83 protein-coding genes and 4 tRNA genes are annotated in these 88,774 nt (G+C 73.3%); 52 read left to right on the top strand and 35 right to left on the bottom strand.

Annotated features, from left to right (window positions below):
* From ACWEPF_RS22820 to ACWEPF_RS22790, 7 genes are all read left to right on the top strand, one after another.
* Positions 1–297: hypothetical protein (locus tag ACWEPF_RS22820; protein WP_452173943.1), on the top strand; the 297-nt coding region annotated here is incomplete at its 5' end.
* Positions 294–3,194, top strand: a complete 2,901-nt coding sequence (locus tag ACWEPF_RS22815) for a hypothetical protein (RefSeq protein ID WP_452173942.1) — start codon at positions 294–296, stop codon at positions 3,192–3,194. The genes ACWEPF_RS22820 and ACWEPF_RS22815, both read left to right, overlap by 4 nt.
* A gap of 114 nt (positions 3,195–3,308) precedes the next feature.
* Positions 3,309–4,310 carry a substrate-binding domain-containing protein gene (locus ACWEPF_RS22810; RefSeq protein ID WP_452173941.1) on the top strand — a complete coding sequence of 334 codons (1,002 nt, stop codon included), beginning with the start codon at positions 3,309–3,311 and terminating at the stop codon, positions 4,308–4,310.
* 101 nt (positions 4,311–4,411) lie between these two features.
* The gene (locus ACWEPF_RS22805) at positions 4,412–6,004 is read left to right on the top strand and encodes an Ig-like domain repeat protein (protein WP_452173940.1); all 1,593 of its coding nucleotides are present in this window, start codon (positions 4,412–4,414) and stop codon (positions 6,002–6,004) included.
* 133 nt (positions 6,005–6,137) lie between these two features.
* The gene (locus ACWEPF_RS22800) at positions 6,138–7,898 is read left to right on the top strand and encodes a hypothetical protein (RefSeq protein ID WP_452173939.1); all 1,761 of its coding nucleotides are present in this window, start codon (positions 6,138–6,140) and stop codon (positions 7,896–7,898) included.
* Positions 7,895–8,905 (top strand): sortase, encoded by a 1,011-nt coding sequence (locus ACWEPF_RS22795; protein WP_452173938.1) that lies wholly within the window; start codon positions 7,895–7,897, stop codon positions 8,903–8,905. The genes ACWEPF_RS22800 and ACWEPF_RS22795 overlap by 4 nt, the downstream gene beginning before the upstream one ends.
* 76 nt (positions 8,906–8,981) lie before the next feature.
* Positions 8,982–9,785, top strand: coding sequence for a phosphate ABC transporter ATP-binding protein (locus ACWEPF_RS22790; protein ID WP_380149995.1), 804 nt, complete (start codon positions 8,982–8,984; stop codon positions 9,783–9,785).
* On the opposite strand, the gene ACWEPF_RS22785 is transcribed toward ACWEPF_RS22790, so the two are convergent.
* The 3 genes from ACWEPF_RS22785 to ACWEPF_RS22775 all read right to left on the bottom strand — a co-directional run bounded on the left by ACWEPF_RS22785 (position 9,766) and on the right by ACWEPF_RS22775 (position 12,144).
* Positions 9,766–11,229, bottom strand: coding sequence for an MFS transporter (locus tag ACWEPF_RS22785; RefSeq protein WP_452173937.1), 1,464 nt, complete (start codon positions 11,227–11,229; stop codon positions 9,766–9,768). The genes ACWEPF_RS22790 and ACWEPF_RS22785 overlap by 20 nt on opposite strands.
* 96 nt (positions 11,230–11,325) lie before the next feature.
* Positions 11,326–11,814, bottom strand: a complete 489-nt coding sequence (locus ACWEPF_RS22780; RefSeq protein ID WP_449795483.1) for a MarR family winged helix-turn-helix transcriptional regulator — start codon at positions 11,812–11,814, stop codon at positions 11,326–11,328.
* 48 nt (positions 11,815–11,862) lie between these two features.
* The gene (locus tag ACWEPF_RS22775) at positions 11,863–12,144 is read right to left on the bottom strand and encodes a protealysin inhibitor emfourin (RefSeq protein ID WP_345287654.1); all 282 of its coding nucleotides are present in this window, start codon (positions 12,142–12,144) and stop codon (positions 11,863–11,865) included.
* A gap of 399 nt (positions 12,145–12,543) precedes the next feature.
* Between ACWEPF_RS22775 and leuA the strand changes: the two genes are divergently transcribed.
* The 4 genes from leuA to ACWEPF_RS22755 all read left to right on the top strand — a co-directional run bounded on the left by leuA (position 12,544) and on the right by ACWEPF_RS22755 (position 17,473).
* Positions 12,544–14,325 carry a 2-isopropylmalate synthase gene (leuA, locus tag ACWEPF_RS22770; RefSeq protein ID WP_345287656.1) on the top strand — a complete coding sequence of 594 codons (1,782 nt, stop codon included), beginning with the start codon at positions 12,544–12,546 and terminating at the stop codon, positions 14,323–14,325.
* Between the two features lie 368 nt (positions 14,326–14,693).
* Positions 14,694–15,239, top strand: a complete 546-nt coding sequence (locus tag ACWEPF_RS22765) for a TerB family tellurite resistance protein (RefSeq protein WP_345287658.1) — start codon at positions 14,694–14,696, stop codon at positions 15,237–15,239.
* A 654-nt stretch (positions 15,240–15,893) separates the two neighbouring features.
* On the top strand, positions 15,894–16,640 hold the full coding sequence (gene recO / locus ACWEPF_RS22760) for a DNA repair protein RecO (RefSeq protein WP_345287660.1): 747 nt from the start codon (positions 15,894–15,896) through the stop codon (positions 16,638–16,640).
* A 2-nt stretch (positions 16,641–16,642) separates the two neighbouring features.
* Positions 16,643–17,473, top strand: a complete 831-nt coding sequence (locus tag ACWEPF_RS22755) for an isoprenyl transferase (RefSeq protein ID WP_345287662.1) — start codon at positions 16,643–16,645, stop codon at positions 17,471–17,473.
* Between the two features lie 70 nt (positions 17,474–17,543).
* On the opposite strand, the gene ACWEPF_RS22750 is transcribed toward ACWEPF_RS22755, so the two are convergent.
* Genes ACWEPF_RS22750 through ACWEPF_RS22735 form a run of 4 tightly spaced genes read right to left on the bottom strand, consistent with a single transcriptional unit; the run spans position 17,544 to position 20,806 of the window.
* Positions 17,544–17,957 carry a Fur family transcriptional regulator gene (locus ACWEPF_RS22750; protein WP_345287663.1) on the bottom strand — a complete coding sequence of 138 codons (414 nt, stop codon included), beginning with the start codon at positions 17,955–17,957 and terminating at the stop codon, positions 17,544–17,546.
* A 35-nt stretch (positions 17,958–17,992) separates the two neighbouring features.
* Entirely contained in the window at positions 17,993–18,958 is a 966-nt protein-coding gene (locus ACWEPF_RS22745; protein WP_452173936.1) for a metal ABC transporter permease, read from the bottom strand.
* Positions 18,959–19,004: 46 nt separating this feature from the next.
* Positions 19,005–19,841 carry a metal ABC transporter ATP-binding protein gene (locus ACWEPF_RS22740; protein WP_452173935.1) on the bottom strand — a complete coding sequence of 279 codons (837 nt, stop codon included), beginning with the start codon at positions 19,839–19,841 and terminating at the stop codon, positions 19,005–19,007.
* A gap of 17 nt (positions 19,842–19,858) precedes the next feature.
* Positions 19,859–20,806, bottom strand: a complete 948-nt coding sequence (locus ACWEPF_RS22735) for a metal ABC transporter substrate-binding protein (RefSeq protein WP_345287669.1) — start codon at positions 20,804–20,806, stop codon at positions 19,859–19,861.
* 211 nt (positions 20,807–21,017) lie between these two features.
* Between ACWEPF_RS22735 and ACWEPF_RS22730 the strand changes: the two genes are divergently transcribed.
* Positions 21,018–22,400 carry a glycine--tRNA ligase gene (locus tag ACWEPF_RS22730; RefSeq protein ID WP_345287671.1) on the top strand — a complete coding sequence of 461 codons (1,383 nt, stop codon included), beginning with the start codon at positions 21,018–21,020 and terminating at the stop codon, positions 22,398–22,400.
* A gap of 62 nt (positions 22,401–22,462) precedes the next feature.
* Here ACWEPF_RS22730 and ACWEPF_RS22725 read toward each other — a convergent pair whose 3' ends face one another.
* The 3 genes from ACWEPF_RS22725 to gap all read right to left on the bottom strand — a co-directional run bounded on the left by ACWEPF_RS22725 (position 22,463) and on the right by gap (position 25,925).
* Complete coding sequence (locus ACWEPF_RS22725; protein WP_452173934.1) at positions 22,463–23,365, bottom strand: hypothetical protein; 903 nt, start codon at positions 23,363–23,365, stop codon at positions 22,463–22,465.
* 86 nt (positions 23,366–23,451) lie between these two features.
* The gene (locus ACWEPF_RS22720; protein ID WP_452173933.1) at positions 23,452–24,786 is read right to left on the bottom strand and encodes a TrpB-like pyridoxal phosphate-dependent enzyme; all 1,335 of its coding nucleotides are present in this window, start codon (positions 24,784–24,786) and stop codon (positions 23,452–23,454) included.
* 131 nt (positions 24,787–24,917) lie between these two features.
* A complete protein-coding gene (gene gap / locus ACWEPF_RS22715) occupies positions 24,918–25,925 on the bottom strand; it encodes a type I glyceraldehyde-3-phosphate dehydrogenase (RefSeq protein ID WP_452173932.1) in 1,008 nt (335 codons plus the stop codon).
* Positions 25,926–26,100: 175 nt separating this feature from the next.
* On the opposite strand from gap, the gene ACWEPF_RS22710 reads away from it, so the two are divergent.
* Positions 26,101–26,640: a CGNR zinc finger domain-containing protein gene (locus ACWEPF_RS22710; protein WP_452173931.1), complete on the top strand. Its 540-nt coding sequence runs from the start codon at positions 26,101–26,103 to the stop codon at positions 26,638–26,640.
* Between the two features lie 25 nt (positions 26,641–26,665).
* On the top strand, positions 26,666–27,310 hold the full coding sequence (locus ACWEPF_RS22705) for a phosphotransferase (RefSeq protein ID WP_452173930.1): 645 nt from the start codon (positions 26,666–26,668) through the stop codon (positions 27,308–27,310).
* On the opposite strand, the gene ACWEPF_RS22700 is transcribed toward ACWEPF_RS22705, so the two are convergent.
* The 4 genes from ACWEPF_RS22700 to ACWEPF_RS22685 are packed head-to-tail and all read right to left on the bottom strand — an operon-like array spanning position 27,307 to position 30,116.
* Entirely contained in the window at positions 27,307–27,882 is a 576-nt protein-coding gene (locus ACWEPF_RS22700) for an NADAR family protein (protein ID WP_452173929.1), read from the bottom strand. The two genes, ACWEPF_RS22705 and ACWEPF_RS22700, sit on opposite strands and share 4 nt — an antisense overlap.
* 52 nt (positions 27,883–27,934) lie before the next feature.
* Entirely contained in the window at positions 27,935–28,333 is a 399-nt protein-coding gene (locus tag ACWEPF_RS22695; RefSeq protein ID WP_452173928.1) for a type II toxin-antitoxin system VapC family toxin, read from the bottom strand.
* A complete protein-coding gene (locus ACWEPF_RS22690) occupies positions 28,330–28,626 on the bottom strand; it encodes a type II toxin-antitoxin system Phd/YefM family antitoxin (RefSeq protein ID WP_452173927.1) in 297 nt (98 codons plus the stop codon). Before ACWEPF_RS22690 ends, ACWEPF_RS22695 begins: the two co-directional genes overlap by 4 nt.
* A 53-nt stretch (positions 28,627–28,679) precedes the next feature.
* Complete coding sequence (locus ACWEPF_RS22685; protein ID WP_452173926.1) at positions 28,680–30,116, bottom strand: MFS transporter; 1,437 nt, start codon at positions 30,114–30,116, stop codon at positions 28,680–28,682.
* A 96-nt stretch (positions 30,117–30,212) separates the two neighbouring features.
* Here ACWEPF_RS22685 and ACWEPF_RS22680 point away from each other — a divergent pair, with 96 nt between their 5' ends.
* The 9 genes from ACWEPF_RS22680 (at position 30,213) to ACWEPF_RS22640 (ending at position 39,940) form a co-directional block, all read left to right on the top strand.
* On the top strand, positions 30,213–31,043 hold the full coding sequence (locus tag ACWEPF_RS22680) for a helix-turn-helix transcriptional regulator (protein WP_452173925.1): 831 nt from the start codon (positions 30,213–30,215) through the stop codon (positions 31,041–31,043).
* Positions 31,044–31,143: 100 nt separating this feature from the next.
* On the top strand, positions 31,144–32,298 hold the full coding sequence (gene dusB, locus ACWEPF_RS22675) for a tRNA dihydrouridine synthase DusB (RefSeq protein ID WP_452173924.1): 1,155 nt from the start codon (positions 31,144–31,146) through the stop codon (positions 32,296–32,298).
* A gap of 564 nt (positions 32,299–32,862) precedes the next feature.
* Entirely contained in the window at positions 32,863–35,571 is a 2,709-nt protein-coding gene (gene ppdK, locus ACWEPF_RS22670) for a pyruvate, phosphate dikinase (protein WP_452173923.1), read from the top strand.
* Between the two features lie 193 nt (positions 35,572–35,764).
* Positions 35,765–36,253 carry a ribonuclease domain-containing protein gene (locus tag ACWEPF_RS22665; protein ID WP_452173922.1) on the top strand — a complete coding sequence of 163 codons (489 nt, stop codon included), beginning with the start codon at positions 35,765–35,767 and terminating at the stop codon, positions 36,251–36,253.
* Between the two features lie 71 nt (positions 36,254–36,324).
* On the top strand, positions 36,325–36,789 hold the full coding sequence (locus ACWEPF_RS22660; RefSeq protein ID WP_452173921.1) for a hypothetical protein: 465 nt from the start codon (positions 36,325–36,327) through the stop codon (positions 36,787–36,789).
* Positions 36,786–37,094, top strand: coding sequence for a transcriptional regulator (locus tag ACWEPF_RS22655; RefSeq protein WP_452173920.1), 309 nt, complete (start codon positions 36,786–36,788; stop codon positions 37,092–37,094). The genes ACWEPF_RS22660 and ACWEPF_RS22655 overlap by 4 nt, the downstream gene beginning before the upstream one ends.
* A gap of 67 nt (positions 37,095–37,161) precedes the next feature.
* Complete coding sequence (locus ACWEPF_RS22650; protein WP_452173919.1) at positions 37,162–37,995, top strand: alpha/beta fold hydrolase; 834 nt, start codon at positions 37,162–37,164, stop codon at positions 37,993–37,995.
* Positions 37,996–38,057: 62 nt separating this feature from the next.
* Positions 38,058–39,245 (top strand): ADP-ribosylglycohydrolase family protein, encoded by a 1,188-nt coding sequence (locus tag ACWEPF_RS22645; RefSeq protein WP_452173918.1) that lies wholly within the window; start codon positions 38,058–38,060, stop codon positions 39,243–39,245.
* Between the two features lie 44 nt (positions 39,246–39,289).
* The gene (locus tag ACWEPF_RS22640; protein ID WP_452173917.1) at positions 39,290–39,940 is read left to right on the top strand and encodes an MOSC domain-containing protein; all 651 of its coding nucleotides are present in this window, start codon (positions 39,290–39,292) and stop codon (positions 39,938–39,940) included.
* A 28-nt stretch (positions 39,941–39,968) separates the two neighbouring features.
* Here ACWEPF_RS22640 and ACWEPF_RS22635 read toward each other — a convergent pair whose 3' ends face one another.
* Complete coding sequence (locus ACWEPF_RS22635; RefSeq protein WP_452173916.1) at positions 39,969–40,688, bottom strand: GNAT family N-acetyltransferase; 720 nt, start codon at positions 40,686–40,688, stop codon at positions 39,969–39,971.
* Positions 40,689–41,337: 649 nt separating this feature from the next.
* Here ACWEPF_RS22635 and ACWEPF_RS22630 point away from each other — a divergent pair.
* Positions 41,338–42,282 (top strand): PAC2 family protein, encoded by a 945-nt coding sequence (locus ACWEPF_RS22630; RefSeq protein ID WP_452173915.1) that lies wholly within the window; start codon positions 41,338–41,340, stop codon positions 42,280–42,282.
* Between the two features lie 3 nt (positions 42,283–42,285).
* Positions 42,286–43,176: an SGNH/GDSL hydrolase family protein gene (locus ACWEPF_RS22625; protein WP_452173914.1), complete on the top strand. Its 891-nt coding sequence runs from the start codon at positions 42,286–42,288 to the stop codon at positions 43,174–43,176.
* Positions 43,177–43,326: 150 nt separating this feature from the next.
* Here the strand turns inward: ACWEPF_RS22625 and nirD are convergent, their stop codons facing one another.
* Together nirD and nirB are read right to left on the bottom strand one after the other, a co-directional pair.
* Positions 43,327–43,692, bottom strand: a complete 366-nt coding sequence (gene nirD / locus ACWEPF_RS22620; protein WP_452173913.1) for a nitrite reductase small subunit NirD — start codon at positions 43,690–43,692, stop codon at positions 43,327–43,329.
* A complete protein-coding gene (gene nirB / locus ACWEPF_RS22615; RefSeq protein WP_452173912.1) occupies positions 43,689–46,286 on the bottom strand; it encodes a nitrite reductase large subunit NirB in 2,598 nt (865 codons plus the stop codon). The genes nirD and nirB overlap by 4 nt, the downstream gene beginning before the upstream one ends.
* A gap of 198 nt (positions 46,287–46,484) precedes the next feature.
* On the opposite strand from nirB, the gene ACWEPF_RS22610 reads away from it, so the two are divergent.
* Positions 46,485–47,129 (top strand): DJ-1/PfpI family protein, encoded by a 645-nt coding sequence (locus ACWEPF_RS22610; RefSeq protein WP_452173911.1) that lies wholly within the window; start codon positions 46,485–46,487, stop codon positions 47,127–47,129.
* Positions 47,126–47,587, top strand: coding sequence for a MarR family winged helix-turn-helix transcriptional regulator (locus ACWEPF_RS22605; RefSeq protein ID WP_452173910.1), 462 nt, complete (start codon positions 47,126–47,128; stop codon positions 47,585–47,587). The genes ACWEPF_RS22610 and ACWEPF_RS22605 overlap by 4 nt, the downstream gene beginning before the upstream one ends.
* 29 nt (positions 47,588–47,616) lie before the next feature.
* Here the strand turns inward: ACWEPF_RS22605 and ACWEPF_RS22600 are convergent, their stop codons facing one another.
* Positions 47,617–48,576 (bottom strand): GlxA family transcriptional regulator, encoded by a 960-nt coding sequence (locus ACWEPF_RS22600; protein ID WP_452173909.1) that lies wholly within the window; start codon positions 48,574–48,576, stop codon positions 47,617–47,619.
* A 120-nt stretch (positions 48,577–48,696) separates the two neighbouring features.
* Between ACWEPF_RS22600 and ACWEPF_RS22595 the strand changes: the two genes are divergently transcribed.
* The 7 genes from ACWEPF_RS22595 (at position 48,697) to ACWEPF_RS22565 (ending at position 56,294) form a co-directional block, all read left to right on the top strand.
* A complete protein-coding gene (locus ACWEPF_RS22595; protein ID WP_452173908.1) occupies positions 48,697–49,635 on the top strand; it encodes an NADP-dependent oxidoreductase in 939 nt (312 codons plus the stop codon).
* A 175-nt stretch (positions 49,636–49,810) separates the two neighbouring features.
* Positions 49,811–50,413 carry a hypothetical protein gene (locus ACWEPF_RS22590; protein ID WP_452173907.1) on the top strand — a complete coding sequence of 201 codons (603 nt, stop codon included), beginning with the start codon at positions 49,811–49,813 and terminating at the stop codon, positions 50,411–50,413.
* Positions 50,414–50,480: 67 nt separating this feature from the next.
* Complete coding sequence (locus ACWEPF_RS22585; protein WP_452173906.1) at positions 50,481–51,254, top strand: sirohydrochlorin chelatase; 774 nt, start codon at positions 50,481–50,483, stop codon at positions 51,252–51,254.
* 108 nt (positions 51,255–51,362) lie between these two features.
* On the top strand, positions 51,363–52,643 hold the full coding sequence (locus tag ACWEPF_RS22580) for a deoxyguanosinetriphosphate triphosphohydrolase (protein ID WP_345287724.1): 1,281 nt from the start codon (positions 51,363–51,365) through the stop codon (positions 52,641–52,643).
* 9 nt (positions 52,644–52,652) lie between these two features.
* Positions 52,653–54,563, top strand: coding sequence for a DNA primase (gene dnaG / locus ACWEPF_RS22575; protein ID WP_345287726.1), 1,911 nt, complete (start codon positions 52,653–52,655; stop codon positions 54,561–54,563).
* A 120-nt stretch (positions 54,564–54,683) separates the two neighbouring features.
* The gene (locus tag ACWEPF_RS22570; RefSeq protein ID WP_452173905.1) at positions 54,684–55,757 is read left to right on the top strand and encodes an RNA polymerase sigma factor; all 1,074 of its coding nucleotides are present in this window, start codon (positions 54,684–54,686) and stop codon (positions 55,755–55,757) included.
* A gap of 102 nt (positions 55,758–55,859) precedes the next feature.
* On the top strand, positions 55,860–56,294 hold the full coding sequence (locus ACWEPF_RS22565; protein WP_452173904.1) for a nuclear transport factor 2 family protein: 435 nt from the start codon (positions 55,860–55,862) through the stop codon (positions 56,292–56,294).
* Between the two features lie 40 nt (positions 56,295–56,334).
* Here the strand turns inward: ACWEPF_RS22565 and ACWEPF_RS22560 are convergent, their stop codons facing one another.
* On the bottom strand, positions 56,335–57,306 hold the full coding sequence (locus ACWEPF_RS22560; protein WP_452173903.1) for a glycoside hydrolase family 16 protein: 972 nt from the start codon (positions 57,304–57,306) through the stop codon (positions 56,335–56,337).
* Positions 57,307–57,633: 327 nt separating this feature from the next.
* Here ACWEPF_RS22560 and ACWEPF_RS22555 point away from each other — a divergent pair, with 327 nt between their 5' ends.
* Together ACWEPF_RS22555 and ACWEPF_RS22550 are read left to right on the top strand one after the other, a co-directional pair.
* Positions 57,634–58,020 (top strand): hypothetical protein, encoded by a 387-nt coding sequence (locus ACWEPF_RS22555; RefSeq protein WP_452173902.1) that lies wholly within the window; start codon positions 57,634–57,636, stop codon positions 58,018–58,020.
* Between the two features lie 106 nt (positions 58,021–58,126).
* On the top strand, positions 58,127–60,202 hold the full coding sequence (locus ACWEPF_RS22550) for a bifunctional polysaccharide deacetylase/glycosyltransferase family 2 protein (protein WP_345287783.1): 2,076 nt from the start codon (positions 58,127–58,129) through the stop codon (positions 60,200–60,202).
* Between the two features lie 72 nt (positions 60,203–60,274).
* Here ACWEPF_RS22550 and ACWEPF_RS22545 read toward each other — a convergent pair whose 3' ends face one another.
* Positions 60,275–61,711 carry an FGGY family carbohydrate kinase gene (locus ACWEPF_RS22545; protein ID WP_449795462.1) on the bottom strand — a complete coding sequence of 479 codons (1,437 nt, stop codon included), beginning with the start codon at positions 61,709–61,711 and terminating at the stop codon, positions 60,275–60,277.
* A gap of 216 nt (positions 61,712–61,927) precedes the next feature.
* Positions 61,928–62,227, bottom strand: coding sequence for a hypothetical protein (locus tag ACWEPF_RS22540; RefSeq protein WP_345287736.1), 300 nt, complete (start codon positions 62,225–62,227; stop codon positions 61,928–61,930).
* Positions 62,228–62,491: 264 nt separating this feature from the next.
* On the opposite strand from ACWEPF_RS22540, the gene ACWEPF_RS22535 reads away from it, so the two are divergent.
* Positions 62,492–62,564, top strand: a tRNA-Asn gene (locus ACWEPF_RS22535).
* Positions 62,565–62,603: 39 nt separating this feature from the next.
* Positions 62,604–62,676, top strand: a tRNA-Asn gene (locus tag ACWEPF_RS22530).
* A gap of 111 nt (positions 62,677–62,787) precedes the next feature.
* Here ACWEPF_RS22530 and ACWEPF_RS22525 read toward each other — a convergent pair.
* Both ACWEPF_RS22525 and ACWEPF_RS22520 read right to left on the bottom strand, forming a co-directional pair.
* Positions 62,788–63,543, bottom strand: coding sequence for a trypsin-like serine peptidase (locus ACWEPF_RS22525; RefSeq protein ID WP_452173901.1), 756 nt, complete (start codon positions 63,541–63,543; stop codon positions 62,788–62,790).
* 252 nt (positions 63,544–63,795) lie between these two features.
* Complete coding sequence (locus ACWEPF_RS22520; protein ID WP_452173900.1) at positions 63,796–64,680, bottom strand: trypsin-like serine peptidase; 885 nt, start codon at positions 64,678–64,680, stop codon at positions 63,796–63,798.
* Between the two features lie 228 nt (positions 64,681–64,908).
* On the opposite strand from ACWEPF_RS22520, the gene ACWEPF_RS22515 reads away from it, so the two are divergent.
* A tRNA-Ile gene (locus ACWEPF_RS22515) sits at positions 64,909–64,982 on the top strand.
* A gap of 110 nt (positions 64,983–65,092) precedes the next feature.
* Here the strand turns inward: ACWEPF_RS22515 and ACWEPF_RS22510 are convergent.
* Entirely contained in the window at positions 65,093–65,473 is a 381-nt protein-coding gene (locus ACWEPF_RS22510; RefSeq protein WP_449795460.1) for a hypothetical protein, read from the bottom strand.
* 187 nt (positions 65,474–65,660) lie between these two features.
* Between ACWEPF_RS22510 and ACWEPF_RS22505 the strand changes: the two genes are divergently transcribed.
* The 3 genes from ACWEPF_RS22505 to ACWEPF_RS22495 all read left to right on the top strand — a co-directional run bounded on the left by ACWEPF_RS22505 (position 65,661) and on the right by ACWEPF_RS22495 (position 68,906).
* Positions 65,661–65,737 (top strand) — tRNA-Pro (locus tag ACWEPF_RS22505).
* Positions 65,737–67,995: a hypothetical protein gene (locus ACWEPF_RS22500; RefSeq protein WP_452173899.1), complete on the top strand. Its 2,259-nt coding sequence runs from the start codon at positions 65,737–65,739 to the stop codon at positions 67,993–67,995. Before ACWEPF_RS22505 ends, ACWEPF_RS22500 begins: the two co-directional genes overlap by 1 nt.
* A gap of 29 nt (positions 67,996–68,024) precedes the next feature.
* Positions 68,025–68,906 (top strand): 1-aminocyclopropane-1-carboxylate deaminase/D-cysteine desulfhydrase, encoded by an 882-nt coding sequence (locus ACWEPF_RS22495; protein ID WP_452173898.1) that lies wholly within the window; start codon positions 68,025–68,027, stop codon positions 68,904–68,906.
* A 2-nt stretch (positions 68,907–68,908) separates the two neighbouring features.
* Here ACWEPF_RS22495 and ACWEPF_RS22490 read toward each other — a convergent pair whose 3' ends face one another.
* On the bottom strand, positions 68,909–69,796 hold the full coding sequence (locus ACWEPF_RS22490; RefSeq protein WP_452173897.1) for an EamA family transporter: 888 nt from the start codon (positions 69,794–69,796) through the stop codon (positions 68,909–68,911).
* Between the two features lie 193 nt (positions 69,797–69,989).
* Here ACWEPF_RS22490 and ACWEPF_RS22485 point away from each other — a divergent pair, with 193 nt between their 5' ends.
* Positions 69,990–70,304, top strand: a complete 315-nt coding sequence (locus tag ACWEPF_RS22485; RefSeq protein WP_452173896.1) for a Uma2 family endonuclease — start codon at positions 69,990–69,992, stop codon at positions 70,302–70,304.
* 24 nt (positions 70,305–70,328) lie between these two features.
* Here the strand turns inward: ACWEPF_RS22485 and ACWEPF_RS22480 are convergent, their stop codons facing one another.
* Both ACWEPF_RS22480 and ACWEPF_RS22475 read right to left on the bottom strand, forming a co-directional pair.
* A complete protein-coding gene (locus ACWEPF_RS22480) occupies positions 70,329–71,867 on the bottom strand; it encodes an LCP family protein (protein ID WP_452173895.1) in 1,539 nt (512 codons plus the stop codon).
* Between the two features lie 314 nt (positions 71,868–72,181).
* Positions 72,182–72,649 (bottom strand): MarR family winged helix-turn-helix transcriptional regulator, encoded by a 468-nt coding sequence (locus ACWEPF_RS22475; RefSeq protein WP_380149985.1) that lies wholly within the window; start codon positions 72,647–72,649, stop codon positions 72,182–72,184.
* An 88-nt stretch (positions 72,650–72,737) separates the two neighbouring features.
* Here ACWEPF_RS22475 and ACWEPF_RS22470 point away from each other — a divergent pair, with 88 nt between their 5' ends.
* Together ACWEPF_RS22470 and ACWEPF_RS22465 are read left to right on the top strand one after the other, a co-directional pair.
* Positions 72,738–73,787 carry an NADP-dependent oxidoreductase gene (locus ACWEPF_RS22470; protein ID WP_452173894.1) on the top strand — a complete coding sequence of 350 codons (1,050 nt, stop codon included), beginning with the start codon at positions 72,738–72,740 and terminating at the stop codon, positions 73,785–73,787.
* 402 nt (positions 73,788–74,189) lie between these two features.
* Positions 74,190–74,684 (top strand): DUF3145 domain-containing protein, encoded by a 495-nt coding sequence (locus ACWEPF_RS22465; RefSeq protein ID WP_345287752.1) that lies wholly within the window; start codon positions 74,190–74,192, stop codon positions 74,682–74,684.
* A 7-nt stretch (positions 74,685–74,691) separates the two neighbouring features.
* Here ACWEPF_RS22465 and ACWEPF_RS22460 read toward each other — a convergent pair whose 3' ends face one another.
* The 6 genes from ACWEPF_RS22460 to ACWEPF_RS22435 form a co-directional block, all read right to left on the bottom strand.
* Positions 74,692–75,381 (bottom strand): DUF4253 domain-containing protein, encoded by a 690-nt coding sequence (locus ACWEPF_RS22460; protein ID WP_452173893.1) that lies wholly within the window; start codon positions 75,379–75,381, stop codon positions 74,692–74,694.
* Positions 75,382–75,451: 70 nt separating this feature from the next.
* Positions 75,452–76,717 carry a beta-ketoacyl-[acyl-carrier-protein] synthase family protein gene (locus ACWEPF_RS22455; RefSeq protein WP_452173892.1) on the bottom strand — a complete coding sequence of 422 codons (1,266 nt, stop codon included), beginning with the start codon at positions 76,715–76,717 and terminating at the stop codon, positions 75,452–75,454.
* Between the two features lie 114 nt (positions 76,718–76,831).
* Positions 76,832–77,077, bottom strand: a complete 246-nt coding sequence (locus ACWEPF_RS22450) for an acyl carrier protein (protein ID WP_345287758.1) — start codon at positions 77,075–77,077, stop codon at positions 76,832–76,834.
* An 82-nt stretch (positions 77,078–77,159) separates the two neighbouring features.
* Entirely contained in the window at positions 77,160–78,191 is a 1,032-nt protein-coding gene (locus ACWEPF_RS22445) for a beta-ketoacyl-ACP synthase III (RefSeq protein ID WP_345287760.1), read from the bottom strand.
* A complete protein-coding gene (locus ACWEPF_RS22440; RefSeq protein WP_345287762.1) occupies positions 78,188–79,126 on the bottom strand; it encodes an ACP S-malonyltransferase in 939 nt (312 codons plus the stop codon). Before ACWEPF_RS22440 ends, ACWEPF_RS22445 begins: the two co-directional genes overlap by 4 nt.
* 90 nt (positions 79,127–79,216) lie before the next feature.
* Positions 79,217–80,413 carry a PucR family transcriptional regulator gene (locus tag ACWEPF_RS22435; RefSeq protein ID WP_345287785.1) on the bottom strand — a complete coding sequence of 399 codons (1,197 nt, stop codon included), beginning with the start codon at positions 80,411–80,413 and terminating at the stop codon, positions 79,217–79,219.
* Positions 80,414–80,592: 179 nt separating this feature from the next.
* On the opposite strand from ACWEPF_RS22435, the gene ACWEPF_RS22430 reads away from it, so the two are divergent.
* The 3 genes from ACWEPF_RS22430 to ACWEPF_RS22420 all read left to right on the top strand — a co-directional run bounded on the left by ACWEPF_RS22430 (position 80,593) and on the right by ACWEPF_RS22420 (position 83,313).
* The gene (locus tag ACWEPF_RS22430; RefSeq protein ID WP_452173891.1) at positions 80,593–81,372 is read left to right on the top strand and encodes a pirin family protein; all 780 of its coding nucleotides are present in this window, start codon (positions 80,593–80,595) and stop codon (positions 81,370–81,372) included.
* Between the two features lie 70 nt (positions 81,373–81,442).
* Positions 81,443–82,657, top strand: coding sequence for a sensor histidine kinase (locus ACWEPF_RS22425; RefSeq protein WP_452173890.1), 1,215 nt, complete (start codon positions 81,443–81,445; stop codon positions 82,655–82,657).
* Entirely contained in the window at positions 82,654–83,313 is a 660-nt protein-coding gene (locus tag ACWEPF_RS22420; protein WP_452173889.1) for a response regulator transcription factor, read from the top strand. The genes ACWEPF_RS22425 and ACWEPF_RS22420 overlap by 4 nt, the downstream gene beginning before the upstream one ends.
* Positions 83,314–83,320: 7 nt before the next feature.
* Here ACWEPF_RS22420 and ACWEPF_RS22415 read toward each other — a convergent pair whose 3' ends face one another.
* Positions 83,321–83,824: a hypothetical protein gene (locus ACWEPF_RS22415; RefSeq protein WP_452173888.1), complete on the bottom strand. Its 504-nt coding sequence runs from the start codon at positions 83,822–83,824 to the stop codon at positions 83,321–83,323.
* A complete protein-coding gene (locus ACWEPF_RS22410; protein ID WP_345287774.1) occupies positions 83,821–84,648 on the bottom strand; it encodes a serine hydrolase domain-containing protein in 828 nt (275 codons plus the stop codon). Before ACWEPF_RS22410 ends, ACWEPF_RS22415 begins: the two co-directional genes overlap by 4 nt.
* 106 nt (positions 84,649–84,754) lie before the next feature.
* Here ACWEPF_RS22410 and ACWEPF_RS22405 point away from each other — a divergent pair, with 106 nt between their 5' ends.
* The 4 genes from ACWEPF_RS22405 (at position 84,755) to ACWEPF_RS22390 (ending at position 88,503) form a co-directional block, all read left to right on the top strand.
* A complete protein-coding gene (locus ACWEPF_RS22405) occupies positions 84,755–85,261 on the top strand; it encodes a MerR family transcriptional regulator (protein ID WP_452173887.1) in 507 nt (168 codons plus the stop codon).
* Positions 85,207–86,223: an aldo/keto reductase gene (locus tag ACWEPF_RS22400; protein WP_452173886.1), complete on the top strand. Its 1,017-nt coding sequence runs from the start codon at positions 85,207–85,209 to the stop codon at positions 86,221–86,223. The genes ACWEPF_RS22405 and ACWEPF_RS22400 overlap by 55 nt, the downstream gene beginning before the upstream one ends.
* A gap of 334 nt (positions 86,224–86,557) precedes the next feature.
* The gene (locus ACWEPF_RS22395; RefSeq protein WP_452173885.1) at positions 86,558–87,223 is read left to right on the top strand and encodes a response regulator transcription factor; all 666 of its coding nucleotides are present in this window, start codon (positions 86,558–86,560) and stop codon (positions 87,221–87,223) included.
* On the top strand, positions 87,220–88,503 hold the full coding sequence (locus ACWEPF_RS22390; protein WP_452173884.1) for a sensor histidine kinase: 1,284 nt from the start codon (positions 87,220–87,222) through the stop codon (positions 88,501–88,503). Before ACWEPF_RS22395 ends, ACWEPF_RS22390 begins: the two co-directional genes overlap by 4 nt.
* Positions 88,504–88,774 lie beyond the last annotated feature (271 nt).

The following is an 88,774-nucleotide window of genomic DNA, read 5'->3' as shown; positions in this document are numbered from 1 at the left end:
GCTCCCTTCCCGCCGGGCGTCGTGGAACTGTCGACGCGTGGGGGCGCGACGCCCGGGCAGGGTGATCCCGCGCTCGGCGGCGGAGACCCGGCGCTCGGGGGCGGGGGTGGTGGCGCGGCCGGTGGCGGCGACGGCGGCCAGCAGGTGTCCGCGACCCAGGTGGAGATCGCCGCTTCCGCCAGCAGCGGCCTGCGGCACTCGCTGATGCTGGTGGCCGGTCTGCTGCTCGGCGCGGTCATCGTGCTGCCGCCGCTGGTGGCCGGCCGGGCCGCCCGTCGCCGGGGGGAGGGCCGATGAGGCTCCGTCGGACACACGGGCACCCGCCGCAGGACGACCTCGCCGTGGCGGGGCGGCCGGGCCGGGACGAGGCCGGGAGCGGGGCCGGTGGCACGGCCCGGGGTGCGCGTCCGCTCCGGCGGGTGGTCCGCACGGCCGGGGCGTTCGCCCTGGTGCTGGCCGTCGCCGGTGGTGTCGCGCTGTCGGCCGGGCCCGGCTCGGCGCCGGTGCGGGTGGCGGCCGGCGGTTCGGCCACCCCCGAGATCCCGGTGGACCCGATCACCGGGGCCCCGGTCCCGATCGACGGGCAGCGCCCGTCCGGCGAGCCCACCATCGCGGCCGACGCCCCGCCCACCGGCAGGGCCGCCACGCCGGCGGCCGGCTCCGGTGCGGGCTCGGCGGCCGCTGCGCCGGCCCTGTCGGCGGCGGCCCCCGGCGCGGCCCGGCTGGCCGAGGCCGGAGCCGGGTCGGAGAGCGACCAGCGGCCGGTCACGGTGACCGGCTCCGGCGAGTTCGCCGGCCTGGAGGTGACGGTCCACCAGACCGCGCACCTGGTGAACGAGTCCGTCCAGGTGACCTGGACCGGAGGCAGGCCGACCTGGCCGAGCCCGATGATCCTGGCCCGTCACTACCTCCAGTTCATGCAGTGCTGGGGCGACGAGGACAGCGGCCCGAGCCGCGAGCAGTGCCAGTACGGTGCCACCAAGGGGGACCCGCGGATCTCCGCCGGCGACTTCGTGAGCACCCGTCAGCTCAACGCGGGCGCACTCGAGGACAAGGCCGACCCGCTCTACCAGGAGCACCCGACCAAGAACATCTATGTGCCGTTCCGGCCCTCCAACGGCGGCCCGGCCGAGAGCGGCGGCGCGAGCCAGTACTACGACGCGCAGACCACCAACGAGGTGCCGTTCGGGCCGACCCGGGCCGACGGCTCCGGCCAGATCGACTTCGAGATGCAGACCGGCATGGAGGCACCGGGCCTGGGCTGCGGCCAGACCCCGGCCGGCGCCCCGGCCGACGCGACCCCGCGCCGCTGCTGGCTGGTGATCGTGCCGCGCGGCGAGATCGAGGTGAACAACGAGGTGCCGACCGGCTCCTCCGGCAAGCTCCAGACCAGCCCGCTCTCCTTCACCAACTGGGAGAAGCGGCTGGTGGTGCCGCTGAGCTTCGAGCGGGTCGGCCTGTCCTGCCCGATCGGAAGCTCCGAACGGCCCACCAACGGAACCGAGATGGCCGCCGAGGCGATGTGGCGCTGGCAGCCGGTGCTCTGCCGCCAGGCGGGCGGGATCTTCAGCTACACCCAGATCGCCGACCACCTGGCCCGCAACCAGCTCAACCAGGACGACCCCGGCCTGTCCTACCTCGGCATCCCGCAGGCCCGCGAGGAGGACCGGCCCGGCCGGACGCCGTACTACGCGCCGGTCGCCCTCTCCGGGCTGACCTTCGCCTTCGACATCGAGAGCCAGTCCGGCGTCCGCACGCCGGAGGACAAGAAGAAGAAGGACGGCCAGCGCATCCACGACCTCAAGCTGACGCCCCGGCTCATCGCCAAGCTGATGACCCAGAGCTACCAGCAGTCGGTCAACCCCTTCGACCCGGACGTGCCGGCGGAGAACCCGGTCGACCTGCTGACCGACCCCGAATTCCTGGCGCTCAACCCGTACTTCAAGGACCTGTACTTCCCGACCCGGGTCGCCGACCTGCTGCTGCCCAACGGCGACAGCGACGCCGCCCAGCTGGTCTGGATGTGGCTGCTGAAGGACCCGGAGGCGGCCGCCTTCCTGCGCGGCGAGAAGCACGCGGTCTGGAAGGACACCATCAACAAGGCCTGGATCAAGGTCGGCACCACCTACCCGCGCTCCAACTACCCCAAGCAGGACGTCTACTGCCTGGAGTTCCCGGACGACCCGGACGGCCGCCCGGCCTGGTGCAACCTGGACTCGCACGCCTACGCCCCCAGCATGCGCGAGGGTGCCCGGGGCATCGCCCGCGGGGACGGCCTGGGCAAGTCGGTCTGGGACGCCACCGTGATCCCCGGCCAGCTCAAGAAGGGCTCGCCGCAGCCGCAGGGCCTGCGCGCCCTGATGGCCCTGACCACCACCGCCCAGGCGGCCCGGTTCGGTCTGAGCACCGCTCAGATCCGCAACGCCAAGGGTGAGTTCGTCACCCCGACGGACGCCTCCATGCTGGCCATGGCCAACGGCACGATGCCCGAGTCGGTGACCACCATCTCGGTGATCCCGCCGTGGGCGGAGGTGGCCGGCGGCTACCCGCTGACCCTGACCACCTTCGCCGCCACCGTGCCCTCGCAGATCACCCCCGAGGCGGGCAAGTCCTACGCCGACCTGCTGCGCTACGCGGCCGGCCCCGGCCAGGAGCCGGGTGTCGCCGCCGGACAGTTGCCCGTTGGCTACGTCCCGTTGCCCGAGCGGATGCGCAGCCAGGCCAGACTGGTCGCCGACGCGATCGAGTTCGCGGCGGGGAAGGCGGAGCCGAGCCCCAAGCCGAGCACCTCCGCCTCGCCCACGGCCTCCGGGTCCGCCTCGGCGACCGCCCGGCCCTCCGCCTCGGCGAGCGGGAGCACGGTCGTCCAACTCCCCACCGCCCCGGTCGGGGTGACGCCCGCCTCCGGTGCCGGGACCGGCTCCGGCAGCGGTGCCGGTACGGGCGGCGGCTCCGGCGGCTCGGGCGGCGCCCCGGTGGACACGGCTCCGCTGAGTCCGCCGCCGCCGAGCCCCGAGCCCTCCCGCAGCCCGGTCCTGCTCTCCGCCACCCCGTCCGCCGCCCCGGTCGGCAAGACCGCCGAGACCAAGGTCGGCTCCGCCCGCTACGTCCTGCTCGGCACCCTGATCGCCGGAGTGCTCGCAGCCGTCGGCGGCGTGGCCGTGCCGCACCTGCTGCGCAGGCGGCGGCACTGACCCGGGCGCGGGCCCACAGACCACCGAACCATCGATCCACCGTCAACGCAGGTGCGCCACACGGCCGGAGACCCTCCGGCCGTGCCCGAGAGCTGCCCGTAGGAAGAAGGAACCGTGAACTCTCCCACCAAGAGCAACCTCGCCAAGTGTGTGACCGTTGCCGCCGGTCTGGGCCTGGTGCTGGGTAGCACCGGCACCGCGCAGGCCGACCCGTCGGGCGCCCCGGTCTACCGCCAGCTGGCGGGTGTCGGCTCCGACACCACCCAGGGCGTCATGAACGCCATGGCCAACGACATCACCCTCGGCGGCCAGAAGGTGGTGGCCTCCTACAACGCGCTGGGCACCGCCACCATCGCCACCAAGGCGGCGGCCGCGTGCCAGTCGGTCGCCCGCCCGAACGGCTCCGGCGCCGGCCGCACCGCGCTGGTCAACCAGCTCAACCTGGGCAACGGCTGCCTCGACTTCGCCCGCTCCTCCAGCCTGAACCTGGCCGCCGTCACCCCGGGCCTGACCTACGTCCCGTTCGCGGTGGACGGCGTCACCTACGCCGTCTCCTCCGGCTCCGAGGTCGCCCTCGACCTCTCCACCGCCGACCTGCACTCGATCTACAGCTGCGACCCGGGCTACGTCGGCACCGGCCCGAACTGGGACATCAAGCCGCTGCTCCCGCAGCCGGGTTCGGGCACCCGTGCCTTCTGGCTCACCGTGGTCGGCATCACCGAGTCGGACATCAGCGCCAACAAGTACCCCTGCGTGACCGACACCAAGGGCGGCAAGAAGATCGAGGAGCACGACGGCCGCGTCCTCGACACCAAGTCGCTGGTGCCGTTCTCGATCGCCCAGTACATCGCGCAGGCCTCCTCCACCATCGCCGACATCCGCGGCTCCGCCCAGCTCGGCAACATCAACGGCGTGCCGTCGGTGCTGCTGAACTCCAGCGCGGCCGCCACCCGTGACGTCTACAACGTCATCCCGACCTCCCAGGTGGCGAACAGCCCCTGGAAGGACGTCTTCGTCGGCTCGAACTCCGAGATCTGCAAGCGCGCCGCCATCGTCAAGCAGTACGGCTTCGGCGTGAACGCCAACTGCGGCGACATCTCGCGCGTCACCGGCTGACCTGGCCACAGCTCCACCGGTCTGAGCAACACCCGGCCCGCACCACGGGCCCGAAACACCCTCAGAAACGCTCCACTGACGCCTGAAAGGCGAACTCCACCGTGAGCATCCGGATCACCCGCACCATCGCGGTCAGCGCGGCCACCCTGCTGGCCGCCGGCTCCATCACCATGCTCGGCTCCGTCGCCGCCCACGCGGCCGACAGCCCGACCATCGGCAGCCTGGTCGTCAACCCGAACGCCGGCACCGTCGACGAGGGTCTGACCGTGACCGCCTCGGGCGCCTGCACCTCGGGCACCAACCTCCAGGTCCTGGTGCTCGGCCAGGGCTTCCCGGCCGACGGCTACGGCGCCACCTCGAACCAGTCCAAGGACGGCTTCCCGGCCGACGCCCAGGGCAAGGTGACCGTCCCGCTCTCCAACACCCTGCGCGGCTACGCCCAGGCCAACGGCATCGCCGAGCTCTCCGGCAAGTACGAGTTCCGCCTGCGCTGCCGCAACAAGGTCGGCGCCACCTACTACGGTGACTTCGTCGGCGCGATCTGGATGTCCAACGCCACCAACTTCACCTCGACCGACCCGAACGCCCCGGTCGCGGTGGCCACCACGACCACCGTGTCGGCCACCCCGAACGGCTCGGCCACCGTGGGCAGCGACGTCACGCTGACCGCCGCCGTCTCCCCGGCCGCCCCCGGCACCGTGCAGTTCCTGGACGGCGCCAACCCGGTCGGCTCCCCGGTCGCGGTCAACGCCGGCCAGGCCACCCTGACCACCAACGCGCTGACCGAGGGCGCCCACCAGCTGTCGGCGGTCTTCACCTCCTCCAGCACCGGCTTCCTCGGCTCCACCGCCGCGGCGGTGGCCTACACCATCAGCCCGAAGGGCGCCGCGGCGACCACCACCGCGCTGGCCGTCTCGCCCGCCGGCTCGGCCGCCAAGAACACCCCGGTCAAGCTCAGCGCCAACGTCACCCCGGGCGCCGCGGGCACCGTCGCGTTCAAGGACAACGGCACCGTGCTCGGCACCCAGACCGTGGTGGCCGGCGCCTGCGAGTTCACCACCGCGACCCTGGCCGAGGGCGACCACGCCTTCACCGCCGAGTTCACCCCGGCCGCCCCGGCCGACTTCGCGTCCTCCACCTCCAGCACGGTGGCCTTCACCGTCACCCCCGTGGTGACCCCGCCGAACCCGGGCGGCCCGACCCCGCCGTCCCCGGTCTTCGAGACCATCACCACCTCGGTCGCCCCCGGCGCCCTGGTGATCAGCGTGGCCGGCACCAACGTCACGCTGCCCCCGCTGGCGCTGAACAGCACCAGCACCCTGTACTCCACCGGTGGCGCCATCCAGACCGTCACCGTCACGGACACCCGTGCCGGTGCCCCGGGCTGGTCGGTCAGCGGCCAGGTCGCCCAGTTCAACTCGGGCGCCAACGTGATCAACGCGCAGAACCTGGGCTGGGCCCCGAGCCTGGTCTCCAAGGGCGACGGCCTCAAGGTCACCCTGGGCGGCACGGTCAACCCGGCCAACGCGGTCGAGGCCAACGACAGCGGCCCGTACGGCCTGAAGTCGTCCCGCACCCTGGCCACCGCGACCGGCCTCGGCACCGCCAAGCTCGGCGCCGACCTCACCCTGCTGGCGCCGACCTCCACCCAGGCCGGCACCTACCAGGGCCTGCTCACCCTGACCGCGATCTGACGCCGGTAGTTCACCGGGTCAGCGTGCGTTCGTAACCCGGCGGCCGGGCGGTCCAGGCGACACTGTGTCAGCTCTGGACCGCCGGGCCGCCGGTGCCCAACTCCCGTACCGACAAGCGAGGATGACGCCGCCGATGCGCCGATGGCTCCTGGCACTCGCCACCCCGGCCCTGCTCGCCCTGACCGTGCTCCAGGGGACCGCGCACGCGGAGGATCCCCCGGCGCAGCCGTCCCCCGGTCAGAGCGCACCCGCGCAGGCCCCGGCCCAGGGCGCGCCGCCCGTCGCGCAGACCTTCGGCATCCAGCCCTCGTCCGCCGACGCCCCCGACACCCGGGGCACCTTCGGCTACGCCGCCACCCCCGGCGCGCTGGTCAAGGACCACGTCGCGCTCTGGAACTACAGCGACCAGCCGCTCACCGTGCGGCTCTACCCCGCGGACGCCTTCAACACCGACAGCGGCGGCTACGACGTGCTGCCGGACGGCCGCAAGTCCACCCAGGCCGGCAGCTGGCTGCGCACCGCGGCGGACTCGGTGACGCTCGCTCCGCGCAGCCGCCAGATCGTCCCCTTCACCCTCGTGGTGCCCGCCGACGCCACCCCCGGGGACCACCCGGCCGGGATCGTCGCCGCGCTGCGGGCGGAGAGCAAGGACGCCCAGGGCAACGCCGTCACCGTCGACCAGCGGGTCGGCGCCCGGGTCAACATCCGGGTGGCCGGCGACCTGCGGGCCGAGCTCAAGGTGGAGGACGCCAAGGCGGTCTACCACCCGAGCGCCAATCCGCTCGACTCGGGCCGTACGACGGTGAGTTACACCGTCCGCAACACCGGCAACGTCCGGCTCGGCGGCAAGCAGGCGGTCCGGGTGACCAACCTGTTCGGCTCGATCGCCACCGGTCACACCCCGCCCGACCTCCAGGAGCTGCTGCCCGGCAACTCGGTGACCTACCGCTTCGACGTCTCCGGCGTCTACCCGACCCTGTGGGGCACCGCCGGGATCACCGTGGACCCGCTGCCGGTCGGCGGCGACAAGGACCCGAAGCTGATCAGCTCCGTCACCAAGTACGCCTTCGCCTGGATCCCGTGGACCACGCTGGCGATCCTGCTGGTGGCCGGCGCCCTCGGCCTGCGCTGGTACCGGCGCCGCCGCCGTCCGGCCGTCCCGCCCGCCGCCCCGGCCGCCGCCGAGGGAGGCGGCGCGTCCGCCGCTCCGGCCGCCGTCGCGGTGGCCACCCTGCTCGCCCTGCTGGCCTTCGGCCACCTCTGGTCCGCACCGACGGCGTCGGCCGCCGAGGCGCCCGGCACGCTGGCCTTCGACTACGCCTCCGGCAAGGACGACGATCCGATCGACCTGCTCAGCTCGGCGCCCTGCCCGGACCCGGCGAGCAACTACGTGGCGGTCCGGATCGCCGGCCCCGGCTTCCCCGCAGAGGGGTACCCGCTGACCGGCCTGGTGGCCGCCTCGGTCTACCGCCCCTCGAACGGCGGCGGGTTCGTGCTGCCGCTGGCCAACACCCTGCGGGTGGTGGCCTCCCAGGCCGGAGCCGGTCAGCTCAAGGGCGCCTACACCATCACCGCGACCTGCCGGAACAAGGTCCGCCCGGCCGCGCTCAAGGAGTTCACCGGCACGCTCACCTTCACCGGGCCGAACACCTGGACCGCCACCGACGTGGCCCCCGCCGGAGCCGTGCACGCCCCGGCGCCCGACCCCGGCGTCGCCACCGGGCCGGTGGCCGGCGCCAAGGGCGGCTCCACCGCGGCCGCCGCCACCGCCGACGACGGGGTCCCGCTCTACACCTGGGTCTCGGTCGCCGCCGGGCTGCTGCTGCTCGGCTGGATCGCCGTGCCGCGCCTGCGGCGCCGGGCCCGGCGCACCGCCGAGGAGGCAGCCGAATGACCGTCACCGTCCCCGTGCCGATCAAGGCCGGCCCCGGCCCGCGGGACTGGACGCCGCCGTCCACCGAGCCGCCCGCCGCGCCCGCCCCGCCGTCCGTCCCGCCGTCGGCGCCCCCGCCCGTGCGGCCGCCCGCCCGGCCCTCGGTCGTGCGCCGGCTGACCCCGGACGGACCGCAGCTGATCGGCGCGGCGCTGGCCATCGTGGCCGGCCTGATGCTCGGCCTGCTGCTCGACCTCGGCCCGCTCGGCGGTCTGCGCCACCTGCGCGACCACGAGACCGGGATGGCCGAGCTCCGCCTGAGCCTGGCCCAGGGCACCGCTCCCGTCGGCCAGTTGGACAAGGACGGCAAGCCGGTGCTGCCCGGCACGCCCGTCGCACTGCTGGAGATCAAGCACCTCGGACTGCGCGAGGTGGTCCGCGAGGGCACCACCGGCGAGGTGCTCTCCTCCGGCCCCGGCCACCGCCGGGACACCGCGATGCCCGGCCAGGCCGGCACCAGCGTGCTGTTCGGCCGCCAGGCGGGCTTCGGCGGCCCGTTCGGCGCCATCGGCCAGCTGCGCCAGGGCGAGACCTTCACCGTGACCACCGGTCAGGGCAGCCACACCTTCCGGGTGGTGACGGTCCGCCGGGCCGGCGACCCGATGCCGCCCGCCCTCAAGAACGGCGCCGGACGGGTGGTGCTGGTCACCGGCGACGGCCCGCTGTACGCGCCCGACGACCTGCTCTACGTGGACGCCGACCTGGAGAGCGAGGTGCAGCCGAACAACGCCCGCCCGCTCACCTTCGCCGCGCTGCCCGCGGCCGAGAAGGCGATGGGCACTGAGGAGGGCGCCTGGGTGCCGCTGGTGCTCTGGGGTGAGGCGCTGCTGCTGGCCGCCGTCGCCCTGGCCCTGGCCTGGACCCGCTGGGGGCGCTGGCAGGCCTGGACGGTCGGGGTGCCGGTGCTCGCCGCCCTCGGCCTGGCCGTCGCCGACCAGGTCGCCCGCCTGCTGCCCAACCTGATCTGACCTCAGTTCCCCCGCTCCGCACCGCCGTTCCAGTCAAGAAAGGGGCCGCCCCGTGAGTCTCGACACCACGGCCGTCCTGCCCGTCGTCCCCACCGCCGCGAGCAACGCCGGGACGCTCGACGCCCACGGCATCTCGGCCTGGTTCGGCGAGCGCAAGGTGCTGGAACGGGTCTCGCTGCTGATGCCGGCCGGCCAGGTCACCGCGCTGATCGGCCCGTCCGGCTGCGGCAAGTCCACCTTCCTGCGCATCCTCAACCGGATGCACGAGCTCATCCCCGGCGCCCAGTTGGCGGGGGAGGTGCTGCTGGACGGCTCCGACGTCTACGCCCCCGAGCGCCGGCTCACCTCGGCCCGCCGGGACATCGGCATGGTCTTCCAGAAGCCCAACCCCTTCCCCGCGATGTCCATCTACGACAACGTGGTGGCCGGGCTCAAGCTCACCGGCCTGCGCGCCACCCGGGCCGAGAAGGACCACCTGGTCGAGGAGTGCCTGACCAAGGCGGGCCTGTGGAAGGAGGTGCAGGACCGGCTGCGCCAGCCCGGCGGCGCCCTCTCCGGCGGCCAGCAGCAGCGCCTGTGCATCGCCCGCTCGCTCGCCGTGCGCCCCAAGGTCCTGCTGATGGACGAGCCCTGCTCGGCCCTCGACCCGACCTCGACCCGCCGGATCGAGCAGACCATCCGCGAGCTGGTGGAGGAGGTCACCATCGTGATCGTCACCCACAACATGCAGCAGGCGCACCGGGTCTCCGACCAGTGCGCCTTCTTCCTCGCCGAACAGGGCACCCCCGGCGGCATCGTGGAGCACGGGCCCACCGAGGCGATGTTCTCCGCCCCGGTGGACCAGCGCACCTCCGACTACGTCAACGGCCGCTTCGGATAAGCGACTTCTCCTCCTGCCGGCTGGTCGCCACGACCCGGCCGGCGGCCGGCCGCAGGGCGACGGCGGCCAGCGCGGTGGCGGCCAGCAGGAGCAGGGTGCCGAGCAGGAAGGCGGCCCGGAAGCCGGCCGTCATCGCCTCGGCCTGGCTGCGGCCGGCCTCGGCCAGCGCCTGGCCCCGGCTGCCGGCCAGGGTGACCAGCACGGCCACCCCGAGCGCGCCGCCGACCTGCTGGGTGGTGTTGAACAGCCCCGAGCTGACGCCCGCGTCGGCCGGGGCGGCGTCGGCCATGGCCAGCGAGGTGAGCGCGGCGACGGCCAGACCGAAGCCGCCCGCGAGCAGCATGGTCGGCAGCAGGTGGAGGACGTAGGAGGCGTCCGCGGGGAGCCGGGTGAGCAGGCCGATCGCCACCACCAGCAGGCCCAACCCGCCCAGCAGCACGGTCCGTTCACCGAAGCGGGCGACCAGCGGGGCGGAGAGCAGCAGCGAGACGCCACCGATCACCACCGCGGCCGGGAGCATGGCGAAGCCGGTCGCGGCGGCGCCGTAGCCGAGCACGTTCTGCAGGTAGAGCGCGATCAGCACCTGGAAGCCGAACAGCGCCGAGACCATCAGCACCTGCACCAGATTGGCCGCCGCCACCCGGCGCGAGCGCAGCAGACGCAGCGGCAGCAGCGGCTCGGCCGCGTACCGCTGGCGCAGCAGGAAGCCGGCCAGCAGCAGGGCGGAGACGGCGCCGAGCAGCAGGGCGCCGGTGGTGGAGCGCTCGATCGAGACGATCGCGTAGACCCCGAGCATCAGACCGACGGTGACCAGCGCGGCGCCCGGCAGGTCGAGGCCGCGCAGCGAGCGGGCCGGGCCGTCGGCGGCCAGCACCCGCAGCGACAGCAGGACGGCGGCCAGGCCGATCGGCAGGTTGACGAAGAAGATCCAGTGCCAGCCGACCGCCTCGGTCAGCACCCCGCCGAGCACCTGCCCGATCGAGGCCCCGGCGGCGCCGACGAAGCTGAACGCGCCGATCGCCTTCCCGCGCTCGCCCGGTTCGGGGAAGAGCGTGACGATCATCCCCAGGCTGACCGCCGAGGCCATCGCCCCGCCGATCCCCTGGGCGAACCGGGCCGCGATCAGCAGCTCCTGACTGCCCGCCAGCCCGGCCAGCAGCGAGGCGGCGGTGAAGAGCACCAGCCCGGCCACGAAGATCCGGCGGCCGCCGAGCAGGTCGCCGAGCCGCCCGGCCAGCAGGAGCAGGCCGCCGAAGGCGATCAGGTAGGCGTTCACCGTCCAGGTCAGGCCCTCGGCGGTGAAGCCCAGGTCGGCCTGGATGGCGGGCAGCGCCACGGTGACGATGGTGCCGTCCAGGATGATCATCAGCATCCCGGCGCAGAGCACGGCCAGGGCCGTCCAGCGCGAATGCGCGGTCCCCGGTGCGGTTCCTCGCGTGGTCATGGAGTTCCTCCCCCTCGGTGGTGGCGACAGGAAGGAAGCTATCAGATAGTCCCGTACGAGACTATCTTTCTCGGTATTGAATTGTCCGGGACGGCCTCAGCCGCGCGGGCGGCGGGCCCGGCGCACCGGGCGCTCGCTCTCCACGGGGGTCGAGAGGTGGCCGTCGTGGAGGGTGGTGAGCGCGCGCAGCAGGACGGCGCGGTCCTCCTCGGGCACCGCCTCCAGGGCCTCCCGGTGGACGCCGTCGGCGACCTTCACGCCGGCCGCCACCGCCTCGGCGCCGGCCGGGGTGACGGAGATGATCCGGGCCCGCCGGTCGGTGGAGGAGGGGCGGCGCTCGGCCAGTCCGAGCCGCTCCAGCTCGTCCACGGTGACCACCATGGTGGTCTTGTCCAGGTCGGCGATCTCGGCCAGCTGGATCTGGGTCCGCTCCTGCTCCAGGGCGTGCAGCAGCACGCAGAAGCCGCGCGGGGTGATGCCGAGCCCGCTCCCGGCGAAGGCGGCCGACATCCGGGTGGAGAGCACGTGGCTGGTGTGGGTCAGCAGGGCCGACAGGTCCGGCATGGTGCGCGAGGGTTCGGTCATCCCCGCAGTCTACAAACTGCGGCTCCAGCGGGATTATCCGGAAGTGGACTACTCCACCGGGAGGGCCAGGCCCTCGCGCAGCACCAGGGAGACCAGCTCGTGCTGGGAGTCGGTCAGCTTCGGGTCGGCGCAGTGCACCGTCCGTCCGTCGACCGTGATCGCGTAGTGGAACCCGTCCGGCACTCCGTAGGAGGGGTTGCGGAGTCCGCCGGCCACCGCCTCCCTGGCCAGCGCGTGGACGTGCGGCGCGTCGGTGCGCGCGGCGGTGTCCAGCTCGGCTCGGAGGGGGTGTCCGGCCAGGCCGCCGGTCCGGGTCACCTGGATGCGCATGGTTGCCAGTGTGCTACTCAGGGGCACGGCCGCGCTGCCCGTTTCGGTGAAAATTCGGCGTCGGATCGGCGGGTGGATCAAGGAGGCGGGCGGGCGGACGGGCAGGTGCGCGGGGGCCGCCCGGCTGACGGCACGTCAGTTCGAGCCGTCTCGCTGGGTGGGACAGTGGCCTGCCTCACTTCGGCGGGCAGGGCGCCTGGGTTACGCTGGGCGACATCATGCGCTACCGGCTGCTTCTTCTTAGCTGCCGCGGCGAGGGCCTGTAGACCACGAAGGCCGGCTCCCTCGCCGCGGGATGCTGTGCTGTCCCCGTACGGATGCGGGGCAGTGGTCGGCCGAGTCGGGTGTCCTCCACCCCGACCAGCCCGCATATCGAGTTCGGAAGCCGAGAGTCCCTTCATGACTGAGCAGTCCGCCATCGCTCGTGCGTTCAACGACCGCCCCACCCCGATCACGGCCGGCACCGTCCAGCAGAAGCCGTCCGGGATGCCGTTCCAGCGGTACGTACCGTTCGGCACCATCGACCTGCCGGACCGCACCTGGCCGTCCAAGGTGATCACCCAGGCTCCGCGCTGGCTCTCCACCGACCTGCGGGACGGCAACCAGGCGCTGATCGACCCGATGTCCCCGGCCCGCAAGCGCAAGATGTTCGACCTGCTGGTCAAGCTGGGCTACAAGGAGATCGAGGTCGGCTTCCCGTCCTCCGGCGCCACCGACTTCGACTTCGTCCGCTCCCTGATCGAGCAGGACGCGATCCCCGAGGACGTCACCATCTCGGTGCTGACCCAGGCCCGCGAGGACCTGATCGAGCGCACCGTGGAGTCCCTGGTCGGCGCCCCGCGCGCCACCGTGCACCTGTACAACGCCACCTCCCCGCTGTTCCGCCGGGTGGTCTTCAAGGGCAGCAAGGACGACATCAAGGCGATCGCCGTGGACGGCACCCGCCTGGTGATGGAGTACGCCGAGAAGATCCTGCGGGACGACACCGTCTTCGGCTACGAGTACTCGCCGGAGATCTTCATCGACACCGAGCTGGACTTCGCCCTGGAGGTCTGCGAGGCGGTGATGGACGTCTGGCAGCCCGGCGAGGGCCGCGAGATCATCCTGAACCTGCCGACCACCGTCGAGCGCTCCACCCCGAACGTCTACGCCGACAAGATCGAGTGGATGTCGCGGAACCTGAGCCGCCGCGAGTTCGTCGCGCTGTCCACCCACCCGCACAACGACCGCGGCACCGGCGTGGCCTCCGCCGAGCTGGCCATCATGGCCGGCGCCGACCGCGTCGAGGGCTGCCTGTTCGGCCAGGGCGAGCGGACCGGCAACCTGGACCTGGTCAACGTCGGGATGAACCTGTTCTCCCAGGGCGTGGACCCGATGATCGACTTCTCCGACATCGACGAGATCCGCCGCACCGCCGAGTACTGCTTCCAGATGCCGGTGGCCGAGCGCCACCCCTACGCCGGCGACCTGGTGTACACCTCCTTCTCCGGCTCCCACCAGGACGCCATCAAGAAGGGCTTCGACGCCCTGGAGGCCGACGCCAAGGCGGCCGGCGTGCCGGTCGGCGAGTACACCTGGGGCGTCCCGTACCTGCCGATCGACCCGAAGGACGTCGGCCGCTCCTACGAGGCGGTCATCCGGGTCAACAGCCAGTCCGGCAAGGGCGGCATCGCCTACGTGCTGAAGAACGACCACAAGCTGGACCTGCCGCGCCGTCAGCAGATCGAGTTCTCCCGGATCATCCAGGCCAAGACCGACGCCGAGGGCGGCGAGGTCACCCCGGCCGAGATCTGGAGCGTCTTCCAGGACGAGTACCTGCCCACCCCGGAGAACCCGTGGGGCCGGATCGCGCTGAGCGGCTCGCGCAGCCTGGAGACCGAGGACGGCCGCGACGTGCTGCGCGCCGAGGCCGTGGTCGACGGTCGCCCCGTCACCCTGAGCGGCACCGGCAACGGCCCCGTCTCCGCCTTCGTCAACGCGCTGGCCGGGATCGGCGTCGACGTACGGGTGCTGGACTACGCCGAGCACGCGCTGAGCGAGGGCGGCGACGCCCAGGCCGCCGCGTACGTCGAGTGCGCGGTGGACGGCAAGGTGCTGTGGGGCGTCGGGATCGACGGCAACACGGTGCTGGCCTCGCTGAAGGCCGTGGTCAGTGCGGTGAACCGGGCCCAGCGCGGCTGACGGTGCGTCAGAGGGGCCGCTGCGGCGGCCCCTTCGGCGTTCCCGGGGTCCGTGGGGGATGCCGGAGGATGGGGGCGCGGGGGTGTGTTCTGCGACACATTTTTACCCGTTCGGGGTGCTGACACCCGCGCTTAACCATGGCAGCATCTACCCACCGGAACCGGGGTCGGTGGGACGACCGCGGCGTCCGGTCGCGTGACCTGCCCATTGTTGTGCAGGCCGCCTGCCATGTCTGGGGAGTTGGCGCCGTGACAGGGTTGTGGGGTGTCCGTCCTCGGTGGCGGACTGACGTCCTCGGTGATTTCTACTGTCCGGGCTGCGGCGGGGACCGCAACTACCGCCGGCAGCACGGCCGGCGGTGGCTGCGGTTGTTCGGCACCCCGGTGCTGCCGGTCGGCCCGGTCACCGGCTGCGTGCAGTGCACCACCTGCCACCGGCGCTTCGGGCTGGAGGCGCTCGACCAGCTCACCTGTGTCCGGCTGGGCGCGATGCTGCGGGACGCGCAGTACACCGTCGCACTGGCGGTGCTCGCGGCCGGCGGCACCGGCAGCCGGGCCGCGCGGGACGCCGCCTGCGAGGCGATCCGGGAGGCCGGCTTCGAGGACTGCGGCGAGGCCCAGGTGCTGGCCGCGCTCGCCGCCCTCTCCGGGACGGGCGGGGACACCCCCGTCGACCTGGACGCCACCGGCAGTGCCCTCACCGTCGAACTCCACGCCGCGCTCGAACCGTTGGCCCCGCACCTGGCCCAGCCCGGCCGCGAACGCCTCGTCCTGCAGGGCGCCTGGATCGCCCTCGCCGACGGCCGCTACCTCCCCCACGAGCGCACCGCCCTCACCGCCGTCGGCCGCTGCCTCGGCCTCCCGGCCACCCGCACCGCCGAACTCCTCGAGGCCGCCACCCGCACCTCCCACTGAGCCGGGCCCGACTCCCCCCTCCGGGCCCGCCACGACCCGCACCCGCAGGACGGTTCCCCCACGGACCCAGGGTGCGGGCTCGCGGCTGCGCGGCCCCGCCTGCGGCGCACTCGTCGAGGCGAGCAGACGTCACGGACTCGGGCCCTCGCCTGCGGCGGGCTCGTCGAGGCGAACGCCGACGCGGCGCGTCAGCCGCCTGCGGCGGGCTGACGGGGCGTGGGTCCGGCGCCTTGCCTGCGGCCGGCTCGTGGGGCGAGCGGTGTCACCGTTGGGATGCCTTGCCTGCGGCCGGCTCGGCCGGGGTGCGAGGCCGCGCCGTGCGGGAGCCGCCTGCGGCGAGCTGACGGGGCGTCGGGGGCATCGGCACGCGCGAGCCACGCTGCCCGAGTCCGTCGGGCGTCACCGTGGGCGGACGTCTGCGACCCGCCCCGCGCGTGCCCGACCGGACCACCGCCGCAGGCGTTTGCCTTTCCCGCGTCAGAGGCTCGCCGCAGGCGTTTCCCTCTCCCGCTTCCGCAGCCCGCCGCAGGCGTTTGCCTCTCCCGCGCCCGAGGTGCTCGCCGCAGGTGTTCCCCTCTCTCGCCTCCGAAGCCCGGCGCAGGCGTTTCCGCTCCCCGGGCGGGGGTGTCGGTGGGGTGCGGGAGAATGGGCGGCATGAGTCTGTTCCGGGACGACGGCATCGTCCTCCGTACCCAGAAGCTGGGCGAGGCCGACCGGATCATCACGTTGTTGACGCGTCAGCACGGCAAGGTCCGGGCGGTGGCCCGGGGGATCCGCAAGACGAAGTCGAAGTTCGGGGCGCGGCTGGAGCCGTTCTCGCACGTGGACGTGCAGTTCTTCAGCCGTGGGGCGGACCTGATCGGCCGTGGGCTGCCGCTCTGCACGCAGGTGGAGACCATCGCCCCGTACGGCGGACGGATCGTCACCGACTACTCCCGCTACACGGCCGGCACCGCGATGCTGGAGACTGCCGAGCGCTTCGCGGAGAACGAGGGCCAGCCCGCCGTGCAGCAGTACCTGCTGCTGGTCGGCGGGCTGCGGACGCTCGCGGCCGGGGAGCACGAGCCCCACCTGGTGCTGGACGCGTTCCTGCTCCGCTCCCTCGCCGTCAACGGCTACGGCGCCAGCTTCACCGACTGCGCCAAGTGCGGACTCCCGGGCCCCAACCGGTTCTTCTCGCTCCAGGCGGGCGGTGTGCTCTGCGGTGACTGCCGCGTACCGGGAAGTGCCGTACCCTCCCCTGAGACACTGGTACTGCTCGGCGCACTGCTGTCAGGGGACTGGCAGACGGCGGACAACAGCGAGCCGAGGTACTGGCGGGAGGGCAGCGGTCTGGTCGCCGCGTACCTCCAGTGGCACCTGGAGCGGGGAATCCGCTCGATGAGATACGTGGAGAAGTGAGCATGGCAGCGCGACGGCTCTTCGGCAGCAAGCAGCGGGAGTACCTCCCGCCGACCCCGCACCCGAGCGGCGCCGTGCCGCCGAAGATCCCGGGCGAGCTGGTGCCGGGCCACGTCGCGATCGTGATGGACGGGAACGGCCGTTGGGCCAAGGAGCGCGGGCTGCCGCGGACCGAGGGGCACAAGGTCGGCGAGTCGGTGGTGCTGGACGTGCTCAAGGGCGCGATCGAGCTGGGCGTGAAGAACGTCTCGCTGTACGCCTTCTCCACCGAGAACTGGAAGCGGTCCCCCGACGAGGTGAAGTTCCTGATGAACTTCAACCGGGACGTGATCCGCCGCCGCCGGGACGAGATGAGCGAGATGGGCGTCCGGATCCGCTGGGCCGGCCGGATGCCGAAGCTGTGGAAGAGCGTGGTCCAGGAGCTCCAGGTCGCCGAGGAGATGACCAAGGAGAACGACGCGGTCACCCTCTACATGTGCGTCAACTACGGCGGCCGGGCCGAGGTGGCCGACGCGGCCGCCGCGATCGGCCGGGACGTCGCGGCCGGGAAGCTCGACCCGTCGAAGATCAACGAGAAGACCCTCGCCAAGTACATGTACCACCCGGACATGCCGGACGTGGACCTCTTCCTGCGCCCCAGCGGTGAGCAGCGCACCTCCAACTTCCTGCTCTGGCAGAGCGCCTACGCCGAGCTGGTGTTCCAGGACGTGCTGTGGCCGGACTTCGACCGCCGCGACCTGTGGCGCGCCTGCGAGCAGTACGCGATGCGCGACCGCCGCTTCGGCGGCGCGCTGCCCAACGAGGTGGCCGCCGAGGTCCCGACCCAGCGCTGAGACAGCACGACGAGAGGGCCCGTACGGAGGTGAATCCGTACGGGCCCTCGGCCGTGCGTCCGACGGTCCGTCAGGCGGTGGCCTTGGCGGCGCAGCTGGCGCAGGTGCCGAAGATCTCCAGGGTGTGCGCGATGTCGCTGTAGCCGTGCTCGGCCGCGATCGAGTTGGCCCAGCGCTCGACGGCGGGGCCCTCCACCTCGACGGTGGAGCCGCAGGAGCGGCAGACCAGGTGGTGGTGGTGTCCGCTGCTGCAGCGGCGGTAGACCGCCTCGCCGTCGGCGGTGCGCAGCACGTCCACCTCGCCGGCGTCGGCCAGCGACTGGAGGGTGCGGTAGACGGTGGTGAGCCCGACCGAGTCGCCGCGGTGCTTGAGGAGGTCGTGCAGCTCCTGGGCGCTGCGGAAGTCCTCGACCTCGTCCAGGGCCGCCCAGACGGCGGCTCGCTGCCGGGTCGATCGGGCACGCGACGGGCCTGCGGTGGTCACCGTGGGTCCTCCAGGGAGAGTGGGCGTCTGGCACCTCATTGTGCCAGTCCCCGACTGGTGACCGAATCCTCGGTGCGGGACTCCTCGGACTCCCGGGTCTCCTGGGGCCGGTGGGGGTCGGACGGCCCGGCCTGGCGGGGCAGCCCGACCTCGCAGACCTCGGGCCCGGCGTCCGGGGCGGCGCGGTGGCGGCGCCGGGCCAGTGGTGCGGCCAGTGCGCTGAAGACCGCGAAGACCACGATGGCCAGCAGCACGATGGCCGGGCCCGACGGCAGGTCGGCCTCGTAGGAGCCGGCCACGCCGGCCACCGCGACGGCCACGCCGACGCCGATCGAGGCGGCCTGGGTCATCGCGAACGAGCGGGTCAGCTGCTGCGCGGCGACCACCGGGACGACCATCAGCGCGGAGACCAGCAGCAGGCCGACCACCCGCATCGCCACCGTGACGGTGACGGCGGCCATCACCGCGAGCAGCAGGTTGAGCGCCCGCACCGGCAGGCCGGTGACCCGGGCGAACTCCTCGTCCTGGCAGATCGCGAAGAGCTGGCGGCGCAGGCCGATGGTGACCGCGATCACCACGGCGGCCAGCACCGTGATGGTGAGCAGGTCGGTGGGGGAGACGGTGAGGATGGAGCCCCAGAGGTAGCTCTCCAGGCTTCCGTTCCCGGACTGCGAGCTCATGCTGACCAGCAGCTTGCCGCAGGCCATGCCGCCGTAGAAGAGCATCGCCAGCGCGATGTCGCCGCGCTGGTTGCCGCGCGAGCGGACCACCTCCATGACCACGGCGCCGAGCACGCAGACCAGCACCGCCATCCAGACCGGGCTGGTCTGGAAGAAGAAGCCGAGGCCGACGCCGGTGAGCGCGACGTGGCCCATGCCGTCGCCCATCAGCGCCTGCCGCCGCTGCACCAGGTAGATGCCGACGGCGGGGGCGGTGATGCCGACCAGCACGGCGGCGATCAGCGCGCGCTGCATGAAGTCGTAGCTGAGCATCTCGGTCATCGCGGCAGTCCTGAGGTCGGGCGGGTGGTGCGCGGGTGGTCGGCGCTCATGCGAGCAGTCCGGGGGTCGTCAGGTGCTCGTCCCCGTGCGGGTGGACGTGGTCGTGGCCCGGCAGGGCGTGCTGGCCGGTGCTGGGGATCGGCGGGCCGTCGTAGGAGACGCAGCCGTCGCGAAGGACGACCGTGCGGTCGATCAGCGGCTCCAGCGGGCCGAGTTCGTGCAGCACCAGCAGGACGGCGGCGCCGCGCTCGACCTCGGTGCGCAGGGTGTCGGCGAGCACCTGCTGGCTCTCCAGGTCCACCCCGGCCATCGGCTCGTCCATGATGAGGAGTTCGGGGGTGCCGACCAGCGCGCGGGCGATCAGCACCCGCTGGTGCTGGCCGCCGGAGAGCCCGGCCACGCCGTCCCCGGCCCGGTCCAGCATCCCGACGGCGGCCAGCGCGCGGTCGACGGCCGCCCGGTCCCTGCGGCGGAACGGCAGCAGTCCGTGCTTGGGCAGCCGCCCGGTGGAGACCACCTCGCGGACGGTGGCGGGCACGCCGCTGGCGGCGGTGGTGCGCTGCGGCACGTAGCCGATCCGGTGCCAGTCGCGGAACTTGGCGAAGGGGGTGCCGAACAGCTCCAGGCCGCCGCGCTCCAGCGGGACGGCGCCGATCACCGACTTGACGGTGGTGGACTTGCCGGAGCCGTTGGCCCCGAGCAGCGCGACCACCTCGCCGGGCCGGACCTTGAGGTCGACCCCGCGCAGGACGGGACGGCCGCCGAGGGAGGCGACGGCGTCGCAGAGGCAGACGACCGCGGGCGCGGCACCCCGCTGGGGGTGCCGCGCCTCGGCGGTGTCCGTCCCCTCGGCCGCCGGGGCCTCGGGAATGACTGAACTCATGGTGATGCGGTGTCCCGTCAGCTCTGGATGCCGAAGGCGGCCTGGAGGTTGTGCAGGTTCTGCTTCATGACGGAGAAGTAGTTCTCCTTGGAGGGGTCCTTGACGCCCTCCAGCGGGTCGAGGACGGCGGTCTTCAGGCCGAGGTCCTTGGCGACCGTCTCGGCCAGCTTGGGGCTGACCAGGGTCTCGAAGAAGATGGTGGAGACGCCGTGCTCCTTGGCCTCCTTCTGGATCTCGGCCAGCTTGGCCGGGGTCGGCTCGGACTCCGGGTCCACGCCGTTGATGGCCAGCTGGTCGATCCCGTAGGCGTCCGCGAGGTAGCCGAAGGCGGCGTGGCTGGTGACGAAGGACTTCCCCTTGGCGTCCTTCAGGCCGTCCTTGAACTCCTTGTCCAGGGCGGCGAGTTCGGCCACCACCCGGTCGGTGTTCGTCTGGTAGTCGGCGGCGTGCGCCGGATCGGCCTTGGCCAGCTCGGCGCCGACGTTCTTGGCCACGGCGGCGTAGCGGTTCGGGTCCAGCCAGATGTGCGGGTCCCCGGCGGCGCCGGAGTGGTCGTGGCCGTCGTCCTCGGCGTGCCCCTCGGGGAGGTGGTGGTCGACCAGCGGGGAGGCGGCGGTGGCGTCGACCACGTGCTTGGAGTCGCTCTGCGCCACGGCCTTGTCCACGGTGGGCTGCAGGCCCTTGAGGTAGAGGACGGCGTCGGCGCCCTTGACCTTGGCGACCTGCTTGGCCGTCAGCTCCAGGTCGTGCGGCTCGACGCCGGCGGCGGTGAGGTCGGTCACCTTCACGTGCTGCCCGCCGATCTGCTCGGCGAGGAACTCCATGGGGTAGAACGACGCGACCACGTCGAGCTTCCCCTTGCCGTCCTCGGCGCTGCTGGCTCCGCCGCAGGCGGAGAGCAGGAGGGCGCCGGCAACGGCGGTGGCGGTCAGGGCTATCGAGGTGGGGAGGCGGCGCGACTTCATGACAACCATTCTCAACTTAACTGGAAATGATTGTCAACTCACTCAACTGTCCGACGGTCCGATGGTCCGTTCGACACACGGTGTGCGGGCGAATACCGATTTGAACCCCCCACGGGGCCGCCCGGTAACCTCTGCTGGTATTCGGGTACGTGCAACCAGCCGTGCCCTGACCGTGCCGTCACTCGCGTGACGTCGTACTGAAGAGAGCACTGTGGCCGCCGACAAGATCGACACGATCGTCAGCCTGAGCAAGCGCCGAGGCTTCGTCTACCCCTGCAGCGAGATCTACGGCGGCACCCGCGCCGCCTGGGACTACGGGCCGCTGGGCGTGGAGCTCAAGGAGAACATCAAGCGCCAGTGGTGGCGTTCGATGGTCACCGCTCGCGAGGACGTCGTCGGTCTCGACTCGTCGGTGATCCTGGCCCGTGAGGTCTGGGAGGCCTCGGGCCACGTCGCCACCTTCAACGACCCGCTGACCGAGTGCCTCTCCTGCCACAAGCGGTTCCGCGCGGACCACCTGGAGGAGGCGTACGAGGCCAAGCACGGCAAGCTCCCGGCCAACGGCCTGGCCGACGTCAACTGTCCGAACTGCGGCAACAAGGGCGGCTTCACCGCGCCCAAGGAGTTCTCGGGCATGCTGAAGACGCACCTCGGCGTCACCGAGGACGCGTCCGGCCTGGCCTACCTTCGCCCGGAGACCGCGCAGGGCATCTTCACCAACTTCAGCCAGGTGCAGACCACTTCGCGCAAGAAGCCGCCGTTCGGCATCGCCCAGGTCGGCAAGAGCTTCCGGAACGAGATCACCCCGGGCAACTTCATCTTCCGGACCCGCGAGTTCGAGCAGATGGAGATGGAGTTCTTCGTCAAGCCGGGCGAGGACGAGACCTGGCACGAGTACTGGCTGCAGCAGCGCTGGGACTGGTACGTCGGCCTCGGCCTGCGCACCGAGAACATGCGCTTCTTCGAGCACCCGAAGGAGAAGCTCTCCCACTACGCCAAGCGCACGGTGGACATCGAGTACCGCTTCAACTTCGGCGGCAACGAGTTCTCCGAGCTGGAGGGCGTGGCCAACCGCACGGACTACGACCTCACCGTGCACAGCGAGGCCTCCGGCAAGGACCTGCGCTACAACGACCAGGAAGCCAACGAGCGCTACTTCCCGTACGTCATCGAGCCGGCAGCCGGTCTGAACCGCGCCATGCTGGCCTTCCTGATCGACGCCTACTTCGAGGACGAGGCGCCGAACGCCAAGGGCGGCATGGAGAAGCGCGTCGGCATGCGGCTGGACCCGCGGCTGGCCCCGGTCAAGGTCGCGGTGCTCCCGCTCTCCCGCAACGCCGACCTCTCGCCGAAGGCCCGCGGCCTGGCCGCCGACCTGCGCACCGCGTGGAACGTCGAGTTCGACGACGCCGGCGCGATCGGCAAGCGCTACCGCCGTCAGGACGAGATCGGCACGCCGTTCTGCGTCACCGTCGACTTCGACACCCTCGAGGACAACGCGGTGACCATCCGCGAGCGTGACACCATGGCGCAGGAGCGCGTCTCGCTCGACCAGGTGAAGTCCTACCTGGGCGCCCGTCTGATCGGCTGCTGACGCACCGTCGGACCGCATGCGGCCCCGCTGCCCCTTCGAGGGCGGCGGGGCCGTCCGCGTTCTCAGCGCAGCGGGAGCCCGAGGGCGCGCAGGGCGGCCACGGCGGAGCGCCGGCGGGGTTCGTCGAGGGCGGCGACGGCCGCGAGCAGGGCCCGGTAGCGCGGCGGGGAGGCGGTCAGCGCGGCGGCGTACTCGGCCAGGTCGGCGGGGGAGCGCAGCCGGGCCGCCTGGGCGGAGAGCTCGGCGGCCAGCGTCTCGTCCAACTCCAGCGCGGTCGCGGCGAGTTCGCCGGAGCGGCGGCCGGTCGCCTGGTGCAGCAGGCGGTGCGCGTCCTCGGCCCGTCCGGCCGCCCGCAGAGCGGTGGCCAGGGCGGCCAGCTCGGCCGGGGCCGCGGAGGCCCGCTCCCAGAGCAGGGTGAGTCCGTCGCCGGCCAGCCCGTGGCGCTCCAAGGCGGCGAGCAGCGGCGGGAGTTGGGAGCTGGGGTGGCCCCAGAGGGCGTGGAACAGTCCGGCCGCCTCCTCGGCCAGCCCGGCCCGGCGCAGCCCGGCCAGGGTGGCGGCGGCCTGCTCGGGGCTGCCGTGCACGGTGGCCCTGGCCAGGTATCCGGCGGCGCCCTCCGGGCCCTGGGCGTGCAGCAGCACGGCCAGCCTGGCCACGTCCTCCGGAGCCAGCAGGACGGCAGCCTGGGCGGTCAGGGCGGCGGACTCGTGGGCGGCTCCGCCCTGGTGCAGGGCGGTGATCCGGCCGGCCAACGAGACCAGCTCGGGGCCGGTGCGCTGCGGAGGGGCCAACGGCGGTGCGGCGGCCTCCGGTTGGGGCTCCGGCTGGACGGGGGCGCCCGCGAACCGGGCACCGCGGGGCGCGGCGGCGGCGGGAGCCGGGGCCGCCGGGGCCTCCTCCTCCTGGTAGACCCCGCCGAACCGTGCCCCGGTCGGCCGCCGCCGTGCCGCCTGCGCTCCGCTCACTGTTCGGTCCCCTCGGCTCGTCCGTGAACCGTCATCCTCCCTTTGCTACAAGGCAGTTGTGTTACAGGGGTGAGTCGGGAGGGTTTTCAGTCGGTGAGCCGCCCGGCCCGGAAGTCGGTGTAGGCCTGCATGTCGAAGTGCCCGTGGCCGGAGAGGCCGAACAGGATGGTGCGGGCCTCGCCGGACTCCCGGCAGGCCAGCGCCTCGTCGACGGCGGCCTTCACCGCGTGGGTGGACTCCGGGGCCGGGACGATGCCCTCGGCCCGGGCGAAGCGGACCCCCGCCTCGAAGCACTCGGTCTGCCGCACCGCCCGGGCCTCCAGCAGGCCGAGCTCGTGCAGGTGGCTGATCAGCGGTGACATGCCGTGGTAGCGCAGGCCGCCCGCGTGGATGGCCGGGGGCGTGAAGGAGTGGCCGAGGGTGTGCATCCGGGCCAGCGGGGTGAGGCCGGCGGTGTCGCCGAAGTCGTAGTCGTAGCGGCCGGCGGTGAGGGAGGGGCAGGAGGCCGGCTCGACCGCGACGGCCCGGACGGCGGGGCCGCCGGCCAGCTGCCGGCCGAGGAAGGGGATCGCCAGGCCGCCGAAGTTGGAGCCGCCGCCGACCGCGCCGATCACCACGTCCGGTGCGTCCTCGGCGAGTTCGAACTGGAGCAGGGCCTCCTGGCCGATCACGGTCTGGTGCAGCAGCACGTGGTGCAGCACCGAGCCGAGTGCGTACTTGGCGGCGCCGCCGCTGGTCGCGGCCGCCTCCACCGCCTCGGAGATGGCCAGCCCGAGGCTGCCGGAGGCCTGCGGGTCCGCCTCCAGCGCGGCCCGGCCGGCGGCGGTGAGCGGGCTCGGGCTGGCGTGCACGGTGGCGCCGAAGGTCTCCATCAGGGCCCGCCGGTAGGGCTTCTGGTCGTGGCTCACCCGCACCATCCAGACCTCGCAGTCGAGGCCGAAGTACGAGCAGGCCAGCGCCAGGCTGCTGCCCCACTGCCCGGCGCCGGTCTCGGTGACCAGGCGGCGGACGCCCGCGCGGTGGTTGTAGTACGCCTGCGGCACCGCGGTGTTGATCTTGTGGCTGCCGGTCGGGCTGACGCCCTCGTACTTGAAGTAGATCCGGGCCGGGGTGTCCAACTCCCGCTCCAGGCGCCGGGCTCGGACCAGCGGGCTGGGCCGCCACTGCCGGTAGACGTCCAGCACCGCGCCGGGGATGTCCACCTCGCGGGCGCGCGGGCCGGGGCCGGTGCCCAGCTCCTGGGCGATCACCTCGGGCGGGAAGAGCGGCTCCAGATCGGCCGCGGTGACCGGCTCCTTGGTGCCCGGGTGCAGCAACGGCGGTACGGGGGACGGGAGATCGGCGGAGATGTCGTACCAGGTGCTGGGGGTCAGCTCCTCGGGGAGCAGGTACTTCACGGTGCTGGACGGTGCGGTGGTCATGGGCGGCCCGGTTCCGTTCGGTGGACGGCGACCGATAGGTGGTTCCACCGCGGCGGGGCGCTCACACTCGAACGGCCGGTCGCTGTGGCCGGGCCGGGGACGGCGGCCCGGCCACAGCGGCGGCGGGTGGATCAGGCGCCGAGCAGCAGGGCGGCGTCGACCACGCGGTGGGAGAAGCCCGTCTCGTTGTCGTACCAGCCGAAGATCTTCACCTGGCGGCCGTCCTCGCTGACGGTGGTCAGGCCGGCGTCGAAGACGACGGAGGCCGGGTCGCCGACGATGTCGCTGGAGACCAGCGGCGCCTCGCTGTAGCGGAGGATGCCGGCCAGCGAGCCCTCGGTGGCGGCCTTGGCGAAGGCGGCGTTGATCTCCTCGACCGTGGTCGGGCGCTCCACCCGGGCGGTCAGGTCGGTGATCGAGCCGACCGGGATCGGGACGCGCAGCGAGGTGCCGCCCAGCTTGCCCTGGAGCTCCGGCAGGACCAGGCCGATGGCCTTGGCCGCACCGGTGGAGGTCGGGACGATGTTGGTGGCGGCGGCGCGGGCGCGGCGGGCGTCCTTGTGCGGGCCGTCCTGGAGGTTCTGGTCCTGGGTGTAGGCGTGCACGGTGGTCATCAGGCCGTGCTCGATGCCCAGTGCCTCGTTCAGCACCTTGGCCAGCGGGGCCAGGCAGTTGGTGGTGCAGGAGGCGTTGGAGACGATGTGGTGGACCTCGGGGTCGTACTTGTCGTCGTTCACGCCGATCGCGAGGGTGAGGTCCTCGCCGTTGGCCGGGGCGGAGATGATCACCTTGCGGGCGCCGGCCTCGATGTGCGCGCGGGCCTTGGTGGCGTCGGTGAAGACACCGGTGGACTCGATCACCACGTCCACGCCCAGCTCGCCCCAGGGCAGCTTGCCCGGGTCCCGCTCGGCGAAGACCTTGATGGTCTGGCCACCGACGATGATGCTGTCGCCCTCGGCGCGGACGTCCTCGGCCAGCTTGCCGAGGGAGCTGTCGTAGGTGAGCAGGTGGGCCAGGGTCTTCGCGTCGGTGAGGTCGTTGACGGCCACCACCTGAAGGTCGGCGCCACGCTCCAGCGCCGCCCGGACGAAGCCGCGGCCGATCCGACCGAAACCGTTGACCGCTACCTTGACTGCCATCTCGACTCCTCGTATTCCCGTGCTACGTACGTCAGTTGACGGAGCGCTGCCAGGCGTCGTCGGCTGGTAACCACTCTGTGGGGTTATTTCTGAGGGTGTTACGAGAGTAACCCACGGACCTCGCAATAACCAGTCATACCGGTTATGGCGGCCGGTTGCGCACTATGCTGGCGAAATGGAGTTCGTCTTTGTCAGTGGTGACCCGGCCCTCGACCTGGTCGGCACCGTGCAGCGCCGCCGCGGCCTGGCCCTCGACCAGCTGGTCACCCCCGCCGACCTGGGCGCCTGGGCCGTCGCGGCCGGGTTGGTCGACCAGCCGATGGCCGCCGACGCCGAGGACCTCGCCCACGCCGTCCGGCTCCGCGAGACGATCTTCCGGCTGGCGGGCGCGGCGGCCTCCTCCGCACCGTACGCCGCCGCCGACCGCCGGCTGCTCAACCGTCAGGCAGACGGACCGGGACTCCGTCAGGAACTCCGCCCCGACGGCACCCTCCACCGCACCGGCACCGCCGAGGCCCTGCTCGCCACCCTGGCCCGCTCCGCCCAGCGCCTGCTCGCCCTCCCGTTGGCCGCCCCGGTCAAGGAGTGCGCCGCCGAGACCTGCACCCGCCTCTACGTCGACCTCTCCCGCAAGGGGGCGCGGCGCTGGTGCGACATGACCCGCTGCGGCAACCGCGCCAAGGCCGCCTCCTTCCGGGAGAGACACCCGGCCTGAGGCTCCGTCGGGTAGCTTCTTCCGCATGATCACGGGGGAACTCATCGGCAGCGGGCGGACGGCGGACGTGTTCGCCCTGGACGAGGGGCGGGTGCTGCGGCGCTACCGCGACGGCGCGGACGCCGGCGGCGGGGCCGCCCTGATGACGTACCTGGCGGGGCACGGCTACCCCGTGCCCCGGGTGTGGCCGGGCCCGGACGCGACGGAGCTGGTGCTCCAGCGGCTGGACGGGCCGACCATGCTGCAGGCCCTCGGGGCGGGCACGGTCGGTCCGGAGGAGGCCGGCACGCTCCTCGCCGACCTACTGCGGAGGCTGCACGCCGTCCCGTCCCGGACCGGCGCCGGCCGCGTCCTCCACCTCGACCTGCACCCCGACAACGTCTTCCTCACCCCCGACGGCCCGGTGGTGATCGACTGGGACACCGCGGACGAGGGCCCGCCCGGCCTGGACACCGCGATGTCCGCCCTGATCCTGGCTCAGGCCGCCCTCACCATGCCCGCCGTCGCCCAGGTCGCCCGCGCCGTGCTGACCGCACTGGTCCGGGGGCTGGGCGGCACCGACGGCATGCTGCTGGACGCCGCGAAGGCCCACCGGGCGGCCAACCCGACCCTCTCCGCGGACGAGATCGCCGCCCTGGACGAGGCCGTCGCGCTGATCCTCGCCCCCTAGCCGGCCGCGAGGCGGGCGCGGGCCTCCATCAGGGCGAAGCCGAGGAGGTTGAGGCCGCGCCAGTCGGCGGGGCGGGTGGCGCGGTCGTCGTCGGCGGGGAGTCCGATGCCCCAGATCCGGTCGAGCGGGCTGGCCTCGACCAGGACGCGGCCGGAGGTGCCGAGGAGGTAGCCGCGCAGGGCCTCGTCCTGGCCGAACTTGGCGACGTTGCCCCGGACCACGAGCTCGAAGCACTCGGCGTCCCAGCGATCGCCGTCGAAGCCGCGGACCATCCGGCCGAACTTCTTCGCCTCCGCCGCCGAGTTGGCCGCCAGCACCCGGGCGAGCATCTCCTCGTCCCCGAACAGCCGCGCCTTCCCCGCCATCATCCAGTGCTCCGCCGACCCGTACCGGATCCCGTCCACCTCGAACGCCCCCGGCCACCACTGGCTCAGCGCCCCGGCCCCGATCCGCCCGTCCCGCTCCGGCCGGTGCCCCCAGAAGAACAGGTACTTCGGCCGCGCCCCGGCGGCCACCAACGCGGCCAGCTCCTCGCGGTCACGGGTGTCGATGGGCAGCTGAGGCGTCGTCATGCACCAGATCCTCGCACCGACCCGGCACCGCCGACCAGCGGATTTGCCGGCATCAGCCCGGACTCACCACGGGAAGTCCGCGGTCGGCCGCAGAGGTCGCCAGGCGCTTGTCGTAGGTGACGAAGGCGGTGAGCGCGTGCTCCAGGTGCTCCGCGCTGGCCAGGTGGATCGCGTCCAGGCTTCGCAGGTGCTGCCCCGGAAGCAGGCGGGCCGCGCGGAGGACGGGGTCGGAGAGCCGGATCCGAAGCAGGCGGTCGAGGGCGTCCTCCGCCGCGTCGAAGAGGTACGGGGGAGCATCCACCCGCCGGAGCGCCCTCGGCACCTCGACCTGGGCCAGGGCACTGGTGGCGTGGCCCTCGGCGCCCCGGGCGGACAGGAAGGTCCGCAGGGCGGGGGACTCGGCCTCCGGCACGATCAGTTTGAGCAGTGCGCACGAGTCGAGATAGATCACCTCTCCTCTTCCTCCTCCCGCATCACGGCGAGTGCGGAGCCGGGGGAGGCCAGGCCCTCCGGCGCCACCGGGGGTTCCCAGTGGGCCAGGCCGGTGGCGGTGGCCGCGTTCTCCGGATCGACGGTCCCGTCACGGACCAGGTCCTCCAGGACCCGCTGCTCCGGATCGGGCGGGGAGAGCACCGCGATCAGCCGTCCGTTCCGGGTGATCTCGATCCGCTCACCGGCCGCGACCCTGTCCATCAGTTCACTGGCGTGCTGCTGCAGCTGACGGATCGGAACTCTGGCTGTCATGCGACTCACGGTAGGCCGCTGCGTGCGTCGTTCGCGAGGTTCGTGCGTCGCAATCACCCGATCGAGCGGGGGAGGCCCAGGCTGAGCAGGAGGATGGTGGCGGAGCCGGCGGTCTGGATCGCCAGGACGACGGCGAGGGCGGGGAGGGCGCCGAGGGTGGGGGCGAGGGAGAGGTAGAGGGTGCCGAGGGTGGCGACGCCGAGGGCGAGGCTGGACTGCTGGGCGGTGGCGAGGACGCCGCTGCCGGTGCCGGCCCGGGCGGCGGGGACCTTGGTGAGGACGACGCGGAAGAGGGGGGTGCCGATCAGGCCCTGGCCGATGCCGGCGAGGGCGACGCCGGGGAGCATGCGCAGGGGGGAGAGGCCGAGGGTGAGGGCGGTCAGGAGGAGGGTGCTCAGGCCCAGGGCCTGGAGGGCGGCGCCGGTGGTGATGACGCGGGAGCCGTACCGGCCGATCAGGCGGGGCGAGGCGAGCGAGGCGGTGAAGTAGCCGACCGCCATCGGGACCAGGGCCCAGCCCGCCGCCACCGGGTCGAGGTGGAGGGACTGCTGGAGCAGGACGGCGACCACGAACATGAAGCCGCCGAAGCCGGTGAAGTAGGGGAGCGCGATGCCGAGCCCGCGCCGCATCTCGGGGATCCGCAGCAGGGAGAGCGGGAGCAGCGGATCGCCGCCCCGCGCCTCCAGCCGGTGCTCGGTGAGCAGGAAGGCCAGCAGCAGGAAGGGGAAGGCCGCGAGGGCCAGCCAGGACCAGAGCGGCCAGCCGAGCGCGCGGCCCTCCATCAGCGGGACGAAGAGGGCGAGCAGCGAGAGGGAGAGGAGGACGGTGCCGGGCAGGTCGATCCGGGAGGCCCGCTCGGCGCGGTTCTCCGGGACGTGACGGAGCGCCAGGAAGGCGGTGGCCACGGCGAACGGGACGTTCAGCAGGAAGACCGAGCGCCAGCCGGTGCCCAGCACGTCGGCCGAGACCAGGAAGCCGCCGAGCACCTGGCCGATCACCACCGAGATCCCGCCGACCGCGCCGTAGACGGAGAGCGCCTTGGCCCGCCGGGCGCCGTCGGTGGCGGCGGTGATGGTGGCCAGCACCTGGGGGAGCAGCACCGCAGCCGCCGCGCCCTGGAGCACCCGGCCCGCCACCAGCGCCCAGGCCGACGGGGCGATGCCGCACAGCAGCGAGGCGAGCGCGAAGCCGAGCGAGCCGCCGACGAACAGCCGCCGCCGGCCGAGTGCGTCGCCGAGCCGCCCGCCGAGCACCAGCAGGACGGCGAAGGCGATGCCGTACCCGGCGGCGATGAGCTCCAGCACGGCCGGGCCGGCCGAGAGGTCGTGCTCGATGGTGGGGAGCGCGACGTTGACGATGAAGAAGTCGAGCATCGGGAGGAAGGCGCCGAGCAGGACGGTGGCCAGCCCGGCGGTGGAGAGGCCGGAGTGGCCGGTGGGCCGGGCGGCGGTGAGCTGCTGAGGGTGGGTCAGTTGCTGGGTCACGTCCATCAGGTTGCCGGGTGCCGCAACCTGGTACCAGATGCTCCTTATCCTGGTACCGGTACTACCTGGCAACAGGAGCGCCGAGCCGCCATCCTGGTACCCATGACCACGACCACCGCAACCGCCCGCACCGAGCTGGCCGCCTTCCTGCGCAGCCGCCGGGAGCGGATCGCCCCCGAGCAGGTCGGCCTCCCGGCCGTCGGCCGCCGCCGCACGCCGGGCCTGCGCCGGGAGGAGGTCGCCCAGCTCTCCGCGGTGGGGGTCACCTGGTACACGTGGTTGGAGCAGGGGCGGGACATCCAGGTCTCCGGGCAGGTGCTGGACGCGGTGGCCCGGGCGCTGATGCTGGACCGCAGCGAGCGGGCCCACCTGTTCGCGCTGGCCGGTGGTGAGGACCCGGTGGCGCAGCCGGTCTGCCACATGGTGACCCCGGCGGTCCAACTGCTGCTGGACCGGGTGGACCCGTACCCGGCGGCCGTGGTGAACAGCCGCTACGACGTGCTGGCGTACAACCGCGCGTACACCTGGCTGGCGGGCGATCTGGAGGCGCTGCCCTTCGAGGAGCGGAACCTGATGTGGCTGGCCTTCACCGACAGCGTCTTCGGCTCGCGGCTGGTGGACCGCCGCACCGACGCCCGCTCGATGGTCGCCCGCTTCCGCGCGGCGATGGCCGACCACACGGCCGAGCCGGCCTGGAAGGCGCTGCTGCACCGGCTGCGGACGGCTTCGCCGGAGTTCGAGGAGCTCTGGCAGCGGCACGAGGTCTCGGCACCGGGCAACGGGGAGAAGCGGTTCCTGCTCCCGGACGAGGGCCTGTTCTCCTTCACCTACACCAGCCTCTGGCTGGGCCCGCGCCCGAGCACCCGGATGGTCACCTACACCCCGCTGGACGAGGAGACGGCCGCGAAGCTGGGGCGGTTGGCGGGGGTGTGACGGTCGGGGCGGGTGCCGCGGGGCTCGGTCGGCCGGGGGCTGCGCCGAGTGGGGGACAATGGGAAGTCCCGTCCGCCGAGCCCCGAGGAACCGTCGCGCCATGACCACCACTCCCGCTCCCGAGTTCAAGCCCCTGGACATCGGGCCGATGCAGGTCTGGCCGCCCGTGGTGCTGGCGCCGATGGCGGGGATCACCAACGCCCCGTTCCGCACCCTGTGCCGGGAGCAGAGCGGCGGCAAGGGCCTGTACGTCAGCGAGATGATCACCACCCGGGCGCTGGTCGAGCGCAACGCCAAGACCATGCAGCTGATCCACTTCGACCCGAGCGAGAAGCCGCGCTCGATCCAGCTCTACGGGGTGGACCCGGAGACGGTGGGCCGGGCGGCCAAGATGATCTCGGCCGAGGGCCTGGCCGACCACATCGACCTCAACTTCGGCTGCCCGGTGCCCAAGGTGACCCGCAAGGGCGGCGGCTCGGCGCTGCCGTACAAGCGGAACCTGCTGCGCGAGATCCTCAAGCAGGCGGTGGCCAACGCGGGCGACCTGCCGGTCACCATGAAGATGCGCAAGGGCATCGACGACGACCACCTCACCTACCTGGACGCCGGCCGGATCGGTGCGGAGGAGGGCGTCGCGGCGATCGCGCTGCACGGCCGCACGGCCGCGCAGCACTACGGCGGCACCGCCGACTGGTCGGCGATCGCCCGGCTGCGCGAGTCCGTCCCGGACGAGGTCCCGGTGCTGGGGAACGGCGACATCTGGTCGGCCGAGGACGCCGTGCGGATGATGCGCGAGACCGGCTGCGACGGCGTGGTGGTCGGCCGCGGCTGCCTGGGCCGGCCGTGGCTGTTCAAGGAGCTGGTCTCGATCTTCGAGGGCGAGGTGGACCGGGCCCGTCCGGCCTTCGCGGACGTGGCGAGGGCGATGGTCCGGCACGCGGAGCTGCTGGGCGAGTGGATGGGCGACGAGGCGCGCGGCGTGGTCGACTTCCGCAAGCACGTCGCCTGGTACACCAAGGGCTTCTCGGTCGGTTCGGAGCTGCGGGTGAAGCTCGCGATGTCGAGTTCACTGGCCGAACTCACCGAGACCCTCGCCCAGGTGGAGCAGAGCCAGCTCTGGCCGGAGAGCGCGGACGGGCCGCGCGGACGGACCAGCGGCAACAACCGCGTGGTGCTGCCCGAGGGCTGGTTGGACGATCCGTACGACTGCGCCCTGCCGTCTGCGGACGCCGAATCGGACACCTCGGGCGGATGAGCACTACAGGGTGGCCAAATTGGCCACCCTGGTGCACAGGCCGACCCGGCCGAGCCCTCTTGGACATCCTGGCCAAGAGGGCTCCTTTGCGGCCGATTTCCGTGACGGTGCGCACGGAGTGGTGGACGCAAGGTGACGGAGTATCCGATCGGAGTACGCCCGTTGGCTGAGATGCGCTCGTGACGCTGGCCACATACGGTGGCCACTGACGGTCAGTCAGGCCGCCGGACCGGCTCCGAGGGGGTGGATCGCTTCCCGAAGGGCCCGGGCGCCGGAACCGCCCGACTGGCCACAGGAAATCAAACCGGGGCAACATCGTGGGCGATCCGCCGCTACGCTCCGTCCGGTTCAGGTGATCTTCGCGTTTCGTTGCCTTCAATACTTGAACGCAAGCTAGCGTCAGCCGGACGATTTCAGCAACAGAGGTGAACGCCCGACCGGGCATTCGATCTGTCGGGTCGTCAGGCTTCGGCAGGATCAGAGGGCCTATCGACGGCGCGAAACCGCCTTCGAAATGGGTATGTTCTCCGGCGTCAGGGCAACCGTGTGCGAGGAGACCGACCCGTGCCGTCGCAGCAGAAGTTCGTTTACTCCTTCACCGAAGGAAACCGGGACCTCAAGGACCTTCTCGGGGGCAAGGGTGCAAACCTCGCCGAGATGACCAACCTGGGCCTCCCCGTACCTCCCGGCTTCACCATCACCACCGAGGCCTGCAAGGTCTTCCTGGAGACCGGCAGCGAGCCCACCTCGCTGCACGAGGAGATCAGCGCCCACCTGGAGGCCCTCGAGGCCGAGATGGGCAAGAAGCTGGGCGCCGCCGACCACCCCCTCCTGGTCTCGGTCCGCTCCGGCGCCAAGTTCTCCATGCCCGGCATGATGGACACGGTCCTGAACATCGGCCTCTCCGACGTCTCCGTACTCGGCCTGGCCGCGCAGTCCGGCAACGAGCGCTTCGCCTGGGACTCCTACCGCCGCCTGGTCCAGATGTTCGGCAAGACCGTGCTGGGCGTCGAGGGCGAGCTGTTCGAGGAGGCCCTGGACGAGGTCAAGGAGGCCAAGGGCACCCAGAACGACCTGGACCTCACCGCCGAGGACCTCAAGGCCCTGGTCGAGACCTTCAAGGGCATCGTGCTCCGGGAGACCGGCCGCGCCTTCCCGCAGGACCCGCGCGAGCAGATGGACCTGGCGATCCACGCCGTCTTCCACTCCTGGAACGGCGACCGCGCCCGCCTGTACCGCCGGCAGGAGCGCATCCCGAACGACCTGGGCACCGCGGTCAACGTCTGCTCGATGGTCTTCGGCAACCTCGGCGAGGACTCCGGCACCGGCGTCGCCTTCACCCGCGACCCCTCCACCGGTGCGGTCGGCGTCTACGGCGACTACCTCTCCAACGCGCAGGGCGAGGACGTGGTGGCGGGCATCCGCAACACCCTCCCGCTCTCCGACCTGGAGGGGCTCGACAAGAAGTCGTACGACGAGCTCATGGCGATCATGCAGAAGCTCGAGAACCACTACCGCGACCTCTGCGACATCGAGTTCACCATCGAGCGCGGCAAGCTCTGGATGCTCCAGACCCGGGTCGGCAAGCGCACCGCCGCCGCCGCCTTCCGGATCGCCGTCCAGCTGGTCGACCAGGGCCTGATCGACCTGGACGAGGCGCTGCACCGGGTGAACGGTGCCCAGCTCTCCCAGCTGATGTTCCCGCGCTTCGCCCCCAACGCCGAGTCCAAGCAGGTCGCCTGGGGCATCGCCGCCTCGCCCGGCGCCGCGGTCGGCAAGGTGGTCTTCGACTCCTACACCGCCGTCAAGTGGTCCCGCTCCGGCGAGAAGGTCATCCTGGTCCGCCGGGAGACCAACCCGGACGACCTCGAGGGCATGATCGCGGCCGAGGGCATCCTCACCTCGCGCGGCGGCAAGACCTCGCACGCGGCCGTGGTGGCCCGCGGCATGGGCAAGACCTGCGTCTGCGGCGCCGAGGAGCTCGAGGTCGACACCAAGAGCCGCCGGATGGTCACCTCCGACGGCCTGGTGATCGAGGAGGGCGACCTGGTCTCGATCGACGGCGCCAACGGCCGGGTCTACCTCGGCGAGGTCCCGGTGCTCCCCTCCCCGGTGGTGGAGTACTTCGAGGGCACCCTGCACGCCGGTGCCGACGTCCAGGGCGGCCTGGTCCAGGCCGTGCACCGCCTGATGTCGCACGCCGACGTCCGCCGCCGGCTGGCCGTGCGCGCCAACGCCGACAACGCCGAGGACGCGAACCGCGCCCGCCGCTACGGCGCCCAGGGCATCGGTCTGTGCCGCACCGAGCACATGTTCCTCGGCGAGGAGCGCCGCAAGGAGGTCGAGCACCTGATCCTGGCGGACAACGACAAGGACCGGGAGCAGGCGCTCTCCACCCTGCTGCCGCTGCAGAAGGGCGACTTCCTGGAGCTCTTCCAGTCGATGGACGGGCTCCCGGTGACGGTCCGTCTGCTGGACCCGCCGCTGCACGAGTTCCTTCCGAACATCACCGAGCTCTCGGTGCGCGTCGCCCTCGCCGAGGCCCGCAAGGACCCGAACGAGAACGACCTGCGCCTGCTCCAGGCCGTGCACAAGCTGCACGAGCAGAACCCGATGCTGGGTCTGCGCGGCGTCCGCCTCGGCCTGGTCATCCCCGGCCTGTTCGGCATGCAGGTCCGGGCGATCGCCGAGGCCGCCGCCGAGCGCAAGCTGGCCGGCGGGGACCCGCGCCCCGAGGTGATGATCCCGCTGGTGGGCACCGTCCAGGAGCTGGAGCTGGTCCGCGACGAGTGCGAGCGGGTGCTGGCCGAGGTCTCCTCCTCCACCGGTGTGTCGCTGGACATCAAGCTGGGCACCATGATCGAGCTGCCCCGTGCCGCTCTGACGGCCGGTCAGATCGCCGAGGCCGCGGAGTTCTTCTCCTTCGGCACCAACGACCTGACCCAGACCGTCTGGGGCTTCTCCCGGGACGACGTGGAGGCCTCGTTCTTCACCGCGTACCTGGAGAAGGGCATCTTCGGCGTCAGCCCGTTCGAGACCATCGACCGCGACGGCGTCGGCTCGCTGGTCAAGAGCGCCGTCGAGGCCGGCCGGGCCACCCGCCCCGACCTCAAGCTCGGCGTCTGCGGCGAGCACGGCGGTGACCCGGAGTCGGTGCACTTCTTCCACGAGGTGGGCCTGGACTACGTGTCCTGCAGCCCCTTCCGGATCCCGGTGGCGCGCCTGGAGGCAGGCCGCGCCGCCCTCGAGACGGCGGGCAGCGATTCGCGCTGACACGAAGCAGCGCGGTCCCATCGCTGACCGCAACCCCTCCACTCCGACCAAGTTATGGAGGGGCGCACGGCGGAGCTCGGCGCAGGAGAGCCGCCGTGTGTAACAGCTGGGCCCGGTACGGACAATGGCGTCCGTACCGGGCCCAGCGGCGTTTTGCGGCGTGCCGGGTGGGGTGCCCCGGCAAGCTGGGGCCATGAAGCACCGTCACCACCTGCTGGCCGTCGCCCTGCTGCTCGCCCTCACCGGGTGCGGCAGCGGCAAGCCGGAGGCCGCGAGCAGTCCGTCCGCCGCGAGCGGGTCCGCGCGCCCGAGCAGCCCCGCCCCCCGCCCGAGTCCTCCGCCGACCGCGAGCGCCCCGGCCGCCGCGAGTCCGACCGGTTGGGTGCCGACCAGCGCCGCGTACCCGGACGTCTGCCGCTCCGCGCTGCCGCAGCAGGCCCGCGACACCCTCGGGCTGATCGCCAGGGGCGGGCCGTACCCGTACCGGAGCGACGGCATCGTGTTCGAGAACCGGGAGGGGCGGCTGCCCAGGGAGAAGGGCGACTACTACCACGAGTACACCGTGGTCACCCCGGGTGCGCCGACCCGTGGGGCCCGACGGATCGTCACCGGTTCGGCGGGGCAGCAGTACTGGACGCCGGACCACTACGACACCTTCTCCGAGATCGACTCCCGCTGCTGAGCGAAAGTACTTTCCAATCAGGAAAGTAGATGCCACCATGGAAGCAGTTGCCGATCCGTAGGGGGAACACCATGGACAGCTCGCTGACGCCCGCCGAAGCGCTCGAACTCGCCGGCCGCGCCACCGCCGCCGCCTCCCGCCCGGTGCCGCCGCCCGACTGGTACGGGCCGGCGATCGGGGCGGTCTTCCTGGTGCAGGGGCTGGTGGTCGGCGCCGCGATGCAGTTCGACCTGGAGTGGCTGATGATCGTCGGTTGCGCCATGGTCGGCCCGGCCGTCGGCGGGATGGCCGGGGCCGTCACCCGCCTCCAGGGAGTGGTCAACCGGCCCTCGCCGGCCGCCGCGAAGGTGGCCGTGCTCACCGCGCTGACGATCGCCGCGGTCGAGCTCGGGCTCGGTGGGCTCGGCTGGTGGGCCGGGCTGCCGATGCTGTTGGTCGGCGCGGTCGCGGGCGGGGCGGCCGGTGCGGTGTTCTGGCGGACCATGCGCCGGGTGACCCGGCAGATGCGCGCCGCGGCGCAGGAGGACGTCCGGTGAGCGGGCTCGACCCCCAGCTGAACAACCCGACCAGGCTGACCGTGCTGGCCTTCCTGAGCGGCTGCCAGGAGGCCGAGTTCGGCGCCGTCCGGGACTACGCGCAGGTCTCCGACTCGGTGCTCAGCAAGACCGCCTCCGCACTGGAGGAGGCCGGCTACGTGCGGGTCAAGAAGGGGTACGTCGGCAAGCGCCCGCGCACCTGGCTGGCCGCCACCAAGGACGGACGGGCCGCGCTGGCCGCCCATCTGACGGCCTTGCAGCAGCTCGCCGCCGCCGCCACGGAGGCGGCCGGCGCCACGGGGTAGCGCCCGCGTTCCCTGACACCTGATCAACCACGTTGCCTGCGGCGGCGGGTGCGGGGAGGATCGGCCCATGCCTACCTTCTCCGCTCCCGACGGCACCCTCCTGGCGTACCACCAGGACGGCACCGGCGCCCCGCTGCTCTGCCTGCCCGGCGGTCCGATGCGCGACTCCGCCTGCCTCGGTGACCTCGGCGGCCTCGCCGGGCACCGCACCCTGTACCGGCTGGACCTGCGCGGCACCGGCGACTCCGCCGTTCCGGCCGACCCGGAGACCTACCGGGTCGACCGCCAGGTCGAGGACGTCGAGGCCTTCCGGGCCGCGCTCGGGCTGGAGCGGGTCGACCTGCTGGCGCACTCGGCCGGCTCCGATCTGGCCGTGCTCTACGCCGCCGCGCACCCGGAGCGGATCGCCCGGCTGGTGCTGGTCACCCCGGCCGCCGCCGCGATCGACGTGCCGTTCACGGTGGAGGACCGCACCAAGGCGGCCGCGCAGCTGGCGGACGAGCCCTGGTACCCGAAGGCGGCCGCCGCGCTGGAGGCCACCAAGCGCGGGGTCTTCGACTTCGACGGCTTCGCCCCGCTGATCTACGGCCGGTGGGGTGCGGCCGAGCAGCAGCACGTCGTGGAGCGGGCCGACCAGGTCCACCCGGAGGCGGCGCAGTACTACTACCAGGAGGAGGCCTTCGAGCCGGCCGCCACCCGGGCCGCCCTGGCGCGGCTGGAGGTGCCGGTGCTGGTGGTGGCGGGCGAGTTCGACGGCGGGCCGACGCCGGCCCGGGCGGCCGAGATCGCCGCCGTCTTCCCGAAGGGCGAGCAGGTGGTGCTGTCCGGCGTCGGCCACTTCCCGTGGATCGGCGAGCCGGCCCCCTTCGTGGACGCCGTGCGGGCCTTCCTGGACCGCTGACGGGCCGCTGACGGGACGTCGGCCCTGGCCAACGTGCGCCCCGGCTGGCAGCATCGGGGGCAATGACCCCCTCCTACGACGCCCTGCTGGGCCTCAGCACGGGCGACTCCTTCGGCGCCCAGTTCTTCCTCCCCGACAACCGCGAGCACCTGACCGCCCGTCAACTCCCGCCCGGCCCCTGGCCGTGGACGGACGACACCGAGATGGCCTGCTCGGTGCACGCGGCGCTGACCGAGCGGGGTGAGGTCGACGTCTTCGACCTCACCCACGCCTTCGCGAACCACCACGACTTCGACCGCGGCTACGGCCCCGCCGCCAACCGCCTGCTCCGCCTGGTCCGCGAGGGCGGCGACGCCCGCGCGCTGGCCGCCGCGCTCTTCGACGGGCAGGGCTCCTACGGCAACGGCGCCGCGATGCGGGTCGCCCCGCTGGGCGCCGCGTTCGCGGACGACCCGGCCCGGGCCGTCGGGCCCGCCACCACGACCGCCGTGATCACCCACACCCACCCGCAGGCGGTGGCCGGGGCGGTGGCCGTCGCGGTGGCGGCCGCGTACGCCGTCCGGGCGAGGACCGAGCCGACCACGCCGGAGGGTTTCCTGGGCGCGGTGCTGGCGCTCACCCCGGACGGGGCGGTGCGGCGCGGGATCGCCGAGGCCGTGACGCTGCTCGGGGAGGCCGGTCACCGGACGGCGGCTCAGCTGCTCGGCAACGGCAGGCTGGTGAGCGCGGCGGACACCGTCCCGTTCGCCCTCTGGGCCGCCGCCCGCAACCTGGGTGACTACCCGTCAGCCCTCTGGGAGACCGTCTCGGCCGGCGGCGACGTCGACACCACCGCCGCGATCGTCGGCGGCGTGGTGGCCGCGCACACCGGGGCGGCGGGCATCCCGGACGCCTGGCTGGCCGCCGCCGAACCGCTGCCGGACTGGGCCTTCCCCGAGCCGGGCGGAGTGGCGGGCCCGCGCGGGCGGGCGGTCCTGCGGCCGGAGCCGGTCGCGTTCCCCGAGGTGGAGTGGACGTCCGAGGACTGGCAGCGCGTCAGGACCCGCGACCGGGAGCCGGGTGCGTGGTACCGCTACACCCGCGAGGGCGTGCTGCACCTGGGGCGGGACGGGGACGAGGTCTTCGCCGTCCTGGTCCGGGCGGTACGCGGCCGTTTCCGGCCGGTGGCGGCGGTGGTGGAGACGGACCCGGGCCGGGCGGTCCCGGCCGATCCGGCGGGGGAGCTGGCGGGGCTGCTCCGGGCGCTCTGAAACCTGGGTGCGGGTGCGCGCGGGGGAGTCGTACGCTGCGCCACATGGCTCATCTACGCTCCGTCAACCTCGCCCACCCGCGCCCCAATCCGGCCAAGCCGGAGGCGGGCCGCACCGGAATCGACAAGCGCCCCACCGACCTCCCCGTGCTGGTCACCGACCCCGGCACGGACGGCTCCGGCCTGGCCGGGGACGTGATCTTCGACACCGCCCACCACGGCGGCGCCGTGCAGGCCGTCTACGCCTACGCCGGGGAGACGCTGGACGCCTGGGCCGCCGAGCTCGGGCGGGAGCTCTCCGACGGCTCCTTCGGCGAGAACCTGACGACCAGTGGACTGGACGTCGACGGCGCCCTGATCGGCGAGCGCTGGCGTGTCGGCGAGCACCTGCTGCTGGAGGTGACGGTGCCCCGGGTGCCGTGCTCCACCTTCGCCGACTGGCTGGAGGAGCAGCGCTGGGTGAAGCGCTTCACCCAGCGCGCGCTGCCCGGGGCCTACCTGCGGGTGCTGGAGCCCGGCGAGATCCGGGCCGGGGACGCCGTCACGGTGGAGCACCGCCCGGCGCACGACCTGACCGTGGCCGAGACCTTCCGCGCGCTGACCACCGAACCTGCCCTGCTGCCCCGGCTGGTGGACGTCGAGGAGCTCCCCGCCGAGACCCGCGAACGCGTCCGCGCCCGGCTCGCGAAGGGCTGATCCCCGCGCGGGCCGGGCCGACGGGTCGTCAGGCCGAGAGCAGCGTCGTGCCGGCGCCGAGGCACTCCTGCGGGAGCGTCCGGTCCGGCGCGCTCGGGGAGGTGGCGGCGGCGATCCGCAGTTCGATGATGTCCCGCACGGCGGGCCACTCCTCGTCCAGGATCGAGTAGAAGGCGGTCGAGCGGACCACGCCGTCCAGCCCGCGCGAGTGCGCGCGCCGCACGCCCTCGCAGGTGGCGCCGAGGCGTTCGATCGCCGCGCGCGAGCGCAGGTTCCGGGCGTCGGCCCGCAGCGAGATCCGCTGGACGCCCCAGTGCTCGAAGGCGTGACGGAGCATCAGCAGCTTGGCCTCGGTGTTGATCCCGGTGCCCTGGGCCTTGGCGGAGAGCCAGGTGGCGCCGATCTCGGCGGCGTCCGGCACGGCGTGCAGCGGATCGCCGACCGGCACGCCCGGGGTGGGCGGCCAGATCACCGGACCCTGCCAGTAGTCGAGCTCCTGGAACCGGGTCGAGCCCACCACCCGGTTGTCCGCCACCGCGACCGTGGCGAACGGCACCGAGCGGCCGGCCGCCTGGTCGGCCAGGGCGCGCGCGATGTACTCCCGGGCGGCTTCGAGGCCGTGCGGGACAGGAGTGAAGGCGTAGGTCGTACGGTCCTCAGCGCCGGCTTCGGCGAGTGCCTCGGCGTGGTGCATGGCGAGGGGCTCCAGCCGCACGGTGCGGCCGATGAGGGTGACGGGTACGGGCACGGAACCTTCGGTCCTTCGGCTGTCGGAGGGGCCCGAACGCCGTGGTACGGCACTCGGGCGGGACGTTTCGCCCCGGAACTCCGGGCCCGTCGGCCACATCTGCGTAGCCGGGAACGCCGGCGGTGGTGCGTGCAGGGGTGGCGACGGCCCGCATCCGGGCAGCGCGGTGCCGGAACGGACTCGGATCAACGGACCGGTCCGGCGGGGATGAGCGAGGGGACAGTGTGCGTCCGCGAGGTGGCCGAGAGGGTTGAGAGTGCGCGAAGAGAAACAGGCGGCCAAGTGAAGGCAAGGTGCAGTGGGGGTGTCTGCCCGCAGCGTATCCGGGCCGGACCGACGGCGTGACAGACGACCGTGGCGACGACGCGGCGATGCGAGGCAGCGAGAGGACGATACCCGCCCGGAGCCAATGCGTCACTTCACGGCGCGTCATCCGTGGCGCGTGCTGTCAGGTCGCCCGCCGTACTCCATCCGGCGAGCGCTCCGGCACGCCCCCCACCTGCGCTTTCGTACCCGGATGCGATGATTCTGGCGCGTTCGCCCCGCACGGCGGCCGGGGGGTCGGCAGAGTGGGAATGCCGGGGCCGCCGGGTGTGCTGGACTGAGCGAGTAGACGTAGGCAGACGACACGATCGGGGTTGGGTGCGCGGTGCGGGATCCCAAGGAGCTGTACACGCTGGAGCAGCAGGGCGTGGACGCGCTGGCCGCCGCCGGTGCCGCCGCCGGCCCGGACGGCGTCGGGCTGGTGCTGCTCTACCACTTCGAGGGCTTCATGGACGCCGGCGAGGCCGGCGGCCAGGTGGTCACCCACCTGCTGGAGCAGGGCTCCCCGCAGGTGGTCGCCCGCTTCGACCACGACCGCCTGGTCGACTACCGGGCGCGCCGCCCCGCGATGACCTTCGACCGCGAGAAGTGGACCGACTACGACCCGCCGGAGCTGCTGCTCCAGCTGGTCCACGACTCGGTCGGCACCCCCTTCCTGCTGCTCACCGGCCCGGAGCCGGACACCGAGTGGGAGCTCTTCGCGGCCGCCGTCCGGGAGTTGGCGGCCCGCTTCGAGGTGCGTCTGGCGGTCGACTTCCACGGCATCCCGATGGGCGTGCCACACACCCGCCCGGTCGGCCTCACTCCGCACGGGAACAGGCTGGACCTGGCCGCCGGGTACCCCAAGTGGTTCGACCAGGCCCAGGTCCCGGGCAGCGCCCAGGCACTGGTGGAGTACCGCCTGGCCGAGTCCGGGCAGGAGGTGCTCGGCTTCGCCGTGCACGTGCCGCACTACGTGGCCCGCTCGCCCTACCCGGCGGCGGCCGTGCTGATCCTGGAGGCGGTGCAGTCCGCCACCGGCCTGGTGCTGCCCGGCACCGAGCTGCGGGACAGGGTGGGCGAGGTCTACGCCGACATCGAGGAGCAGCTCGCCCAGGGGGACGGCGAACTCGCCGCGGCCATCCGGGGGATGGAGAGCCAGTACGACGCGGTGGCCGGGGCGGAGGGCCGGGACAGCCTGCTCGCCGAGCCGGCCGACCTGCCGTCGGCGGACGAACTCGGCCGCCGGTTCGAGGAGTTCCTCGCCGAGCACGAGCGCGGCGGGGAGTAGGGCTTGCGGGGCAGGTGGTCGGGGCTGCTGATCGCGCCGGTGCTGCTGGCCGGCTGCACGGCCGCGGGTGGCGGCGCCCCCTCCGCGGAGGGGAGCACGGCCCCGCCCCCGGCGGCGGCCCCGGTGGGGCGGTACGTGGCGATGGGGGACTCGTACACCTCGGGCCTGGGCGTGCCGCCGCAGGGCGGTGACCCGGCCGGGTGCTTCCGCTCCGGGGTGAACTACCCGGCGCTGGTGGCGCGGGAGCTCAAGGCGGCCGACTTCGCCGACGTCAGCTGCAGCTCGGCCCGGACGCCGGACCTGACGGCACCCCAGAAGGTGAGGGGCGGGGTCAATCCGGCGCAGTTCGACGCGCTCTCGCCCGCCACCCGGCTGGTCACCCTGGGGATCGGGGCCAACGACGCCGGCTTCATGGAGGTGCTCACCCGCTGCGGCATGGCCGCCCTCGGCGGCCGGGGCTGCCGGGCCGAGTTCGCCGCCGAGGGCGGTGCGGACGAGGTGTCCGGGCGGATCGCGGCGGCCGGGGAGAAGGTCGGCGCGGCGCTGGCCGAGCTGAAGCGGCGGGCGCCGCAGGCCCGGGTGCTTGTGGTCGGCTACCCCGAGCTGTTCCCGGCCGATCCGGCCGGCTGTGCGCAGGCCCTCCCGGGCGTGGCGGCCGCCGACGTGGCGTACCTCACGGAGAAGCAGCGGGAGCTGGCGGCCGAGCTGCGCCGCCGCACCGAGGCCGCCGGGGCCGCCTACGTCCCCACCTCGGTGCCGGGCCGCGACATGTGCGCGGGGCCGGCGGCCCGCTGGGTCGAGCCGCTGGACGCGGCCGGCGGGCTCTCCCCGCTGCACCCGAACGCGGCGGGCGAGCGGGGCATGGCCGACGCCGTGCTGGCCGCCGTGCGCTGAGCCCGCGCTCCGTCGGACGGGGCACGGGCTCGGACGGGGCACGGGCTCGAAGGAGGCGCGGGCTCGGACGGGGCGCGGGTCCGGACGGGCGGGAGCCGGTGGCCGCAGATCAGGGCTTTTGACTGCGGCCACCGGGGTCCTGAGGGCGGGTCAGACGACCCGGGCGGGGTGGACGGTGACGGTGACGGCCTCGTCGTCCAGGCACTCGCCGGTGGCGAGGTCGAAGCGCTGCTTGAGGAGCGGCGAGGCGACGTACACCCGGCCGTCCGGGGTGGAGCCCAGCAGGCCCCGGGAGAGGACGTAGGCGCCGGTGAACGGGTCGCGGTTGGCGATGGCGTAGACCCGGCCCTGACGGTCCGTGAAGACGGCGGCCTGGCTGCCGTCGGGGAGCAGGACGGCGACGCCGCGGCCGGGGACGAGGCGGTCGCGGTCGCAGACCGGGACCCAGCCGTCGACGGTGCGCAGTTCGACCCTGGCGAGGTCGGTGGCGGTCGCGGTGGCGAGGGCGGTGGTCATCGGACCTCCAGCAGGTCGGCGGAGAGCTTGGCGAGCAGCTGCTCCGGGGTGGCGAGGATCTCCAGGTCGGGCTTGACCTGGTCGCGCTCGGCGGTGAACCGGACGCTCGGGTCGGGCACGCCGGGGGCGTTGACGAAGGAGACGAAGCGGGAGAGCCGCTCCGGGTCGGCCAGGGTGGCGGCCCACTCGTCCTGGTAGTCGGCGACGTGATGGGCCATCAGCGACTCCAGGTCGGCCGCGATGCCGAGCGAGTCGTGCACCACCACGTCGCGGACGTGGTCGAGGCCGCCCTCGATCCGGTCCAGCCAGGTGGAGGTGCGCTCCAGCCGGTCGGCGGTGCGGATGTAGAACATCAGGAAGCGGTCGACGTAGCGGATCAGGGTCTCGTCGTCGAGGTCCTGGGCCAGCAGGTCGGCGTGCCGGGGGATCGCGCCGCCGTTGCCGCCGACGTAGAGGTTCCAGCCGTTGGCGGTGGCGATCACGCCGAAGTCCTTGGCCTGGGCCTCGGCGCACTCGCGGGCGCAGCCGGAGACGCCGGACTTGAACTTGTGCGGGGAGCGGAGCCCCCGGTAGCGCAGCTCCAGCTGGATCGCCATGCCCACCGAGTCCTGCACGCCGTAGCGGCACCAGGTGGAGCCCACGCAGGACTTCACGGTGCGCAGGGACTTCCCGTACGCGTGGCCGGACTCGAAGCCGGCCGCCACCAGCCGGTGCCAGATCTCCGGCAGCTGGTCCACCCGGGCGCCGAACATGTCGATCCGCTGGCCTCCGGTGATCTTGGTGTACAGCCCGAAGTCCCGGGCCACCTCGCCGATCACGATCAGCTTCTCGGGGGTGATCTCGCCGCCGGGGATGCGCGGGACGATCGAGTAGGAGCCGTTCTTCTGGAGGTTGGCCAGGAAGTGGTCGTTGGTGTCCTGGAGGGCCGCCTGCTCGCCGTCCAGCACGTAGCCGGAGGCGGCCAGCTCGGGGGCCAGGGTGGCGATGATCGAGGCCACCGTGGGCTTGCAGACCTCACAGCCCTCGGCGTCCGTCAGGCGGCCGTGCTCGGCGAGCAGCTGACGGTGGGTCGGGATGCGCTTGACCCGGACGATCTCGTACAGCTCGGCGCGGGTGTGGGCGAAGCAGGGGCACAGGCCCTTGTCGACCACCACGCCCGAGGCCTCCAGCTCCTCGTTGACGATGGTGCCGAGCAGCTTGATGCAGGACCCGCAGCCGGTGCCCGCCTTGGTGCACTTCTTCACCTCGGGGACGGTGGTGCACCGGTGGTCCGTCACCGCGCCCCGGACGGTGCCCTTGGTGACGTTGTGGCAGCTGCAGACCACCGCGTCGTCCGGCAGTGCCGAACTGCCGAGCGAGACCGGGGCGCCGAGGCCGGCCGGGAGGACCAGCGACTCGGCCGGGACGGGCAGCGGGTTGCCGGTGCCGGCCAGCGGGCGGAGCGAGGAGTACGCCTCGGCGTCGCCGACCAGGATGCCGCCGAGCAGGGCGCCCTCGGGGGTGACCACCAGCTTCTTGTAGATGCCGGAGCGGGAGTCGGAGTAGACCACGTCCAGTGCGCCGGGGGTGGTGCCGAAGGCGTCGCCGAAGCTGGCCACGTCCACCCCGAGCAGCTTGAGCTTGGTGGAGAGGTCGGCGCCGGTGAACTCCTTGGCGGCCTGCCCGGCCAGCTGGTGCGCCACGCTGGCGGCCATCTCGTAGCCGGGGGCGACCAGGCCGTAGACCCGGCCGTCCACCGCGAGGGCGCACTCGCCGATCGCGTAGACGTGCTCGTCGGAGGTGCGGCAGAGGGCGTCCACCGCGATGCCGCCGCGCTCGCCGACGTCGAGGCCGCAGTCCCGCGCCAGCTGGTCGCGGGGGCGGATGCCGGCCGAGAAGACCACCAGGTCGGTGGCGATGGACGAGCCGTCGGTGAAGGTCATGCCGCTGGCGGCGCCGTCGGTGGCCAGGATGGCGCTGGTGCCGACGCCGGTGTGCACCACCACGCCCATCTCCTCGATGGTGCGGCGCAGCGCCTCGCCGCCGCCCTCGTCCACCTGGACGGGCATCAGGCGCGGGGCGAACTCGACCACGTGGGTCTCCAGGCCCAGGCCCTTGAGCGCCCCGGCCGCCTCCAGGCCGAGCAGCCCGCCGCCGACCACCGCGCCGACCCTGGAGCCGGCCGCGTAGGCCTCGATGGCGTGCAGGTCCTCGATGGTGCGGTAGACGAAGCAGCCGTCGGCGTCCTTGCCCTCGACCGGCGGGACGAAGGGGTAGGAGCCGGTGGCCAGCACCAGGGTGTCGTAGGCGACGGTGTGCCCGGCGGCGGTGGTGACGGTCCGTCCGGCGCGGTCGACCGCGGTGACGGGGGAGTCCAGGTGGACCTCGAAGCCGTGGGCGTCGACGAAGCCGGGCTCGCCGAGCAGCAGGTCCTCCGGGGTCTTCCCGGCGAAGTACGAGGTCAGGGCGACCCGGTCGTAGGCGGGGCGGGGCTCCTCGGCGAGCACGACCACCCGGAAGCGGTCGGCGGCGCCGGTGTCGGCCAGGGCTTCCAGGAAGCGGTGGCCGACCATGCCGTATCCGACCAGGACGACGGTCGGCTTGGTGGTGGTCATCGGTGGGTCCCTCCGTGGTTCGTGCCCTGCGAGCTCTCGGTCCGAGCTTGATTCGCGGGTGTTAACCGGTGGGAGCAGGGCTGTTTCGCGGCCGGAACTTCGGCCTCAGCGGGGGCGGGCCGCCGATGTGAGACCGCGATGGACAGCATGCTGTCAATATGACAGGATGCTGTCGACAGAGGGATTCGAGGAGGAGCCATGCAGCAGCGCACCGTTCACCTTGCCGTCTACGACACGCTCGCCGACTGGGAGTACGGCCACGCCGTCGCCCACCTGCGCAACGGGATGGCCCACCGGGCGTCCGGCCCGGCCTTCGAGATCCGCACCGTCGGGCTCGGGGGCGCCTCGGGCGCGGTCACCACCATGGGCGGGCTGCGGGTGCTGCCCGACCTTCCGCTGGACGCGCTGGCGCCGGAGGAGAGCGCGATGCTGATCCTGCCGGGAGCCGGGCTCTGGGACGCGGGCGAGGAGTTGGCGCCGTTCGCGAAGAAGGCGGCGGAGTTCGTGGCGGCCGGGGTGCCGGTGGCGGCGATCTGCGGGGCGACGGCAGGGCTGGCCCGCGAGGGACTGCTGGACGGGCGGGCGCACACCTCGGCGGCGGCGGGGTACCTGGGCTTCCAGCCCGGCTACCAGGGGGCCGCGGACTACCGGGAGGCGGAGGCCGTCACCTCCGCGGACGGGCTGCTGGTCACCGCCGGGCCGACCGAGCCGGTGGCCTTCGCCCGGGAGGTGCTGGGCCGCCTGGACGTGATGGAGCCGGCGGTGCTGGACGCCTGGTACCGGCTGTTCCGCCACTCCGACGCGAGCGCCTACCCGGTGCTGGAAGCGGCGGCCCAGCGGTGAGCCAACTCCCGACGGCAGCCTCCTCGTTGAGCCGCTCGGCGCTGGCGGTCTTCCGGCTCAACGGCCAGTTCCTCGGCGTGGCCGAGGAGTTGGCCGCTCCGGCCGGGCTGACGGCGGCCTGGTGGCAGGTGCTCGGCGCGGTGCTGTCCGAGCCGCTGCCGGTGGCCGGCATCGCCCGCGCGATGGGCATCACCCGGCAGAGCGTCCAGCGGATCGCCGACCTGCTGGTGGAGAAGGGGCTGGCCGAGTACCGGCCCAACCCGGCGCACCGCCGGGCCAAGCTGCTCGCGCCCACCGAGGAGGGCTACGCGGCCGTCGCCCGGATCACCCCGGGGCACGCCGTGACCGCCGCGGCACTGGCCGAACGGCTGGGCGGAGAGGCGGAGTTCGCGGCCGTGGCGGAGGTGCTGGAGCGGCTCGGGCGCGCGCTGGACTCCCTGGAGGAGGGCGAGCGGTAGGCGGGGCGGCCCGGGGCGGGCGGCTCGGGTCAGGCCGGGGTGCGGAAGGACTGGCGGTAGGCGAGCGGGGCGACGCCGATGGTGCCGGAGAGGTGCTGGCGCAGCGAGACGGCGGTGCCGAAGCCGGAGCGGTGGGCGACCTCGTCCACCGGGAGGTCGGTGGTCTCCAGCAGCCGGCGGGCGTGGTCCACCCGCCGGTGGATCAGCCACTGGCCCGGCGGCAGGCCGGTCTCGTCCTTGAAGCGGCGGCAGAAGGTGCGCACGCTCATCCGGGCGTGCGCCGCCAACTCGGCCAGTGGGAGCGGCTGGTGGAGGTTGGCCAGGGCCCAGGCCCGGGTGGCCGCCGTGCTCGCCTCCTCCGGTTCGGGCACCGGCCGTTCGATGTACTGGGCCTGTCCGCCCTCCCGCCACGGCGGCACCACGCAGAGCCGGGCCACCCGGTTGGCCACCTCGGAGCCGTGGTCGCGCCGGATCAGGTGCAGGCAGAGGTCGATCCCGGCCGCCGAGCCGGCGGCGGTGAGGACCTCGCCGTTGTCGACGAAGAGCACGTCCGCGTCCACCCGCACCAGGGGGTAGGCCCGCTGGAAGTCGCCGGCGTCGGTCCAGTGGGTGGTGGCCGGCCGGCCGTCCAGCAGCCCGGCGGCGGCCAGCACGTAGGAGGCGGTGCAGATCGAGACGATCCGCGCCCCGGGGCGCAGCAGTTCCAGGGCACGCGCCAACTCGGCCGGGAGCCAGTCCTGTTGGTCCGCCGAGTCGCAGGTGAACGGCGGGATCACCAGGGTGTCGGCGGTCGCGATCACCTCGGCCCCGTGCGGCACCTGCACCGTGAAGTCGGCCTCGGTGCGGACCGGGCCGCCGTCCAGCGAGCAGGTCACCACCTCGTACAGCGGCGTGCCGTCGGGGGTGGCGGCCACGCCGAAGATGCGGTTGGGGATGGAGAGTTCGAAGGGGTAGACGCCGTCCAGGGCGAGCGTGACCACACGGTGCATGGCGAGATCCTTTCAGATATCGGCAATCTTGCCACTCGTTCGGGGCGGCCCGCTGCGGGATCTTGGTGTCAGGCGGCCGGACGGCCCGCCGGAAACCCCTTCCGAGCAGGAGAGATGACGATGCGTGCGATCAGCCAGAGCGAGTTCGGCGGCCCCGAGGTCCTGGAGGTCGTGGAGGTGGAGCGGCCGGAGCCCGGCGTGGCGGAGGTGCTGGTGCGGGTCCTGGCCACCTCGGTCAACCCGACCGACGTCTGGCACCGGAGCAGCGGCGGTCTGGTCGGCCGGATCGTGCCGCTGGGCTGGGACGTCTCCGGCGTGGTCGAGGCGGTCGGCCTCGGAGTCACCACCCTCGCCGTCGGCGACGAGGTCTTCGGCATGCCGCGCCACCCCGCCCCGGCCGGGACCTACGCCGAGTACGTCACCGTCCCGGCCCGCCACCTGGTGCGCAAGCCGGACGCGCTGACGCACGTCCAGGCGGCGGCCGTGCCGCTGGTCGGCATGACGGCCTGGCAGGCCCTGGTGGACACCGCGGACGTGCGGCCCGGTCAGCGGGTGCTGGTGCACGCGGCGGCAGGAGGTGTCGGCCACCTCGCGGTGCAGATCGCCAAGGCCCGCGGCGCGTACGTGATCGGCACCGCCCGGTCCGCCAAGCACGACTTCCTGCGCGCCCTCGGCGCGGACGAGGTGGTGGACTACACGGCCGTGGACTTCGAGGAGGCGGTCGAGCCGGTGGACGTGGTGGTCGACCCGGTCGGCGGTGAGTACGGCCCGCGCTCGCTCCGGGTGCTGCGGCCGGGCGGTGTCCTGGTCTCGCTGGCCTCCCCGGCCGAGCAGTACCTCGCCGAGCAGGCCGCCGCGCTCGGCCTGCGGGCCGGCTTCATGGCCGTCGAGGCCGACCAGGCGGGCCTGCGGGAGCTGGCCGCCCTCGCCGAGCAGGGGCTGCTGCGGCCCGAGGTCAGCGCCGAACTCCCGCTGGAGCGCGTCGCCGAGGCCCACGAGCTCAGCCAGACCGGGCGCACCTCCGGCAAGATCGTGCTCTCCGTCGGACCCCGGTCCTAGAGCCTGTCTGACAATTCCCGCCGGGTCCGGCCCGCCCGGCACGCACGCTCGCCGCACGGCCGAAACGCCCAAGTAGCTCCGCTACGAGGGCGTCCCGGCCGCACGCCGATCGCACGCACCGGACGACCCGGCCTGATCCGACGCGAATTGTCAGACAGGCTCTAGCCTTCGCGGTATGACGACACTGCTGGACGGACTGGACGACCTCCCGTGGGCGGGCATGCGGGTGCCGGGGCCCGGCCGCGACGCCGGGAACATCCCGGTCGCCCTCCGGGTGATGGAGACGGGAGAGGAGGGCACCACCGACATCTGGGGGGCCGCGGCGGACGCCGCGCACGAGTGCTACGACATCGCCTCCAACCGCTACTCCGAGGCGGCCGAGCACCTGGTGCCGTTCCTCACGGCGCTCTGCGCCTCTCCCACCGCCGAGGCGGCCGTCGAGGCCGCCGGCGTGCTCTACGACCTGGCCTTCGCCGAGCCCGACGACTCGGAGGAGGCGGCGGGGAACACCGGGATGCTGGAGCGCGTCCGGGGCCTGCTGCTGACGGGGCGTCCGGTCTACTACGCGATGCTGGAGCGCCCCGAGCCGGCGGTGCGGCGGGCGGGCTGGGAGTTGCTCTACGCCATCGACTGCGGAGCGCCGCACCACGCGGCAGCACTCGAACGGGCTTGGCTGACCGAGACCGACGAGGAGACCCGCCGGATGGTGGAGCACCACCGCGAGTCCCTGGTGGTCGACGAGGACGAGCCGATGTTCGGCGCGCACGTCCCGCTGTGAGCTCCGGTTAACGGGGGGTTGATCTGGACGGGCCCGGGGTGAAACAGGGGTCGGGCATCCTGGGGGCATGACGACGACCTCCGCCACCACCGCCGGCCCGGTGCGCCGGGTGCTCCCGCCCGTCCGGGTGCTGCACGCGGCCCGCCGTCCGGCCCTGGTGCTGGTGGCGCACGGCTCGCGGGATCCGGAGACGGCGGTCGAGATCGGCCGGCTGGCCGCGCTGCTGCGCGTCCGACGGCCCGAACTCGACGTCCGGATCGCCCACTTGGGGCTGAACGCACCGCTGCTGCCCGAGGTGCTGGACGAGCTGCGCGGCCCGGCCGTCCTGGTGCCGCTGCTGCTCAGCCGGGGGTACCACGTCAAGGTGGACCTGCCCGCGCTGGTGGCGGCCGCGCCGCAGGTGGCCGGGGTGGTGACGGCCCCGCTCGGGCCGGACCGGCTGCTCGCCGAGCTGCTCACCGAACGTCTGGTGGAGGCGGGTTGGGGTCCGGAGGGCGACGCGGTGGTGCTCGCCTCGGCCGGTTCCCGCGATCCGGACGCCGCCACCGACACCGAGGCCCAGGCGGCCCTGCTGGCCGCGCGCCTCGGCGTCCCGGTCCGGGTCGGCACCGTCGCGGCGGGCGGTCCCAGCGTGACGGAGGCGGTCGCCGGCCTCAGGGCCGAGGGCCACCGCCGGATCGCGGTCGCCTCGTACTTCACCGCCCCGGGGGACTTCGCCCGGCTGGCGGCCGCCGCGGCGCCGTGGATCACCGCTGCCCCGCTGGGGGCCCATCCGGGCATGGCCGAGCTGGTGCTGTCGCGGTACCAGTCGGCGGTCCGCCCGGCGGTGGTGGCGGCGTAGCGGGAGCGCGCCTGCCCGCCTGGCTCCGGTGGCGTTCGTCCGTCGTACGGTGCGCGTTCGTGTGTGGTGCTGATGGAATGTCGGCTGTCCGGCGTACGGTACTTCCATATGGACGACACCGCGTACGACCCCGCAGCCGAAGCCCGTTGGGTGCCCGAGCCGGACAAGCGGCCGGGCCGGACGGCGTTCCAGCGTGACCGCGCGCGGGTGCTGCACTCGGCAGCCCTGCGCCGCCTGGCCGGCACCACCCAGGTGGTGGCCCCGATGCGCAGTGACTTCCCGCGGACCAGGCTCACGCACTCGCTCGAATGCGCCCAGGTGGGGCGGGAGTTGGGCGCGGCCCTGGGCTGCGACCCGGATCTGGTGGAGACGGGCTGCCTGGCCCACGACATCGGCCACCCGCCGTTCGGCCACACCGGCGAGGAGGCGCTCGACCAGGCCGCCCGCAGCTGCGGCGGCTTCGAGGGGAACGCGCAGTCGCTCCGCATCCTGACCCGCCTGGAGCCCAAGCGCTTCGCGCCGCCCGGCGAGCCCGCCGCCGCGCTGGCCCCGCGTCCGGGCCACGGCGTCGGCCTCAACCTCACCCGCGCCGCGCTGGACGCCGCCACCAAGTACCCCTGGCCGCACGGCGCCCACCCCACCGACCCGGCCTCCACCAAGTTCGGCGTCTACGCCGACGACCTTCCGGTCTTCCGCTGGCTGCGCACCGGTGCGCCGGAGCTGCGCAAGTGCTTCGAGGCCACCGTGATGGACTGGTCCGACGACGTGGCGTACTCCACCCACGACGTGGAGGACGGCATCCAGGCCGGGCACGTCGACCCGGCGGCGCTGCGCTCGGCCGAGGAGCGGTCCGAGCTGTTCAAGATCGCGGACCGGTACGCCGCGGCGGAGCCCGAGGAGTTCGGCGCCGCGCTGGACAGGCTGCAGGGCGAGGAGTGGTGGCCGCGCGGCTACGACGGTTCGGCCCGCGCCCGGGCCGGGCTCAAGGACCTGACCAGCCAGCTGATCGGCCGCTTCTGCCTGGCCGCCGAGCAGGCCACCCGGGCCCGCTACGGCCCGGGCCGGCTGACCCGCTACGCCGCCGAGCTGGTGGTGCCGCAGGAGGTCCGGGTCGAGGTCGCGGTGCTCAAGGCCGTCGCCGTCCGGTACGTGATGCAGCGCGACGAGCAGGCACAGCTCCGCGCCCGCCAGCGGATCGTGATCGCCGAGCTGGCCGACGTGCTGGCCCGCACCGCCCCGTACGGGCTGGACCCGGTCTTCGCCGCCCTGTACGAGGAGGCCGAGGACGACCGGGCCGCCCTGCGCGCGGTGATCGACCAGATCGCCACCCTCACCGATGCCTCCGCCCTCGCCCTGCATTCCCGCTTGGTCGAGTCGAAGGCGACGTAGACTTCCGGGGTGGCAGGCCGGATCAAGGATGAAGACGTACAGCGGGTGCGCGACGCGCTGCCCATCGACGCGGTCGTCAACGACTACGTCCAGCTGACCAACGGGGGCGGCAGCCAGCTCAAGGGCGTCTGCCCGTTCCACGACGAGAAGTCCGCCTCCTTCTACGTCCATCCCGGCAAGGGCGTGTTCCACTGCTTCGGCTGCGGCGAGAGCGGCGACACGATCACCTTCCTGATGAAGATCGAGCACTTCTCGTTCGCCGAGGCCGTCGAGCGGATGGCCGCCCAGGCCGGGATCACCCTGCGGTACGAGGAGGGCGGCTACTCGCCCCGCCAGCAGCAGGGCGAGCGCACCCGGCTGGTCGAGGCGCACAAGGTGGCCGCGGCCTTCTACCAGGAGCAGCTGGAGTCCGCGGAGGCCGAGATCGGCCGCCGCTTCCTGGCCGAGCGCGGCTTCGACGCCGAGGCGGCCAAGCACTTCGGGGTCGGCTACGCCCCGGCGGGCTGGGAGCACCTGGTCCGCTACCTGCGCGGCAAGGGCTTCTCCGACAAGGAGATCCTGCTCGGCGGCCTGGCCTCGCAGGGGCAGCGCGGCGGCCTGATCGACCGCTTCCGGGGCCGGCTGGTCTGGCCGATCCGGGACAGCGGCGGCGAGGTGATCGGTTTCGGTGCCCGGCGGCTGCGCGAGGACGACAACGGGCCGAAGTACCTGAACACCCCCGAGACGCCGATCTACAAGAAGTCCCACGTACTCTACGGCCTCGACCTGGCGAAGAAGGAGATCGCTAAGTCCGGCCGGGCGGTGGTGGTCGAGGGCTACACCGACGTGATGGCCTGTCACCTGGCCGGCGTCACCTCGGCGGTGGCCACCTGCGGCACCGCCTTCGCCGAGGACCACATCAAGATCATCCGTCGGCTGCTGATGGACACCTCCACCTACCGCGGCGAGACGGTCTTCACCTTCGACGGCGACGCCGCCGGGCAGAAGGCCGCACTGCGCGCGTTCGAGGACGACCAGAAGTTCGCCGCCCGCACCTCGATCGCCATCACCCCGGGCGGCATGGACCCGTGCGAGCTCCGGCTGGCCAAGGGCGACGAGGCGGTCCGCGAGCTGATCGACAACCCGGTGCCGCTCTTCGAGTTCGCGCTGCGCTCCGCCGTCGACCGCCACCGGGTGGACACCCCCGAGGGGCGGGCCGCGGCGCTGGAGGAGGCCTCGGCGATCATCGTCAAGATCAAGGACCGCTCGATCCAGCACGAGTACGCCGTCCGGCTGGCCGGCATGCTGGGCATCCTGGACGAGCAGTTCGTGGTCCGGCGGATCTCCCAACTCGCGCGCTGGCAGCGGGAGAACCAGCAGAACGGGAACCGCCAGCTCCGCCGCCCCGGCGGCCCCGCGGCCGCCGTTCCCGCCCAGCCCGTCCGCCCCGCCTACCGCCTGGACCCGCGGGACCCGGCCCAGTTCGTGGAGCGCGAGCTGCTCAAGCTGGCCCTCCAGCACCCGGACCTGGTCAGCCCGGCCTTCGACAACTACGGCGACGACGAGTTCCCCACCCCGCCCTACACCGCCGTCCGCCAGGCGATCCGGGCGGCCGGCGGTGCGGCCTACGGCGCGACCCTGCCGGACTTCACCGCAGTCGTCCGGGAGGCCTGTCCGGACGACCAAGTGCGCTCCCTGGTCACCGAGTTGACGGTGGAGCCGATCCGCACCCGGCGGGCCGCCGACACCATCTACGCGGGGGAGTTCCTGGTCAAGCTCCGCCTCCAGGCGGTGGACCGCCGGATCGCCGAGGTCCGCGGCCACCTGCAGCGGCTCGACCGGCGCGGCACCCCCGAGGAGCTGAACGCCGTCCAGGGCGAGCTGTGGGCCCTCCAGCAGTACGCCCAGAACCTCCGCAGCAGGGGCGCCGCCGGGCTCTGACGGCACTGCGCGAGCCCCGGAGTGACCTGAGTCACAGTCACCCGAATCCCCGGGCGCCGAGCTGGGTATCCCAACCCTTGTGGCGCGGCCTCCCCCACGGCCGTGCACCGCCGAGGGAGGATGCCCGTGGAGCTCTCCGCCGTGCAAACCGCCGTCGAACCGGCGGAGTCCGAGCCGGATGCGACCGGTCCCAGCGGTCCCGGCGGGCCCGGTGGTCCCGTCGAGGTGGTCGAGGGCGTCGCGCCGGGCGAGCCGGACGAGGCCCCGGCGCCGGACGAGACGGCCGGCCCGGCCGCCGACCTGCTGCGTCAGTACCTGCGCGAGATCGGCCGGATCCGGCTGCTCACCGCCGTCGAGGAGGTCGAGCTGGCCCGGCAGATCGAGGCCGGTCTCTTCGCCGAACAGGCCCTCCAGCAGGGCGGGTTGGACGAACGGCTGACGGTCGAGCTGGCCGTCCTGGTCCGGCTCGGCCACCGGGCCAAGCGCCGCCTGATCGAGGCCAACCTCCGCCTGGTGGTCTCCGTCGCCAAGCGCTACGTCGGCCGCGGCCTCACCCTGCTCGACCTGGTCCAGGAGGGCAACCTCGGGCTGATCCGCGCGGTGGAGAAGTTCGACTACGCGCGTGGCTACAAGTTCTCCACCTACGCGACCTGGTGGATCCGGCAGGCGATGAGCCGGGCGCTGGCCGACCAGGCCCGCACCATCCGGGTGCCGGTGCACGTGGTCGAGCTGATCAACCGGGTGATCCGGGTCCAGCGCACCATGCTCCAGGAGCGCGGCACCGTGCCCAGCGCGGCCGAGGTCGGCGAGGCGCTGGAGCTGACCGAGGCCCGGGTGCTGGAGATCCTGCGGCTGGCCCAGGAGCCGGTCTCGCTGCACACCCCCGTGGGTGACGAGGACGAGGTCGCCCTCGGCGACCTGATCGAGGACGCCGACGCCGCCTCGCCCGTCGAGACCGCCGCCTTCCTGCTGCTGCGCCAGCACCTCGGCGCCGTCCTGGACACCCTCGGGGAGCGCGAGCGCCAGGTCGTCCAGCTCCGCTACGGCCTGGACGACGGGCACCCCCGAACCCTGGAGGAGATCGGCCACCTCTTCGGCGTCACCCGCGAGCGGATCCGCCAGATCGAGGCCAAGACGCTCTCCCGCCTGCGCGCCCACGCCTTCACCGCCCAGCTCCGCGCCTACCTGGACTGAGCCTTACCCCGGAGGTAATCGCGCCGGGCGTCCGCCGTTGGCGATGATGACGGCAACGCCGCACCGCCCCCGGTCGCGGCACCGAGGCAGGGGAGGCCCGCCATGTCGTCAACTTCCGTCACCGGCACCCGAGTCGTGGTCGAGGAACTGCTGCGCCGGATCGGCGCGGGTGACCCCGAGCGGATCGCGGAGCTCTACGCCGAGCACGGCGACTGGAAGCTCTCCTGGCCCGCCGCGGAGCACGGCCGCCCCGCCACCCCGTGGATCCGGAGCCGGGCCACCCGGGCCGAAGCGGCCGACCACTTCCGGGAGTTGGCCGCCCACCACGTCCCGGAGGCTGCGGCCACCACCGTCGAGCGGATCCTGGTCGACGGCCCGGAGGCCGTGGTCCTCGGCGAGATCCGCCAGACCGCCCGTCCCACCGGCCGCCCGTACCGGGCCCGCTTCGCCCTCCACCTCACCGTGGAGGCGGGTCTGATCGTCCGTCACCACGTCTACGAGGACAGCCTCGCGGTGGCCGCCGCCTTCGAGGGATGATGCCCCGGCGGCTCCGACTGCTCCGACTGCCCCGGCGGCCTCAGGACTTGGGCAGGGTGTCCACGAAGTCGGTGCCGGCGGCGTAGAAGCCGTCCACCGTCTTCTGGACGTCCGCGTAGGAGACGGCCGCGGCGTCCTTGTAGTAGAACCAGTTGACCTTCAGGTCCCAGGCGCGCTGCCCGCCGAGCGAGGGCAGCAGGTCGACGAACCAGTTGCTGAAGTGGACGTTCATCTTCTCGCGCGGCACGTAGTTCCCGGTGCTGGTGAACAGCTCCTTGCCGTCCATCGAGTAGGTGGCCTTCCCGTCGACGGCGGTGACCATCATGACGTGCCAGCCCTCGAGGCGCTGCTTGTGCGGCTTGGTGACGCGGTCCGCCGGGTCCGCCTTGAACCAGCTGGTGGTGTCGAGCTGGGGGCCGGGGTTGCCCCAGCCGCCGTTCGGCATGTACTCGAAGTCGAGCTCGCTGTAGTTCGGCGAGTCGTCGGAGGTGGAGATCGGGAAGTAGGACTGGACGACGTGGTCGCCGTTCTTTCCGCTGACCGGCTTGTCGCTGAGGTGGATCCTGGCGGCGAAGGTGCCGTTGAGGAGCTTGGTGCCGGTGGTCTGGATCTCGACCTGCTTGGTGCCCTTCGCGGTGCCGTCGGTGGTGGCCCGCAGCTGGAGGGTTCGGCCGCCCTGGGCGGTGGTGTCGGCGGGGAAGCTCGCGCCGGCGTCGGACCAGGTGTCCTTGATCCCGGGGCCGCCCTCGCCGGTGCGGACCTCCCAGCCGTGCGCGGTGAGCGCGGGATCGGTGGGGCCGGTGTAGCGGAAGCTGTCGAAGAGGGTCCCCGGAGGGCCGGTCGGCGTCGGCGTGGCGGCGGCCGGGGAGCCGCCCTTCGCCGTCCCGGCGGGGCCGCCGCCGGAGGCGCCGGAGACCGGGCCGCCGGAGCAGGCGGCGAGCGTGCCCAGCAGGACCGGGAGGGCCAGGAGGCTCCACCCGCGGTGACGGCGGGGGCGGCGGGGCTGACTCACGCGGGCTCCTCGGGGTACCGGTCGCACATGCGTGCCGATCGGGTGGGAGGCACATCCTAACGGGGTACGAAGGGCCCGCTCGAACACGTCGGCGGGCATTGCGATCCGGTCACAGCCCTCTCTCGGAACGGGCCAAATCCACCCATCGCGGCCAATTCGCTCTGAGGGTTGCACTAGCGTTCGCCTTAGGCTCCGGTGGTCTACGTACCCTGCACTGAAAGGCGTGGCAAGGTGCGCCCAGTCGTCACCCCCGTCGAAGGCGGATCAGTCCGGCCGTCACAGTCCGACGTACCCGCGTCGAACCTCGAAGAGGTCGACCCCGCACCGGTGTTCGTCTCCCAGTCCGGTCGGCGCGGCCGGCTGCTGCGCGGTCTCGGCTGGCCCGTCTCGGTGGTCGGCGCGATCCTCGCGGTCGTCATGGCCGGGACCATGGTCGGCGTCCAGGCCGACGCCCCGGCGATGGGCATACCCCCTCAGCCGACGGCCCAGCCGGCCGAACCCGTGACGACGCCCACCCCCGCGCCGTCACCCACCCCGTCGCCGAAGCCGTCGACGTCGACCTCCAAGGCGCCCTCGCGCTCCGCGACCCCTGCGGGCAAGCCGACGGCGAAGACCACCGGCACCACCGGCACGACCGGCACCACCACCATGACCGGCACCACCGGTGCACCGCACGGCGCCACACCGTCCGCCCGGTCCACGAAGCACCCCTGAACCGCAGCACCACCCATCTCCAGGAGCACCATTGTCCCGCCACCAGCGCCGCCGGCAGTCTTCGCGCAGGCCGCGCCGACTGGCCGCGCCACCCCTGCGCTTCTTCATGCCGCTCTCCCTGCTGGCATGTCTGCTCGCGCTGCTCGTGCTGCGCGGCCTGGCCACCAACGAGGTGTTCCACGACGCCCGGGTCGCCGACTCGGCCGACAAGGAGACCGTTCCGGAGTCGCTGCTCAAGGGCGGCCCGGTCATCGACGCGCGCGGTGAGCACAACGACGACCCGGTGAGCTACCGCATCCCGGACCGCACCGTGGTGCTGAGCTTCGACGACGGCCCGGACGAGGAGTGGACCCCGAAGGTCCTGGACGTGCTGGAGTCCCGCGGCGTGCGCGCGGACTTCTTCGTCACCGGCGGCATGACGGCCCGTCATCCGGAGCTGATCCGCCGGATCGTGGACGAGGGACACGAGATCGGGCTGCACAGCTTCACCCACCCGGACTTCGCCTTCCAGTCGCACGCCCGGATCACCTGGGAGATGGCCCAGACCCAGCTGGCCCTGGCCGGGGCGGCGGGGGTGCACAGCTCGCTGTTCCGCCCGCCGTACTCGTCCAACTCGGCGGCGCTGGACGACTGGACCTACCCGGTGATCAAGTACCTGGGCGCCCGGGGCTACGTCACCGCCTTCATCGACCACGACACCGACGACTGGAAGCGGCCGGGGGTGGACGCCATCGTCAAGGAGGCGATGCCCACGACGCCCGGCGCCGGCGAGCTGATCCTGCTGCACGACTCCGGCGGTGACCGCTCCCAGACCGTCGAGGCGCTCGGCATCCTGATCGACAAGCTGAAGGCCGACGGCTACCGGTTCACCACCATCTCCGAGGCGCTCGGCGCCTCCAGCGCCACCACGCCGGTGACCGGCTTCCGGCTGTGGGCGGGCAAGGGCTACGTCTGGGCCACCCAGCTGGCCGTGCACACCCTGCCGACGCTGATCGGGCTGCTCGCCGTGGTCGGCTTCCTGAACTTCGGCCGGTTCGCCCTGATGCTGGTGCTGGCCCCGATCCACGCCCGCCGCTCCAAGCGGCAGGACCTCTGGGGCGAGCCCGTCACCCGCCCGGTCACCGTCCTGGTGCCCGCGTACAACGAGCGCGAGTGCATCGCCCACACCCTCAACTCGCTGGCCGCGAGCGACTACCCGATCGAGGTCATCGTCATCGACGACGGCTCCTCGGACGGCACCGCGGACATCGTGGAGGAGATGGCGATGCCGTTCGTCCGCCTGATCCGCAAGGTCAACGGCGGCAAGCCCAGCGCACTGAACGCCGGCATCGCGGCCGCCTCGCACGACATCGTCGTGATGATGGACGGCGACACCGTCTTCGAGCCCTCCACGGTGCGCGAGTTGGTCCAGCCCTTCGCGGACCCCTCGATCGGCGCGGTCTCGGGCAACGCCAAGGTCGGCAACCGGGACACCCTGATCGGCTCCTGGCAGCACATCGAGTACGTCCTCGGCCACAACCTGGACCGCCGGATGTACGACATGCTCGGCATCATCCCGACCATCCCCGGCGCGGTCGGCGCCTTCCGCAAGGAGGCCCTGGACGCGGTCGGCGGGATGAGCGAGGACACCCTCGCCGAGGACACCGACATCACCATGGCGGTGCTGTGCGAGGGCTGGCGGGTGGTCTACGCCGAGCGTGCCCGCGCCTGGACCGAGGCCCCCGCGAGCCTCCAGCAGCTCTGGTCCCAGCGGTACCGCTGGAGCTACGGCTCGATGCAGGCGATGTGGAAGCACCGCCGGGCCGTCACCGCCAAGGGGCCGCGCGGGCGGTTCGGCCGCCGGGGCCTGCCGCTGGTCGTGCTGTTCGGCGTGGTCGCCCCGCTGCTGGCACCACTGGTCGACATCTTCCTGATCTACGGCGTGCTGTTCGCGGACGCGGCGACGACCATCACCAGCTTCGCCGGCTTCCTGGGCATCCAGGCCGTGCTCTCCTGGTACGCCTTCAAGCTCGACCGCGAGAAGCCCTGGCACCTGATCAGCCTGCCGACCCAGCAGCTGGTGTACCGGCAGCTGATGTACATCGTCCTGCTGCAGTCGGCGATCACCGCGGTGACCGGCGGCCGCCTGCGCTGGCAGAAGCTCCGGCGCACCGGCGAGGTCTCCGCCCCGGTGGAGGTCTGAGCCCCGGAGGCGGTCCGAGCCCCGGTGGAGGGCTGACGGCGGGTCGACGGGCGGTGCGGCCCTGACGGCCGCTCAGTCCTCGGCCAGCTCCGGGTGGATCTGGTCGCGGACGGTGCGGTACTGCTGGCGGACGGCGTTGCCGATGGCCTGGTCGTGCTCGTGGTCGGCGACCAGGGTGACGGCGTCGGGGAGCTCCCACTCCGGGGGCTCGGGGGTGCCTGCCAGGGCCCAGGCGGCCTGGCGGGCCGCGCCCCGGGCGGCGTGGTCGCCGGCGGCCGGTATCACCACGGGCAGGCCGAAGAGCAGGGGCGCGATCTCCTTGACGGCGGGCAGGCGGCCGACCGCGCCGAGCAGGAAGATCCGGCGCAGCTCCACCCCGTGCCCGCGCAGCACGTCCAGGGCGTCGGCGACGTTGCAGAGCATGCCCTCGACGGCGGCCCGGGCCAGGTGCTGCGGGGCCATCGACTCGGCCCGCAGGCCGGTCAGGGTGCCGGCCGCGGCGGGGAGCTTCGGGGTGCGCTCGCCGTCCAGGTAGGGGAGCAGCACCAGCCCGTAGGAGCCGGCCGTGGAGCGCAGCGCCAGCTCGCTCAGGCCGGTGAGGTCGGTGCCGAGCAGGCCGGCGGTGGAGCGGAGCACCTGGGCCGCGTTCAGGGTGCCGACCATCGGCAGGTGGCGGCCGGTGGCGTCGGCGAAGGAGGAGACCGCTCCCGTGACGTCCACCACGGCGTGGTCGTGCACCGCGAAGACGGTCCCGTTGCCGCCGAGCGAGACCACCGCGTCGCCGGGCTGCAGGCCGAGGCCGAGCGCGGCGGCCATGTTGTCCCCGGTGCCGGCCGAGATCAGCAGGCCCTCGGGGGTGTGCCCGGCGGGCTCGGCCGGGCCCAACACGTCCGGTACGCGCAGCTGGTGACCGAGCGCCAGCTCGATCAGGTCCTGCCGGTACTCGCCGGTGACGGGGGACCAGTACCCGGTGCCGGAGGCGTCACCCCGGTCGGTGGTGCGGCGCTTGGGGTGGCCGAGCAGCTGCCAGACCAGCCAGTCGTGCGGGAGCAGCACCTCGGCGATCCGCTTGGCCGAGGCCGGCTCGTGCTCGGCCAGCCAGCGCAGCTTGGCCACCGTGTAGGTCGGCGCCGGGACGGAGCCGATCGCCCGCACCCAGGCCTCGGGGCCGCCGAGCGCGTCGATCAGCTGCGCGGCGGCCCCGGCGGACCGGGGGTCGTTCCAGAGCAGGGCGGGCCGCACCAGCACACCGCCCGCGTCCAGGCCGATCAGGCCGTGCTGCTGGGCCGAGACGCCGATCGCCCGGACGCCCTCCAGCAGGCCCCCGGTGGCCGCCTCGCCGAGCGAGTGCAGCCAGAGCTGCGGGTCGACCTCGGTGGCTCGGGGATCGGTGCCCTCGGGGGTCGGGTGCGGCGCCTTGCCGTCGCGCAGCACGGCGCCGGTCTCGGCGTCGCACGCGACGATCCGGGTGCGAGTGGTGGAGCTGTCGATGCCCGCGACGATGGCCATGTCGAGATCATGCCTCAGCCCGGCCGGCTTGCACCGCCGCCCGCCCGAAGTGTTGCCCGTTCGGCACCCGGAGCGGACGCGTCCGCGACCGCTCGCGGTGCTCGTGGGGCCCCTGGTGCGTGCGGTGCCGGCCGTACGTGCGCGGCGCGCGCTGCGCGTGCTGCGTGCGGTGCGGGCGGCGTGTGCGGTGCGTGCGGTGCGTCCGGCGCCGGTGCCTCAGGGGCGGTAGGTGCCCCAGCTGTCGTCCTGTCCGGCAGCCCGACTGCCGCTCAGGTACGGCACCCGGTCGGTGATGGCGTTCGGCAGGTGGTCACCGACCCGGCCGGCCACGGCGCCCGCGGCCTTCCCGGCCACCGCTCCGGCCTGCTGCCGGGCCTTGCCCGCCACGTCCTGCACCTTGGGGTTCTGCGCGACCTGACGGGCCGCTCCGGCGAGCTGCTCGTAGCGCTCCCGGCCGGCCTTCGAACCGAGGACGTATCCGACCCCGACTCCCACCACGAACGTCAGCTTCCACATGACCGGTCTCCACCCTTCCTTGCGGACCCTGCCGCGTTGCCCTACCCGCCCCGCCCCGCGGCGAACCGTGGGACCAGCATCCCCGCAGGCCCCCGCCGCCGCCCACCGGGCACGCCGAACGGAGGGCGATCCGGGCACCCGGGGAGGCCCCGGGGCCTCCCCGGGGAAAGCGATTGGCGGACCACCCCCCTGAGTGCGCTAATGTATGACCCGCAGCCGACGCCGCGGACCGGAAGATCCTTCCGGAGCGGGGCGGGAGCTCGGTCCCCCATAGCTCAATTGGCAGAGCAGCCGACTGTTAATCGGCAGGTTATTGGTTCGAGTCCAATTGGGGGAGCCCGGAAGGGTCGTCAGACCGTTCCGCACCCAACAGCAGTCCCCCATAGCTCAATTGGCAGAGCAGCCGACTGTTAATCGGCAGGTTATTGGTTCGAGTCCAATTGGGGGAGCTTCACCGGTAGTTCAGGTGAGATGCGCAGAGCGAGGGCCCTTCGGACATCCGAGGGGCCTTCGTGTTTTCCCGGGGAGCACCCTCTGCTCGGGGTCTGCTCGGAGCCTGCTCAGGCCGTGCCGGTGGCCTGCCGGTACAGCTCCGTCACCCGGTGGTCGAAGGTGATGCTGTACGAGGTCCGCTCGGTGGCGCCGCCCTCCTGGTAGCCGCCGACCACGCCGACCACCTCCCCGCCCTCGGTCAGCCAGGGGCTGCCGCTGGTGCCGTCGGTGTAGCCGTGGCAGTCGAAGCTCTCCTGGGTCGGGCTCTGTTCGCCGGTCCGGTTGCTGCAGGTGATCGGCTCCTCGGCGTCCACCGGGTAGCCGGTGACGGTGACCGCGAGCCCGAAGCCGCGGTCGGTGCCGAGCCGGAAGCCGCCGAGCACGTCCTCGATCCGCCGTCCGCCGACCTCGCCGACCGTGAGGAACGCCACGTCGTACTCCGGGTCGGCCCGCTCCGACCAGGCCGGGGCCAGCGTCACCCGCTCGACCGGCCAACTGCCGTGCGGGAGGTTCCCGTTGCGGTAGCCGGGGGCGAACGCCAGGTCGTCCTGGCGGCCGAACAGCGGACTGGCCACGCAGTGCGCGGCCGTGACCAGCAGGCTCCGGCCCGGGCTGCTCACCACGCTGGCGGTGCAGCCCCGGGCGCCGTCCGGGCCGCCGGCGAACAGCGTGCCGATCCGGTCCGCCACCGCGCCGGCCGGGGCGGCGTGGGCGGAGGGGGTGCCGTCCTCGCCTCCGCCGCCGTTGCCGCCGCCGTTGCCGCCGGACGGTGCGGCGGCCCCCGGGACGCAGCCGGCGGTCAGCGCCGCAGTCAGGGCGGCCACGGCCGTGAGGAGTGTCACGCGGCCGGAGCCGGAGCCTGAGCTGGGGCCGGCTTCGGCGCCGTTCGCCGGGGCGGGGGCCTTGGCGGTCCGGCGTGCGCGTGCCATCGAAGTCCGTCCTCGGCGGTGGGGCGATCCACGGGGCTCGTGAAGATCGACTGCCGCCAGGTCTACCAGCCGGGCCCTCCGCCGCGCCAGCCCCGTCCGGGCCCCGCCGTTGCCCCTGCCGGCCTCCCGCCGCTGCGCCCGAGGCGGTCAGCCGGTCGCGCGGGCGTACAGCGCCTGGACCCGGTCGCCGAAGTAGCTGCTGTAGGAGGTGTCCGGGGTGTCCCCGCCCTCCTGGTAGCCGCCGATCACGCCGACCACGGTCCCCGTCCTGGTCTGCGGGTCGAAGTCGGTGACCCAGGGGCTGCCGCTGGTGCCGCCGGTGTAGTCCGGGCAGTCGATCCGCAGCTGGGTGGGGCTCTGCTGGGAGGTCTGGTTGGCGCAGGTGATCGGCACCTCGCCGCTGCTCGGGTAGCCGGTCACCTTGACCGGCAGGGTGTAGCCCCGGTTGACCCCCAACTTGTTGGCGCCGAGCACCTGTTGGACCTGCTGCCCGTTCTGCGGCAGCACCACGGCGAAGGCCACGTCCACGTCCGGGTCGGCACTGTCCGCCCAGGCCTGGTCCACCGTGATCGAGGCCAGTTGCCAGACCCCGCTCGGGGTGTCGCCGTCCCGGTAGCCCGGCACGAAGACCAGGTCGCCGCGCTGGCCGACCTTGGGGTCGTAGACGCAGTGCGCGGCGGTCGCGATCAGGTTCAGCCCGGCGCTGTCCACCACGCTGGCGGTGCAGAAGTGGTCGCCGTCGGAATTGTGCGTGAAGACCGCGCCGACCAGGGCGTTGAGCGGGGTGGCCTTGGCGGTCCTGGTGGTGCCGGCGTGCTTGGCGATCGCGGCCTTGATCCGGTCCTTGGACCAGCCGTGCCTGGCCGCGGCCGAACTGGCCTGAGCCCCCGTCAGCGGGCTCCGGCTCGCACTCGCGCTCGCGGTGGTGCCGCCGCCCGTCGGGCTCGGCCCTCCGCCGCCGCCCGAACCGCTCCCGCAGCCGACCGCCACCAGCCCCAGCGCCACCAACCCGGCCACCCGTGCGCCGCGCACCCGCCACCACCCTCCTCGGACCTAGGCCCCGTCGACCACCGGCCTCCAGTCTTCGCGGGCACCGCACCCCCTGCCAGGCCGGATCACCCGGACGGGGTCTCGCGCACCCGCCCACCCGGATGCACCCCCGGCGAGCACCACGCCGGAATGACCGGCTATGCTGCGGATGACGGCCCTGACGGGCCGTCTGCTGCTGCCCCGCCACCTCGGCCGACGGCACGGCGAACCGGGGCGGTAGCTCAGCCGGTTAGAGCAGGGGACTCATAATCCCTTGGTCGTGGGTTCGAGTCCCACCCGCCCCACTCACCCCTCCACGCCGCGGATCCGTGACCACACCGGACCGCCCGCGACGGACAGCCTGGGAGAACTCTAGGGCCGCTCCACCCCCACCGAGCCTCACCGGGCCGGAAGTTCACCCGTTTGATGGGGGACGAGGGGTCGGTCGGCCGCGCGGCATGACCACCGTGGCGAAGAGCAGCTGAATGGCGATCAGGGCCAGTACTCCGAGTCCGCCACCTCCGGCGAGGACGATCAGGACGGGGGCCAGCAGCAGGCCGGACGCCAGCGGCCTGAGTCGCGCGTCCCGGCGCTTGCCGGACAGCAGCGCGATGATGACCAGTGACGGGATCCCGACGATGACGGACATCATCACTCCGGTGCCCAGGACTCCGAAGGAGTCGCCCGGCAGCGCGTCCGGGTCGGTCCGGTCGGGCCGGGTGAGGAACAGGGCCCCACCGAGAACGGGCCAGCCGACGGCGAAGGTCAGGACGTAGGACAGGAGGCTCCTCGCCACCCACCGCCCTCGATCGGCATCCACCCGCGCAGCTCCCCTCCACCCGGCTCCGGCCCCGTCCGAGGCCTCGCCCCATCGTGCGCCACGCTCCGTCGAGGATGCCCGGCCGACGGCCCGGCGGGCGAACTCCGGGCGGCACCAAATCACGTTGTCCGCCCCTGCCCCCGTGCGTAGGGTGGCGGGCCAGCGGCGTGTAGCTCAGCGAGACAGAGCACCGGACTCGGGATCCGGAGGGGGCGGGGGCGGGACCCGCCACGTCGGCCATGGACAACAACGCTGATCAGCAGCGCACCACTGTCACGGTCAACTCCGGCTACGCGCACGGGCAGCTGGCCCGGGCCTTCGTCACCGCGCTCTCGCACCCGGACGCCGCGACCCGCGAACGGGCCGAGGGCCGTCTCGACCGCTGGCGCGCCACGCTGGCGGGGATGAAGGACGGCAGCCTGAAGATCGGCAGCCGCACCCCGGTGGCCGGGTTGCCCGCCTGGGTCACGCCCGAGGTGCTGCGCGGCGGCTTCGCCACCGGCCGGGCCGCCGCCGAGGGGCCACTCCAGCCGTACGAGGCCGAGGCCTGCCGGGCGGCCGGCATCCCGCAGGACCGCGCCGAACTCTTCGCGCACGCGCTCACCGAGACCGGGCTGGCCCGGCTCTGGGAGCTGCTCGACAGCGGCCGCTACCGGGTGACCGTGCCGGAGGAGGCCGCGCTGCTCACGGTGGCCTGGCTGGTCCGGGCCGGAGAGCAGCGGACGGCACTCGAACTGACTGCCCTGCTGGCCCCGTTCGCGGGCCGGCTGCGCTTCACCCCGCCGTCCGGCGACGCCCCGGGTGCCGGGCCGGACTGCGTCCACCGGCAGACGGTGGCCGACACCGTCGAGGCGCTGGAGCGCCGCGGCCCCAACCGTGCGGTGGAGACCCAGCGCGAGGCGCTGAGGGTCTGGCTGCCGTACTCCGACGAACTGCTCTCGCACTGGCTGGAGGCCACCGGCCCGGACGGTGTCCTGCATGCCGCCCCGGGCCCGGAGTGGCTCGCGCGCGGCGCCGAACTCCTGCTCCGCTACCGGACCTTGGCCGCCGTCCACCAGCTCTGCGGCAAGCACCGCAAGCCGGGCGGGAACCTCGGCATCCTCCGCATCTCCCTCGAACTGGCCGTCGCCGGTGAGGAGTTGCCGCCCCGTCAGGCCGGGCTGCTGCGGGTCGCCGTCCGCTCCATGGTGGAGCGCCGCGGCCTGCCGGGCTCCGAGCGGCACACCGAGCTGCGCCGGATCCAGGTCGGCCAGGCCACGCTGCCCTCCCACCACCAGCTCGCCCGGCTGTTGGTGAGCCGGCTCTTCGCACTGCCACAGCAGGACGGCCTGACCGACCCGGAGGCGGTGCTGGTGGCGGCCTCGGACGGCGAGGCGGACGGGATCCCGGCCGGCACCGCCGTGCCGCAGGTGCTGCGCAAGGTGGTGCTGGCCGCCCTCCGCGCCCCCGTGGAGACCCTGGTCGAGCGCGGCCTGGTGCCCTCGGCGGAGGTACTGGCCGAGCTGGCACCGCAGTTGGCCGCCGCGGCCGAGGCCACCGCCTACCCGGACCAGGCGCTCGGCGCGCTGGCCGCCGCCCACCACCGGGCCTTCGCCGGGCGGCGCTCGCTGCTGCTGCTCGACCTCCAGCACCAGGTGCGGGCCGGTGAACTCCCCTGGGTCCGGGCGGTCCAGCCGTACCGCACGGCGGGGGAGGGCGCGGCCGAACTCGCCACGCTGCGGCGTCTGTCCGCCCTGGCGGTCACGACCTTTCCCGGCACCATCCTGCCGAACCCGTTGGTGAGCGAGCTCGCCGCACTGGGGCGGCGGGCCGCGCCGGGCACCCCGTTCGTGGAGGAGCTGGCGGCCGACATCTTCATGGGCAAGTTCTCCCCGAAGTTCCTGGCGGCCGCCAAGATCGCCGGTGAGCTGCTGCAAGGCACCTTCTACGAGCGGTACTTCGGCATCGACTACGCCGCCGTGCGCGCCCTGCCCGAGCAGGAGGACGGACACCGCCGCGCCGTCGCCTCCTCCGGCTTCTCCCGGCTCTGCACCGCCCGGGCCGGCCAGGTTTGGCGCGGCACGGGCTCGGTCGCCGCCAACGGCACGGTGATCGAGCAGGCCCAGATCCTCACCACCCACAACCTCGCCACCCTGGCCGGCCCGCTCGGCGTGACCTTCGGCGAGGCCGCGGACGTGCTGGCCTGGCGCGCCTACGACACCGCCCGGCAGTTGGTCGCGCTGGCCGAGCGCCAGCCGCGCCCGCTGGCCACCGTGAAGAACGCCGCCTTCGCCTGGCGCCAGCTGGTCTTCCACCTCTCCCTCTGCACCCCGCAGGCCCGCGACGTGGTGATCGACCGGATCACCGCCGACCACCCGCCCCGCCTCGCCCCGGCCGTGGCCGGCCTGGTCCTGACCGCCGCGGGCGGCCGCTTCGGCGAGGACGGCACGGCCGAACGCGGCCGGGCCCGGCGGTTCCTCGGCTGGTCGGCCGGGCCGCACTGGTTGCTCCGGCGCTGAGCCCGGCGGGGCCCGCGTACGCTGGGCGGATGCTGCTGCCCGCCGATCTGCCGACCCCGCTCCAGGTGCTGGAGGACCCGGACTTCGCGGCGGCCGGGGTCGAGCTGCGGCTGAAGCGCGACGACCTGGCGCACCCGACCGTGCCCGGCAACAAGTGGCGCAAGCTCGCCCCGAACCTCGCCCACGCGGTGGAGACCGGAGCGGTCGGACTCCTGACGTACGGCGGGGCGTACTCCACCCATCTGCGGGCGGTGGCCGCGGCGGCGGGGGCGCTGGGGCTGGCGAGCATCGGGGTGGTGCGGGGCGAGGAGCTGGAACGGGCGCCGCGGAACTGGTCGTTGCGGGCGGCGGAGGCGGACGGGATGGAGCTGCGCTTCGTCTCCCGGGCCGACTACCGGCGCCTGGTGAGTGAGCGGCGCGCCCCGGGGGAGGGCTGGGCCGTGCTGCCCGAGGGTGGGTCCAACGCGCTCGCGGTGCGGGGCGCGGCCGCGATCCCCGCCGAGCTCCCCGAGCTCGGCCCGGCTGACCTGGTGGTCTGCCCGGTCGGCACCGGGGGGACGCTCGCGGGCATCGCGGCGGGCCTCACCGGTGGCGCCCGGGCCCTCGGCGTCGCCGTCCTGCGCGGCGAGGGCTACCTGGAGGACGAGGTCCGCAGCCTCCACCAGGCCGCCTACGGACGCCAGTTCACCACCTGGTCGATCGACCACGCCCACCACGGCGGCGGCTACGGCCGCGTCTCACCACAACTCACCGCCTTCGCCGCCGAGTTCGAGCAGCAGCACGGCCTGAGGCCAGAGCTCCGCTACGTCGCCAAGGCCCTCCGTGCCGTCCACCAGCGTCTGATGGCGGGCGAGTTGGTGGCTGGCACCCGGGTGACGGTGGTCGTCACCGGCCTGCCGGACCCCGGGTAACGTCAGCTGAACGCGATCAGGCTCAGACCGGTCACGATCACCCCGGCCGCCAACAGGCGGGCGCGCAGGCGGCCCTCGGCCAGCAGGGTGCCGCCGAGCAGCACCACCAACAGCACGCTGGCCTCGCGGACCGGGGAGACCAGGGCGGCCGGGGCCAGCCGCAGGGCGAACAGGAAGAGCAGGTAGGGCAGCGGCATCAGGGTGGTCGCCCCCAGGACGAGCAGCCGGCACTCCCGCCAGAGCCTCCGCACGGCCTCCCGGCGGCGGAGGGCGGAGGGGCCGAGCAGGGCCGCCCGGCCGAGGTCGTCGATCCAGTTGAGCAGGAGCGGGGAGACGGCGAGCGGTCCGACGGTGTGTTGGTCCCAGAGGGTGTAGGCGGCGATGGTCAGGCCGGACAGCCCCGCGTAGCCCAGCGCCCGGCCGTAGCCGACCGCGGGCGGTCCGCCGTCGGAGGGGCGGGCGGACAGGCCGAGCGCGACCACGCCGCCGACCACCGCGAGGGCACCGAACAGGCCGGTGCTGGAAGGTACTTCGCCGAGGAAGAGGGCGCCGCCGACGATCGCCAGGATCGGTCCGGTGCCGCGGGCGATCGGGTAGACCAGGGAGAGGTCGCCCAGTCGGTAGCCGTACTGGATCACCAGGAAGTACCCGAGGTTGATCACGACGCTGCCCGCCACGAAGGCGAGTTGAACGGGCGTCAGCCGCCAGCCGCCGTCCCCGCCCGTCAGCAGGAGCACGACCGGCGCGTACGCCACGAACGACCCCAGCGAGGCCAGCCAGACGAAGGCCACCGCGTCGTACTCGGCCAGCCGCTTGCTGACCAGGCTCCAGAGCGCGTGCAGCACGGCTGCGCCGGAGGCCAGGGTGAGGGCGGTGGCTGTGGAGTTCATCTGAGGCGTCCCCCGGAATCGTCTCGGTTGGGTGGGATCTTCACCCTCCCAGGAAGATCACGGCAGTTGGGACGCCGTCCGCCTCGTCCGTCGAACGGACGTCACTGTTCATCCTGTGTCCACCTGATCCTGGGGTGGAGGCTCGGCTATCGTCGGAGAGAGCACCACCCGCCCCACCCGGAGGAGGCAGGGCATGACCGCGGTCTCGGACCGCCCGCAGCTGCTCCCCGAGGAGTTCGAGGAGGTGGCCCGCGTGGTCGCCCGGGCGGCGGAGGGCGTGCGGCTGGAGCTGCTCGACGGAAAGCTGAGGGCCAAGCCGGCGCCTGACGGGGACCACGGCCGCATCATCCAGTGGCTCATGCGGATCTGCCTGCAGAGCAGGCCGGAGCTCCGGCTGCACGACCAAGGCCTGAAGGTCCAGGGCCATCGGGCAGGCCGTGCCAGGCCCGACGGCGCGCTCGCCGCAGCGGACGCGTTCGCCGGATCGTGCTGGACACCGAGCCGCTGAAGAGCTGGGTGCGCTGAGGGTCCGTCAGCCGCCGTCGCCGTAGGTGAGGTTGGAGCAGAGGTCGGCGTCGGCGGTGCGGGTGTTGTCGGTGATGCCGGAGGGGATGCCGGTCGGGGTGGCCGAGGGGGATCCGGAGGCGGTGGCCGACGGGGCGGCGGTGGAGGGGTCGGGGGCCTCGTCGCGGCCGAGGGTGAGGGTGAGGGTGGTGAGCGAGGGGTCGGGGCGGAGTTCGGCGTCGGGGTAGAGGGCGGCGAGCCGTTCGGCCTCGGCGAGGCTGACCGGGGTGGCGGGGTAGCCGATGACGGTGGTGCGCCGCGAGGTGGTGGGGGTGGGGCCGGTGGTGAGGGCGGTCCAGCCGGCGGCCTTGAGTTCGGCTTCGGCCTTGGTGGCGGCCTCGGGGGAGCGGCTGGCGTTGATGATCGTCAGCGGGGTGGCGACGGCCGAGGCGGAGGGGGAGGCAGAGGCCGAGGGCGAGGCGGTGGGGGTGGCGCCGGTTCCGGTGGAGTGGCCGTCGAGGGTGTGGTCCTGGCGGAGCAGGTCGAAGAGCCGCCCGGTGTCGGGCTGGACCAGGGCGACCCGGTCGCCCTTGTACTCCCAGGGGACGGTGACGAACTCTATGTCGGAGAGCTTGATGTCCCGCAGCGACTGCGCGAAGTCGACCAGCTTCATCGGGGTGCCGAGGCCGGGGTCGACGGTGAGGGAGCGGCTGGCGGCGTCGGCCAGCGGGAGCAGGGTGGTGAGGTTGAAGCCCTGCTCCTGCACCTTCTTGATGAGGGAGGAGAGGAAGGCCTGCTGCCGCTTGATGCGGCCGATGTCGGAGCCGTCGCCGAAGCCGTGCCGGGCCCGGACGTAGTCGAGGGCGAGCTGGCCGGAGACGGTCTGACGGCCCTTGGCCAGCTTTATCCCGTAGGAGTTGACCGCGTTGGGGACGCAGACGTCGACCCCGTTCACGGCCTGGGTCATCGCGGCGAAGCCCTTGAAGTCCACCACGATGGTGTGGTCGACCCGCAGGCCGGTGAGCGCCTCGACGGTGTTCTGGCTGCAGGCGGGGTTGCCCTTCTCCGAACCGCCCACGGTGAAGGCCGAGTTGAACATCTGGTTGGTGCGCTTGGTGGTCCACCTGCCGTCCGGGAGCAGGCACGGCGGGACGGTGACCAGGGTGTCGCGCGGTATCGAGACCGCGACGGCGTGGCGGCGGTCGCCGTAGACGTGCAGCAGCATCGCGGTGTCGGAGTGGCCGACGCCCTCGTCGCCGCCGCCGAGGTCGCTGTTGCCGTCGTTGCGGGTGTCGGAGCCGAGCAGCAGGACGTTGACCGGGACGCCGCCGCCGACCTCGGCGGGGGTGGCCACCGGGGGCCGGCTGGTGGCGATGCCGGCCGCGTCGAAGGTGGAGATGTTGTCGTCCAGGCGGTGGTAGAACCACGCGCCGGTGCCGACCACTCCGAGCACCATGACGGCGGCGGTGACTCCGGCGACCCGGGCCAGTCGGGCCCGGCGGGAGCGGGGCGCCCGGGGTGCGAGGCGCGCGCGGGCAGAGGAGGGCCGGGTCTGGGCGTCGGTCATGGTGGGTCAGGAGCTCTCTGCTGCGGCCGCTCGGCGGGTGAACCGTCGGGATGGTCGGTGTTCTCTCACCGGATAGACGGTCTGGCGAGGCGGTCGGTTACACGGAGAGCGCAATCTAACAAGGATGATTCGTGCAGGAGCAATCGCCCCCCCTGGTGGGGAGGGGCGTCCGCGCAGGTCAGGCCCGTCCCCCGGTCGGGACGGGGGCGGGGCGGAGGCGGAACCGGGAACCGTTCGCTCGGAACCGGGCCGACCTGGTCAGGTCCGGTCAAGTCCGGTCGGCCCGGCCTGGCCCGGGGCGGCCCCGGCTCGGGTCAGCTCGGGTTGACGTCGGCGTGCGCCAGCATCCGCCGGAGCAGGTCGCGCAGCTGGGTGCGCTCCTCCTCGTCCAGGGCGGCCAGCGGCTCCCGGGCGAAGTTGAGGGATTCGCGCAGCTCCTCGGTGGCGGCGTCGCCGGACTCGGTGGCGGCGACCAGCTTGACCCTGCGGTCCTGCGGGTCGGCCTCGCGGGTGACGAAGCCGCGGCCCTCCAGGCGGTCCACGATGCCGGTGATGTTGGACGGCTCGCAGCTGAGGGTCTGGGCGATGTGGCGCATCGGCATCGGCCCGCGCCGCAGCAGCGCGAGCACCTTGGCCTGGGCGCCGGTGAGCGATCGGGCGGCGGCGGCCTCCTCGTACTCGCGGTGGAAGACCGCGACCAGCCCGGCCATGAGGTCCACGACCTCGCGGGTGATCGCGTCGGCGGGCGGCGGAGTGCCGTGAGTGGGCTCGGTCATGCCCATGAGTCTACCTGAACATTTGACAACATGAACCTTTCATGCCCACGATTGCTTTACCTACTCAACCTTTCAGTCTCCGAGGAGCAGCAGCATGGCAGAGCAGGCCGCGTCCACCACCGTGCCCACCACCGCGCCCGCCACCGGCAGGGAATGGCACCTGGCGTCCCGTCCGGACGGCTGGCCGGCGCCCTCCGACTTCGCGCTGGTCGAGGCGCCGGTCCGGCAGCCCGGCGAGGGCGAGATCCTGGTCCGCAACGCCTACCTCTCGGTCGACCCGTACATGCGCGGCCGGATGAACGACGTGAAGTCCTACGTCCCGCCGTTCCAGCTCGGCCGGGCCATGGACGGCGGTGCGGTCGGCCACGTGGTCGCCTCCAACGCCGAGGGCTTCGAGGTGGGCGACGCGGTGCTGCACGGGCTGGGCTGGCGCGAGTACGCGACCCTCGACGCCCGGCACGCGGTGAAGGTGGACCCGGAGCTCGCCCCGCTCTCCTACTACCTGGGCGTGCTCGGCATGCCGGGCATGACCGCGTACGCGGGCCTGCTGGAGGTGGCCTCGTTCAAGCCGGGCGACACCGTCTTCGTCTCCGGCGCGGCCGGCGCGGTCGGCTCGTTGGTCGGTCAGATCGCCAAGCTGAAGGGCGCCGAGCGGGTCGTCGGCTCGGCCGGTTCGGCCGCCAAGGTGGCCACCCTGCTGGACGGCTACGGCTTCGACGCCGCCTTCAACTACAAGGACGCCCCGGTCCGCGAGCAGCTGGCCGCGGCCGCCCCGGACGGCATCGACGTGTACTTCGACAACGTCGGCGGCGACCACCTGGAGGCCGCGATCGGCGCGCTCAACCTGCACGGCCGGGTCACCCTGTGCGGCGCCATCGCCCAGTACAACGACACCTCGGCCCCGGCCGGGCCGCGCAACCTGGCGCTGGCGATCGGCAAGCGGCTGCGGCTGCAGGGCATGCTGGTGCGCGACCACGACTCGCTCCAGCCCCGCTTCCTGGCCGAGGTCGGCGGCTGGCTCAAGGACGGTGCGCTGAAGTACGACGAGACCGTGGTGGACGGCGTGGAGAACACCACCGAGGCCTTCCTCGGCCTGCTGCGCGGCGACAACACCGGCAAGATGGTCGTCCGCCTGGAGCACTGACGCGACTCAAGCGCCGACAGAGGCACGGCAGTTGAGGACCGCCCCCGACCCGCACCAGGGTCGGGGGCGGTTCGGCTACGGGCGCGTCCGGCTCGGCGCACCACCGCCGATCCGACGGGCCGTCAACTGTGGCGGCGTCAGCGGCGCTACGGTGGAGGCTTCTTGGATGGGGCCGTTCGGGGGAGAGATCGGGGCCGAGGGTAGACCTCGGTGCGGATCGGGCTAGCATTGGGTTGAAAGCTGTCCGTTTTGCTCAACTTAATTACCTATATGTCGAATAAGTTGCGCACGGCGGGGGCAGTACGACCGAGACAGTTACGCATCAGACCAGAGCAGCGCAGACCGGCGACGGGCACGAGGTAGCTGGGGAAGGCGACCCTCGTCCACAGCCTGGAGGTCCCGGTGACGACACGTGGAGTCCTGTACGTCCACTCCGCGCCCCGCGCGCTGTGCCCGCACGTCGAATGGGCGGTGTCGGGCGTGCTCGGAGTGCGGATCAGCCTCGACTGGATCCGCCAGCCCGCCGCGCCCGGCCACTGGCGGGCCGAGCTCTCCTGGCAGGGGGAGCCCGGCGTCGCCTCGAAGCTGGCGTCCGCCCTGCGCGGTTGGCAGTTGCTCCGCTACGAGGTCACCAGCGAGCCCTGCTCCACCGCCGAGGGCGAGCGCTACAGCTCCACCCCGGCACTCGGCATCTTCCACGCCGTGACCGGCATCCACGGCGACATCCTGATCCCGGAGGACCGGCTGCGCGCCGTGCTGCTGCGGGCCAAGACCGAGGGCACCGACCTGGAGGCCGAGCTCGCCCGCCTGCTCGGCAAGCCCTGGGACGACGAGCTGGAGCCCTTCCGCTACGCCGGCGAGGGCGCCCCGGTCCGCTGGCTCCACCAGGTGGTCTGACGACGGGTCAGTCCCACCACAGGGCCCAGCGCCGCCCGGTGACCGTGCCCTCGCTCTCCTGGTCCACGTCCGGGCAGTAGGCCTGCAGCTCGTGGGCCGCGCGCAGTGCGGCGGTGCGGTCGGCCGGGGGCCGGGCGACCACGAGCTCCAGGGTGGAGCCGGCCGCGTAGTGGACCTCGGCGCCGAACCGCCGGTGCCAGTCGCGGAGCACCGCCGCGTGGGCGTGCGCCGGTATCGACCGGTCGTCGAAGTCCGTGAAGCCGGTCACCAAGGGGTCGAGCAGGATCGGGAGTTCGTGCCCGGCCGCCGCCGGGGCCAGCAGCAGCCAGAGCGGTCGGTCCGGCACCCGGCTGTGCGGCGGCCGCTCCACCGGAGGCCAGGGCAGCTCGATCGGCTCGGCCGCGGCCAGCGCCACGTACGACTCCAGCAGTGCGGTGGCGTCGCCCCGCTCGGCGTACTCCAGGTGCTGCCGGACCCGGTCGGGCGCGGGGTGCCGGCGGAGCAGCCGGGGCCCGCCGCCGCGGAGGAACGGGTACCAGCCGGTCTCCGGGTGCCGGTCCAGGAAGTGCCGCCAGGCCCGGTCGGCGTCCTGGCGCTCCAGCAGCAGCCCGTGCAGCGTCAGCCCGGCGTCCGTCACCACCGACTCGGTCTCCAGCGGGTGCAGCCAGGACGGTACGGCGACGGGCATCTCGATCATTCGTGCACCCTAGAACGCCGAAGGCCCGCCGCACGAAGGGGATTCGTGCGACGGGCCGTCAGGCTCGGGTTCAGACGGTGCGGAAGGCCAGCACCACGTTGTGGCCGCCGAAGCCGAAGGAGTTGTTCAGCGCGGCGATCCGGCCCTCGGGGAGGGTGCGGGGCTCGCCGCGGACGATGTCGGCCTCGATGTCGTCGTCGAGGTTGTCGACGTTGACGGTCGGCGGGGCCAGACGGTGGTGCAGGGCCAGCACGGTGGCGACGGTCTCGATGCCGCCGGCGCCGCCGAGCAGGTGGCCGGTCATCGACTTGGTGGCGGAGATGGCCACGTGGTCGAGGTGCTCGCCGAGCTCCTTGCGGAGCGCCTTGATCTCGGCGGTGTCGCCCTGCGGGGTCGAGGTGGCGTGCGCGTTGACGTGCACGACCTCGGCCTTGTCCAGCTCGTTGTGCTCGAACAGGTCGGCGATGGCACGGGCCACGCCGGCACCGGTCGGCTCGGGCTGGGCGATGTGGTGGGCGTCCGAGGACAGGCCCTGGCCGACGGCCTCGCAGTAGACCCGGGCGCCGCGGCGGGCCGCGTGCTCGGCCGACTCCAGCACGACCACGCCGGCGCCCTCGCCGAGCACGAAGCCGTCCCGGCCCTTGTCGTACGGGCGGGAGGCGTGCTGCGGGGCGTCGTTGTTCTTGGACATCGCCATCATGTTGGAGAAGGCGACGATCGGCAGCGGGTGGATCGCCGCCTCGGTGCCGCCGGCCACCACGACGTCGGCGCGGCCGGAGCGGATCATCTCGATCGCGTAGCCGATCGCCTCGGCGCCGGAGGCGCAGGCGGAGACGGGGGTGTGCACGCCGGCCCGGGCGCCGACCTCCAGGCCGACGTTGGCGGCCGGGGAGTTGGGCATCAGCATCGGCACGGTGTGCGGGGAGACCTTGCGGACGCCCTGCTCCTTGAGCACGTCGTACTGGTCGAGCAGGGTGGTGACGCCGCCGATGCCGGAGGCGATCACCGCGCCCAGGCGCTCGGGAGCGAGCTCCGAGCCCTCGGCGGTGGCGGAGGCGGTGAAGCCGGCGTCGGCCCAGGCCTCGCGGGCCGCGATCAGCGCGAACTGCGCCGAGCGGTCCAGCTTGCGGGCCAGCGGCCGGGGGAGGATCTCGCCCGGCTCGATCGCGGTGCGAGCGGCGATCCGGACCGGCAGCTCGGCGGCCCACTCCTCGGTCAGCGCGGCCACGCCGGAGCGGCCGGAGGTGAGGCCCTCCCAGAACGAGGCGGCGTCGCCGCCCAGCGGCGTGAAGGCGCCGATACCCGTGACGACCACGGTGCGGTTTTCAGCGGTCACTGGTTCTTCTTCTCTCACGTGTGGCAGGTGGCGGCGTTGCCGGGGGGTGGGGTGACCGGGCGGCCGGGGAGGGGACCCCGGCCGCCCGGGCGGTCAGCTGGCGCTGACGGAAGATCAGGCGGCGTTGGCGAGGATGTAGTCCACCGCGTCGCCGACGGTCTTCAGGTTCTTGACCTCGTCGTCCGGGATCTTGACGTCGAAGCGCTCCTCGGCGGCCACGACGACCTCGACCATGGAGAGCGAGTCGACGTCCAGGTCGTCGGTGAAGCTCTTGTCGAGCTCGACGTCCTCGGCCGGGATGCCCGCGATCTCGTTGACGATCTCGGCGAGACCGGACAGAACCTCGTCCTTGGTAGCCATTCTGGCTGCTCCTCTTCGGTGTTGAACACGACCGCCCGGCGGGCCGTCGCACGATTTCTGATGGCGGGTCGGAAGACCGCGCCTAGGGGAGGGTAACGACTGCGGCGGCGTACACGAGACCGGCCCCGAAGCCGATGATCAGGGCGAGGTCGCCGCTGCGGGCCTCCCCGCTCTCCAGCATCCGCTCCATCGCCAGCGGGATGGAGGCCGCCGAGGTGTTGCCGGTCTCCGCGATGTCGCGGGCCACCGGGACGCCCTCGGGGAGCTTCAGGGCCTTGATCATCGCGTCGGTGATCCGCATGTTGGCCTGGTGCGGGATGAACGCGCCGAGCTGGTCGGCGGTGACCCCGGCGGCGTCCAGCGCCTGCTGGGCCACCTTGGCCATCTCCCAGACGGCCCAGCGGAAGACGGTCTGGCCCTCCATCCGCAGGGCCGGCCACTTGACCTCCTCGCCGGCGCCGTTGACGGCGTCCTCCTTGGCGAAGGCGGTGTCCCAGGCCTGGGTCTGCGAGATGACGTCCTTCTGCGAGCCGTCCGAGCCCCAGATCACCTTGCCGATGCCGGGGGTGTCGGACGGGCCGACGATCGCGGCGCCGGCGCCGTCGCCGAAGATGAAGGCGGTCGAGCGGTCCGAGGTGTCGGTGAGGTCGCTGAGCCGCTCCACGCCGATCACCAGCACGTACTCGGCGCTGCCGCCGCGCACCATGCCGTCGGCCAGGCTCAGGCCGTAGCCGAAGCCGGCGCAGGCGGCCGAGATGTCGAAGGCCGGGGCGGTGCCGCAGCCGAGCCGCTCGGCGATCTCGGTGGCGATGGCCGGGGTCTGCTTGAGGTGCGAGACGGTGGCCACGATCACGCCGCCGATCTGCTCCGGGGCGATCCCGGCCTGGGCGATCGCCTTGCCGGCCGCCTGCACCGACATCTCGGCGACGGTCTCCTCCGGGCCGGCCCAGCGGCGCTCGGTGATGCCGCTGCGGCTGCGGATCCACTCGTCCGAGGACTCGATCCAGTTGAGCACCTCGGCGTTCGGGATGACCCGGACGGGGCGGTAGCCGCCGACGCCGTGGATGCGGGAGTGCGCCGCACCGGTGGCGGGGCGGATCTGAGGGGTCGTCATGCGTCCAGCTCCTGCCCGCCGTGTTCCTCGACCAGCGCGCGCGCCTTGTCGAGGTCGGCCGGAGTCTTGAGGGCAAGCGTCGCGACACCCTTGACGTTGCGCTTGACCAGGTTGGTGAGGGTGCCGGCCGGGGAGAGCTCGATGACGGCGGTGGCACCGAGCTGCTGCAGGGTCTCCATGCAGAGGTCCCAGCGGACCGGGTTGGACACCTGCGAGACCAGCCGGGCGAGCACCTCGGTGCCGTCCTGCACGACCTCGCCGTCCTTGTTGGACAGGTACGCGACCGCCGGGTCGGCGGTGGTCAGGGTGGGGGCCAGCTTGGCGAGCCGCTCCACGCCCGGGGCCATGTGCTCGGTGTGGAAGGCACCGGCCACCTTCAGCGGGATCACCCGCGAACCGGCCGGCGGGTCGGCCTTGAGGGCCTCCAGCTGGGCCAGCGTGCCGGCGGCGACCAGCTGGCCGCCGCCGTTGTTGTTGGCCGCGGTCAGGCCGTGCTCGGCCAGCTTCGCGGCGACCACCTCGGCGTCGCCGCCGAGCAGCGCGGTCATGCCGGTCGGGGTCGCGGCGGCGGCCTCGGCCATCGCCAGGCTGCGCTCGCGGACGAAGACCAGCGCCTCGTCGGCGCTCAGCACCCCGGCCAGCGCGGCCGCGGTGATCTCGCCGACGCTGTGTCCGGCCACGGCCGCGTACGGGCCGCCCGTGACGGCGCCGAACAGCTCGGTGGCGGTGAGCAGGCCCGCGGCCACCAGCAGCGGCTGGGCCACGGCGGTGTCCTTGATCTCCTCCTCGGAGCCCTCGGTCCCGTAGCGGACCAGGTCGAGCCCGGCCACGTCGGACCAGGCCCGCAACCGGTCGGCGGCGCCGTCCAGTTCGAGCCAGGGGGTGAGGAATCCGGGGGTCTGGGCACCCTGCCCAGGGGCGACGATTACGAGCACGGTTCAACCCTCTCTCGCCAGGCACCCGGGGACGGGTAGGCGACGGTAACGAATAAAAGGACGCCGGATTGTGGGGTCCCTACAGCGGCGTCAATCCTGTTCGGCTGCCGAGCCGAGTCGGCCCAGGGCAAGCGCGATCCGCAGGGTGAAGGCCGATCGCACGTCCGAGGGAGCATAGCCGGTGACGTCGGTCACACGACGGAGCCGGTAGCGCACGGTGTTCGGGTGGACGAAGAGCATCCGGGCGGCGCCCTCCAGCGAGGAGGCCTGCTCCAGGTAGACGCTCAGCGTCTCCAGCAGTGCCGAGCCCGCCTCGTCGAGCGGTGTGTAGATCTCCTCCACCAGTTGGCGCCGGGCCGCCTGGTCCCCCGCGAGCGCGCGCTCGGGCAGCAGGTCGTCGGCCAGCACCGGGCGCGGAGCGTCCGGCCAGGCCGCGCAGGCCTTCAGGCCGGCCGCGGCGGCGTGCGCGGAGCGGGTCGCCGAGAGCAGGTCGCCGACGGTCGGGCCGACCACCACCGGGCCGGGGGCGAACTGGCCGATCAGCGCCCGGGCGGCGTGCACCGGCTCCTTGTCGCCGCCGACCACCACCACCAGCCGCTTGCCCAACACACCCGTCAGCACCTGGAGTTTGGCGTACCTGGCGGCCCGTCGGATCGCCTCCACCACCAACTCGCTGTCCCCGTCCGGGGCGGAGCCCATCACCACCCGCACCTGGCTCGGCTGGCCCCAGCCGAGCGCCGCCGCCCGGGACAGCACGCCCTCGTCGGCGTCGCCGGAGAGCAGCGAGTTCACCACCAGGGCCTCCAGCCGGGCGTCCCAGGCGCCGCGCGCCTCGGCCGCCTGGGCGTACACCTGGGCGGTGGCGAAGGCGATCTCGCGGGCGTAGACCAGCACCGACTCGCGCATCCCGGCCTCGTCGCCCGGGGCGGCCACCTCCTCGATCGCCTCCTCCATCACCTCGATGGTGGTGCGGATCAGCTCCACGGTCTGACGGAGCGTGATGGCCCTGGTCAGCTCGCGCGGGGCGGTGCCGAACACGTCGGTGGAGATCGCCTGCGGGGCGTCCGGGTGCCGGTACCACTCGGTGAAGGCGGCGATGCCGGCCTGGGCCACCAGGCCGATCCAGGACCGGTGCTCCGGCGGCATCCGCCGGTACCAGCCGAGTTGGTCGTCCATCCGCGCGATGGCGGCGGTGGCCAGCTTGCCGGAGGACTTCTCCAGCCGCTTGAGGGTGGCGGCCCGCAGCTCGGCCCGCTCGGTGGCGAGCCTGCGCTCCTGAGCGGTCAGCCGCCCGCCCCGGCGCGGTCTCGGCTGCTCGGGCTGCTCGGTCGTGGGGGCTGACTTCTTGTCGGAATTCGCTGAAGCGGATGGCACAGGGACAAGACTGCCTCACCTTCGGGGCGGCTCGTACCCGCCCCCGCCGGATCGACGCGGTGGCCCCGGTCACACCGGCTACCGTGGGCCGGGTGACCGACGCAGCCTCCTCCCGCCCCCGGGCCGACCACCGCCGCGCCGCCGAGCGCTACGCCTCCGCGCCCGAGCCGGGGATCTCCACCCTCCACGCCTTCTCCTTCTCCGGGCACTACGACCCGAAGAACACCTCCTTCGGCGCACTGCTCGCCGTCAACGAGGAGTCGATCGCGCCCGGCGCGGGCTACGCCGAGCACAAGCACCGCGACACCGAGATCGTCACCTGGGTCCTGGACGGCGCCCTCGCCCATCGCGACGGCCACGGTCACGCGGGCGTGGTCCGGCCGGGAATGGTCCAGGTGCAGAGCGCGGGCTCCGGCATCACCCACACCGAACGCAACGTCGGCGGCGCCGACGGGCCGGTCCGCTTCGTCCAGATGTGGCTCCAGCCCGACACCTTCGACGCCGCCCCCGCCTACGGCCTCGCCCGGGTGACCCCGTCCGGCGCAGGGTTGACGTTGCTCGCCTCCGGCCTCGCGCGCGACGCCGCCACGGACGCCCCGCGCCTGCTCCGCTCCGACGCCGCGCTGTGGCTGGTGACCGCCGGGCCGTGGGAGCCGCTCCCCGAACTCCCCGAAGCCCCCTACCGCTACGCCCACCTGACGAAGGGTTCCCTCGGCTACCGCACCGTCCCCGGCCCCCAGGGCGGCGGCCGCACCATGGCCCCCGGCGACAGCGTCCGCGCCACCGGCACCGCCTTCGCCGACCCCACGGCGGGGGAGGAAGGCGCGGAGCTGCTGCTCTGGGAGATGCACTCCCCGGTCCGCTACGGCTGAGCCGAGGGGCCCCGGACGCTCCCCCGATCGGGGGAGGTCGTCCACGGACGGCCCGGAGATACTGGCGTCCATGATCAGGGGAATCAGGCCGCTGCTGCGCGGCTCCACGTACACGGGTGCTCTGCTGGCGGCCTTCACGGCCGGGTTCAGCGTGCTGCCGTTGATGTTCGCGTTGGTACCGGGGCTGGCCTGGAAGTCGGCGCCGGCGGCCGTGCTCTGGGGGATGACCCTGGTGCTGTGGGCGGCGCTGGTCGCCGTCGGCGGCCTGCTGCCGGGGGTGCGGCGGGTGCTGGCCTCGCTGGCCCGGCGGGTGCTGGGGGCGGCAGTGCCGGTGCCGGTCAAGTCGGCTGCCGGGGGCGGTCGTTGGCGTACTCCGCTGTGGCTGCTGCTGCTCGTGGCGCTGGGCTGGGTGGTGGCCCTGCTCGGTGGGCTGCTGCTGCTCATGGGGGTCGCGCTGCCCGGGGCCTGGCTCGGTGGTGAGGCCGAGATCGACCTCTACGGCTGGGCGCCGCCGGTGAACGGCTGGTGGACCTGGCCGGCCGGGGTGCTCTGCCTGCTGCTGACGGCCGCGCTCTGCGCGGTGGTGACGGGTGCTCTGCGGTGGTCCGCGCCACGGCTGTTGGGCCCCTCGGCGGCGGAGCGGCTGGTGGCCTCGACCGAGCGGGAGCGGGCGCTGGCCGAACGGAACCGGCTGGCGACGGAGCTGCACGACTCGATCGGGCACACGCTGACCGCGGCCACCATCCAGGCGGCGGTGGCGGGTGAGGTGCTGGAGGCCGACCCGACGGCGGCGCGGGCCGCGCTGCGCTCCATCGAGGAGTCGGCCCGGGCGGCGCTGGAGGACCTGGACCACGTGCTCGGGGTGCTGCGCGAGGAGGAGGCGGGCACCACGCCGACGCGGACGCTGGCCGACCTGCCGGAGCTGCTGGAGCGGTTGCGGCACGCGGGCGTGCAGGTGGCGCCGGAGCTGTCCGGCGACTTCGGGCAGCTGCCGGGCGCGCTCTCCCGGGCGGCCTACCGGATCGTCCAGGAGGGACTGACCAACGCACTGCGGCACGGCGCGGGCGGTCCGGTCGAGCTCCGGGTGGTGGCCGGGGCGGAGGGGCTGGAGCTGACGGTGGTGAACGCGACCGGCACCGGCCCGGCCTCCTTCCCGCCGTACGGGCGCGGCCTGCGGGGCCTGGCCGAGCGGGTGGCGCTGCTGCACGGCGGGCTGACGGCCGGCCCGGACGGGGCGCGGGTCTGGCGGCTGACGGTCAGTCTGCCCGCGCGGGTGCCGGCGTGAGCGAGCCGGTCTCGCTGCTGATCGCGGACGACGACGCGGTCACCCGGAGCGGGCTGCGCACCCTGCTCTCCGCGCAGCCCGGCCTCACCGTGGCCGGCGAGGCGGCGGACGGGGTCGAGGCGGTCGAACGGGCCCGGGAGCTGCGGCCGGACGTGGTCCTGATGGACGTCCGGATGCCGCGCCGCAACGGCATCGAGGCGACCGGGGAGCTGCTCGCCGAACCGGCCCCGCCGAAGGTCGTGGTGATCACCACCTTCGAGAACGACGGCTACGTGACGGCCGCGCTCAGCGCCGGGGCCAGTGGTTTCGTGCTCAAGCGGCGCCCGGTCCGGGAGATCGCCGAGGCGGTCCGGGTGGCGGCGGCGGGGGAGGCGATCCTCTTCCCCGCCGCCCTGCGGCGGATGGTCGCGCCCCGCCCGCTCTCCTCCGCCGAGGCGCTGCCCCGGGCCGCCCTGACGCTCCGTGAGGAGGAGGTGCTCCGGGAGATGGCCACCGGCCTGTCCAACCCGGAGATCGCCGAGGCCCTCCGGGTCAGCCAGGAGACGGTGAAGACCCACGTCGGCAACGTGCTCACCAAACTCGGCGCCCAGAACCGCACCCACGCGGTGGTGATCGCCTACGAGTCCGGCCTGGTCGTCCCTGGCCTGCCGGGGTGACGTGCCGTCAGCAGGCCTTCCGAGCGGCCTTGTCGAAGTCCTCCCGGGACAGCACGCCCTTGTCGGTCAGCACCTGCCCGGGTTGCAGGGCGGCGAGCCGGGCCGCGTCGAAGGTGAGCGTGGCGTTGTAGTCGTAGGACTTGTCCGGATCGCTGAAGCCGAGCCGGTAGACCCGGCCGGGATCCAGTGACTGCGGGCCACTGGTGGCGACGGCCCAGTCGGCGGGCGGGGCGAACAGCGGGAAGTCCGCGGCCTTCGGCCGGGCGACGGTGGACTTCCACACCGTCCACCTGTCGTCCGGCCAGTAGTGCTCGGTCGCGACCGCGGCCGGCTCCATGGCGAACAGCTGCGGGTACCGGATCCGGCCGTGGTCGTCGCAGCTGCGCAGCAGGGCCTGCGGGGCACCCTGGGCGTCCAGTTGCACTCCGACGAGCGGCAGGTCTCCCGGGGTGCAGCCGGTCAGGAGAGCCAGGCCGCAGGCGGCGAGCAGCGCCGCCCGGGCCCGTCTCACGCGGCCTCGGCCAGCACCGCGTCGGAGAGCTGCGGCCAGACCTCCGCCGCCCAGGGGCCGAAGTCCCGGTCGGTGAGGGCGAGGCAGGCCAGGCCGGCCGTCGGGTCGACCCAGAGGAAGGTGCCGGACTGGCCGAAGTGGCCGAAGGTGGCGGGGGAGTTGGCGGTGCCGGTCCAGTGCGGGGACTTGTCGGAGCGGATTTCGAAGCCGAGGCCCCAGTCGTTGGGGCGGCGGTGGCCGAAGCCGGGGAGGACGCCGCTCAGGCCGGGGAAGGCGACCTCGCGGGTGGCGGCGGCCACGGTGGAGGGGTCGAGCAGGCGGGGGGCCTGGAGCTCGGCGGCGAACAGGGCCAGGTCGGCGGCGGTGGAGAGGCCGCCGGCCCCGGCGGGGGCGCGGTGGGCGGTGTTAATCAGGGTGGAGGTCATGCCGAGCGGGGCGAAGACGGCCTCGGCGGCGTAGTCGGCGAAGGCGATGCCGGAGGCCTTGGCCAGGGTGTCGGCGAGGACGTCGAAGCCCGCGTTGGAGTAGAGGCGGCGGTCCCCGGGCGGGGCCATCACGCGGTGCTCGTCGAAGGCCAGCCCGGAGGTGTGGGCCAGCAGGTGACGGACGGTGGAGCCCTCGGGCCCGGCCGGGTCGTCCAGCTCGAAGACGCCCTCCTCGACCGCGACCAGCGCCGCGTAGGAGGTCAGCAGCTTGGTGACGGAGGCCAGCGGGAAGAGGTGCTGCTGCGGCCCGGCCGCGCCGAGCACCGTCCCGTCGGCCCGTACCACCGCGGCCGCCGCGTTCGGCACCGGCCAGTCCTCGATCATCCGCAAGCTCTCCATGCCCCGAACTCTAACGACTCGCCGTGGCGGGCCGGGGCGCGGTGCTTGCCTAGAGTGCACTCCAAGTCAGTAGCTTCGTGAGCGTCACTTCCACAGGGGGCACCGCGTGACGACGATCCAGACAGTCCTGAAGCGCTGCGAGGCCCGCGGGCAGCAGACCACCGAGGCGGATCCGACGCCCCGGCACGGCATCGGCGAGGTCGCCGAGGCCACCGGCCTGACCGCGCACACGCTGCGCTGGTACGAGCGGATCGGCCTGCTGGACCGGGTCGACCGCTCGCACTCCGGGCAGCGCCGGTACAGCGACCGGGACCTGCGCCGGCTGGAGTTCCTCAACCGGCTGCGGCTGACCGGGATGCCGGTGGCCGACATGCTCCGCTACGTGGAGCTGCTCCGCGCGGGCGACCACACCCTCGGCGACCGCCGGGAGCTGCTGGTGGAGCACCGCGAGGACATCCGGCGCCAACTCAGCGACCTGCACGCCACCTTGGCGGTGCTGGACCACAAGATCGAGCTCTACTCGGGCGCCCTCGACGACGAACAGACCAGGAGCAAGCAGTGCAGCAGCAGCACCTCCTCCCCACCGTCCCCCTCGGTCGCGGCGGCCGGCTGATCGGCGCCCAGGGCCTCGGCTGCATGGGCATGTCCGAGTTCTACGGCCCGACCGACACCGCCGAGGCGCTGGCCACCCTGGACGCCGCGCTGGAGGCGGGCGTCACCCTCTTCGACACCGCCGACATCTACGGCTCCGGCGCCAACGAGGAGCTGATCGGCCCCTTCGTCCGGGCCAACCGCGACCGCGTCGTGCTGGCCACCAAGTTCGCCATCGAGCGCCGCGCCGAGGACCCGCGCTACCGGGCCGTGCGCAACGACCCGGAGTACATCCGCTCCGCCGTCGACGCCTCGCTCAAGCGCCTGGGCGTGGACGAGATCGACCTCTACTACATGCACCGCCGCGACCCCGCCGTGCCGCTGGCCGAGTCGGTCGGCGCCATGGCCGAGCTCGTCCAGGCGGGCAAGGTACGGGAGTTGGGCCTGTCCGAGGTGACCGGGGCGGAGCTGCGCGAGGCGTACGCGGTGCACCCGATCGCCGCGCTGCAGTCCGAGTGGTCGGTCTTCTCCCGCGACGTGGAGCGCACCGCCGTGCCGGCCGCCGCCGAACTGGGCGTCACCTTCGTGCCGTACTCGCCGCTCGGCCGGGGCTTCCTGACCGGCTCCTTCGCGGCCGCCGAGACGCTCAGCGAGGGCGACTACCGGCGCTACCACCCGCAGTTCAGCGGCGCCAACGCGGCGGCCAACGCGGCGCTGGTGGAGCCGATCCGCGCGATCGCCGCCGAGCGCGGCCTGACCCCGGCCCAGGTCGCGCTGGCCTGGGTGCACCAGCGGGCGGCGGTGCACGGCCTGACCGTGGTGCCGATCCCGGGCACCCGCAAGCGCACCCGGCTTGCCGAGAACACCGCGGCCGCCACGGTGGAGCTGACCGGGGCCGAACTCGCCCTGCTGGAGCCGATCTCGGGGCAGGTCACCGGCGACCGCTACGCCGACATGAGCTCCACCTCGGCGGCCCGCGAGTGACCGCACCGCGACGGGGCGGGAGGCTGCCTGACCACTCGTCAGGCGGCCTCCCGCCCCGGCGGCTCACGAAATCCTCAGGTTCGCCCTGGCACCCTCGGCCACGTCGAGGCGGGCGCCTCCCCGGCATCCCCCCTGCCCGGGAAGAGCGCCGCCTCGGCCTCCCGGGCACCCGTCCGGGTGATCGGGGGCGCGTCCTCGGCGGGACCTGGCGGACGCCGTCGAGGTGCGCCCTCCCGACGGACCGGACGGGGCCTCCGGCGGTGCCCGCCCGCGCGCACCACCGCGCGGCGCCACCACCGACCCCGTCGAGGAGACAGACCGTAGGGTGACCGGCATGCGCGTACTGGTGGTCGAGGACGACGAGGACCTGCGGTTCGCGGTGTCCGCCGCGCTGCGCGGCAGCGGCCTCGCCGTCGACGAGGCGGCGGACCTCCCCGAGGCCGACCAGGCGCTCTTCGTCACCGCGTACGACTGCGCGGTGTTCGACCGGATGCTGCCCGCGGGCGACTCGGCGGAGTACGTGCGGCGGATGCGGGAGGACGGCCGGACCACCCCCGTCCTCTTCCTCACCGCCCGCGACACCGTGGCCGACCGGGTCGAGGGCTTCGCGACCGGTGGCGACGACTACCTGGTCAAGCCCTTCGCCGTGCCCGAACTGGTCGCCCGGGTGCGGAACCTGTGCCGCCGCACAGCGGTGCCCCGCCCGCCGGTGGTGCGGATCGGCGGGCTGGAGATCGACACCGCCCGCCGCACGGTGCACCGCGACGGCGTGCTGCTCTCCCTCACCACCAAGGAGTTCGCCGTCCTGGAGACCCTGGCCGCCCGCCCCGCCGAGGCGGTGCGGCGCAGCGAGCTGATCGAGCGCTGCTGGGACGAGCTGACCGAGCCGAACTCCAACGTGGTCGAGGTGCTGGTCTCCCAGCTGCGCCGCAAGCTCGGCGATCCGCCGCTGATCCATACCGTGCGCGGGGTCGGCTACCGGCTGGAGCGGGAGCCGTGAGACGCCGCCGCGCGGCCGCCCCGACCCCGGCCGGCCGGATCCACCGCCTGCGGCGGCGGACGGCGCTGCTCTTCGCCCTGGTCAGCGCACTCGGGCTGGTCGGCATGGCGGTCGTCGCGGTGCGGGCTGCCGACTCCTCCTGGCGGGCCCAGGTCGACGCCGACCTCACCCTGCGGGTCAACGAGGTCTACGCCGACCTGCGCTACGTCGAGGAGGGGACCTTCGCGTACCCCGATCCCCAGGAGGGCGCCTACGACTGCCCGCCGGTGACGCTGTTCACCGGCACCGGCGGCGAGGTGACGCCGCTGGCCGCCGCGCACCGGCCCTGCCTGGCCGTCCCGGCCGAGGCGCTGCGGGCGGTGGCTGCCGAGGCCGGCCGGTCGGGGGAGCAGGTCCACGGCACCGCCACCGCGGCGAACGGCCACCGGCTCCGGCTCTGCGCCCTGCCGTTCGTCGGCCCGGAGGAGGAGAACCTGGACGGCGTGCTGGTCGCCGCCGTCGACGTCTCCGGCCAGCTGGACGACCAGGACCGCCTGGTCCTGCTGCTCGCCGGCGCCTGCGCGGTGCTGGTGACCCTCTCGGCCCTGGCCGGGAGCCGGCTGGCCGGGCGGGCCGTCCGGCCGGCCCTGACGGCGATCGAGCAGCAGGAGGCGTTCTTCGCGGACGCCGCCCACGACCTGCGCACCCCGGTCGCCTCCGTGCGGCTGCTCGCCGAGACCGGTCTGCGGGGCGAGGCCGACGGGACGGAGGTGATGCGCCGGACGCTGCGTCAGGCCACCAGGATGGGCGAGCTGGTCGACGCCCTGCTCGTCCGCGCCCGGCTGACGACCGGAGCCGTCCCCTTGGAGCGGGAGCCGCTGCGGCTCGACCAGCTGGTCGACGCGGTGGTCGCCGACACCCCGGCGGCGGACGGGCACCTGGTCACCGTCCGGTCCGTGCCGGTGGTGGTGCGGGGCGACGCGGGCCTGCTGCGCCGGGCCGTCGCCAATCTGCTGGGCAACGCGCTGCTGCACGGCCACGCGCCGGGCCGCCCGGCCGAGGTCGAGATCACCGTCGGGGCGGACGGCACGGTGGCCGTGGACGACGCGGGGCCCGGCATCCCGCCCGAGCGGGCCCGGTCGCTGTTCGAGCGCTTCCACAGCGGTGCCGGGTCGAGCGGGCTCGGGCTGTCGATCGCCGCCTGGGTCGCGCACGCCCACGGCGGCTCGCTCACCGTGGTGCCCAGCGCCCGGGGCGGCGCCCGCTTCGTCCTGCGCGTGCCGGTGCGCAAGCAGCCGTGACCGAGGGGCCCTGACGGCGCGTCACCGCCCGGCGGTGGCCGTCCTCAGCGAAACCTCAGGTCACCTCGGCCAGGCTTCCGTGACGTACCCGGACCTCGCGACCGATCGGAACGACCCGTGCACCCCACCGTCCGCCCCCCGCACCGCCCCCGGGCGGCGGCCCGCCGCCGCACCGCTGCACGCTCTCCTCCTCCGCGGTCGCCCGAGCGGTCAGGACAATCGGAATGCCGTCTCCCCCTCACCCATCTGACGGCGGATCAGCCGTTCAGGT

The sequence above is a fragment of the Kitasatospora sp. NPDC004289 genome (assembly GCF_053602875.1).
The sequence above is the reverse complement of the archived record's forward strand: the minus strand, read 5'-3'. Positions and strand labels throughout refer to the sequence as shown.

Coding starts and splice junctions, on each gene's coding strand:
- ACWEPF_RS22700 (WP_452173929.1), bottom strand. CDS start 27,882: ATGACGACGCCTCAGCTGCCCATCGACACCCGTGACCGCGAGGAGCTG.
- ACWEPF_RS22795 (WP_452173938.1), top strand. CDS start 7,895: ATGACCGTCACCGTCCCCGTGCCGATCAAGGCCGGCCCCGGCCCGCGG.
- ACWEPF_RS22570 (WP_452173905.1), top strand. CDS start 54,684: ATGCCCGTGGAGCTCTCCGCCGTGCAAACCGCCGTCGAACCGGCGGAG.
- ACWEPF_RS22590 (WP_452173907.1), top strand. CDS start 49,811: ATGACGACACTGCTGGACGGACTGGACGACCTCCCGTGGGCGGGCATG.
- ACWEPF_RS22580 (WP_345287724.1), top strand. CDS start 51,363: ATGGACGACACCGCGTACGACCCCGCAGCCGAAGCCCGTTGGGTGCCC.
- dusB (WP_452173924.1), top strand. CDS start 31,144: ATGACCACCACTCCCGCTCCCGAGTTCAAGCCCCTGGACATCGGGCCG.
- ACWEPF_RS22545 (WP_449795462.1), bottom strand. CDS start 61,711: ATGGCCATCGTCGCGGGCATCGACAGCTCCACCACTCGCACCCGGATC.
- ACWEPF_RS22450 (WP_345287758.1), bottom strand. CDS start 77,077: ATGGCTACCAAGGACGAGGTTCTGTCCGGTCTCGCCGAGATCGTCAAC.
- ACWEPF_RS22660 (WP_452173921.1), top strand. CDS start 36,325: ATGGACAGCTCGCTGACGCCCGCCGAAGCGCTCGAACTCGCCGGCCGC.
- ACWEPF_RS22690 (WP_452173927.1), bottom strand. CDS start 28,626: ATGACAGCCAGAGTTCCGATCCGTCAGCTGCAGCAGCACGCCAGTGAA.
- ACWEPF_RS22735 (WP_345287669.1), bottom strand. CDS start 20,806: ATGAAGTCGCGCCGCCTCCCCACCTCGATAGCCCTGACCGCCACCGCC.
- ACWEPF_RS22740 (WP_452173935.1), bottom strand. CDS start 19,841: ATGAGTTCAGTCATTCCCGAGGCCCCGGCGGCCGAGGGGACGGACACC.
- ACWEPF_RS22460 (WP_452173893.1), bottom strand. CDS start 75,381: ATGATCGAGATGCCCGTCGCCGTACCGTCCTGGCTGCACCCGCTGGAG.
- ACWEPF_RS22800 (WP_452173939.1), top strand. CDS start 6,138: ATGCGCCGATGGCTCCTGGCACTCGCCACCCCGGCCCTGCTCGCCCTG.
- gap (WP_452173932.1), bottom strand. CDS start 25,925: ATGGCAGTCAAGGTAGCGGTCAACGGTTTCGGTCGGATCGGCCGCGGC.
- ACWEPF_RS22495 (WP_452173898.1), top strand. CDS start 68,025: ATGCTGCTGCCCGCCGATCTGCCGACCCCGCTCCAGGTGCTGGAGGAC.
- leuA (WP_345287656.1), top strand. CDS start 12,544: ATGACTGAGCAGTCCGCCATCGCTCGTGCGTTCAACGACCGCCCCACC.
- ACWEPF_RS22425 (WP_452173890.1), top strand. CDS start 81,443: ATGATCAGGGGAATCAGGCCGCTGCTGCGCGGCTCCACGTACACGGGT.
- ACWEPF_RS22680 (WP_452173925.1), top strand. CDS start 30,213: ATGACCACGACCACCGCAACCGCCCGCACCGAGCTGGCCGCCTTCCTG.
- ACWEPF_RS22745 (WP_452173936.1), bottom strand. CDS start 18,958: ATGACCGAGATGCTCAGCTACGACTTCATGCAGCGCGCGCTGATCGCC.
- ACWEPF_RS22490 (WP_452173897.1), bottom strand. CDS start 69,796: ATGAACTCCACAGCCACCGCCCTCACCCTGGCCTCCGGCGCAGCCGTG.
- ACWEPF_RS22595 (WP_452173908.1), top strand. CDS start 48,697: ATGCGTGCGATCAGCCAGAGCGAGTTCGGCGGCCCCGAGGTCCTGGAG.
- ACWEPF_RS22720 (WP_452173933.1), bottom strand. CDS start 24,786: ATGACCACCGCACCGTCCAGCACCGTGAAGTACCTGCTCCCCGAGGAG.
- ACWEPF_RS22640 (WP_452173917.1), top strand. CDS start 39,290: ATGGCTCATCTACGCTCCGTCAACCTCGCCCACCCGCGCCCCAATCCG.
- ACWEPF_RS22755 (WP_345287662.1), top strand. CDS start 16,643: ATGGCAGCGCGACGGCTCTTCGGCAGCAAGCAGCGGGAGTACCTCCCG.
- ACWEPF_RS22815 (WP_452173942.1), top strand. CDS start 294: ATGAGGCTCCGTCGGACACACGGGCACCCGCCGCAGGACGACCTCGCC.
- ACWEPF_RS22565 (WP_452173904.1), top strand. CDS start 55,860: ATGTCGTCAACTTCCGTCACCGGCACCCGAGTCGTGGTCGAGGAACTG.
- ACWEPF_RS22645 (WP_452173918.1), top strand. CDS start 38,058: ATGACCCCCTCCTACGACGCCCTGCTGGGCCTCAGCACGGGCGACTCC.
- ACWEPF_RS22395 (WP_452173885.1), top strand. CDS start 86,558: ATGCGCGTACTGGTGGTCGAGGACGACGAGGACCTGCGGTTCGCGGTG.
- ACWEPF_RS22610 (WP_452173911.1), top strand. CDS start 46,485: ATGCAGCAGCGCACCGTTCACCTTGCCGTCTACGACACGCTCGCCGAC.
- ACWEPF_RS22775 (WP_345287654.1), bottom strand. CDS start 12,144: ATGCGCATCCAGGTGACCCGGACCGGCGGCCTGGCCGGACACCCCCTC.
- ACWEPF_RS22780 (WP_449795483.1), bottom strand. CDS start 11,814: ATGACCGAACCCTCGCGCACCATGCCGGACCTGTCGGCCCTGCTGACC.
- ACWEPF_RS22585 (WP_452173906.1), top strand. CDS start 50,481: ATGACGACGACCTCCGCCACCACCGCCGGCCCGGTGCGCCGGGTGCTC.
- ACWEPF_RS22410 (WP_345287774.1), bottom strand. CDS start 84,648: ATGGAGAGCTTGCGGATGATCGAGGACTGGCCGGTGCCGAACGCGGCG.
- ACWEPF_RS22480 (WP_452173895.1), bottom strand. CDS start 71,867: ATGACCGACGCCCAGACCCGGCCCTCCTCTGCCCGCGCGCGCCTCGCA.
- ACWEPF_RS22705 (WP_452173930.1), top strand. CDS start 26,666: ATGATCACGGGGGAACTCATCGGCAGCGGGCGGACGGCGGACGTGTTC.
- ACWEPF_RS22685 (WP_452173926.1), bottom strand. CDS start 30,116: ATGGACGTGACCCAGCAACTGACCCACCCTCAGCAGCTCACCGCCGCC.
- ACWEPF_RS22485 (WP_452173896.1), top strand. CDS start 69,990: ATGACCGCGGTCTCGGACCGCCCGCAGCTGCTCCCCGAGGAGTTCGAG.
- ACWEPF_RS22540 (WP_345287736.1), bottom strand. CDS start 62,227: ATGTGGAAGCTGACGTTCGTGGTGGGAGTCGGGGTCGGATACGTCCTC.
- ACWEPF_RS22785 (WP_452173937.1), bottom strand. CDS start 11,229: ATGACCACGCGAGGAACCGCACCGGGGACCGCGCATTCGCGCTGGACG.
- ACWEPF_RS22650 (WP_452173919.1), top strand. CDS start 37,162: ATGCCTACCTTCTCCGCTCCCGACGGCACCCTCCTGGCGTACCACCAG.
- ACWEPF_RS22600 (WP_452173909.1), bottom strand. CDS start 48,576: ATGCACCGTGTGGTCACGCTCGCCCTGGACGGCGTCTACCCCTTCGAA.
- ACWEPF_RS22445 (WP_345287760.1), bottom strand. CDS start 78,191: ATGACGACCCCTCAGATCCGCCCCGCCACCGGTGCGGCGCACTCCCGC.
- ACWEPF_RS22550 (WP_345287783.1), top strand. CDS start 58,127: ATGCCGCTCTCCCTGCTGGCATGTCTGCTCGCGCTGCTCGTGCTGCGC.
- ACWEPF_RS22665 (WP_452173922.1), top strand. CDS start 35,765: ATGAAGCACCGTCACCACCTGCTGGCCGTCGCCCTGCTGCTCGCCCTC.
- nirB (WP_452173912.1), bottom strand. CDS start 46,286: ATGACCACCACCAAGCCGACCGTCGTCCTGGTCGGATACGGCATGGTC.
- recO (WP_345287660.1), top strand. CDS start 15,894: ATGAGTCTGTTCCGGGACGACGGCATCGTCCTCCGTACCCAGAAGCTG.
- ACWEPF_RS22710 (WP_452173931.1), top strand. CDS start 26,101: ATGGAGTTCGTCTTTGTCAGTGGTGACCCGGCCCTCGACCTGGTCGGC.
- ACWEPF_RS22500 (WP_452173899.1), top strand. CDS start 65,737: ATGGACAACAACGCTGATCAGCAGCGCACCACTGTCACGGTCAACTCC.
- ACWEPF_RS22470 (WP_452173894.1), top strand. CDS start 72,738: ATGGCAGAGCAGGCCGCGTCCACCACCGTGCCCACCACCGCGCCCGCC.
- ACWEPF_RS22475 (WP_380149985.1), bottom strand. CDS start 72,649: ATGGGCATGACCGAGCCCACTCACGGCACTCCGCCGCCCGCCGACGCG.
- nirD (WP_452173913.1), bottom strand. CDS start 43,692: ATGACCACCGCCCTCGCCACCGCGACCGCCACCGACCTCGCCAGGGTC.